Source organism: Candidatus Uabimicrobium amorphum (genome assembly GCF_009002475.1).
Classification (GTDB): Bacteria; Planctomycetota; Uabimicrobiia; order Uabimicrobiales; family Uabimicrobiaceae; genus Uabimicrobium; species Uabimicrobium amorphum.
This window is the reverse complement of sequence record NZ_AP019860.1, coordinates 8,740,452-8,855,794: the sequence shown is the minus strand read 5'-3', so window position 1 is coordinate 8,855,794 and position 115,343 is coordinate 8,740,452. Positions and strand designations below refer to the sequence as shown.

The window sequence follows — 115,343 nt, the reverse complement described above, 5'->3', positions numbered from 1 at the left end:
CGATTTTCCCAAAGCCGCAGCATAGCCTGCGTCAAAAGCAGCGTTCCATTGTTTGTATTTATCACCGAATCTCACGACGACAATGTCGGCATCTCGCATTAGAGTTCTAGTGCGTATGGCATTCACTTTTCCCCCTTTGTGGTCAAACCAAAATGGCTTGTCTTCGTTACCTAAGATCGTGGCTCCGCAATTATCGGAATTCTCGTGGTTGGTCACGGGATGGGTAAAATGTACAGGTAGATTTTTGGCTTTGGTCATCGATTCAATTTGTTCACGCCAGTCCGTATGAATTTCACCGGATAAATATACTTGCCAAACTTTGCTCATGACAAAATCTCCTTTGGTTTTTGGGGTTATGTATGAATTTTTATTGTAAATAAAAGACGGCGAAATGGCAACAGGAGAAAAAAATGTAAGTGTTGCGAGATGTTACCTAAAGGGCAGGATTTTTTGGTGGCACGGTTTATGAATACAGCGTAGTATATAAAAACACCTAATTTCGGATACATTTTGTTTTATTGGGGACGACTATGATTTTTACTGCGGATTTACACATTCACTCGCGATTTTCCCGTGCGACTAGCAAGCAGCTTACTTTTCCGAATTTATATCGGTGGGGGCAGCTTAAAGGACTTAATTTAATTGGCACAGGGGATTTTACTCATCCCGCATGGTTTGCAGAGATCGAAGAATATTTGGAACCTTTTGCCGATACAGGTCTTTTTAAACTCAAAAGAGAATATGCAGAAAAAATAGACCGCGAAATACCCAGTGCTTGCCGCCAAGACGTTTACTTTATGCTGACAGTAGAGATCAGCAATATTTACAAAAAAAATGGTCGCACGCGCAAATTGCATCATGTGGTTTGTGCCCCAGATATGGAAACTGTAAAGCGCATTCAATTCGAGTTGGGTAAGATTGGTAATTTAGCGTCGGATGGGCGACCTATTTTAGGTTTAGATTCGCGCGATATGCTGGAAATTTTGTTGAATATTTCCCCGGAAGCATATTTGATTCCTGCGCATATTTGGACTCCCTGGTTTTCGTTATTCGGATCTAAATCGGGTTTTGATCATATCGAAGAGTGTTTTGAGGATTTGACACCGCATATCTTTGCTGCGGAAACGGGACTGTCGTCTGACCCGGAAATGAATTGGCGCTGTTCACAACTAGATGGCATTACCATGATTTCGAATTCTGATGCGCACTCTCCATCGAAATTGGCGCGCGAAGCGAATATTTTTAATACGCAAATGGATTATCGTGCTATTTTTGAGGCGCTGAAAACCGGAGATAAAAATGCATTTTTGGGTACAATTGAATTTTATCCCGAAGAAGGTAAGTATCATCTCGATGGCCACCGAAAATGCAATGTTTGCCTTGAACCAGAAGAAACGATCAACAATAAAGGATTGTGTCCGGTGTGTAAAAAACCCGTCACCGTGGGGGTGATGCACCGCGTCAATGAGTTGGCCGATCGCAAACTCGGATTTCAGCCACCGCGTTCTTTTCCTTCGGAATCGTTAGTTGGTCTAGAGACCGCTCTATCGCAAATACTTGGCTACGGACCGACTAGTAAAAAAGTACAAGGGCAGTATCACAAAATGATGCACAATTATGGTTGTGAACTAGAAATACTGCGCAGTGTAGAAATTGAAAAGATTCGCAAGGATATGCCACTCATTGCGGAGGGAATTCGTCGCGTGCGTACCGGCGAGTTGCATATCGAATCGGGATATGACGGAGAATTTGGCAAAATTTGCCTTTTTCGACCGGGAGAAGCGAAAAATTTTACATTACAACCGAGTTTTTTAGTCGCGTGGGGAGAAGAGCCGCAGGCAGAAAAATTAGCGCGCCAAGAGTTTAAAGATGTAAAAAATGACAATAAAAATGAACAGGAAACTACACCGTCTTTAGGTGGATTAACGGCACAACAAAAAGAAGCTGTAGAGCACAGTGGGAAGCCTCTCATTATTGTCGCCGGGCCAGGAACAGGGAAGACAAAGACCTTAACCTCTCGCGTTTGTCATCTTATCAACAACGGTGTGGACCCTCAGAAAGTTCTCGCGGTTACTTTTACCAATAAAGCGGCAAATGATTTGGAACGTAGATTGCATGATACTCTTGGGGAAGAGGTCGGGTGTGAAGTTTTTGTGGCGACTTTCCATCGCTTTGGACTCTCCATCTTGCGTAGGCATAGCGATAAAATAGGCCTGAAGCGCGTAAAGGTTTGTACGCGTGCGGAGGTTTTACCGTACCTGCGTTTGCATTTTCCCGAACTCTCCAGTAAAGAAATTATCGCTCGTTTAAATGTCATCTCACAGTGCAAATCGAAGTTAGAAGATGTAAATTTTGCTAGTGAGGATCAGGACTTTTATCACGAATATTGTCGTATTTTGCAAACAATACAAGCGGTGGATGTCGATGATTTGATATACCTTTCCGTGAAAATTCTACAGGAAAATCCTGAAATACAAACACAATATCAACAACAATTTACCACGATTCTCATTGACGAATACCAAGACATTAACAAGTCACAGTACGCATTATTTCGATTGTTGTTAGGGCCGCACAGCGATGTTTGCGTAATTGGTGATCCTGACCAAGCAATTTACGGCTTTCGTGGAGCAGATGTCGGTTATTTTTTACAGTTTAACGAAGATTTTCCCGATGCCAAGACGATTTTTCTCAACGATAACTTTCGTTGTCCACAACCGATAATTCATTGCGCACAACAAATTATTGCTGCGAATAAAAGTCATGTTAAGCGCAAAATGAGTGCACGCAAACAACAACTACATAGTGGAATTGCGTACTACGAGTGCCCTAGTGATAAATCCGAAGCAGAGTTTGTTGTTCATACGGTGGAGAAAATGATCGGTGGCACAAGCCATTTTTCTATTGACAGTAGTCGTGTGGAGGGGGATATTCCAGAGTTACAACTCGACTTCAGTCATTTCGCAGTTTTATTTCGCAGTCGCCAACAATTGAAAAAGCTAGAAGAGGCTTTCGAACGTTCGGGAATTCCCTATCGTGTTGTGGGACAAGAATCGGTGCTTAGCGACGCGAAAATACGTCTTGTGACCGCGTGGTTATCACTCATTAAAAATTCGCAGCAATTGTCTTTGTGGTATCAAGTTTTGTCTGCTCTCCCTGGGATTGGGAAAAATTCCCTTGTTACTTTATATCAAAATTCATCAGGCCAAGATTTGATGGAGGCGCTGGAGCAAAATATAAAATCTTTGAAGAACGAAACCCTGAGCATTATCAAAGACTTTTATGAATTTACCACAAAAATAAAAGCGCGGTCGGTGCATAAAAAAATACAAAAACTATGGGATCACAAAGAGTATGGCGGTTATTTTCGTCCAGAAGAAGAAGCGACGTGTTCGTATCTATTGCAGATGGCAAGTACCTACACAAACAATGATGACTTTATTAACGATATATCTTTGACAAATCACGAAGATATGTATCCTGGCGGAAAAGTACGTCTAATGACATTACATGCCGCAAAAGGTCTTGAGTTTCCAGTGGTATTTGTATGTGGATGTGAAGAAAGCTTAATTCCATATACCTTGAAAGACACAGATATAGAGGAAGAACGCCGGTTGTTATATGTTGGTATGACGCGCGCGGAAAATTTTCTGTATTTGACCGGGAGCAAAAGTCGTCTGTTAAACGGACAGACAAAGGAAATGCAGTCGAGCCGTTTTCTTAACACTGTGAAGGATGACATATACAAAAAACTAGAGTTTAAAGAGAGAAAAAACAAAAAGTCCGACCAGATGACTTTGTTTGACTTTTAGTGCATGTCACGCCCTAATAAATTTTAGGGAATAATTGACATTTTGTAGTGGTCGTCTATAAATGATTACTAAATATTCATACATTTTGTTAAAATGTGATTTTTAATATTTTAATGGAATTCACTTAGTTACTTCACCTTTAAGGAAGTTATTATGGACGATATATTAAAAGGTAACTACAAAGTCAAAAAGAGCATAAACGAAGCGGAAACAAAAGATCCCAGTTTAGATGTAAAGGAAGAGTTCAAGAACAAAGCATTAGCTTCTTTAGGAGGAAGTATGGTGTATGTTGAACGAGATAAGCTAAACTGGGATGGTGATGATGAGTAATATCTCTGCTGAATTTAAAGATTTGGTGAAAAAAATACCGCAAATAGGTATTGATTATCACCTAAAATCTTTGTGTGAAAAAGCTGTGATCAATCTTCCTCTAATTAAAAAAAGTTTGAAGGATATTTCTTTACCGGAGGAAAAAAAAGCCGAATCTGCGATTGTGATTAGTGCTGGGCCAAGTGTTCATAACACAAATGCCATTCAAAAAATTGTAGATTCTGGATACCAGGGAACCATTATTGCCATTGATGGAACATATGTCCGCTGTTTAAAAGCAGGTTTAAAACCCGACTATATCATCACTCTAGATCCGCACCCCACGCGTGTGGTGCGTTGGTTTGGAGACCCTGACTTTGAAAAAAACTCAGAGAATGATGATTATTTCGCGCGGCAAGATCTGGATGTTGACTTTCGTAAAAATTCCATAAAACACAACAATGAAAACATTGAACTTGTTAATAAATTTAGTGCGGGAGCGAAAGTAATTATTGCATCATGTATCTCCGAGACTGTTGCAAATCGTCTTGTCGAAGCAAATTTTGACGGGTACTGGTTCAATCCAATGGTTGATAATCCTACCAACCCAGAGAGTATTACACGCAAAATGTGGAATATCAATAAACTCCCGTGTATGAATACTGGTGGAACTGTGGGAACCGCGGCATGGGTTTTTGCAGCGACTCGTCTAAAAATACCTCATATAGCCGTTGTTGGTATGGACTTTGGCTACCCCGAAAGTACTCCTATCGAAAAAACCCAAACTTACTACGAACTTATCAATCATCTTGGTTCTAAGGAAAATATAAAGTCGTACTTTGCCGCAAGTACATTTCCTCTTACCGGAGAGAAATACTATACCGACCCGACGTACTATTGGTATAAGCAGAATTTTATTGATTTGCTGCGTAAAGTAGACGATGTCGTAACATACAATTGTTCTGGGGCCGGAACTTTGATCGAAGAGGAAGTGGAGTGCATGGATTTGAATAATTTTTTAGGAATGCATAAGGAGGAACATTGTGGTTAAAATTTTAATGATTAACCCCGTGGTAAGAGAGGAAGACGATCCTAAACACATTCCGTATGGAATGGCTTTATTAGCTCAAATTGCCATAGATAAGGGACATCAGGTTCAATTTTATGATGAAAATGCCTGGAGAAAAGGTCCAGAGGTAAAGAAACAAGTTTTATGCGCCGATGATTGGGAAGTGGTTGCCATTGGAGGTTTGATCACGACATACAAATCGGTAAAAGAGACCCTTAAGATGGCGCGAAAGTTGTGCCCACAAGCTAAGATTGTTGCTGGCGGAGGATTTTTTACCTCTATGCCTCTGGACATGATGGAGTGGCTTCCAGAGATTGATTTAGGTGTTGTCGGAGAGGGATTTGTTACGTGGCCAGTGGTTTTAGAAAAAATTGCGAACAATGATTTGGATTTCAGCGAGACATTGGGAGTGTGTTACCGTAATGAAGAAGGTAAAGGCGTTCTAAATTTCGTTCGGCCCAATATAGCCGATATGGATGTCCTTCCTTATCCTGCATGGGATTTACTTCCTGTCGAAGAGGTCTATTTCAAAAATTCGCAGTTGCTATTTAGCGAAGATACGTTCAAACTCAAAAAACGCATGGATATCAATGGTAGTTTGGGGTGCAGTCTTGTATGTAAATACTGCTGGCACTTGGGAACAACGGGCGATATGATTGTGGAAGCCAATGAAGATGGTGTGAATGATGTTCGCTTTACATACGGACGGAATATTCGCTATCATAGTCCAGAATATATCGTAAAAATGGTAAAAACTCTTGTCGACAAATACGAAGTGGATTTTGTTTCTTTTATTGACGAGAATTTGTTAACGATGCATGTCGCAAGTCGTCGCACATGGTTGTATGATCTCTGCAATTTATGGATCGAAGAGGGGTTGCAACCACTAGAACGACGTGACCCAAACAAACCTTACAATGCTTATAAGGGCGGAAGAGGTGTATTTTGGGCCGGAACATCTCATGCCGGTCTAGTGGATGATGACGTTTTAAAAGCCATGTATAGTGCGGGTTGTTCTTATCTGGTGTATGGGTTAGAGTCGTTTGATCCAAAAATCTTGAAAAACTTGGGCAAAGGTTCCAGCCAAAAAGCAAACTTGAATAGTGTAGGAAGAACATTAAAATCCGGCATTATACCGATACCTAACATTATTATTGGCTTTCCAGAAGAAAGCTTTGAGAGTATTGAAATTACTATCAAGTGTATGGAAAAGCTCGGCATTCACGCCAAACCTCACTTCGCCACACCATATCCTGGTTCTGAATGGTACAATGTTTACAAAGACTCGATTCTCGAACAATACGATGGAGATCTTGAAGCGTTTGTCTCCGAATTGGGAGATGCGACGAAAATTACAGCGACAATTTCTCATAAATTCTCCAGTGTTCAACTCCTCGGTCTTCAGGAAATCGTTGCGAAGAAGGATTTGAGATTATTGCAATTGGCAAAAAAACATTGGGCAAATTGTGATGAACACATCACACCTCTCGCCGTACCAAAAGAGTCTTTCAACATGATTAGTAAAAAAGTACAGGCTCCTATCGAAAAGACCACTCAATCGATTTAGTAAAGTAAAAATATGTATAACAACAAAAACATTTTGGCTATTATTCCCGCCAGAGCAGGGAGTAAAAGAGTTCCCAATAAAAATATCAAAGACTTGGCAGGTAAACCCTTGATTGGCTGGACCATAGAAGCAGCAACAAAGTCCAGATACATAGACAATGTGGTTGTTTCCACAGATAGCGAAAAAGCGATTGAGGTGGCCAAATCATACGATATAGAGGTTCCTTTTGTCCGCCCTGCACACCTTGCAACCGACGCTGCGAGTAGCATGGATGTTATTACTCATGCCTTAGAGTTTTTACAAAAGGCATCTTCCTCCACATATGAATATATTATGCTCTTACAACCTACTTCGCCTCTTCGAGACCATATGGACATTGACAATGCCATTGAGTTTTGTTTTGAGAAAAACGCAGAGGCCGTTATTTCTGTTTGCGAAATGGAGCATTCTCCACTGTGGAGCAACACCTTACCCGAAGACAACAGTATGGAAAATTTTATTAGCAAAGAAGTTAGTCACAAAAGAAGCCAAGAACTACCTACTTACTATCGATTGAATGGAGCCATTTATCTAGCGAAAACGGAGAAGTTTTTGCTAGATAAAACCTTCTTTCTCGAAAAGAACATTTTTGCGTACGTCATGCCAAATGAAAAGTCTGTAGATATAGACAATGAAATAGACATGTATCTAGCGCAAAGTTTGATTTTATCGAAAAAGAAGCAGCAAGAATCTTAGTTAACTTTGTAGTGCTTGGTTACTGCACCGAGCACTACAACTCCTTATCTCACACCGATTAAAAATATTCCCATTCCATATAATCACCTCTACTACTTACCACTTTTTAGTTGGTTGGCTCTTTGCAAATGATACCATCCACATTGTGTTTTGTGTCATGAGCTTTATAGACAATACCCATGCCACCTCTACCAAGTTCCTTTTCGATTCGATACCTACCAAACATCTTTCCGTTTAACGCCGGTGTTGAGCTGTTATTTTCAGTTTCGTCGTTGAATTGGTTCATGATGGTGACTCGCAACACAAAGTAAATGTAAAGAGGTAAATGCAAGAGCTAGCGGTTTGAGGGCGTATCATCGTTAGATGATCGCCCTGGTTTACCAATGTTTATTTTGTATCTTCGACGCGTATAATGAGCTTACCTTTGTTTTCTCCGGTGAAAAGCTTTTTCAAGTGTTCCAAGGCATTTTCCAAACCATCGTAAACGTCTTGGCGTACCTTTATTTTTCCTTCTGCCATCCACTTGCCCAACTCAGCGGCAGCTTCGGGGAAACGCGGAGCAAAATCGGTGACAATAAAGCCCTCGATACGTAGGCGTTGCATCAGCATCATTGCGTAGTTGTATGGCCCTGGTACTGGTTCCGTTTCATTGTATCCAGAGATCAGTCCACATGTTGGTATGCGTCCACGTAGGTTCATTTGTTTTAAACAAGCGTCTAAGATATTTCCGCCTACGTTGTCAAAGTAGACATCGATACCGTTTGGGCAGTTTTTCTTCAAGGCTTCTGCGACATCTTCTGTTTTGTAATTGATCGCAGCGTCAAACCCTAGGTCTTTGGTAATCCATGTACATTTTTCTTCGCTTCCGGCGATACCAACAGCGCGACAACCTTTGATTTTGGCTATTTGTCCTACGATAGAACCCACAGCACCCGCGGCTCCTGAAACAACGACTGTTTCGCCTTCTTGTGGTTTTCCGATGTCTAGAAGGCCAAAGTAAGCGGTTGGCCCAACAAGAGCAAAAGTACCGAAAGCATCAACAACGGGAAGTGGACCGGTGTCTCCTAACTTATTGAGCATCGCCGGATCACCAATTTGGTAGTCTGCCCAGACGCCTAGCCCACTGACGATGTCTCCTGCCGCAAAGCCTTCGTGTTTGGACTCTGTGACCGTTCCACATATCAATCCACGCATCGGTGCATTGAGTTCTACCGGTGGCATGTACTGGTCCATATCACTCATCCAAATGCGGTTTGTGGGGTCCAGAGATAGGTAGTTGAGGCGCACTAATAATTGTCCGTCGTTTATTGTCGGAATTGGTTCTTCTTCGAAACTTAAGACATCATTGGTTAATTCACCAACAGGGCGCTTGCGCAAACGCCATACGCGGTTTACGTTGGACATTTTGTCTCCTTGTATTAATGAGTTGTTTATTTGGTGTACAGCGGTAATACGATTAATTTTCTCTATGGAGAAATTCTTGTAGCATGGTGATGAATGCGTTTACATCTACGGTACAGCCACGTCCTAAGTTGGCGTTGGTCATACCTTCTTCATCAATGGTCACTGTGCGTAGTGTTGTCAATCCATCGGGTGACTGGCCAAGAATAAAGTAACGCATTTTCTGAGAGGATTTTTCTTCGATAATGGCGGAAAAATAAGGTGCCAGAACTTGACGTTGGCGACCAGCAATCATGTCTTCTATGGAAATATCTGTGTCTACGGGAGGTGGTGTTGGATAGGTAATGATGTGATAGTTGTAATTGTCAAACTCTCCGGAATTTACCTTCAAGGCGTTCATCGCTTCTGGTGTGGGTTCTTCCTCTTTTTGAAGACAAACGATCGTATAGAAGAACATCGCTCCTATTCTTCCCATCGAAAGCTCAGCAATGACTTTCTCTTTTTCGTTGTAGACATAGCCTGGAAGAAGATAGTAAGCCATTTCATAGCAATTTTGCGGTACGGAAACTTCAGACATATTATTTTACTTTCTGTACAGAGAAAGAGTTTTTTTATCTAAAGAGAATTAGATAAAACCACGGCTTTTACACCGTGGTTTCTTGTATTTTTAAGACAACGGATGGAGAATAATACCCGAGCGTAGTTTGGGCTCAAACCACGTTGACTTTGGAGGCATTACTTCTCCAGCGTCGGCAATGTTAATCAGTGACAATATATCGACAGGATAGAGAGTAAAAGCAACTCCGTCGTTGTTTTTACTGACTCTTTCTTCCAATGCTTTTGCTCCGCGAATTCCTCCGACAAAGTCTATTCGTTTATCCTTGCGCGGGTTACCGATTCCTAGCATGGGACTCAAGACATATTCTTGGAGAATATATACGTCGAGCGATTTTACGGGATCATTCTCTTCGACAATAGAATCTTTGCATTCTAGCAAATACCATTTCTGCTGCACATACATGCAAAATTGGTGTTTTTGTTGTGGAACGGGATTGTCTGTGGGCGATATCGTGAAAATTTCGCCTAGTTTTTCAAGTAGTTCTTCGCCGGACAAGCCATTTAGATCTTTTACCACGCGATTGTATGACAAAATTTGCATTTGGTTGTCAGGAAAAATGACGGTTAAGAAAAAGTTATAAGGTTCGCCACCAAAATGCAATGGATTTGCTTGCTGGCGCTTTTCGCGAACACGTGTTGCGGCGGCGGAACGATGGTGTCCGTCGGCAACGTAGAGTTTGTCTATTTGCGAAAAGAGAGTTGTGAGTTTGTTTATTTTTGCGGCATCGTCCACAATCCAAAACGTGTGTTTTATACCATCGTCTGCGGTAAAATCGTATACCGGAGATTCTTTACATACTTCGCCAATGAGTGTGTCAATGGCTTCGTTGTGATGATATGTTAAAAATACAGGTCCGGTGTTACAGTTGAGCGAGTCGATGTGACGCGTACGATCTATTTCTTTTTCTTCACGTGTAAACTCATGCTTTTTGATTTTATCGTCGACATAGTCTTGTACGGAGGCACCAGCCACTAATCCGGTTTGTATGTGTTCTCCCATTTGTTGTCGGTATACGTAGAAGCACGCGCTATCATCTTTTATCATGTTTCCTTCCGACACTAAATTGCGTAGGTTTTTTTTGCCGGTTTCGTAAACACTGTCGTCGTAAATATCGACTTGAGGGTCAAGGTCTACTTCTGGTTTGATAACTTTTAAAAAACTATGAGGGTTTTGTGCAACGATGTCTCTTGCTTCCTCTGAGGATATAACGTCGTAGGGGACACTCGAAACTTTTGCCACTAAATCGGCTTTAGGGCGCACCCCTTTAAACGGAACAACATTTACCATGAACAACACAACCTTTCTGGAAAGAAAAATTTACTTTTGAAAAATGGGTAAATAGCGATTGGGAAGTTGTAAAATAATAACCGCCAAGGCTGTTGGGCAGTTGTAACCTGTATTGTCTTCCCAAGCACCACTTCCTTGTTGTACGCGTACTAATTCATTTCTTACTTGGCGATACCACCTACTCCAATACGGTTCTCCTGCAATAAACATAGCTTGTGCAGCGTAATAGTGACCGTAAAAATAAAAATAGTGATGCGATGGAGGATGTGGTTCGTGTGCCGGAGGATTCATTAAATAGTTAAGGCCTTTTCGCAGAAGATAATCTTCATAAACTCCTGCACCATACATTGAAGTAATTCCCGCAGCTGTTACCGCAAAAGTAACACGTGATTGGCGAATAGGAAGGTCTTGGTATTTAAACCCCCCTGAATATGTATCTGCGCTACGGCGAATGTAGGCCAATGCACGGTCAATGGTATTTTTGGAAACTTTTAAACCTACATTGCGTGCAGATCTTAGTGCCTGTACCTGACACACCGTAACTGACATATCGGCGTCCATGGCGATGGGCATATAGCGCCATCCACCTTGCGCGTTTTGGCATTTGGTGATTAAATCAATAGAACTCTGTAATTTTTCGCGAACGATAGGATCTTGTGTTGTACCGTATACTTGTGCTAGAAACAACGTGGCAAATGCATGACTGTACATACGCGTGCCGTATTTGCTAATATAACCAGTATGTGGGTGAACACATGAGAGTACAAAGTCTAAACCTTTGCGTACATTTTCTCCATAACGTCCTCTACCTGGTAAGTTCCCCGCAGACATAAATGCCAAGCAGGCCAAAGAGGTTACACCTACGTGAGGAGACTCTTCGTTATCGACGCGATAACTGGTATTTAACTTGTAGCCCACATCGTTTAACCATGCCCCTGTTTTGGGGTCTTGTTTTTTTGCCAAATAGTTTAAGCCTCGCTCTACAGCATTTACAGTTCCAGGAGTAAGTAAGTTACTCGTGAATGTTTCTACATAACAAAGCTGAATGGCTATAAAAAATAATGAGAGACCAAATATTTTTTTCATGCTGCTATCTTCCTATTATCCAGATGTTGCGATCTTTCAGTAGCCAAATTTCATTATTTACAATTTGTAGACTGGCGGACTCACGACCACGATCACCATTGTTTAACTCGAATTTTTTCAGCAATTTTCCGTTACTTTTATCGATAACAGTGAAGTTGGATTCGTAACCAACAGACCAACGATTTGTTAGACATAGTACGTATTTTTGCGTGATTTCTATTTCCGGTATTTCGTTACTGCGGCGGATAGGTAACTGCCACATTAACGTATTGCTATCTGTGTCCACACACGATAGCGTATAACCAGTGATTTTATCTTCGTACACAAAATAAAAGTTGCTGAAGTCAAAAAGTGCTTTTTGTATATAGTTGCGATTGTTTTTGTTTAGTTTCCATTTTTGTCCGCCGGAAACGATATCGGTAAGCACAAGACTGTCGCGTGTTGCCCAAGAAATGTACTGGTCGTTTCCTTTTATACTCGCGAGTTCAATGTCTGTTTCTTTTACTTCCCAAATTCTTTTAAGTGTTGGCAAGGAATAACATTCTATTGACTTGCGACGTTTTACTACGGCTAAAAAGTTGTTGTTGAGTAGCACAGGATAAAAATATAGAGTTTCGTGTATACGGCGGTCGGTAAAAACTTTGACTCTTTTACCCGTTTTTACATCAATGACAAACATTTGTGCTGGGCGAACAAAGCTGGCGAAAAAGTAGTCTTTGCTCACCAAGGTTTCTGGTAACCATTCTACGGTGACAGGAGACTCTATTGTTTGTTCCCAACGCACGTTTCCTGAACGAAAATCCCTTGCACTGATAACGCAACGTAGCCGATCACCGCTCACCGTATAAATCGTATTGTTTGCCACATGTAAATTGGTGAGTCTTGTTGTGTTCACCTGCCAAACAACTTTTCCATTTTCAGGAGTTACCAGGTAAACACTGCTGTCATTCCACACCACCATTTTGTCTTCGATAAATTCCACCCCGCGTATGGGCCATCCCAATTGGGATTGCCAAACAATGCGATATGTTTTTGCATCATAGCATTGTAGCATCATACCTTTTGGGGTATCTACGGAGATAAATATTAAATTTCTAAACTTATTTTTTCTGGGGCCTTTTGCCTGGATAAACCGATGAGAACGATTGTTTACCTTGAGGCGAATTTCTCTTTTTATAAAATTGTTGAAGTTGATATCCACGGATGGCATGGGGTTTTTATTGATACCATTGTACATTTCGTTTTTCAAACGCTTATCAACAAAACCTTGTATCGCGATCGATTTTTCGTCAATTTCTATCGTAATACCGGCAAATTTTTTGCGCATGTTGTGTAATACCGAAAAAGCAGCAACAAATTGCTCTTTCTTTTCGTAACAATAAACCAACCAGTAGTAGGCTTGGGCTAGCTCTTTGGTACTTTTACGGTATTTTTTTATATGGTTGTTGAGATGTATGATTGCGCGGTCAAAAAGACTTTTGTCGAGTAAATTTTTGACAATTTCGATAGATGCTTGCGGTGCCAAGGTACTGTTGGGGTATTTTGTAAAAATACTCCAATAGGCTGCGTTGTGTCCTTGGGCATATAACTCTTTTGCTTTTACCTCATATTCCGCGTAGATTTTGCGACCAAGCATCTCAATGAGTTGTTTAATTTTTGCGTAGCCGTAATCGTTGCAAAAACTTCCTTCGTATTTTTCCGTGTGGTATTGTAAAATGAGCTTTTGATACTCACTTACGGCTTTAGGATACTTGCGAAGTTGGGTATAGTATTCTGCTGCGGTTACCGTAACATAAAGTTCGACAAGAGTTTTCTTATACGAAATATTAAAGCGCTCTCTTCCATATTTTTCTTTGAGTTCTTGTAATGTTTCGAAAGCTTTTTGTTGTTCATTTTTGTTTTTGTAGTGATTAAATAACTTCAAATACAGAGGGATGGTGATGTATTTGTCATCGGTAAATTTAATAATTTTTTTGTAGTATTCAAAAACCCTATCATCTTTGTATTTTTCTAAATATTCGGCTATTTTGCGATAAACGCCCAGTAGCTTTTCGTTTATTTCTCTTGTCCAGTATAACTTTTCGCGACCCTGCTCATTTTCGGCCAGTTTTTGCGCTTGTAGGTAGTACTTTTCTGCTTTAATTAAGTAGTCGCGCTTGTTCTCGGAATATTGTTGGTATAGATCGGCAAGTTTAATATAAAGCATGGTGTCTTTAGGGTTTTGACGTATCTTATTTTCGTACATGCCAATCATTTTTTTGAAGTCGAAATATGCACAAATGCGCGTTTCTGAGACGGTAGCAACTAAACCATTTGCTGCGACAAGATGACCAGGAGAACTCAGACGCGGCCATGAAGTTTTTTGTACCGTTTGTGCTTTGAGATCAACGGTATACAGGTAAAAAAGACCAGGACAATATAGTTTATTACTAACTATGGAACCAAAGCCCACTACTTTGTCGCGTAGGATCGAAAAGTATTTTTTGGTTTTTCCGGTTTTCCCATCGAGAAGTGTTACATTGTTTTGCCCACCGACAATCAAGTTGCCGTCATACATACCCAGCACGTATCTATGTTGGTGACTACGTGGTATTCGCCATATGCGCTTACCATTCCATGCATCTAGGCAATATAGGAAGTTGGCATCCAGTGGTGCAACGTAAATATATTTCCCCCATGTCACAATCGGAGATAAGTACCAACCAATATCGCGGTATATTGTATGAAATAATGCTCTCGTTGGTTTACGAACTGGTATACGGTCGTAGATATGTACCCAAGATAGACGACCGTTTTCGGGATCGAGACAGGCAACACCCCCTAAGTTTGTTAGGTAGTATATCTTTCCATTCGATATGGCAATTCTTCCACCAACTGCTTCGCGTACGGGTCTACCAAACAAGTTTAGCTCTTGGTGCGCAGAACCGACTAGCTTACTCCACAATGTCTTTCCTGTTTCGGGGTCTATGGCCAAAATATAGCTGTTGAATAGACCTTCTATTTCTGTTGCGGCGACAATAAGTTTGTTTTGCCATACAACAGGTGGGCCCATAAAACTAATCTTACTTTCAAATTCGTCTTTTTTATCCCCTTCTTTGACAATCCACATAACGCGTCCGGTACGGGCATCTAGTTTTACCAATCTTCTTTCCGCGAGTATTTTGCGTATTAGGTATATTTGCCAATACTGCTTTTTTTGATCGGTATGTCCTTCCACATTTGCGTACACGGCTCCGTCGTGATAGGAGATGGAGTGTATGGATTGTTCGTGCCAGTCACTTCTTATCTTTGGTATGAGTCCTTCATACTTCCATTTCAATTTTAGTGACGGTAGTTCGTAGGCAAAAACCGATTTGCTGTTGTTGATAAACAGCATGTTGTCGGCAATAATCGGGTAGTACTGAACCGGACCATGTTTTTGTCTATTTTGTTCATTGATATAGTATGAGGAGTCTTTTTCACGTGGTGCGATGTTCAACATAATACTTTTGGGCATTTTTAATGTGGGAAAAGTCATGTTTTGTTGCTGGAAATTACGTTGAACATTTCCCCCTACTAGTCGCCAATCGTTGTCTTTGACAGTTCGTGAACCTTTTTTCTTGAGTTTTTTGTATAGATCTCTTGTGTACTTCCCTATACTCGTTTTCTTGTCTCCTATCATAATCTCATTGTTTAGAGAATATTTTTTGATGGTATCTAAAATATCTTTTAAGCCTAAAACGTTATCGGTAGCATAATAGCAAAAAGCCAGACGGGCAAGTATGGGAGGATTTTGCGATGTTTCTTTCGCGATATAGTTTAAATACATAAAAATATAGCGAATGGCTTCTTGGTATTTTTCTTCGATAATGTATTCGTCGCATACCCGAATAAGAGATTCCGTACCGATACGTGTGAATAGGAAGTTGTCGATTAAAAATTTTTTATCTTTGGTTTTTGCAAGTGCTTCTGCCTTTGCCGAAACCATATTGCGGTATAAGTCGAGTGCCTGTGGTGAAAACTGTCGTATGTTTTCACGTACAATATCCTGTACATTGCGATAAAGATTTTTTTCATACTCTACAAGGATATCTTTTTTATTCGAGGAGGCTTCGTTGTGTGCAGCCATAATTTTTTGGTATTTTTCCGCTGCTTTTTCCCAATTTTTTGCCTGTGTCGCTTCTTTTGCTTCTCCCATCATTTTTTGTATTTGCTCGATATCTCCATTCGCGGGAACAAGAAATTCTCTTTGAGCGTTTACAAAACTCAAGCTAAAGCTAAAAAGTAAAAAGGCAATAATATTTTTTGTATTTATTGTAGGCATAAGAAATTCCTGTAGAAAATAGGCTTCGTGGATATTTATTGTTACCAAACAAACAATATTCTTGACAAGAGCATATAACTCAAATATAAGGTGTATCTTTATACAATTTGTCTGGTATCCTTGTCCTGTATGAAAATTATAGTGCAACAAAGCGCATTATTCAATAAATTTCCACACGTAGACATTGGTGATTCCAATGTCGGCAAATTTTTCCAACATAGGCAAATCGAACGTTCGCTAGTATAATAGACTTTCACGCACACACCTTATTCAATAAAAATTTGTTATCGTGTAAAGACACTCAGAAAACATTGCATTTTTTTGTCATACACGTTATTATATGCTAAAAATTTGTCTACTATCGGCAAGAAAACAGAATTGCCCATAAATCAATATTTTTCATACTACATTAATATTACGTATAATGCTTAGTTTACGATTGTTTTGAGGTATAAAAAAATGCAACTAACGGTAAGTGATGTTTCTATTTCGGGATATGAATTTGCACAAAAAGTACCCAGCAAAACCCTAGACTTACCATGCAAAGAGGACATAGATGTTTCGGGAAAAGCAATGCGAAGTGGCAATGATGTTTTCATCAAAGCAAATGTGGTATGTACGCTTTGTGAAGAATGCCATCGTTGTCTGAGTACCTTTGATTTAGAGATTGACGCGCATATGGATTTGTTCTACCAACCATACAAAAAAAATTCAGAAGAAGAGTTTCAGGATTTAGATGCCGATGAGTTGGGAATCCTTTACTATCGCAATAATGTGATCGATTTAAGCGACGCCATTCGCGATACTATTGTTCTCGAAACACCAATGAAGGTATTGTGTAGCGAAAATTGCAAAGGTTTATGTGTTTCTTGTGGAGCAAACCTAAACGAATCCACATGTAACTGCGACAAAGACAATAAAAAATATAACCCATTCATGGAATTTTTAAATGACAACAAAAAAAATTCTGATCGTAAAACCTAGTGCTCTAGGCGATATAATACATACTATTCCGATCGCAAAAGCCATAAAAGACAAGTATAATGCCGAAATTTCCTGGGTGGTGTCTCGACCTTTCAAAAATCTACTGGAGTACACTCCGGTCGTTGACAAGATTTTTATTTTTGAGCGCAAAAAATGGGGTGGTCTCAGATTCTTTCGATATTTCGGTGAAATAGTGAAGTTTTTACGACAAATCCGCGCAGAAAAATTTGACATGGTTCTCGATTTTCAAGGATTATTGCGCAGTGGAGTCATTACTTTGCTCTCTGGTTGCAAACATCGCGTGGGCTTCAGCAACGCGAGGGAACTCGCACATTTAGGCTATACACAAAAAGTAGAAACTCCTGCAGATGTTGTGCATGCGATAGATCGTTACAAGCTCATCGCGAAAGCGATTGATGTAGATGATTGCAAAATGACGTTTCCTTTAAATATTGAAACGAGTTTACAACAAAAATGGGATACCGCTTTGCCTAATGACTATGCGGTAATTGTACCTGGAGCGCGTTGGTCTTCAAAGCGTTGGCCACCACAATATTTTGCAGAACTCATTAACTTAATGCATGAAAAATACGATATACCCGTTGTTCTTGTTGGTTCGCCAAACGAAAAGCAAATTAGCCAACAAGTCATGGATGGTATCAACGACAAAGAAAAATGTGTGAATACCACAGGCGAAACATCTTTAGTTGAACTTGCTCATATCATTAAACAAGCACGTATTGTCATTACCAATGATTCGGGCCCCATGCACCTTGCTGCGGCGTTAAATACCAAAACAATCGCGTTGTTTGGCCCTACAGATCCTGAAAGAATACGTCCTTACGGACAGCAGCATGTTGTGATGCAAAATAAAGGTGTCTGTAAATGTTACTATCAAAAAACTTGTTCATCTAAATCTAACTTAGAGTGCTTACGCACAATAAAACCAGATCAAATAATTCCTGAGCTAGGATTATAAAATGTCAACACAAGAAAGAGCTGAAATTGTCCTGAAAACCATCGGAAACTGTGAGTTAGTGGGGCACATAGGTAAAAGTAAACTAGGTTCGGTATATGTTGTACAACACAAAAGTTTAGGTCTTTGTGTATTGAAACTCTTTAAAGATGATATTTCTCTAACGAAAAAGTTTTTAAAGTCGTTTCGTAAAAATATCGATATCATCAACGAGGTTTCCCATCCGAGTATTGCAAGTATATATCGTTTTTCTGAAGAGCCTTTTCCATACATGTTTCGCGAGTATGCGGAAGGGGTCTCTCTCGAAGAAGCCATTAAAAATGGTATTTCGCCTGTGCAAACAACTATCTGGATGGAAAAATTAACTCTCGCTTTACAGGCAGTGTATAACTTCAATGTTGCGCATAAAAACCTAAAACCGAGTAACATATTTCTCAACGATGAAAATTTGACGATCGTTGATTTTTGTTTACCAGCTTCTTCTTCTTATTACTTGTCTCCAGAACACTGCAGAGGAAAGCGGTGTACTCACCGAAGTGATATGTATAGTTTGGGTATTATGTTTTATGAAACACTAACAGGTAATGTTCCTTTTCGCGGTAAATTTCGCAATGTAAAAAAACAACACCTGGAAAAAACGTGCCCTCCGATACCTGGAATTCCTTCAGAAATAGATCGCATTTTGACAAAAACCCTCGCCAAGGAAAAAAACGAACGTTATGACACCTTGATGGATCTACTCCATGATATACGCAAAGCACGTCAAGTTTTTACAGATAACAATGAACTGGTGAAGAAAAATATTACCTTCGCCATGGAACAGATCGTTCGCGATGACGAGAAGGATGATCGCGATGAAAAAGAGGATCATGACATCTCCATTACCATGGATCATGATGAAGAACAAGACGATTACCTCGAAGATCTCGAAAACTTTAAGCTCGATAAACTGGCGAAAAAATCCGTTTCTACATTGCAAGACTTTGCGAAAATAGAGCTTGGCAAACAGGACGAATTTTTACCTGGAGAGAAATTCTCCGATGAAACAGAGTTTCCTGAAGTGATATCCAAATCACTAGAATGGATTACCGACACAAGACAAATCCTTGAAAACGGTAAGGCTCTGGAAAAGTTTACATTAAATTTTGATAAGAACCATTGGGATCACATTGAGAACTACTTACAAAAAATTATTCGCCGTGAGTGCTGGATTATTGAACGAACAGAAGATGAACAAGTTTTACAACTAGTGGTTGACTTAGAAACGGCGAAGATATTTCGCTACTATAACTATTTCGATGATCAGATTAATAACGGTTTAAAGAAACTTCCTAAATACTCTACCATACACAAAACATTTTTCACCCAAATTACAGATTCTGTAGACACAAAGCACAGCCAATCGCAATCGCGAACATCGCTTTTTAGTATACTGGATACAATCATCAGTTTAAAAGACGATGGACAGCCAGATATGGAAGAAAGTGAATCTAGTAGTGAGGGAGGAGATGAAGAAGTCAAAATCGTCGAAGATGACAACTGGTTAAACGTCGACGAACAGGCGGGAGAGAATATTCGAAAGTTATCACAGCGCAAACAGCAAGATAATGAAGAACAACCAGAAGTAGAAACCACAACCGAGATTGTGGTGAATTTTAACAATCGCTATCAAGCTGCCGCGTGGCTCAAGCTAATTAGAGAAAATAATTTAGAGCAAGGCAAACACTTTGAACTCAATAAAAAAATAGATGAAAAGCTCAAGAGACGTTTTGTCATCAACCTACTAGCTCTTCAAGAATATCACAAACAACAAGAGGGAATCTCTAACGTAAAAGACTTTTTTCAAGGAGATTACCACATTGAGCGTCTTGACCACGGTGGAATGGCGACGGTTTTAAAATTGACAACGAAAAATGATATTACCATCATTTTTCTCCGCCCTGAAAACCATTGGGCGCGCGACTATTTTGGTGAGCACTTACGCATACGCAAAACCAAAGATGGCAAAGAGGGTGTCTATGCCGAAATGCCTAAGGATCATGTCGTTGTTGTAAAAGTGGCTTTTGAAGGCCGTGAAGAAGCATTGATTTACGAGTCGCGATTATTGTCAAAACTGGCAGAGGAAAAAAATATTCGTCAGTATATTATTGGAATGATTCAAGAAGGAAGTTTTCTCGCCTCTTCAACGGACTCCAACGCAGACCAAGAGCGCGTGGGTTATTATTTGATGATGGAGTACGCTGCCCAAGGAAATATCGAACAGTTTAGCAAACGTTTTCCACACAATAGACTTTCGCCTGCGGTGGCCTTCAATGTTCTTTATGCCATGGTGCTTACGCTACAGTTTCTAAAAAACCGTGGTATTATACATCGCGATATTAAACCGCAAAACATATTGATGTCCGAGGAAATGGTTCCTAAACTAGGTGACTTTGGACTGGCAATTACCGTGGATGAAGCGGGATCAAAACTCAACGAAGAACGGCGTAGGCTTTTAAAACTCGTGGATAAGGAGTTTTTGCACATCAGTACGGAAAAAGAGCAATGCGAATCGCGTTTGCAAAAGCTACAAGAAAAAATTAAAAACTTATCCTACCCCAGAGACGGCAAAACGTTCGAAAGTTTGTCTGAACAAATCACGGAACTAAAGTCACAATTGCGTAAACTCGTTGAACAAGAATTGCAACGTGCAGATAATCTGAAGCAACGTTATCGCCCGATGACCGCAGAGGAAATTGCTGTAAAAGGAGAATTTGCTGGTTCAATGATTTATGCCGCCCCTGAGCAGTTTTCGCCTTCTAAACTTTTGACCTGCAATTGCGATATTTATCAACTCGCTGCGGTAACCTACACGATGCTTACGGGTAAACCTCCGGTGCAGGGCAAGAATATTTCTGCGATCATGAGTCAAATTATCCTGTCTCAGAAGCCAAAAATAGTTGATGAGATAAAAAATGTCCCGGTCGTAGATGCCATAAGTGACTTAATTTACGATATGATGAATAATGATTCCGAAAAACGCATTGCGGTGGATGAAGTGCGCAAACAGTTAGAAAGAATTCTTGTTAAGCACTTCAAAGAGTTGCAACAATTACCTTATTATGGAACACCCCCAGATCTTTCGGACGAAGAGCAGAAAATATGGCAAGACAAAGTGTCTTATGCACAAAATGCCCACAAGCAATCTATGATGTACATCCGCGAATGGCATTTAAAAATAGCTGAAGAACATGAGCGTTTAGAAAAACAGAAAGCAGAAAAGGAAGACATTGACGTGATACAGATTTGGTGGGACGGAAATGAAATTCCCACTAATTTCCGCTTTCGCTGTCCTAAATGCAGTAAAAACTTAAAGCTACCCGCTTCTGTCGTCGGTAAAAAAATTCGTTGTCCGCATTGTCAATCGAAGCTAATCGCAAAACGCTTTCATCGGGAATAAAATATGAAACAACAATCTGGTTCAAACGCAATGTTCAACATTTTATATTCGATGATTCCCCTTTTGGGTTTTTGGCTCATAGAAAAGTACTACGGACTACAAGCGGGTATTATCGCTGCCGTTGTGCTATCGTTTATTGAGGTGGCTTGGGTTTATTATCGTGAAAAACGTTTGGAACCCTTTGCTGTATGGAGTGCAGTTCTCATCGTCATTATGGGGGTGATTAGTTGGGTGACGGAAAGTGCCACTCTTATCTTATTAAAACCCGCCATTTTTGAAGGAATTTTTGCAATTATATTTTTATTTTCGTCATTTATTGGTAAGCCGTTTATGGCGATTATGGCGGAGAGACAACTCAAGGGACAGACCATCACCACTTTTCACAGTCTCTACTTCAAGGGATTAAACCTACGCATTGGTATATTCTTCCTAATTCACACTCTTTTAACGGTGTATGCGGCTTTGTATTTAAGTAAAGACGCATGGTTTTTTGTAAAAGGTATACTTTTTTACTTGATGTTTTTTGTGTTTTTTGCGTTTGAATTTATGTATTCGCGGTTTAAAGCGAAACGCTATCATGAAAAGATGGAAAGTCAGTATGCTTTTTTGCAGTATCAACAAAACTTAGCAAAGCAGATACGCGAAGGAAAAAGTCGTGAGTAAAGAAAAGGAATTACACCGCATATTGCGCCGTTGTTTTTATCGCTATATTTTTCATCGTTTTGTGAAAGATATGAGTAGCATTATTGTTACGATGGGGCTTTTAGCCCTTGGAGTTGTTGTGAGTTTTGGTTATGTAGAAGTCTTAGGAATTGCGCATGTTATTTATCCTAAGAATGCAATTATTTACTTTGCAGCAATGGTTGTGATTACGGCGGTTGTTTACGCTATTTGGCAAGTAATTTTTCATCGACCGTCTATGCGCGAAATTGTGAGCAAAATAGATAATGAAGCGGATATGGAACAACAATTATTGTATTGTTATGAATTTGTGCACAATCGCGATGATTTGGTACTACAGTACATAGCGCAACATGTACATGATAAACGCAATCAGTGGCAGCGTTATCCCTCGACAACAATAACCAATAGTTTTGTTAGGCAAATTATTTTAGTAGCTATTTGGCTTGCGGCGGTGTGGATGATTTTTACTTCACCATCTATTCCTTTTGCAAATGCAAAAAAAATAGCGCAGAAAAACGCGAAACATCAAAAACAGAAAAGTCCTGACAAACAAAAGCAAAAGCAGAAACAAAAACAAAAGCAGAAAAAACAACAGAAAAAGAAGCAACAACGCAAAAAACAGCAACAAAAAAATTCCAACAAACAAAAACAAAAACATAAGCAAAAACAAAAGCAGAGAACACCCCAAAAGAAATCGCCAAAAGGTGGGAAAGGAGCACCACAAGGAGGTAAGGGGAAAGGCAAAAAGAACAACAAAAAGAACAACAAACAACTTCCCAAAGCAAAACCCAAGAAAGAGGAAGTATCCTCTTTGTTCTCGAAAGGCGATGATGTTGATTTAAATGCCAATGTTGGAACAAGCAACAAGGGGGATATTTCAGATATTGAAATGTTCCACCGCAACCTAAAACAGCTCCCTATATATTTCCAAAAGCAGTTTCTATCTCCAGAAGATAAAATGGCTATCAAGCGTTATTTTAACATGATTAGACCGTCAAGAAACTCAAAAACAAAAGAATAGCTAAAGGATAACCTATGTCATTTTCCTTCAAACACAAAAATGTATTTCTCAAAAAAGGCAAAGCAAAACCTTTTTGGTATAGACATCCGTGGGTATTTTCCGGAGCCGTCAAGAATGTCAAGGGGAAACCTGAAAATGGCGATATCGTGGAAGTTTTCGATCACGACCGTCGTTTTATTGCTAAAGGTTTTTACAACGATAAATCGCAGATTATGGTGCGTCTTCTCACTTGGGATTTACACGAAAAATTAGATTATAAGTTTTTTGAACGCCAGATTTCTCAAGCGATACATTTGAGAGATAACATATTGGCTCTGTCGTCGAAAACCAACGCATACCGTTTGATACATAGTGAAGCCGATGGGTTACCTGGACTCACCGTTGATCGTTATGACAACGTTCTTTGTGTACAACTCACATCTTTTGGTATGGACAGACGACGTGACATGATTTTTGACATACTACAAAAAGTCACCAAAGTACCGACCATTGTCGAAAGGTATAGCTCTGGTATACGTAAGCAGGAAGGGTTACCTGAAATTGATTACAGCGTTACCGGAAATAAGCCTGCTGAAACGATGACGATCCATGAATACGGTCTCAACTTTCGCGTAAGTTTATCGCGTGGGCAAAAAACCGGCTTTTACATTGACCAAAGAGAAAATCGTCTTTTGGCATCGAAGTTTAGCTATAACAAACGTGTTCTCGACGCATGTTGTTACAGCGGAGCTTTTGGAATATATATGTCGAAAAAAGGAAAAGCCAAAGAGGTTGTTTTTCTAGATACATCAAAATTTGCCTTGGAAATAGCTCAGGAGAATGCATCGCTCAACAACTGTTCGAATTGTACCTTTTTGCACAAAGATGTATTCAATGACTTAGAAAAAATGCACAAAGAAGGTGAAAAATTCGATACGATTGTGCTCGATCCGCCGAAAGTGATTACGTCAAAAAGTAGTTTACACAACGGCTTAATGGCGTTGAAATCCATCAATGCTACGGCGATGAAAATGCTAACAAACCACGGTATATTAGTGACGTGCGATTGCTCAGGCATGATATCCGTCCCGAAATTTATGCAAACAATCAATGCTGCGGCGATGGAAGCCGAGTGCGAGGCTAAAATTATCGATAGCCGTTCCGCAGGACAAGATCACCCGCAAAATCCCGCTTGCCCAGAAAATTCGTATTTGAAAACATTGTTTGTGTCGATAACGAAAAAACCTAGTACATAGAGATGAATTATTATGGATATAACACATCGCCCAAGAAGGCTACGCAACAATAAAATTCTGAGAAAAATGGTTCGTGAAACACACTTAGACATGAGCGATTTCATCACCCCGTTGTTTATCGTTCATGGCAAAGATAAGAAAAACCCTATCCGTTCAATGCCGGGCATTTTTCAGTTTTCCCTAGATAGATTAGAGGAAGAAATTGAGGAAATGTTGGCGTTGGGTCTTGAGCAAGTCATTTTGTTTGGTATTCCGCAAAGTAAAGATGAAGTTGGTTCCGATTCCATATGTGAATCGGGGATTATCCAAAGAAGCGTGCGTTTTCTCAAGGCAAAGTACCCCGAGTTATACGTCATTACGGATGTCTGTATGTGCGAATACACAGACCACGGACATTGTGGAATCATATGTGAACAAAGTGTTGACAATGATGCCACGTTGGAATATTTACAAAAACAAGTGGTCAGCCATGCACAAGCGGGGGCTGACATGGTCGCTCCCTCAGGTATGATGGATCACATGGTGGCAGCAATTCGCAGTGCTCTCGATGCGGAAAAATTTTCACATATTCCTATTATGAGCTATAGCGTCAAATACGCTTCAAGTTTTTATGGACCTTTTCGCGATGCGGCAGAATCTCCCCCACAATTTGGTGATCGTAAGAGCTATCAAATGGATTGTGCCAACCGACGTGAAGCGATAAAAGAAGCGCAGTTGGATATACAACAAGGGGCAGATATTCTCATGGTAAAGCCCGCTTTGGCATATTTAGACATTATTCGCGAGCTGAAGTCCATAACACATGTGCCGATCGCCTGCTACAACGTAAGTGGGGAATACAGCATGGTTAAGGCGGCTGCGGAAAAAGGTTGGATTGATGGTGAAGCGCTGATGATGGAAACATTGCTATCTATGAAAAGAGCAGGTGCGGATATCATTTTGACCTATTTTGCCAAGGAAGCCGCTAAACTTTTGCGGGATAAGTAAATTTGTTTTCATATTGGTGCCCTCACCATCGACTTGCAGATTTCAGCTACGCTGAAAGCAACAAGTCTCATACCTCTCCCACTGGGAGAGGTTTCATGCTTCTCTTTTGGTAAAAACAAAATTCACTTGATTTACGGAACACGTTTATCATTTGTCTCCCATTTAACACGCATAAAATAAAACAATAAAAACAAATAAGACGTGTTACGCCTCTCCCTGTGGGAGAGGCATGAGAATATGAGATTTCAGCATAGCTGAAACTCATAATTCGATGGTGAGGGCACCAACACACAAAAAATCTAATTAAAGGTAAAAAGATGCTAAACAATTTCAGCAAAAAATTGTGTGATCTCGCCGAAAAGTATATGCCCGAACCTTTTACCTTGGCAACAATGATCACTTTTTTTGTGTGTGCCATCGCTGTTTTGTTTACGCCAACGACTTCCACACAAGTATTAGAGTATTGGTATAAAGATTTTTGGAGTTTTTTACCGTTTTCTATGCAAATGTGCATGATACTCGTGACAGGCTTTGCGCTTTCGACGACAACTGTGGTCAAGAAAATGATCCGCTACATCGCAAGATGGCCTAAAAATAACGTACAAGCGACATTTGTTGTGAGCTTTATCTCCATTTTTTTCGGATTTATCAATTGGGGACTGGCACTTATTATCGGAGCTTTTTTAGCAAGGCAAGTTGCGATCGAAGGACGACGTAAAAACATTTCATTACACTATCCCATTTTGGGAGCGGCAGGGTATATGGGTTTAGCTGTTTGGCATGGAGGGTTGTCTGGCTCAGCTCCATTGCTTCTCGCCACTAAAGGGCATTTTCTCGAAAAATTTACGGGAATCGTTCCTGTTTACACCACTTTATTCTCACCTTTGAATATCGCATGCACGATAATTTTGCTTATCGGTATTCCTGTTTTTCTCGCAGCGCTTGCACCACGCAATGAAGACGAGATGGTGACGTTTTGTGAACAAATAGAAGAAGAGGACGACATTTCTTCTGCGAAGTCCTACGTGGGTGTTTTTCTTGGACTTGTGGGATGCGTATACATTATTCAGCACTTATGGATACAGCAAAAAAACTTTGACCTTAATATTCTCAACTTTAGTTTTTTATTTATCGGGATCTTGTTGCATCGCGATCTCGATAATTATTTTCATGCGGTAAAAGGCGGTGTAAAGGCTTGCGCGGGTATCATTCTCCTCTTTCCCTTTTATGCCGGTATAAAAGGAATTATGGTGCACTCCGGCCTGGCGCAAAACATTGCACAAGCTTTTGCGGATATCTCTAGTTCCACTACTCTACCCATCTATACCTTTATCAGTTCTGGAATTACCAATTTCTTTATTCCTTCTGGTGGAGGTCAATGGATTGTCCAGGGAGATATCGTTATACAGAGTTCGCAACAGTTGGGTATTTCGACCCATAAAGCGACCTTAGCATTTTGCTATGGCGATCAGTGGACAAACTTACTACAACCATTTTGGGCGTTAGCACTTCTCGAAATTACCGGATTACGTGCTAAGGACATTATGGGGTATTGTATGGCGGTGATGCTTGTAGGAATACCTGTATTTATTACACTTTTGTATATTTTTCATTAGGAGATTGGTGGAATATGTCTGTGGATGAGTGGTTAATTCAACAAATCATTTCTTGCAATTTGCTTAGTGCAGAACAACTCGCGGCGATAAAAGAGATCAAAAATACCACAGGAGATACCTATGAGAAGATTCTTGTGGACAAGGCTTTTATGCTACCACAACAACTACAGCAAATGAAAAGCCAATACCAAAAAGCAATAACACAACGTAGAGAAGCGACAGCTACATCAAAAACGATGGCAAGTAGTGTCTCTAGTCCTGAGGCCACAAAGTATCGCACGATAAAAAAACTTGGTGAAGGTAATTTTGGCGAGGTATTTCTAATTTACGATAATTATTGGAAACGCAATCTCGCTTTGAAAGTACTGAAGTCAAACCTCAACGATGAAGTTTCCATTAAGCGTTTTCAACGTGAAGCCAGATCAATTGCTAAACTCCACTATCCAGGAGTGGTAAAAGTTTATGACATGGGGGAGCAAAATGGCAAATATTATTACACGATGGACTATATCGATGGTCTGCCCCTAGATGAATACATCAAAAAAGAAGGGCGTATTTCCTCTAAACGCGCTGCGCGGATCATTCGCGATGTGGCTAAAGTTGTTGAACACGCGCACAGCCAGGATGTCATACACCGTGATATAAAACCAGAAAACATTATGATTGGTAACGATGGCAAGACCTATGTGACGGATTTTGGTTTGGCAAAAGGTCTATACAATGATAGCAAGATTTCGGAAGCGGGAAATATTCTCGGCACGCCATCTTACATGTCACCAGAGCAAGCCCAAGGTAAAAAGAATCAACTGGATAAACGCACCGATATTTACGGTATTGGTGCTACACTATATGAGTTGATTACCGGACGTCCACCTTTTGTGGGAAAAAATACTCCGGTAGTGCTCTACAATATCGTGCACAAATATCCGCGTTCACCGCGTTCTATTCACAGTAGCATTCCCGAAGTAGTGGAGCGAATTTGTTTAAAGTGTTTAGAAAAAGATAAGAATAAGCGTTATCAAAGCATGTCGGACTTTATAAAAGATATCCAAACTTTTTTAGAGGCCAAGACCATGCGCATTGCAAAAGCTGCGGTAACGAAGAAGAAAAAATATAATAGCAATGTGATTGCGGCCATTTGTGGAGTCATAGTTGTGGTAACAAGTGCTATTATTTACACCGTTGGCTCTACTCCTCAGACGAAGCGAGTGACGTCAAAGACGCGCACTGCAAAAAAAACAAAACAAACCGTACAAAACACCAAACAAACCGCAAAGGCTACCGCGAACAACAAAAAAAATGTCGCAAAAAAGACACTGCGCGAAACAATGTGGGAAGACTACGCAAATGTGGACCAAAACATCGCGCTACAAATGGTGATTCTAAAATCTATTATGCGGCGCTTTCCCGAAGATTATGACAAAATTCAGAAGGCGTTACAACAAGTAGAATACGATGCGTTTGTTCGTACAAAGCTTGTCGACGGTACTTTTTTTGAAGGTACTTACTACGGGGCTTTTCATGTGAAGATGTCTTGGTTACAAGCCAACGAAACATGCAAAAAAATGCAGGGACAACTTGCGGTGATCGACAATGAAAAATCCCAGGAATTTTTAAAGTCGTTTATTCAGCACTCGCAAAAGAATATCTGTCAGTGTTTTGCACGATGCTGGATTGGACTAAGACGTGAAAATAATGTCTGGCGATGGGTAAACAACAAGCCGCTAGAATATGCAAATTGGATGGAGGGCGAGCCCAACAATCGTAAAGGTTTTGAATATTATGTCGAAGTAATTAATGGTGAGAAGTGGAACGACAACATAGATCAACAACCATTTAATTTTATTTGTGCGTGGTCTGTAAAAAAATAGGACAAAAACATGGCTATAAATATTCCGCAAACAACAGTAAATTTTACTGTAAAAGGTACGGAAATACGCATGGTGCTTCAAGGTCATCTCGACTGTATACATCTTGGGTCTGTGTGGCGACAAACGTTTAAGTTTCTCGATAAAAATTCCGCGGAGAATGTTGTCATAGATGCTTCTGATGTTGTATATTGCGATGGTTCTGGAGCAACTTTATTTGCAAAAGTGCGCGAAAAAGTCAAGGGAAACATGCAAGTCGTAGGACTGAAAAAAGAATTTCTTCCTCTTGTCGATATGTTTGAACTCGAAACACTTGCACCACTTCCACAGAAAAGCAAGGTCTCTATCATCGAAGAGATTGGTAGGGCTACCCACTCTATTTTGAAAGATTTACGCGAAATTATTACTTTTACCGGGGAACTTCTTGTTGCCATTTTTTGGGCAATGAAAAATCGCCGACAAGTTCCATGGGGAGATACGTGGATCAATGCGGAAAGTGCCGGAGTGAACGCATTACCTATTATCTGTCTAATTGGTTTTCTCCTGGGGCTTATTATGGCGTTCCAATCCGCAGTTCCTATGAAGCAGTTCGGTGCCGAGATCTTTGTTGCCGATCTAATTGGACTATCTATGCTCAAAGAGTTAGGGCCACTTCTTACCGCAATTGTACTCGCTGGACGCAGTGGTTCGGCATTTGCGGCAGAATTAGGAACAATGAAAGTCAATGAAGAGATCAATGCTCTGGTGACAATGGGACTTGACCCTGTGCGGTATTTGGCGGTAACGAGGGTGATTGCCTCGGTAATGATGACGCCGATACTGTCTTGCTTTTGTTGTTTATTTGCGCTGATGGGCGGTGCTATTGTTATCTTGTCCCTTGGTTATCCCTTAGTCATTTATATGGATCGTATTGCCCAAGCCGTTACCATCACTGCTTTTCTCGCCGGTGTTGTAAAGTCTGTTGCTTTTGCCATTCTCGTTGCCGGAGTGGGGTGCTTGCGCGGTTTACAAACAGGGACAGGCGCAAAAGCTGTGGGGCAATCTACGACGAGTGCCGTCGTTAGCGCCATTGTTCTCGTCGCGGTTGCTGATGCGATATTTTCCGTGGTATTATTTGCGTTGGGGATTTAACAATGGAACCGATTATAAAAGTTAAAAATCTAACGGCAAAATACGAAGGCCATATGGTTTTAGACTCGTTAGATTTCGAAATACATCGCGGAGAAGTTTTTGTTATTTTAGGCGGATCTGGCTGCGGAAAGAGTACGCTTCTTAAGCATCTCATTGGTTTATATGCTCCTTTTAGCGGAAGTATACACATCGACGGTGATGATATTGTGACCGCCAGCCAACATGAACGTAAAAAAATCTTGCGTAAAATAGGTGTTATGTACCAAAGTGGAGCTCTTTTCGGCTCGATGACTTTGCTACAAAATGTGCAAATGCCGCTAAAATTATTCACCGATCTCCCCCCAGATGCCATTGAAACGATTGCACGCTGTAAATTGAAATTAGTATCGTTAGATGCTTTTGCCCATCACTTTCCCGCTGAAATAAGCGGCGGTATGCAAAAACGTGCAGCCATTGCCCGCGCAATGGCTCTTGACCCACAAGTGTTATTTCTCGATGAACCATCGGCAGGATTAGATCCAATTACATCATCTGAATTGGATGAATTGATATTACAACTCGCCGAAAGTTTGAAGATTACCTTTGTTATTGTTACCCACGAGCTACCGAGTATTTACACGATAGCTTCGCGTGTTATCATGTTAGATAAGCGCGTAAAAAAAATTGTAGCTGTTGGTTCTCCTCATGAACTTCGCGATACCAGCGAAGATCCTTGGGTTCGAAAGTTTTTTAAACGAGGTAAAGATGAATAAGAGTGGCTATTACAAGATTGGACTATTCACAATCAGTGGTTTTATATTATTTGCGGCAATGATTACCATGCTTGGAGCAGGGGCAGCTTTGGAAAATAGCTATTACGTAGAAACGTATTTTAACGAAAGTATTCAAGGGCTATCGATTGGAGCACCTGTCAAGTACCGTGGCGTACAGATTGGTAGCGTTCACGATATTGATTTTTGTCAAAACAGATATACATCGGAAAATGCAGAGTATACTGGTTACGTATACATTCGCATTGCTATTTATCCCAAACTGGTTGGCAGTGATGAAAATGCAAAGGAAAGTGAGCGTCAAAAGCGTTTACAGGAACTCATCGACCGAGGTATGCGTACGCGATTAGCGCAGCAAGGAATTACGGGGCTAGCGTATATTGAACTTGATTTTTTCAAGCATACTAAGGATAAGTTAGGGTACGATTGGAAACCGAAAAATATTTACATTCCAAGTACGGAGAGTACAATTTCCCAAGTGAGTGACTCTATTGTGACTACCTTAGAGAAAATACAGAATGTCGATTTTGAAAGCATTGCTTCTAACGTGAATCGCCTGATTATAACAACGAATAAGCTTGTGGCAACTGTGGAAAAAGGTGTGAGCGATATTGACGTAGAAGGGGCGCGAAAAGATATACAAAATTTAATCAATCGCACAAGTGATGTCGCCGTTGAAGTGGAGAGGTTTTCTGCGCGTATCAACGAGTTTTTGGGTGACCCAGAATTAGAGAGCGTTCCTAAAGATGTTAGTAGGATTGTCAACAACTTTGCAAAGATGACAGCGGACATGCAAGACTTTACCAAAGAATTACAGCCTATAGCCAAAACACTGAGCGAGAGTGTCAATAACAGTATACAAAATTTTGGAAAACTTGGCGAAGAATTAACGCAACTCACCAAAGATATTGATGATATTGTACGACAACAAGAGTTAAAGGACACGATTGCCGAAATGCCGCAGATTGCGAAGCAATGGACGTTGATGGCAAAACGCCTCAATATGGTAATTCGCACGAATCAGGCAAATATCAATCAGGCAGTGCGCAATTTGCGTATTTTTGCTGAACATCTGAAACAAGTGTCAAAAAATGCGGAAAAGTACCCTGCACAATTGCTTTTTGGAGATCCTCCAGCGCGCGAAAGGAATAAATAAATGAGAGGAATACTTGTCTTAATCACCGTTGCTCTTGTGACGGGTTGTGTCGATGTAAAGCAACCTTACGTAGAGAAACAATTTTTTTTAATCCAAGTGCCAAGTGCGGAGAAAGCATCGCAAACGATACCTGGCAGTGTACTTCGCGTAGTTGATTTTGATGTTTCTCCGGCATTTACCGATAAGGAACTTGTCTATTTACAGCAAGATAATCAATATACTTCGGATTTTTATAATTCGTTTTTTATCTCGGTATCGAATATGTTTACCGAAGCATCAAAAAATTGGCTACAGCAAAGCGCAATGTTTTCGCAAGTCGTTTCATTAAATAGTCTTATTGACGCCAATTATATTTTGGAAGGTTTGGTACAAGGTGTCTATGGTGACTTTCGCGACCAAAACGCCCCTAAGGCGGTGTTGAAGTTGCAATTTTTATTGTTGTCGGTAAATGAAAACGGCGAAAATGAAGTGATTTTGCAACAAAATTTCCATGAAGAAGTGTCGATTGCGGACACCAGTGCTGCGGAACTCGTGAAGGGGTGGAATAGCGCTTTGGAAAAGGTATTACAAGATTTAGAGGGGAAGATTTCTGCGGAGATATTGGAAAAATAGTGGTTCTTCTTTGTATTGATGCCCTCACCAATGCGAAAACGAAAATCTTATCTTAAGTGACCAAAAAAAGCCTGGGAATTTCCCAGGCTTTTTCATTTCAGTACAGAAAACTATTATTTCTTGTCATACTTTTTGTGGTGTTCTTTTTTTGTGTCGTACTTTCTCTCGGGTTTCTTCATTTCAAAGCGTTTTTGACGTGGTTTACCACGAAGTATTGCTGGAACCGCAATTGCAGCACCAATACCGACAACAGCAGCACCCATTAGAATTACTTCGAGTTGTCCTTTGTGCGCAAAGTATAGACCATCTTCGTTGCTACCAAATTCAAAAACAGCTCTTCCCAAATGTCGTGTAAGTGTGTCGTGTGATGGCAATAGTGCGCTGTGAAAAGGTATTTTTTCTTTTTTCAGGACACCTTCAAAAATACGTAAGAATTGGATGGCAGTATTCCACCATCTTGCGACCAAAGTTTTTTGGTTGAGATACAACACTCCTGTGCTGTCACTGGAAACACTTTTGATACTTTCTTGGAAGTCGGCGTCGTCGGCAAGAGTATTTTTTGCGTCTTTTTGCCATGCCATATGTCTTTGTAAGGCTTGGGCGCTGTCGCTAAAATAAAAATGTCCGTCATGGATGACGTATGCCATTCCTGAGAAAGCGTTTGCAATACTACTCACAACCATTTGCATCGGGTTGCGCATCGTATTACGTGGATCGAAAGGATTGGTTCCGAGTTTTCCCAAAGGTGCACTAAAGTAATTTAGTGTATATCCATCGCGTTCTACACTTTTTATTTGTAACTGTAGAAGGTTCGCCATGCTCTGCAAAGAGTTTTGTAGACTATCGTTGTCGCCTACCGTGTACACAGCAATAGAAGAGGGGAGAAGACCACGACGTGGTAAGATACTGGCTTGTGCTGCGACTCCGTGTAGTGCTTTGGCAAATTGCTCCATGTCGAGATTCATATTTTGCTTTAGCATTTGCAACCCTTGTTCATACTGCTGCATAAGTCCCATTTGTCCTTTGGGGTCTAAAAGACGCAGAATATTTTGCACCTCTTGCATGAAACCTGCAAAGTCTACGTTTCCGCAGGTAAAACTCATTGCGGTATCAGGAACTTTTTTGGCATTTGCCACAACGTCCATTTTGGTGTGTGGAAAGAGTTTGAAAAATCCTTCCTTGCCATGAGGAAGATGTAAAAAGCCGTAAGAGTGGATATTGCGTCCAGCAAAATTAGAACTAAAAGCAATAGATTCCATGCTATACACTGCTGCGCGTTCCAACATCATATCGATGTGTGGTGGAATAGCTTGTTTGGCAAAATTCCACGCTTCTTTGGTGTTTAAAAAACAAGCGAAAGTGGTAACTTCGCCTTCGGGAGTAATTCGTTTGTATACATTGGCGAACTGCTCACTGTGACGTAAACCTTGTTTTTCACCATAAAGTTGGTCCATGAGTTCTGTACTGCTTGCGACAACGAGCGTGTTACCTTCAAATACAAAACATCCAGGCATGGGACCGCGGCGTACAACTACGTTTTGTAGCTTCTGCTCTTGCGTTTGAGGAGCCACAAGACGTTCGATGATTTGACGCACTTCTTCGGAAAACTCGATAGCAGCGGCAAAGTTTATTGGGATTTTGCGGTTCGCAGGATTTACCCCGGTAACAGCTAACGTTACTTGTCCCTTTACGGCATTTAGCAGTGTATCTAAAGTGATATTGCTACCTGTTTCGCGATTGATTTTGCTGAGTTCTTTGCCAATTTCGTGTTGCATTTCCGGACCAAATTTATCCATCATCGGAGCTAAAAATTGTTGTACTTCTTCTTCTTGATATAGTTGATAAAGGTCTGACTTTAGAAAAGCCGTTTTTACATCGTCAACGCTAGGACACCACACTACAGCAAGAGTTTTTTGCGGAAGAGCATTTAGCAAATCGAAACTCTTTTCCTGTGCATGTAGCGCAACGCTCAATGCAAATATTAAATATAAGATGCGCTTCACTATTTTCTCCTTTTAGTATGCTGAGGACCAATACTGTCCATCACTGCCTTGACCGTAAGTAGGGGATTCATTTTTACCAGAAAACGCCGCATTTACTTCCGGTTCGTAGTTTCCTGTGTAGCGTTTGGCGTTGTTCTCTGTTGCAAATACTTCGCCACTTTCTGTAACACAAAAGGCACGCTTTCCCGTTCTTCTGTAATTTACAGGCCATGCATAGCAGATAAAACGGATTTCTTGATTTGAAATTGTTTCATCGCTGACTTTATCGGAAAATTTGCTCGACTCGGCGATTGCGTTTTGGAATCCTTGCGAACCAGGCAAATACATACGGAAGTAATAGCCGCTTTTTTGCGCAACACCACGATAATTAGGTTGCAAAGTTCTTGATAAAAACCCATATTTAACAGGCTTATCTAAACGACCACTTTGCCCGGTAAGTTCTTGAAGAAATGCATATTCACCTACGCCGTTTTGATTGCGATCAAGATAACAGCCACTTTGAAAAAGAGCCTGTGATGAGCTGATACTGCGCAGGGTCCCAATGGCAGAACTTTCGTTTGCCGCTATGCGTGAACTGCGAAAAGGACTGGCGTCACCGATTAGGTCTTCTAGTGCGTTAAATAGGTTTTCAATTTCGCGTTTAACTTTGCGTCTCTGACGATAAGGAAGTCCTTCTTCGATTAAAAATAGTGCAAATATTGGCAAACCTAGCATCTTAAGTCCACCCATGTGACTATAAGACTCAAAAGAAACTCCGTCCGTGTTGGTGACAAATCCCAAACCGGCAGGAGTAAAATACTTGCCAAGAGTATCACCATCAGGTAGTAGAGCTGTTTCTAGAGGAATGCCTGCAGCGCGTGCGTATCCTTCCAGACTACGAAGTGCAGGTAGGAAAGTGTTCCAATAGGTACTAAGTCCCGAACGCAAATTACGATAAGCAAAGATCGAAGGATTTTTTACCGTAAGACTGGCGTGTGCTTTTTGGAAATCGCCGTTGGTCGTCAGGTTATTTTTTCCATGAGTGTTTATATAATCTTTCAGAGTCTGAACTTGTCCCAGGTGAATATAACCATCATCAAAAAAGAAACCCATGCCGCCTAAGAACACTCCCGTGGCAATAAGATCATCTTCGCGGTGCCAACCACCCCAACGTCTCTTTGCGGTAACCGAGAAGTAATGCAGCGTACGTCCTTTGTACACCATTTTATGAGAAGAGAACATGCGCACTTCTTTTTGAATCATTCCCAGTAATTTACCAAAAGTAACTGGATCATTGCATTGGGCGATGAGCATCGTGTGAGGAATTAGACCACTGTTGTTGTTCGAATATTGAAAAAGCGCCATTTCACCGAAAAGTGTGCCCAAATCATTTTTGAAAGACATCCTTAGTTCATTGTCCGCAAGTTCCATCTCGCGACGAAAACCTCTTATTTCGCGAGGTTCTACGGCTAAAATGAGCTTTTCGATTTTGTTAAGTAACGATTGCAAGCTGAAGTTGACCGCCAAGGCAAGGTGCGTTGTAGCGGGCATTTTGGTGAGTATCTCTTCCGAAACAGGTTCGTAAATAAGTAGATCTTTTAGTGGAGAATGTCCGGGAAAATCGATGAAAAGTGCATCGTGAAGATGATCTCCCGCAATATTAAGAGCCATGGAGACGGAGTTGAGTTTGTTCAAATGTAAAGACTGAAAAACTTCACTCTCTTTTTTTCCAAACATCGGTGAAAAAGTTTTGTATAGCTCTGCGGTATTGATATGAACAAAAATCCCCGGTGTGTGGTCTTTTTGCACTTTTTTCTTCGCCTTTTGATAGGCCGCATTGTTTTTGAGTGACTTATCGTGGTCTGCGGAAACAAGATTTAAAAGATCCATGCTGGTTGCCGCAAGAAGGTGAGTTTCTGTCACCTTTAGATGTGCCATGCCAGGCATATGGTATACACCGTTCTCGTCTTTTTGCATTTGTTGCTCCAACATAGGTAAAGCTTGTTGGGCAAGTTGCATACCTTTTTTTAGCTCAATGCACACTACCGCTTCTACGGGAATTTGTTCGCGCATATTGACCGCGGTAACGGCGACAGTGATCTCTCCAAGAGCCACTTGCTCCGCCTGTTGCATTGCTTGATGATATTGCATCAAGAAAGGTTGTAGTTGTTCTTGATATGGTTCCATTAAACCCGCAATCACCTCGCGTATTTGCGGATCGCGTGTTAAACGAGCAAGACTAGTATTTTGTAATGCATCTACAGCTTTTTCTATATTAGGAAAGGTTACAACGAAAACGCTATTTTCCGGTAACCGTTCCTCTACAGATTGCGCCATAAGTGCAACACTCAATAAAAGGATTGCCAAAACAATAAAAATATTCTTCATAAATAACTCCTAGTAATGAAGTCCTTAAACATTGATGTGCAAATGTTAAAGACTTTGGAGTTTTTGTCAATAGGAAATTTAAATTATTTTAAAAAATTGAACTGGGCGTGGGGGGAAGTATGGGATTGTGAGGAGGAGTAATCACCGAACTGCTTTATGCAGTTCGGTAAGGTTAGCTAACTATTTCCATTCGCTAACATTGTTGTAGTAAATCGGTTTGTAACCAGACATAGAAGATAGGTTACGTGTGCGCTTTGAAACCGCCCAGTCAATACCAGAAGCTTCGATAACACTTACAGTTCCGCTTGGATTGTTTTCGATAACGAGAACAATGTGACTACCGCGTTTGTTTAATGCGTCGCCTTTTTTCAACTTGGAAGTGGAACTCAGTTGTGTCGAAACTTGACCGATGGTGCTTGTTCCGTATTTTTTACTGGTTCCCCAGGCACGAGAAACGAATCCAGAGCAGTCAACGCCTACACAATGATTGTCTCCCCAAGAAACGGACTTGGTGTAGTCACTTCCGGCATATTTTCCTTGTGAGGCTTTTTGTTTGAATACAGAAACGCTGGTAAAGCCACCCCATTTGTAAGGAATTTTGTAGTGAGAGCCGGATTTTACCCATTTTGGGGTACGGATTTTAGAGCCGTCGGGTAGTGTTTTTAGCCCAGTGGTATTTTTGGATTTACAGCTCCAATATACACCAAGGTACGCTTCGGCGTTCCAGATGATTTGGCTGCGAGATATACGTGTTTTTGGTTCTTCTACCACTTCATCTGTTACTGGTTCTGCTATCTGCGATAAATGATCGTTGTAATGATGAGCATAGTCGTATGGCCAAGCAGTTGCACCGTCTTTTTCGGTACTTAAAGTGATAATATCGATACCTTGTGGAGTGAGCATCATTTTAAACAAAGTGTTGCCAATTTGTTTGCAATCGTTGTAGCTGAAGTTGTTGTGTATATTCGGTATTGTTGTGGCGATCACATGGCCACGATTGCGAATGTTTAGGCACAAAATTTGTTGCGAAACTTGTATTGGGCTACTGGAAATAAGGTTTTCTATACGAACAAATACTTTGTCTCCGTGAACTCCTAGAGGAACAATCGAACCTAGTTCTAGTTCCGTGGGAATATCAAAGGTCATTTCTAGGTCGTTGTGGTGAACAACAACTTTGCCCATGTTTTGCGCTACTTTTTCGGTGTAAACGTGGGTGTTGCCGTATTGCCAGCCCTTGACGGTGCGACCATCTTGCGATGGATCTAGGGTCGAGCCGTTGGCTAGGTGAAGTACGGGCATATTGTTTACAATGTGAATACCGGAAATAACGTCTTTGCCAACGCTATGTGAGGATATTTGACGCGAATTGATGATGTGTAGTTTTTGATCCGAAGTAACGACAAAAATTACTTGGCCCTGAACAGCGATATCAATGGCAAAAGCAGGAATGTCGATGCTTTTGATGTACTCTTGCTGTGAAAGGGAATAATGTAAAATACGCTGTTCGCTACTGTGAAGTAAATAGAGATCGTCACCAGAAACATAGAAATTGTCTATTCCGGTAGCGACATCTGTATTATTATGAACGGTAATTTGTCCACGTTCGTAGGAAACAGAAAAGATTTTGTCTATGGCAAAATCTGCGTGCAAAGCCACTATGAGTAGTAGCGCTATGCATAAATTCTTCATTGTTCTAACCTCCTAATGTTTTAGAAACGAATTATTTTTATCATAACATATCTTTATTTTGCTGTCACTAGTTAGGTTGGTTTAGGTAAGAAAAGAGTTTTGTTTTTGTATTGGTGCCCTCACCATCGAATTTAAGGTTTTGTGCGAGCTAAATTTATTTGGTTTAGGTAAGAAAAGAGTTTTGTTTTTGTATTGGTGCCCTCACCATCGAATTTAAGGTTTTAGCTTTGCTAAAAGCCTTAATTCTCATGCCTCTCCCACAGGGAGAGGCGTAACACGTGGAATTTGATACCATTCGTTTTGTTTTATGCGCGCTAAATTTATTTGGTTTAGGTAAGAAAAGGGGTTTGTTTTTGTGTTGGTGCCCTCACCATCGAATTTAAGGTTTTAGCTTTGCTAAAAGCCTTAATTCTCATGCCTCTCCCACAGGGAGAGGCATAACACGTGGAATTTGATACCATTCGTTTTGTTTTATGCGAGCTAAATTTATTTGGTTTAGGTAAGAAAAGGGGTTTGTTTTTGTGTTGGTGCCCTCACCATCGAATTTAAGGTTTTAGCTTTGCTAAAAGCCTTAATTCTCATGCCTCTCCCACAGGGAGAGGCATAACACGTGGGAATTTGATACCATTCGTTTTGTTTTATGCGCGCTAAATTTGGTTCGCAAATCAAGTGAATTTTGTTTTTACCAAAAGAGAAGCATTACACCTCTCCCTGTGGGAGAGGTATGAAAATAGGAGTTTTCAGCTACGCTGAAAACTTGCTATTTGATGGTGAGGGCATCGCATACCAGTAGAATTCAATCTTCCAAATAAAGCTTCGCCGATTTTTGTTTGTGCGCTGGATAAATTGCCATCGCGGTTTTGTGTTTGCGAAAGCCTAACTTCCCGTAGAATTCTTCTTTGCCGACTGTGGTTGTTAGGACAATGAATTGCTTATTTAGTTTTGCCAGTAAACGGTTCATAATTTCGCGTCCCAGTCCTTTTCCTTGGTGTTCAGGTAAAACCGCGATATCGAAAATACCAGAGTAGTAAACACCGTCGCTAATGGCTCTACCACCGCCGACGATCTGCGCGTCTTGATACACTAGAACTACATGACTACTTTGCGAAAAAGCTTGTTGTAGCTCTGTGGGGTTTCGTTGTCCAAGATCGGTTTTTTCGTACAAATCACACAGTTCCTCCCAAGGTACGCTTTCTAAATCTTCTGCAAATCGATACATTTTTACTTCCTCGCAAATTACGATAAATTCAGTTGTGACGAATGAGTAATTGTAACTCAAATAAAAAAAAATCCAACCCAAATGCTATTTTTGACACTAATGGGGAAAACCTATGGAAAGTCTATTGGGAGAAAAAAATGAAAAATAGTATTTGGAAAAAATTATCGTTCTTTCCACCGATTATTGTGGGAATGCTCACGCTCGTTTGGGCGAATGCGCGCAATAGTTTACTTCATGAACATCAGCAACAACCGCGTAAAGTAGTTAAGACAATTCCCGTGACAACATCTGTTGTCGTGCCGCGTATCAAGAGTTATGGCTATGCGCAGCCCTCACGCACTTGGGTAGGTATGTCTCAGGTGAGCGGGGAGGTAATTTATGTTCACGAAAAGCTCAAAAAGGGCGAAATAGTTCATAAGGGTACTGTTGTCGTGAAAATAGATCCCCGTGAATATGAGATTAACATCACTAAACTCAACGCAAACTCAGATCGTATCGACGCACAGCTAGAGGAATTGCGTGTTTCTATGGAAAACAATAAGGCGCTATTAAAAATAGAGCAGCAAAGTTTGGAGTGGAACAAGAGAGAAGTAGAGCGGCAAAAGAAATTGATGCGTAATAACGTAGCCGCACAATCGACATACGAAGCGCAGTTACGTAATTTTCTAGCGCAAAAACATCGTGTGCGCTCTTTGCAAAACAGTCTCAACTTAGTGCCCACACAAAAGAAAATGTTGCTAACGCAGAAGCAAGAAATTGCAGCGCAATTGCAAAGTGCCGTGCGCAAGTTGCGATACACCAAAATTCGTGCGCCATTTACCGGGCTTGTTACCGAAGTAACGGTTACACAAAACCAAGTGGCTGCGTCTGGACAAGTTCTCCTGCGTGTGGATGACATTTCTGTGATGGAAATAGAGGCACAGTTTTGGAAAAAACTTGATCATTTGTTACCAAAAAACGAAAAACGTATCTTGGGTAAAAAGTTGCGGGAAAACCCACAGTTGTTAAAGCAAATGGGTGTGCAGGCAAAAATTACTTGGGAAGGCAATGGACGCAGACTTATTTGGCATGGGGACTTTGTTCGATTTCGTGATGATATTGACCCGCAAACACGTAGTTTTGGGATGGTGTTTGCCGTTTACAACACTCCACAAGAAGATGTGCCTATCGACAAACGTCAATTTATGGTGAAAGGTATGTTTTGTGAAGTGGTGATTTTGGGAAAAAAACGCGCGGCGCTTTGCATACCTCGTCACGCAATGCATAGTGGGAACACTGTGTATTTTGTCGATAATAACAGCCGTTTACAAAAGCGCGCCATTCATGTCGACTTTTGGCAAGACAACATGGCAATTATTGAGAATTTACCGAATGAGTATCCAAAAATTATTGTTTCTCCCGTGGTACCTGCGGTGAATAATTTGCATGTAATGGAAGGAGATTAGTGATGATTCGATATATGGCAAAACATGCGACGGCGGCGAATATTATTACGCTTGCCATTGTATTTGTAGGCTGTTTTTTTCTTCCGTCTTTGCGTCGCGAAACCTTTCCCGATTTTGAGTCGGATATTGTACAGGTGGTTGTTGTGTATCCTGGGGCTTCGGCGGCGGAAGTGGAAAACGAAATTGTCAATAAAATGGAAGAATCTCTCAGTGCTGTTAGTTACATCTCAAAAATAAAATCAGAAGCGCACGAGGGCTTGGCAAAAGTTTCTATTACTATGGACGACAGCGGAAACATCGATAAATTTTTAGCTGATATACGCAATAATATAGAAAGTATTAAAACGTTTCCGCAAGAAATAGAAAAGCCGGTCGTTTCTCATTTTAATATACACATACCTGTGACTTCTATCGCGGTGACAGGTGAAATGTCGGTGCAAGAGCTCAAAGACTTTTGCGAGGAACTCAAGAGTGAGTTGCGACAACACAATGAGATTTCACAAATAGAACTACACGGTTTTTCCGAGCGGCAAATTTGCATCGAGGTTTCTCAAGATAAACTGTTGCAATATAAGTTGAACATCGCACAAATAGCCCAAAAAATATCGCAAAACAGTATTGATTTGCCGTCGGGATCTGTTTCGACAGGCCATGAAGAAATACTTGTGCGATATGCCGATGAGAGGCAGAATCTAGAGGAGTTTGCGAAGGTTGTTGTATTAAATGGGCAACGTGGGGAAGAGATTCAACTAGGGGACATTGCACAATTGAGTTATGTATTAAAGGTACGTGAAAATAAGATTATGTTTAATAATAAGCGTGCGGGGTTACTAACGATATTTAAAGAAAAGGAACAAGACGGTTTGCGTATTTTGGATTTAGTGCAATCGTTTATCGCGAACAAAAACGATGAATTACCGGAAACGGCACACTTGGCAATCACCCAAGATGTGTCTTCCATTGTACGTGAGCGTTTAGATCTACTGATGACGAATGGTTGGCAAGGGTTACTTTTGGTGTTTTTGTCGATGTGGTTGTTTTTTAATTTTCCTCTAGCTTTTTGGGTATCCATGGGACTTCCTGTCTCTTTTTTGACTACGTTTTGCATTATGTTTTATCTTGGCTATTCTCTCAATATGATGACAATGTTGGCACTACTTATTGCCCTTGGCTTAGTGATGGATGATGCGATTGTCATTGCGGAAAACATTGCGACACACTTGCAAAAAGGCGAGAAACCTCTCGAAGCAGTGGTGCGTGGTATTAACGAAGTCAAAATGGGCGTAATTTCATCTTTTCTCACCACGGCGTTTGTGTTCGTTCCTTTGGCATTTATGGAGGGGAATTTGGGGAAAATATTACAAGTAATTCCTGTTGTACTTCTCGTGGTTCTCATCGTGAGTATTCTCGAAGCATTTTTCATTTTACCGAGTCATTTAGTTCATACACTGTCTCCAGAAGACCATGGCAACCGTTTACGACAAAGGGTCGAAAATTTCATTGAATTTTTGCGTGCGAAAGTTCTCCATGTGGTGGTGACCACGGCGATTCGTCATCGTTATTTGGTGATGGGGCTCTTGATTGGTATTGTGTGTATCGCAATGGCAACACTGACCGGTGGCATTAAGAAATTTCGCGCATTTCCCGATTTAGAGGGGAATATTGCCGAAGCACGTATTTTGTTGCCTCAAGGTACGCCCTTGGAGGACACGGAAGAACTTGTGGGTATGGTAGACGCGGCTTTTTCGCGGGTACGTAGTAAAATACAAGAGCAGTATGGTGAAGAAATTATGCGCAACAAACGCGTTGTGTATGGAATCAACGTGGACGCGAAAGAAAGTGGTGCCCATTTAGCGACGATTTCCGTGGACTTGGTGAAGAACCAATTTCGTTCGGTTTTATCTAGCGAAATCAACGATATGTGGCGTAAAGAGGTGGGGGAACTTCCACAAGTCTTGTCGATCAATTTCGCACAACGTGTGATTAAACCAGCAGGTGTGCCTATTGAGATACTGCTCCATGGGGAGGATATTTCTCAGTTGAAAGAAGTCTCTATTCTCATTCAAAGCTATATGAGCAAATACAAGGGAGTGGTAAATCTTCGCGATGATTTGCGCAGTGGGAAAAAAGAGGTTCTGATTCGTCTAAAACAGGGAGCGACAGAACTTGTCGACGCGCAAACGATTGCCCAACAACTGCGATCGTCTTTTCATGGCCATTATGTTCAAAATGTGCAGGTCGCGCAAACTTCTTTTGAGGTGGAAGTGAAGCTTCCCAAGATAAACAGAGACGAAATTCATGACATTGCGAATTTTTATGTCACGACAAATCGCGGGCAACAAATACCGCTTCACGCAGTGGCGGATTTAGAAGTTGTACAGGGATTTAATACCATTCGTCATGTGCGCGAAAAGCGCACCGTTACCATCGAGGGAGACATCAATCATCACCAAATCAATTTGCAGGAATTTATGGCGAAGTTTCGCACGGAATATCTCACAAAACTGTGCAAACAGTTTCCACAAGTGGAAATATCGATAAGTGGTGAAACGGAAAATTCGGCGGTGACGAGTAGTTCTATTTGGTTGGCTTTAATTATTGGTTCCTTGGGGGTTTTTACACTGTTGTCGTTTCAATTTGGCAACTATCGCGAACCCATCATGATCATGACCGCGATTCCTTTTGCCTTTGTGGGAGTCGTTATCGGGCACTTTATCATGCAAATTGATTTGTCTTTAGCAAGTTTGCTGGGATTTGCGTCACTGGCAGGAATTGTGGTAAACGATTCTATTTTGTTGGTGGAGTTTATCAAAAATAAAGAACGAGAGCACGGTGCACACGCGGCTGTTTTAGCAAGTAAAGAACGATTTCGCGCGGTGTTTCTCACTTCACTAACGACAATGGCGGGTCTTTTACCTTTGTTATTAGAGCGTAGTGTTCAAGCTCAGGTTCTCATTCCCATTGCCACAAGTTTGGTATTTGGCTTACTGAGTTCTACGGTTTTGGTGTTGGTGGTGTTGCCGTGTATGTATAACATACTCAACGATATGTTTTGTAAAACATCTAGCACATAAATAAGTCTTTTGCGAAGATTTTTAGGCTCCGATTTGAAACGGACTGTGTTTTATTCGTTAGGCCGTATGTGTTTTTGAGCGCTATTGTATGCCATGATAAAGCATACGGCAGTCATTATGACAAAGAAAAGTAGCGCAAAGTGGAAGCCTCTGTCAATATAGGGGTCGTATCTCACAAGACGGTAGTTCGGAATGCGTCCGGCAATAATGCCTTGGAAAACGGACATGGGACTAAGTAGAACTATGGAGCTGGTATTTAGGAGCCTGGCCAGTATTATGGGAAGTATACACCATGCGGTGAGAATACTCATTGCAATCATTGCAATTTTGGGGTTTTTACGCAGCACTAAGCCTAGCCATGTCATCGACCATTGAATACAAGTGAAAATTACGCAAGTAAATGTGATCGCGTATATCCATTTTTTTTGTAAAGAGAATCGTTGGTAGTAGCTTGAAATATGCGACGCTGATACAGTACTCAGGGCATAGAGAGACAACAAAATAATTAAATATACGGTGAAACGCGTCAGTACCATGACTTTTTGCCAATAAATTTCTTTTGTCGTCATTGTTGTTGTTAGAAGTACATCCCAGGTTTGGTGTTTTATTTCACTTTGGAACAATGTCGCACTTTTGATGGTCAAAAATAACGTGGCGATAGCAAGAGCTAAAAAATAAATGATGACGAGCTTGTCGCGGTAATGGTGCGTTGGGTTGTACATCATTCCCACACCAATGATGATTCCCGTGATAAAGAATATCTTGGTTTTGAGTGACCAATTGTCATATGTTCCTTCGCGCCATACGATAGGACGTGAAATATTGGCAATTGTTGTTTTGATGATCGCGGCGCTAGAATCTCCGCGCCGTGGGACTGAACGCTGATCACGTTGTAAGGGGTAACGTCTTAAAAAATATTGCGCGATCCACAGTAAAGCAATGACGAGACACCAAATGGGAATGGTGTAGTCGACGACCTGCCATGAAGAAAAGGGGTATTTTTTGTAGTAGTATTTTAAAGGGAAAAAGATAGGCAGTGTTATATACAAAACGCCGGTAAATATGTATGTTGCGACAAGAGATTTTAGGAAAGTTCTACAACAGCAAGAAAAAAGTAATCCTATCACCGCTATTTGAACGACGGTTTGTAATTGTATGTAAATGGCAAGAAATACTTCGGCATTGGTAAATCCACCTAAAAGGTAGGATACGTAAATTAGCGGAAAGGACATGATGAGAAAACTAAACATGAAGATGACTAAACTTAAGAATTTTTCGAGTAAAATGAAAGATGGTCCTAATCTGGTGATGAGAATGAGCAGTAATGTACGTTTTTCTTTTTCCGCAGTGATTATGTTGGCACTCATGATGGGCAAAACTAGATAAATGGTGATTATGTTAATATGAAAAATATTGCGTAATAAATATTTACCGCTACCTAGAACCTGGACGATATTTGAATATTTGGTTAGGTTAGACCAGTAAAGAAGGAAAGCACCATATACCACAATACCGTATAAGATACGGAGAATGTATAAGCGTTTTGTCGCTGCGTATTCGATCAATTCTTTTTGTAACAGTGGGAGTTTGGAAATCAATTCGGAACCTTTAAGCAAACGAGATGGGATTTTCTCAAAATTTTGTATCGGTGTTGTAAAAATTTGTAAGCGTGGAGGGAACCAGAGTACTGTAAAAAAAACAGTACTCTGGAACGAATTTAGTACGCTTTGTGCAAAAATTCAGGGATGGTATTTTCGGTGTAGTTGTCTTTCTTGAGTAGGAAATTCTTCGTCGCGGAGTCATAATTTTCCCATGACATGTCGCGAAATTTGATGAGTAGATCTTCTCTACGTACCGAAGGAAGTGTTGTTTGACTACTGAAAGCCCTAGAAACACGCGGTTTTATTTCTTCGTGTCCTAGGTTATAGGTAATTTCTCCAATAGGTATCAGCGCTTTCGCACTGTACACTTTTAGTACCAAGTAGTCTTCATCTAAGCTATAAAGAGCATACCAATCTTCGTCTAAGCGTAAATTCGCTGCGATATACTGTTCCATTTGATCGGTGATGGTATCTACCGCAGACTCTTTCCAAACTACGATTAGCATTAGTAATACGTAGTTTTTGAGTTCTTCGTGTATGTCGGAGAGATCACCCTCAATGTAAGAACAAATGAGATCGGACTGCAACTCATATATGATTTTGAACGTGACATTTTCACGGTCTTTTTGATAAAGAGTTACTGGAATGGTAATACTTTGGTTGCGAATAGCGGCGTGGCCTACTTTTACGTTGCGCAAATAGTCACGCATGCGGGTGTTTATGTTAAACTGGCTACAAAAAGATCGCGAGATAAACTTTTCTAGGTCATGGCAAATATGGTGATGTTCATACTCAATTTTACGCGAATAGCTGAGCTTTGCAGTTCCTGCTTTGTCTTTGCGAATTTTTTTGTATAGTTTGGGAATCGTTCCGGAATGAAAACCCGTCTTGAGAAATCGTGGAATTGTTTCTCCATGACTTCCTATGATAACAGGTTTTACGGTTTGCGAATTCGAGTATTCATATAGTTTCCAGTTTTCTTTGAATTCCCATGCCATAAAGCCACAAATTCCCGGCATTCCAAATTGAATGAATAAGAAGACTATGGTCATTCCCACACCTAGTAGGAAAGAATCTCCGAGAATCGGGATGAGTGTTTCCTCCATGGCGATGGTTAGTGGATAAGAAAAAGGCAAAATAATTTTGTGGGAAATTGTGACGATGGGAAAGTGTTTAATGGGGTTTATTTGTGGTTCAGCAATAAGATTTATGGTGAAACGGAATAGGTAGTTTATTGCAAACCAGATTTTCCCAAAAATTGCCTTGGCCACTTGCGAAATGACATTTTCCCCTTGGCGGAAACGGAAGAAGTCGTCTACCGCGTAAAGTACACGTTCAATCCACTGAATTGCGGTACTAAAGCCTTCGACGATTAAGTGAAACATACCCACAAACACCGTACGATTGAATTCGTAAAGAAAGTGCATGAGGCGGTCTTCCAAATAGTCGAATATATTTCGTCCTAAAGAGGTATTTATTACTAAGTTTCCAAGCGCTATGCCGAAGAGTACAAATAAGTAACCGTTTAGGTAATTTGTCAGATTTGTAAAATAGACAATGGGCAACGTTATGGGACATGTATATAGCGCGGGGCGGAAGACGAAAATATTTAGGAAACGCCAAAAAGTTAATTTGTATAAGAACTGAATCGGAGGCAAGAACCACAACCACTTTGGTATTTTAATAAAGATCAAACGCAACAATTTCACCATGTAGTTTATGATTTGTTTTCCTGTACGACGTCCTATTTTCGTGTAGAAGAAAAATAAAAGTGCGAAACCGATGACCATGACTAATATAGGTTTTGTTGAGTTTTTTTGGTCAAGTGGATAGATATAATGCTGCTGAAGGGTGTGTAAACGATATGCCGACATTTCTATTTCGTGTTTGAACAGCTTACCAAATTTTTTCCCTATGTATAGGCACATTTCGATGAGGGCATATGCTCCACCAAAAGGAGTTGCTATGTATTTGGCACACCAACGCCCAACGCTAAAACCAAAAAGTAATGAACTAACGCGGTGAATCATACGCATGTAAATTTCACCACGGTGATGCACACCGAGAAGAACCTTGTCGATTTTCTTGTCAAGACGCAATAATTGATCGCCGAGAATAAATTCTTGTGGGCTGCGTAAGTCATTCATTTTTAATTGATTGCGGCTGATGATATCGCGTAAGTCGGTCATGTGAACATAACCTTTGTCGACAAATAAGTCCAATACTTCTTCTTGCATTTTGTACAGTGCGACAGATTCACGCTGCGATAAAATTCCATCGGATTCTTTTGGATGCAGACCTGCTTGAACAAAAGCCTCTTCGAGGAGTGGACGATAGTGCTCGCGGATTCTATTTTCTTCGTTTTCAAAGGTACTTTGCATTAAGTTAATGAGCAAATTTATTTCGTATTTACGTAGTTGTAAATTATATATTCGCTTCTGAATCGCACGCAATGAACGAATTTTCTTTAGATTGGATAGCGCGGGAAGCGGCGTTTTAAAACTTTTTCTTCCCAGGGTAAATAACCATCCAAAAAAGGAAACCTTAAAGTAAACTCTACGCGAATCGACGTATGATTTTTGGATATCTTGTAATAGTCTGCGGTGCATGTGCTGTAGTGGGTCGAGTTTGATGATGTGATCAAAAAACTTTTCCAATTCACTGCGCTGTTTGTCACTGTATTGGTACTCTTTGGCAAATTCTTCCTGGATAGATTCAAGACAGGCTTTCGCTTCTTTGTGGATCTCTTGGTATAAAGGCGTATTTTTCGGAATTTCAATAGGGCTAACCACAGAAGAAATATGGCGTTGACATTTTTTAAATTCCATAAATGCGCGTGCCATGTTACCTTTGCTTTTCGCATAGTAAGCGATGCGTAGTGAATTGCGATATTTGCGGCGAATACTTTTATGTACAGCTTTTTGTGCACGAGGAGAACGAAATTGGAACAAGCGTACGATTGGGTAAAAAAGTCGCGGAATAATGAGTACAATTTGCCACACTAGCCACAGTGGTAACAACAGCTTGGCGAGAAAATTTACTTTACCGGCTTTTTGTGCTATTTGCTTTTGGTCCTTCTCCATTTTTGGTATGACTTTTTCGATATTCTTGCGCGTTGCCATACGGTATTTTTCATTTTTAAGTAAATTCTGTGGAGAGAAGGAAAAGATTTTTCTTTGCCAATAGGAGCCGGATGTGTAAAAGGCCTTGAGTTGTTTTTTGAAGATAACATCAAGTTGTAGTAAACTCGCCGTTGGCAATTCAATATTCTTGCGGAAGGCTTTTGCATGGAGCTTTTTAAAGTCGCAACGACCAATAATACCGTTGTAATCTATGATGTCGTCGATAACTTCTTCGATAAAGTTGCCGTATTGTTGGCGAAACTTTGCTTTACTAGCACCGAAGAATTCCTGAAATTGAGGACTCTCATAAATTTTATCCAGATGGTATCGCGTTTCAAAAATAGGTAAATCTGGGTTGGGATCTTTGAGTCGATACTCGCGTTTTATAATGAGCTCTTCTACACTAACTGAGTTGTTGGGTCGCGAATGCGCCAGTAGGTGTTCTACGTCAAATCCCAAATCGACTATTTTCTTGTAGATTTGTTCATAATTAGTTAATATCGGGAAGATTTTGACTAGGCTTTGCGGAGCAAAGTTATAAAACTGCAAAAAATAGGCAATGAATTCATAAAAAACTTCACGATCATTGTTTTGATCAAAAAGTAGATTTTCGTGAAATAAAACATAGCGTATTTCTTCAAAAATATTTCGCCCAATGTCTTCGATAAATGCATTGATTTGGTAATCGGAGATGTGGTTCTCTTTTTCCCATTGCATTTGAATTTTGTGGATTTCTCCATGAAAAATTAGTGACCAATAATAACGGCGAAAATGAAGTAAACTATAAGTGGAAAGTTCTTTAGATGTAGGTTCTCGCAGGAGAATTACGATGTCGGGTATGTTTTCGGGATTACCTATGTTGGAGTATATGTCGGGCATTTCAATTTTTGCGATATGCAAAAAATCTTCTTTCGGTAAAGTGTACTCCTCGGTATGCGGAACATACAAATCTAATAAACCCAGTTTTTGGTGCATTTGAATCACATCGCGGATGTATTTTTCGCGAAGTATAAAAATGCCTTTTTTCGTCGAGACGATATCATTGATAAGTTCTTGACGATTTGTCTTTCCGACATTGAGTTTATTATCTATGTAATATTTTATGATTTGTGTAGAATCACCTGCACGAAAACCAATCAATTTTTTTGGGTTTTTGGTAGTTGTCATACTTGTCTCTTCAATTAAGGGACGCTCCAAAAAATATGCATTTAGAATTTAAATATTAGGGAATGTCTTGGACATCCCGAGTCTCACAGGTTAACAAAAAACGGTATACAAGTAAACTCAAAACCATACGACTGATTAGAAAGTAGGAGAAAACAATGGATTGGGAATACAATGAAGTTCAAAATGAGCATTTATTGATGTCGGGGGGCAGTAAGGTCGCTGCTATTCAGATAAAACCTTTAGAAAATAGCGAAAAATTCAAGGTGAAGACGATTATTGATATCGTTTACTACGGTTATAAGCGACAATTGCTTATGGAAAAAAAGAGCAAGGATTGGGTTTGCTACCGCAAAAAAGTGAAAAAGGCGGATTTAGACCATTATATTAATGTCAAGAAATATACGGTAAAAAAGTTTATTGAATCCCGAGAGAAAGAAGCGTGAATTTATTTAGCCAACAAGCGTATTTTCAAAATAAATTTAGCGAACTACACTTTCAATTTTACGACAAAGTAGACTCTACCAACGAAAAGTGCAAAGAAATGTGCCGCAATGATGAATGCAAAAACTGGGTCGTCGTTGCCAATGCGCAAAGTAGAGGACGCGGTCGCTATGGCCGTACATGGGAATCGCAGGCAAAAAACATTTATATCTCCTTTTCCATAAAAAATCCGTTTGTCAATGATATCGTCACTTTGAATTTTTATTTGGGGGTGATGCTATACCGCGCAGTGATCCATTCATTTCCTGAAATAGAAAAAAATTTGACGCTGAAGTGGCCCAACGATTTGTATTTTAACGATAAAAAGTTGGCGGGCATTCTCATCGAGAATGTCGATAATGAGTTACGATGGATTGTTGTGGGTATGGGAATTAATGTGTACGCTTCCGCAAATGAAATTCCTGATATAGCGACATCCCTAGCGATCGAAGGTGTAAGAGAGGAATCTATGCGCACTAAAGTTATTAGTTGTTTATTAGAGGAAGTATATACACGTACCACCGTGGAAGATTATCGCGAATTATTTTGGAAATATAGTGGTAAAACACAAAATGGCGTATACTCTTATACAAAAGGCAATAAAATTTATCGCGGTGTGTTGCAATGTTTACATGATGATGGCAGTGTGACCATTTGCGATGTCGAAGGGCAAAAGATACATATCGTAGTGTGAGGACAATTCAATGATTAAAAAGATTTTTTCGGGTTTTTTCTTTTCCGTACTTTCCGTAGTACTTATTTGCGTACTTTTCGTGAGTATAATGCTTAACATCATTCTCTTGGGTGTTACCGCCGCACAACAAGAACAGTCGACAAAAAGTGATAGCTTTAATGAAAAAGTGGTCGAAGGCGAGAGTGATAAATCAAAAATTTTAATAGTGCCACTACAAGGTGTTATTAGCGACAGTGGACCAGATACTTACACGGTAAATTCGCGCCATGTGAAGAAAGTGTTCGAACAGGCGGAAAAAGACAATCGTATTAGAGGAGTGATACTATATATCAATTCTCCAGGGGGAACCATTACAGCAACAGACAAAATATTTCACATCATTACCAAATACAAAAATGTCAAGAAAGTACCGGTAATTGCTTATTTTGACGGTGTTGCTGCTTCGGGAGGATACTATATTGCGATGGCTTGCGATAAGGTGATTTGTCATGCAACGACGATCACCGGAAGTATTGGGGTAATCATGTCTTTTTACCAAGCGCAGGAGTTACTCAAAGACAAATTGGGTATTGAATCTATCGTGATCAAGTCTGGAGAACACAAGGATATCGGTTCTTTTTCGCGGAATATTACCGAAGAGGAGCGTGAAATCTTTAATGGTATTCTTATGGAAATGTACGCAACTTTCTTAGAAAAAGTTCGCAGCGGCAGAAAAGAATTAACCGATATGCCAGAAGATGAGCTAAAGAAAATAGCGGATGGACGTATTTATACCGGAAAGCAAGCTTTAGAACTCAAATTAGTCGATGAACTGGGCTATTTTGATGACGCTAAAGATAGTATTTGCGAAACTCTAGGTATCAAGCGCAGTGACACGTCGTTTGTTCAATACGAGAAAAATGTCAATCCTTTCTTTGAGTTATTGCAGGCACAAACCAAAGCGGAAAACCCTGTGCAATCGATGCTGCGCCAAAAATTTACGGCTAATTTTTATTATCTATGGCGTCCATAGTATTGAACCGGATGGTTCAGGATATTTAGATGAGACAACACATTACTTTGAAACAGCGTTTTTTACGCTTGCTTTTAGGTGTAGGAGTTTTTATTGCAGTTACGTTTACGATTCCTGCATGGTGGTGTGGTTTAGGAGCAGACGACTGGTTTGATGGCCAAAGCAAATGTCAAATTGCACTTGCGAAATCAGTAGAACATTATGTAAAGATGGATTTATCGATTGGTGATTTTGGAACAGGAGATGATTTATTTAATGGAGAGTGGCTATTTTGTACTTATGTTTTAGGTGCAAGCGGCTTCGCGCAAATGGCAAAACAACATCCACAATTAAAAGATCACTACATCCAACAAATGGAGATTTGTATCGAAAAAATGTTGAGCGATAAGTTGCAACTATTTAACGAGAAACAATGGGGAAGCAAAGCAATGGATACACTTGATAGTGACGTATCCGATCATGGAGCTTATTTAGCTTACCTAAATGTCGTTCTTAGTTTACATCGTTCACTAAAGGTCGAGTCCCGTTATGCCAAAATTAACGATCGTATTAGTGAAGCATTGTTACGTCGCATCACAAAAAGTAAAATTATGCTTTTACAAACATACCCCAATGAAGTTTATCCACCGGATAATTGCTTGGCCATTGCTTCTATTGGTTTACATGCACGTGCAACCAACAGGCCATACGAACCATTAAATAAAATCCTTGTAAATTTTCGCAAGCGATACATCCATCCGCAAACAGGTCTTATGTACCAAGCGGTCAATGTCTCTGATGGAGAACCAATAGATGAACCGCGAGGTTCTGGTACAGCTTTTGGATTGTATTTCTTGAGTTTTATAGAGCCAGATCTCTCTGCGAAAATGTATCGTGCTGCGAAGAAAGAATTGGCTGATTCTCTCTTGGGATTTGGATTGATGCGAGAATATCCTGTTTCTTTTGAAAATGGATTTGGCGACGTTGATTCCGGACCGGTTATTTTGGGATACGGAGTTTCTCCTACTGGTTTTATGTTGGCAGGAACGCGTATACACGGTGATAGGTCTTATTTCAAAAAAATATATCGTACATCGGTACTTTTTGGGGCACCTTTGTATTCTAAAGGCAAGTGGCAGTATGTTGCGGGAGGACCGCTTGGCAATGCGATTATGTTCGCCATGATCACGGCAATACCATTAGAGGGAAACAAATAATGGAAAAGGACAAAAAGCATAGACCATACCGTATTTTCATAACACTGATAGCTCTTGTTTTTACCCACATATTTCTATTATATTGGTTAAGTAGTGGTGACGCTTTTGCCGTATTGACTGCCTCAGGACAAAATACTCCCACTGTAACTATTTTGACAGCCGCCGTGTTTATTGGCTTGCGGTTGTACTTATATTTGTTAGTCCCTGGTGTCGTTGCCGCGAGAATAGCTTATTGGGCTTTTGACAAGTATGTCCATCGTTCTCAAACATGTCAATAGGTATTGTTACGCTATGTTATATTGAAAAGCTCTGTGATAACTAAAGTAGGTTATCACAGAGCTTTTACATTATGTATTAAGCACTTAACGGCTGTATTTTCATGATGTCGTTTACCAGTTGTAGCCAATCCTTCCAATCTTGGTATAGATTCTTTTTCATTTGCTTTATTTCGATGCGTAGGGCTTGTAGAGTGTCTTTTTGTGCTTTTTGTTTTTTATGCTGTCTGTATTCGTCGACTAAGGCATTCATTTCCGCTATTTTCTTGACAATGTTGTCTGCGGTTTCGTGAATTTTCGCTTCGAGAACATCTACTTTTATGTAGGATATTTGTCTTACCCACTCGATAAGTATGTTTTTGTCTTCTTTGATAATGCGTTTTTGTACTTTATAGGTATCGATCACTTTTAGATTGTTGGCTAAACCCATTTTGGCGAGCAACCAGATCATCCATTTTGTCGGATCAAAGTGATACCAGCGTATTCCATTTCTGTAATCTGTAGCAAACGAATGGTGGTAATTGTGGTAACCTTCTCCAAATGTTAAAAGCGAGATGATATAGTTATCCACTGCGGATATTTCTTTGCAATAACTCTTCGATCCCCATGTGTGTGCCAAGGAGTTGATGAACCATGTGCAGTGATGGAGGAAAAATAAACGTAACCACCACACGACGATGAATGCTCCGAGGTAATCGTTGCAAAGCGCTCCCGCACCTAAAAAAGCGAGAACATTTGTCATAATAAACAACAACGGATAGTATTTATGTTGGAAAACCACTAGCTTATTTTTAAGCAAATCAGATACCACACGTGGTTCAATGGGTTTTTCTTTTTCAAATAACCACAGGATGTGAGCATACCAGAAACCTTTGCTGATCGAGTACGGGTCTTTTTCTGTATCAACGTGTGCGTGGTGAATGCGATGATCATGAGACCAGCGCAAGGCACTCCCTTGACCTGCCATTGTCCCAAAGAACAGCAATATAATTTCGGCTAGTTTGTTCGCTTTGTATGTGCGATGTGAATAAAAACGATGGTAACCACCTGTAATGCTAATTCCACTGGCAAAATATAAGATAAAAGCGATGGTGACTATGCCCCACGCTGGTGGTGTGTAGTAGAAATAAAATGGGGCCACTACTAGCAGCGCAGCGTGATAGATTGTAATAAATAAAAAAATAGGCCAGTTGATTTTGCTTAACTCCATGAATCGTCCCTTTTGTTGTAACCTGACATTCTTTTGACATCTTCGAGATGTAAACCAATAAATAAGGATATATAAATACTAAGTACTAGACCCATAATCGAATAGAGCGGAATTTGTAAATCACGTCCAAAATTCCATTCTAGCCACACCAAAGCATTGCTATAAGGCATGCTAAAGATACTTGCCAAGATAAATATGCCCACAAATATCCACCAGGAATATGATAATGGCGAGGGAGGTGGTGGGGTTAGTCGAGAGATTTCCGCCATAACCGCCACATGTAAATCTTGTTCTATCTCGAAAGGCGTGGTATTTTGCAACTCCGATAAATGTTGTGAAAATTGTTGTATTTCTTTGCGGCAGGAACTACAAAACAGCGTATGACATTTCACATCCAAAGGAATACGTTGATTGTGATCGCACGCGAAATATTTTTCCTTTACCTTCTCACATTTCATCGTAATACTCCTTTGCAGCGGTTTTTTCTAATTCTTGACGTAATATCTGTTTCGCCCGAAACACATGGGATTTAATTGTATTAATTGGTAAATTAGTTATTTCTTGAATTTGTTGATAAGTGAAACCCAAAAAAAAATAGAAATCCAAACAAATTTGATATTGTTCTGGCAGCTTCTGTATAGCATCGAGAAGTGCGCGTGTTGCTTCTTTTTTTATGTACTGTTTTTCCGGAGATGATTCCTCACAGTAAACATTATTCAACGGTTGTTTGTGGTTATTTTTTTTTTGAACGCAATTAATTCCATAGTTATAAGCAATTTTCACCATCCAGTATTTGAAAGGTGCTTTTTTTTTGTAGGACGGTAAATTTTCAAATACCTTAATAAACACCTCTTGGGCGAAATCGCTTGCATCGTCTTTGTTTTTAAAGAAGCGCATTCCCATGGAATAAATGCGTTGTTGATAACGCTCTATAATAAAGATAAAACTGTTGCTATTTCCGGCGAGAATATCTTGTACAATCGTTTCATCGGTGACATCATATGGCATTACTTCAACTTATCATAATTCAGGTGAAAAAACAGTAAACCAATACTTACAGATAGTGGAACCAATCCACCAAGTAAACTATATCCAATACCTTCTTTTACATAAAAAAACAAAGTTAAACCACCGCCTATACCAAAAAGAACACAACCGACAAATAAACTGAATAAACGGTAGTCAAAAGGTTTATTTTCTATAATACCCTTTTCGATCATTAGTATTTTCTGTTTGTGACTCCAGTAAAGATAAAAAAAGATTACCACACATCCCATCACAATTCCCACAATGGGAATAAGAGATATAATAACTTGTGCTGCTGGGGAAGGTGAAGTCATACCTTGCCTACCTTTCCAAATGTATTTGGTATAGATTTGGTTGTGATTTTTGTTCTTTGATAGACTGGACAGTTTTTGGGGAAAAAGGTTGCAGAAAAAATAAAATTTTTTTGGAAGATGATGGGAAAGGTTTACAACACTTGTTATCCCGTACCCAAAAACCAAAGGTAAACTTCGTTTTATTGAGACGGAACTACCAAGGTGTCATTCCTGCGAAAGCAGGAATCCACAATGTGAAGTAAACTTTAAAGCGCCTGGATCCCTTATCAAGTCAGGGATGACACGCCAATGGTAGTTTTGTACCCCGGCAAGGGGAACAATTGTGCTCTACTATAGATAACTCTAAATAGCAAGTAAATTAACAGTAGGACCTGCGGCGAGTGTTATATTGCTTGAGGTATTTAACATTTCGCCGTCTATTGTATAGTAGTAAGGCTTTACTGTTTGAATTTCCACTTTTTTGGTGACAATATCATATACGCGTTCGCTGTGAATTTTTTTGCCAGCGCGAATGCGATGTAAATTCTTCATGACTTCTGTGGGACTTAAATCAATTGCTAGAAAGTGAATATATCCTGCTTTTTCTTGGGCGCGATAGAAAGGTTTAAATCCTAAACCACATTCTTTGGTGGTTGCCGCCATCAATGCTGTAAAACTTTGTTGTGGAAGAGTTTCGTCTCCTATCTTCACTTGCGCTTCTATAGGACTGAACAATTTTGTAATGAATTTTTGATTGGTGATACTTGAAAATAGAGACTTTAGAAAAAGTACACATGCTTTTTTAAATCCGGGATTTCCTCCGTGGTAGTATTCTTCCATTATGTTTGTAACTGTTCCATTGCCAAATATACAACCGTAACGGTCGTTTACCTTGAGTAAGGTGTGTTTTATTGTCGGACAGTCACCTTTTTCTAATACTTTTATTAGTCTCTTCAAACGCGCTTCGGGAGAACCTTTCATTTTTAAAGATTGTTCGCGAAGATTCATCGTTCCACCACGCAACAAGGCTACTAAAGGTAGATTTTCTTCTCCGTAGATTTCGGAAAATGTGGTCAAAACACATTGGTTTGTTCCATCTCCGCCGCTAATACCGAGAATGTCAACACCTTCTTCTTGAAATTCTCGGGCAACATTGCAGATATCTTCAATACTTTGTGTTGCTCTTACAATACCTCTGTTGCCAATGATTTTTTCTAATACAGCTTGTTTTTTTTCGGGGTTTGCTTTGTTTTTACCCGCGAAAGGATTGTATACGACACCTATTTTTTTCATGGGAACTCCATTCATTACTTATACAGTGGAATACTGTTGGTTTTACGCTACATGTAGACAAACTTTTAGCGTGGAATTATTTAATTAACAATACGTGAGTGTAATGAATGAAATCAGGTAGGGTGACGTCTCGCAGGATATCCTTCGAGGATTTTAATTTGCAGAGGGTTCCAATATAGAGAATTGTATGTTTTGGGGGATTTATTCGTAGGAAATACGACACCTACTATCACAAAAAACAAATGTAAAGTGGCAATAACTTCCATGTTTGTTTGCAATAGGGCTTTTTGCTGATTTTTGGGCAAAAAATTTAGTATTATTTGCCAATCAATAAATAAGTCGCTTGTAAACATTGTACAAATCCAATCACTTGTGTCTTTTCTAAAATGAACATCATACGGTCCTTTCCCTGAGATTTCGTGAACTTTTCTAAAGCTATATTTTTTTATATTATATAAAATAATTATTGCTAATTGCAATACATTTTTTCTTGACAAGCTGGGAATAAAAAGTACGTATTTCTTCACTCTTATTACAACAACGCTCGAAATTGCTTTTCTCAACGGAATTTTATATAAAAACTCAATACTGTTTGAAATATTTAAAATACATGATAAGATGTAAATTTCATGTTCTGATAAAATAAGGGAAATTTTATGGAATGTGACTTATTACAATCAAACTTATGCTTATTCCACACATAATTCACTCTAAAATTTTTAAGAAAGTGCTACTATGCCTGCATCAATGGTTTTACACGTAAAACCGACAGATCACTGCCCAGCAACAAAAGTTGATGGTGGAATCGCTATTACATCGTTGGGTAAAATTCTATACAAGTATATGAAAGACATGCAAGTCCCCGCACCAGAGCAGCTTATTAAAAACTACACCTTTTCACCGTTGTACCTAGGTGAAAGATCACCACGGGTTTTCAACATTGATACCAAAAAAGGAACTTTATGTTGGTTTCGCCTATCTTCTCTTGAAGAACAGGTATCTAGTTCGTTGTTCAATCATTTATACCAAGATATTATTACCAATCAAATTCCGACAATAAAGTCGAAGAATATGGATTTTGAAGTGGTTAGGGCGATTGCGACACCATCGTCAAAACACCCATGGGTAAACGCAGTATCTCTCGATAGCTTGATTTCCGAGAACAACAAAGACGATGATGAAGCGCTGATCGATTTTGTTTCCAGCACGCTGTTTGTCGATAACAATACCTTTATGCCTTTACCAATACCAAAGTTGGTTTACGAAAATTTGGGGGCTAGTTGGAATCGAATAGTTCCACAACATCGAATTGACGAATCTATTATATCGGAAATAGCAAATAATGTTGTTATTGTACTATTCAAAAATCTATGTACCAGTATTCAAAGTGTTTCTTCAGAAACTCTTCGGGTTGGTTTTGTTGGTAAAGTTAGATTTCGCTTAATTAGCAAAGATCCACAGCTTCTACGCTATTTTAATTTGTTATCAGATATCGCATTTTATGTTGGTTTGGGAAAAGACACAAACATGGGATGTGGTATGGTACGTAGAATTCCGCGAAGTAAGTGGGCTTTACAACGTGATTTATTGAAGTAAAATTATTTTAGAGGTTTCCCTCTAAAATAATTTTTATTCATCAACAACTTGCTGTTGGCAGTCTTTAAACTTATTATTCTTTAAGTTAATAATGGCGCTTTTTGCCTTAACGATGGCTGTGCTACAATTGACAAAGCTGTTATTTGCTACTGTAGCAACGTTAATACCACTGAATTTAATCGCCATCCCCGGATGATTTTCAAAACGACAGTTTTGCACCGTCAATTTACCATCAAAACTAAATATTCCTTGTTGGGAATGCTCGCCAAATTTACAGTTTTTCGCAGACAACTTGCTATTGAGTACCGCAACCATATTAATACCATACACATCGCTAATCTGGCAATGTGCCATAGATACATTTGCTTTCTCAGCAATAAGAACTCCACCGCCATAGGTGATATCTAAGTATTGTGGAGTAATGGTATATTGGTTGTTCTCTTGTTGCACGCCCATCCCTGATCCACCGCTTATATTACAGTATGTGAGTGTTGCTGTACTTCCCTCGCCAAAAATACTGATATTATCCCAAGCGTCTCCATTAAGTGTAATTGGTTTGTTTTTGCTACCCTTGGCGATAAGAGTACCATTACAAACAATACCACAGGCATCCATTTCTATTTTTGTGCCCGGCTCAATGATTAAGGTTGCTTTTTTACCTATGGTTATTGATTTTTCTAAATAATAGTCGCCTACTTTTAGCAACACTTTTCCATCTATTTTATTGGGTAACTTTGCAATGTCACTGTAAGATTTTGTTGTGGCTTCTACTGTTTTTTCTACTTTTTCTGTGGGAGTACTTTTTTTTATTTGTTTCTTTTTCTGTGGAATATTGTATTGCTTATTTTCTATCGGTTGTGGAAAAACTGGATTTAAAGCTACTCTCATTGTGTCAAATGGTAGAGTAGATTTGGCCGCACTAATGGTAATGTTTTGTTTATCTTTTAGTAGTGTATTTGATTCATTGTCTTGCGTATTGTCTTGTTCATTATCTTGTGTATTGTTTTGTGCCTTTTTGTCAGCGTTTTGTGTCTCGTCATTGCTATTTTGCTGTGAATTATTTTGTTGTACAGATTGTGTTCCATTGTCTTGTTGTTTGTTATTTGTCGTGCAGCAAACGAAAAGAATACAACTACAAATCCAAAGATAGCTTACCTTTTTCAAAATCGACATAGAAAAATCCTTAATTTACGAATGTGACTGTTCTTCGGTTAGCTCTAGAAAAATGTCTTCCAAGCGTGCTTCTTTTTTCACCTGTTGTTTTAGTTCTTCTAGTGTACCAAGAGCTATAATTTCACCATGTTTTATAATGCCAATGCGATCGGCTATTTGTTCAGCAACATCTAAACTGTGTGTGGAAACGAACACGGTTGTGCCTTTTGCTGCCTGATCTTTGAATACATTTTTTACAATTGCTGCGCTTTTGGGGTCAAGCCCTACCATGGGTTCGTCGACAACAAGAACTCTCGGATCGTGAATCAGGGCCGCCGAAAATACAATTCTCTGTTTCATACCATGTGAATAATTCTCTGTTAAACGATCAATGTACTCGTGTGAGTAGAATAGCTCTACCAAATTCTGTATTTTTTCACCAGCTTCGCTTTGCGGAATTTTGTACATCAGAGCAACGAATTCCAAAAACTCTCTTCCGGTTAATTTATCATATAGGTATGGTTGATCGGGAACATAGGCGAGATACTTTTTGGCATCGATGGTTTCTTTGACGATATCTTTGTCGCATATGGTAATCGCTCCTGTTGTTGGGCGCAACAATCCAACCATCATTTTAATCGTTGTTGTTTTTCCAGCTCCGTTTGGCCCCAAGAAAGCAAAGATTTCTCCCTTTTGTATTGTGAGGTCCAATTTTTTCAAGCCTACTTTGCTGCCGTAGTGCTTTGACAACCCTTCTATTTTAATCATTTTTTTGTTCTTTCTCGATAGTTTCTTGGTCGTTCTTAACTGGTTTTTCACTTTTCAATTTGAAAGTAAAACCTGCAATTTGATAGCGCAATACTTGGTTGTTTTCGTCTACCCAAGAAATGGTCTTGAATGCTCCAGAGTCAGAATGAATGACAAATGTTTCCACACTCTTACCACCCCATACGATTTTTTCTTTGCCTATTACGCGCGATTTAACATTGCGATGCGTTTGTGTCAACGGATCAAACCAGCGCATGTGGAATCGTTGCCCTACTTTTATCTTTTGTGGTATAGGCATTGCTTCTAGTTGGTTCATCGCAACTGTACCTCGCGGAAGCGGCACTTCGCGGTTGATAGCTTCTTTACCGCCTTGTTTTAAGGCAAAAATTAATTTACCTGTTCTTATCTTACCTTCGCAAGCGATGTCGAAAAGATTGGCCTTAACACGAAAATCTAAATTTTGTAATTGATAGTCTGGCCCCACGACTGCGGTCGATTCCATCATTACTTTTAAGTTTTCGTCCTGTTTACCAGGTACTTGGATGAATTTTGTGAGTTTGTTAATTTTTCCTTGCTGTTCTTTGGTAACTTCTAGCTTTGCACGTGTGCTGAGTTCAAAAGTCCCATCTGGCAAAGAAGTGGTGATGCTTTGTATTTCTCCTATGGGAATAATACTATTGGTATAGTAGACTTCCATCACGCGTTTTTGGCGTTTAATTTTTTCGTAATTTCGCGGCACTTTTTTGAGAATTTCTTCGTAGTTGGCTTCTACTGAACCTATCGTTGGAAAGTATTCTCTTTGGATAAGTAGTAACATCATACAAATCCACAAACCAAAAACAGCGGTTGCAGCCCATCGAAAACGTTTGTTTTTTTGGGTCATAACAATTCCCTTGTAAAATTTTGTTGGGCATGTTGATATTTTGGGATTTGCATCACTACATCTTCTAATGTGGATAGGAAGATAAATGATGGCAAGCTTAGTAACATTTCAATTGTATTTGTTTTTGTATTTTTGTCAAGTAAGGTAACGAAAGTATTTGCTTTTCCTCCCCGAAAACACTAAAATCATGAAAAATTTAAATTTCGGGGATGAGCTATGTGCCCTAAGATGCTCTAAAATTTTCAAAGGTAACTACATGAGTAAAAACAAGCAAGAAACACAAAAGTTTCAAAAACAGACAAAGCGCGAAACGCAAAAGTTACAGCGGCAAAATAGAACCACGTCAATGGTTAAAATGAAAAAAATAGAGGATCTTGGTGCAAACAAATTTGGCACTTTTGGAGGTGTTTTTACTCCATGTACTCTTACCATCCTCGGCGTTATTATGTTTCTGCGTTATGGACAAGTCGTTGGACAGAGTGGCTTAATCAATGCCATTATCATTTTGCTCATTGCAAAAGTTATCACAACTCTCACATCTTTTTCTCTATCCGCCATTGCTACAAACACTAGAGTTAAAGGTGGTGGCGCTTACTATCTCATCAGCCGTAGTTTGGGAGTAGAACTCGGTGGTGCGATTGGGGTGTTTTTTTTTCTGGCACAAGCGATTTCCGTGGCGATGTATGTGATTGGATTTACTGAGGCTTTTATCGATATAGTTCCTCCTGAGACGCGAGAAAGTTTTGGCATCTGGTTTGACGTTGGTGTAGCTAGTGCGGTCAACTTTTTTGTATTTGTATGCGTTTTTATTGGAGCAGGCTGGGCGATTAAAGTTCAATACGTCATTCTTGGAGTTTTGTTGCTGTCCCTCGTGTCGTTTTTTGCTGGTGCCTTTGGTAGCATGAGTTTTACAAATTTTTACCAAAATTTACAACCTAGTTACTCCGATGGTGAGAGTTTTTTCACAATGTTTGCTCTATTTTTTCCTGCTGTGACGGGAATTATGGCCGGGGCAAATATGTCGGGGGATTTAAAAGACCCTGGACGCTCTATACCTAAAGGTACATTAAGTTCGATTATATTTACGGGTTTTATATATCTTATCATGGCTTTGGTTCTTGCTGCAGCTTGTACACCTGATCGCTTGATAAACGATTCACTTATTGTAAAAAATATTTCGTGGTCGACGACACTAGTTGTTTGCGGAATCTTTGCGGCAACGCTATCTTCTGCTTTAGGTAGTATGATGGGTGCACCTCGTATACTGCAAGCTTTTGCCAAAGACAACATCTTTTCCTCCCTACGTATATTTGCTCATGGAAGTGGTGTAAATAACGAACCACGTCGCGCAGTTATCTTGACATTTTTCATTTCGCAGCTTTGCATCTTACTCGGTGACCTAAACGCCATTGCCCCGATCATTACCATGTTTTTTATGATTACCTACGGCATGCTGAATTTATCTACCTTTTATGAGTCTATAACTAAAAACCCGAGTTATCGCCCGCGTTTTCGTTACAGTCACTGGTCTACAGAACTCATAGGTGCCTTGGGATGTATCGGCGTTATGTTTTTAATTTCGCCATTGTGGGCAATTATATCTATCCTAGCGATGGCCGCCCTACGTTGGTATATCGAACGCAAGGAAATCGAAGCACGTTGGGGAGATGTTCAAGGTGGAGTTGCGTTTGAAAGGGCACGTAAAAACTTGCTGATCATGGAGGATGAGCGCCACCATCCTAAAAATTGGCGTCCTATTATCATTGCTCTTAGTGGAGGCGTTTGGAGTCGCGTACATCTTGCGGTTTATGGCCATTGGTTGACTGCGGGACATGGAGTACTTTCTTTAGGGCAAATTATTGTTGGTAATATGGACGATTTGTTAGAAAGGCGGCGCAACCAGGAAAAAATTCTCAAGAAATTTATTCGTGACAACGAGCTTTCTGCTTTCCCAGCTGTTGTTGTGGGAAGCGACCTAACCGAGAGCATCAAATCCTTAGTTCAGTGCCACGGTTTAGGGGGTTTCCATTGCAATTCTGTTCTTTTAGGTTGGAGTTCCGATCCTGAAAAAAGGAAGACATTTGCTTCACTGCTTCGTGCTTTACGCGGACTGAAGAAAAGCTTGATTATGGTACGCACAGATGTGAATAAGTTTAATCGTTGGGAATCTCCTACCGGAACAGTCGATATTTGGTGGCGCGGACAAAAAAATGGCCACCTAATGTTGCTTTTAGCGCACTTACTGCTTAAGAACAATGAGTGGCGTACACATCGCATACGACTACTGCGTATTATCAGTTCTGAGTCTGGCTTAGACGAAGCGACAAACCACATGGAAGGCTTGATTCATATGTCGCGAATTGAAGCAACCGCTCAAGTCGTTGTTGCCCAAGATGTGACCGCTGCGATGCGCATGACCTCTGCGCGAGCCGCGATTGTTTTTATGGGTTTTGCTCCCCCTGAAGATGGCAACGAGGAACAGTTTTTCGAAAATACAAAGCGTCTTAGTGACCATTTTTCCACTACTATATTTGTTTCGAGTGCGGGAGGAATGGAGCTCGATGCGTAATTGACAGTGGTCCGAAGTTTAGAAATACATCGAGAAGTCGTTGTATTCTTTCGCAAAAACTATTAAAATCAAAATAAAGTTTGTTATTCTACGTTTTGTAACTTCTATTGAAGGTGATACGATGTTTAAGCAAAGTATAAAGACAACTATCGTTTTATGTTGTGTATCTGTGTGGCTGATTTCTTGTCAAACAGTAACGATCAACACAAGAATTAAGCGACCATCTGAAGTAAACATGGACCGTTTTCAAACAGTAGCTCTTCTTAACATCGAAAACGACCAGGAACGTTTTTTGACCAATCGAATATTGGCCAAAGTATCCTCTGCGGGCAATTTGCGTTTTATCGATCAACAAAAAGTGAATGAAGTCATTGAGTATCAACTAGAGACAGACTCCGACGCTTATTCTGCGGAAGGAGCTTCGCAAATTGGTGAGCTAGTGCGTGCAGACGTGGTAATCGTAGGCAAAATTACAGAAAATACTTGGAATGACCAAGAGGTTATTCAACATGAAGATCCCTATGCTTTTCTAAATCAACAAAATGATCCCGATGCGGAACCCATTGTGTATTATGGTCGCAAGGGAAGCGTTTCTCTAAACGTATCTCTTACCCTTATTGAAGCGGGCTCAGGACAAATTGTTGTGCAAAAAGATTACAATGAATATGCGGATAGCGTTTATGGTAAGGCCCAAGATCCAGGCTCTCTACCGGAACGTCTTGATCTGCTTCCACTATACAAAAGGTGTTGTCAGCGCATAGCCAATAAATTCGCAAAAGTAGTCACTCCCTACGAGGAAAATTTGCGCGTGAATTTAGAGCGAGTGGACCATCCCGATTTTGAACGTGGCTTGGCTTTTGCAAAAAACGGAAGTTGGGACAAAGCGGCGAATGTTTTCCGCGAAATCCAAGAGTATGCAAATCACAACCAAGGAGTAATGGGAACCGAGGCAGCAGCAAGTGCGTACTATAACTATGGCGTTGCTTTACAGTACGATGGCGATTATGATGCCGCTCTTCGTTATTTAGATATTGCATATGAAGCAAACCCTAAGAAAGCATACTACAATCAAATTGAGAAGTGCAAACAAGACAAAGACAACGCATATCGTTTGGGTGGATAACTTTGAATGGGCAAAATAAAAATAGTGGCGATTAGCGATACGCACAATCGCCACCCACAAGTAGAAGTTCCCGATGGAGATATTTTAATCCATGCAGGAGATATTACTTCTAAAGGGGCGATTCGCGATGTGCGTAGGTTTAATAACTTTTTGGGTGAACTACCACATAAACATAAAATTGTGATTGCGGGTAACCACGATTTTTGCTTTGAAAGAGAACCACAGGCAGCGCAAAAAGAACTGACAAACTGCATTTATCTCCAAGACAGCGAAGTTGTTGTAGAAGGTATCAAATTTTATGGGAGTCCATGGCAACCGTGGTTTTTTGATTGGGCATTTAACTTACAACGTGGAGAAGAGATTCGTCGTAAATGGGAACTTATTCCTCATGATACAAACGTACTCATCACGCATGGCCCTCCTCTTGGTTATGGAGACAAAATCGTTCGTGGCGATGCCGTAGGATGCGAGGATTTGCTCAATAAAGTGGTGGAAATCAAACCGCGTTATCATATTTTTGGACACATCCACGAAGACTATGGCATAAGTCAAAATGAAGATACGACATTCATCAATGCCAGTACCTGTACTTTGGCATATAAACCGACAAATCCACCTGTCGTATTCGAATACATCTTATCTTAACAAAGGAAACTATATGAGTGTAGAAAAGCTAATTGCTTCCGTACATGAAGAAGCAAAACGCGAAGATTTTCCGATAGATGAGAAAGTTTATAAATCTGCGGGGCGCGATCCATTTGAACCTACTTTGTTTTTTGGTAATCTACAAAGCAAGGTGTGTTTTTTTGCGCGCGACTTAGGAAAAGATGAGGTTCATGCAAAACAACCTCTTTATGGTGCTGCAGGACGTTTAGTACGCAATGGTATCCATGTAACAATGCATGGAGAAAGTACCAAAGATCAGGATAAACTGGAAGCAGCAGCGAAAAAAGTGTTGCTTACCAACACGGTTCCTTACAAACCACCTGGAAACAAGGCCTATTCTGCGGCGGTGAAGAAACGTTTTCGCCCTTTTTTAGAAGAGTTGTTACTTGAACATTGGCAAGGCGACTACATCATTACTTTGGGCAACGAAGCATTCAAGTGGTTTAATACTTACGCAACGAAAAAAGTGGCTGATGAGTTTTTTCGTCGTGAAGATCGTTATGAAGCAGAGCTTGAAATAACCATCGCTCCCAAAGGAAGTGATTTAGAGAAGAAGGTAATATTGGCACCTCTTCCTCACCCATCGCCTCTAAATCAAAAGTATTATCATATATTTCCCGATTTACTACAAAATCGTTTGTTAAAAGTAAAAGATTCTCTAGGGACCTGAAAATAAAAAAAGGGCGTTACGCCCTTTTTTTATTTCATTGTTACGAATTCTTCCGCTGCAGAAGGATGCAATGCCACCACATCGTCGAGATCTTCTTTGGTCAAGCCATGACGTACCGCAATACCAAAGCCTTGAATAATTTCGGCACTGTCTGGACCAATTAGATGCATGCCCAGTACCTTTTCGGTATCTTTGATAACAATCATTTTCATGACCATTTTCACTTCTTTTTTGGTAATACTGTGAATCATAGGTGTAAAGCGCGAACGATACACTTTGATATTTTCTTCTCCATGTTCCTGTACCGCTTCTTCTTCACTTAGACCACAAGTACCTATTTCAAGAGGGGAAAATATTGCTGTGGGTACAGAACTGTAATTCATTAACTTCGTTTTTTCGGCAAATAGACGATCCGCAAGTAATCGACCACATTTTATCGCCACGGGGGTGAGCTCTAGTTTCCCCACAACATCACCGATCGCATATACAGCAGGGTCATGTGTCGTATCGTCGTCGTTAGCGATAATTTCACGTTTTTCTCCTTGCTCCACCTTGGTGTTTTGTAGTTGTAACTGGTCGACATTGGGGTTGCGTCCAACAGCAAGAAGTACACAGTCTACTGCGTGTTCCTCACTTTGTCCATTTGTGTCGATCGTTGCTTTTAGAGTACTTTCTGTCTTTTCGACCTTCGTTACATTTGAGGAGAATAGAATTTTAAGGCCCTCTTTTTGTAAATATTCTTCTAAATGCTGGATGATTTCGCGATCGAATTTCTTTAACAATTTGTCACCACGCACAACTAATGTGACTTCAGAGCCAAGTGCATGTAATATACCTGCTAATTCCACAGCGATGTAACCAGCGCCGACGACAACGGCTTTTTTGGGACATTCTTGCAATTCGAAAAAGCCATCGCTGTTAATGGTGTGCTCTACACCAGGAATATTTAGTGTGTTTGGTGTGCCCCCTGTGGCAATCAGAACATATTTCCCTGAGATTTGTTTCCCATCCACTTCAATCGTGTGTGAGTCGACAAATTTTGCCCATCCATTTATCAAAGTAATGTTCGAATTGGTCAAATTTCTTTCGTATATACCGTTTAGGCGCACAATATCCGCGTCGCGTTTTTGGGTAAAAGACTTCCAATCAAACCCTCCGTACTTTACATCCCATCCAAAACGATGTGCATATTCTAATGATTCGCCAAGAAGTGCTGCGATGTGCATCATTTTTTTGGGAACACATCCGACATTAACACATGTTCCTCCCAAACGATGGCCTTCAACAAGAGCAACTTTAGCTCCATAACTTGCAGCTCTTCTCGCAGAGGCAATTCCGCCACTTCCACCACCAATCACGACATAATCATAGTCAAAAGACATGTAATTCTCCTTTGCAGAGTATTCAGAGTTGTATTTTTTTCTTTTGTCGCTTGTTATTCAGTTTTCTTACAAGATAAATATTATAACGCTAAAACTCACATAGTTGAGGCATTATTTCAAATATTTTTTGCCTGTGTATGGCTTTTTGACGTTTATCTTTCCATATTTGTAGTGGAATATTTGTCTACGATTAGAGCATTGGATATTCAAAAATGAATCATCATTTTCAAACACATTCTATTGTTATATAATAGAAGTTCAAGTCGTAGTTACCAATAATTTGTTTGATGTTGTATGGAGAAAACATGGATATTGTCACCCACGCAATGCTCGGCTCTATCATTGGCTTACCATTTGTATATACAAGTCCAGTGATCGCTTCAGGTTTTATTATTGGTTCCACGCTTCCGGATATCGATGCTTTTTCACGTGTGTTTGGCAAATATAATTTTCTGAAGTTTCACCAAACCTATACCCATAGTGTCCCTCTTATTGCGGTAACGGCATGTGTGGTATCTGTTATTTTGTCTGTGGCATTCCCACTGTTGACTTTTCTTCCTATCGGCATTGCTCTAGGAATGATATTTCATGCTCTTTTAGATTTGACCAACACATATGGAATAAAGATCTTGGTACCTTTTTCTCAGAAACGCATTGCTTACGAATGGATGTTTTTTATCGACGCACCAACAATTGCTTTGTGCGCAGTTTACATTACCTTTATCTTTACTAAGTTGCCTGATGAAATTGCTCGTAGCACTTCGTATACATTTTGTGCTATTTTCTTGGTGATGTGTATTTTACGCGCTTATGGACGCAAAATGGCGCAAAAGTATGCACCGGCAAATACTTTGTCCTTAATTCCCAGTGCCTTCATCCCGTGGATTTATTTTGGTAGTTTACAGGACGAAAAAGAGGTCACGACTTTTAAGTTATCTTTACTCTCAAAGAAAGTGTATGATAAAAAGTGTATAAAGATATACGATTGCGATTTTCCACAAATTGTGGCCCATCGCGATTTCCAAGTGATGCACTCGTTGTCACCCCTGTATCACGTTGTTGAGGTGGTGGATAACATGATAATCTGTCGTGACTTGCGTACACGAAATTTTAACACAAATTTTGGTCGCTTAGACGTCGTTGTTGATCAGGAGAAAAACATTGTTAAAACTACCCTTAACGTCTAGTAAAAAACCAGGGTTTCGTTTATCGATTGTCGATGTTGTTTTTATATTATTTTCTGGAGTGGCCACCTATATTGTTTATCCATATTTACTTTCTTTTACATGGATTATTCCACTGGTTGTTGGCCATTTTTTTCTATTCTGCAATGTGTTCCGTGTACGTCGCAATTTGGAACTACTTTGGGCGGCGGTTTTTTGTGGTAACATCATTGTGCATTTTTACACGCACTTTTCATGGACGACGGTACTCATGGTTCAGATTCCCGCAACGGTGCTTGTCATTACTTTACAGATTATCTCTCCCAACTATCGTGGTATTTTCTACAAATGGAAGAACGGTTACACCATAAAATAGATAGGAATTTATATGGCTCATGTGGAAAAATTAACCATTCATACTTCGGGAAAAAAAACATACGAAATTACAGATAAAGTACAAAATATTGTTGCGCGTAGTGGCATAAATACTGGTGTCGCCACTGTGTTTATTCAACACACAAGTGCTAGCCTAATTATATACGAAAATGCCGATCCTACAGCACGTGTTGACTTGGAGAATTTTTTCGATAAACTGGTTCCCGAAAACCTACCCTACTTCACACATACTTACGAAGGCGCCGACGATATGCCGAGTCATATTCGCATGGTATTAACGCGAACGTCTGAAACCATACCAATTGTTGATGGCCGTTTATGTTTGGGAACATGGCAAGGCATTTTTGTTTTTGAACATCGTCGTTGTGAACATTCGCGTAGTATTGTGGTTTGTGTGATGTGAATTACATGTGTACATAAAAATAGCGACATTGCTTTGTTCGCCATGTCGCTATTTTTTTGAGATTGGTTAGGTTATTTTAGTTACTAACTTTGACAACAACTAAATCATCGTCTTGACCCGCAATTCCTGTTGTTCCTATCGCGAGTATATCGTTGTCATCTAAATCCTGAGTGATTGCGAAGAATTCATCCGCACTTCCTGCGCCACCAATATCTTGTGAAATGAAGAAACCACCTGCTCCAAAACCAGCTTGTAAGGCACCGTCGTCATCTAGTAAGGCGATAAAGCCGCGGTTTGTTCCTGCGTCATCAGAAAAACCAACAACAAAAAGATCGTTGTTATCGATAAAAATTGCATTACCAACATTTGTTGCACTACCCACAACAACTTCAAAATTAGCTGAGCCGTTGTTGGCTCCGAAGTTATTTACCAAGTCGCCGTCTCCGTCATCGAATTTGGCAACAAGGACAGTGGTAATTCCCGCATTTGTGGTAAATCCACATACCACAGGGTCATTGCCATCGAAGTTAATCGCTTGAAAACTATCGGCGGCTCCTAGAGTAAAAGTAACAGCGCCGTTGCCGTTATTTGCTCCGTCGAAACCTGCGTCGAGGACTCCTCCGTTATCCATTTTGGCGATAAGCGCATTGGTGCCCTGAGTTCCACAAACAAATATATCTCCCGCAGCGTTCACTCCGATGTTTTGTGGAACGGAGTTTAGTATGGCTGTACTACCAGTGTTGTTGTTAAATGTGACGTCGACATTGACCGTTCCCGCAGTAAAACGCGCCACGACAATATCATCCTGGTTGCCGTCGTTGTCGGCATCATCGTCGAAAGCGACAACAGCGTTACCGCCTGCGTCAAGAGCGATTCCCGCTACGGCATCACTATCAATGGTGTTTTCTACTAACTCCTGCGGATTGGCACCGTTTTGATCTACATTAAAAATAGCGAAATTGACGTCGTTAGTATTGACATCTTCCACGCTACCAAAAACGGTGACAGATTGATTGCCATTGATTTGCACAAGTTCTACTGCGATTGTGTTTCCACCGGCGTTTTCAAATATAACCGCGGCACCATTATTAAAAGTTTGATCAAGGTCGCCATCATCTTCTAAACGAATAACAACAAGATTGATACTGTTGTTGTCCTCTGACGTTCCCGCAACGACGATTTTATCGTTGACATTATCAAAAGCAATTGCAAATCCTTCGTCATCGAACTGGTTGCGTAAGTTGTTGATGCGTTTTTGTAGTATAGGGTTAAATCCTGTTTGTTGCATCTCATCGATGAGTTTATTGCGCTTTTGGTCTTTTATTTGTTGAAATTCTTGTAGGGTTCTTCCTTCTGCAAAGCGGTCGTTGATGGGAGCGTTTTGACTATCGAAGATAAAAATACCATCATTGTCAAAACTAGTGTCCAGTTCACCATCATCACCATTATTGCCATTGTTACCATTGTTTCCACCACCGCCACCATTGGAGGCACTACAACTAATAACAAGTGCTAAACATGTAAGGTAAGTAATTAAAAGAATATGACGTTTCATAACTTACTCCATATATATATTCTGAATCTATTACATTTTGTATCTCTTTATTATACAAAGTTTTTCGACAAATTGATTTATTATTTTCAATCTTTTGGAAAGAAGCTTTATTACATTGTTATTTTTTCTGTCGGCGTTTTTTCGCTCTGCGCCATATAGGTAAAAAGAATAAATATATCCCGGTGATCCATAAAATCAAAAGAACAATCGCACTTGGCAAAAATAACCATAGTTTCGCGTGATCGTGAAAAAAAGATCCGTCGTGTATACTTTCTATCATGTCAGAGCGACGATAGGCAATTTGTCGTATTTCTCCCGTTTGTGTATCGATTTGGATTTCCCATTTGTTTTTTCCACGTACTTTTACGATTCCTTTGTTTGGACGTACGTCTAGACGATCAATGTCTTTCCAACTATTTATGCCCTTATCTGCTTTGGTCGCGGCTTGTAATATTTGCGCGAACGAAAGTTGTGGTTGCTTTGCAACTCCTTTTATCGTTTTGGGTTGCACCCATACCCACTGTTTTTTTACTTGTAGCATGATACCGGTGACAATGACAATGACAATAGGGATTGCGGCAAGAATTGCTCCCCAGTAATGTATTTTACGTAAGGTGTAGTTTATGTTTTTCATGTCATGGCTCTTAAAATTTTATAGACGGATAGTGGATAAAATAGCATAATAATAAAATTATATTTAAAAGGCAGTGTAAAGGAAAAAATATGAGATTAGATAGTTACGCTGAAGGAAAGTGGCATCGTAGTCAAGGAAACGCTAAAGACCTATTCAACGCGGTTACTGGTGAAAAAATAGCAGAAATTTCTAGCGACGGATTAGATTTTGGCGCGATGGCTAACTATGCGCGAAACACGGGTGGAAAGCATTTGCGCAACATGACTTTTCATGAACGCGGAAGAATGCTAAAGAGCATGGCGTTATACTTGATGGAACGCAAGGACGAGCTCTATGGATTATCTTATGCGACAGGGGCAACACGCACTGATTCGTGGATCGATATTGAAGGTGGAATTTCTACTTTTTTTACCTATGCGAGTAAAGGTCGTCGTGAACTTCCTGATGAAAAATTTTATGTAGACGGTGACATGGAAGTTGTTTCTAAAGGGGGAACTTTTGTCGGTCATCATATTTGTGTGCCGATGGAAGGGCTTGCGCTGCATATAAATGCCTTTAACTTTCCATGCTGGGGTATGTTGGAAAAACTCGCGGCAAACTTTTTGGCTGGTATGCCTGCAATTGTGAAACCAGCAAGTCTAACCGCCTATTTAACAGAACGCATGGTAAAAGTTATGATCGACTCGAAAATACTTCCAGAAGGTGCATTGCAGCTAATATGCGGTAGCACGGGAGATCTTTTTGATCATCTGATGGAACAAGATGTGGTCACATTTACTGGTTCGGCCTCCACAGGGCAGATGTTAAAATCACATCCAAAAATTATGGAGAATTCCATTCGTTTTAACATGGAAGCCGATTCTTTGAACTGCTGTATTTTAGGACCAGATGTCACTCCTGATCATGCAGAATTTCGCCTGTTTATCAAAGAAGTTACACGAGAAATGACCGTGAAAGCAGGGCAAAAATGTACGGCGATTCGTCGGGTAATTGTTCCTGAAAGTCAAACAGACGCCGTGATCTCCGCTTTAAAGGAATCCTTAGCCAAAATTACCATTGGTGACCCACAAGTAGAGGGTGTTAAGATGGGGCCACTGGCGGGAGCTGCTCAGGTAGAGGAAGTGGCTGAACGCGTCGCAACTTTACAAAAAGATTGTGAACTGGTGTACGGAGGTGGTGAGTTTGAGGTAAAAGGAGCTGACCGCGATAAGGGATCTTTTTTCCCTCCGACTTTACTGCATTGCAAAGATGGTTTTGCGCAGACAACAGTACACGACGTGGAGGCTTTTGGTCCTGTTAGTACAGTCATTCCTTACAAAACGAGTGATGATGCCGTTCAATTAGCGCGCCTCGGAAAAGGAAGTCTTGTTGGATCGTTGTTTACCGCTGACGACAATGTTGCCAAAGATATCGTTTTTGGCGTCGCACCGTATCACGGAAGACTTGTGATTATTAATGATGAGTGTGCGAAAGAGTCCACAGGCCATGGCTCTCCGTTGCCGCACCTTGTACACGGTGGTCCAGGGCGCGCTGGTGGTGGTGAGGAAATGGGCGGAATTCGCGGTGTGATGCACTATATGCAACGCACAGCAATACAAGGTTCTCCTTCTACGCTCAGTAAAATATGCAATGAATGGCTACGTGGTGCAAAGCGCACTTCTGATCGCATTCATCCGTTTCAGAAATATTTTGGCGAGTTGGAAATTGGCGAATCTTTTACCACTCATCGTCGTACCATTACCGAAGCCGATGTGGTAAACTTTGCGGGAATTAGTGGTGACTATTTTTATGCGCATATGGACGATATTGCCGCAAAGGATTCTTTTTTTGAAAAACGTGTGGCTCATGGTTACTTCGTTCTTTCCGCAGCAGCAGGTTTATTTGTTCATCCTGCCCCAGGTCCCGTTTTGGCAAATTATGGCTTGGAAAATTTGCGTTTTATAGAACCAGTATATCCTGGGGACACAATATATGTTAAACTGACGTGTAAACAAAAAACCGAAAAAGAAAAAAGAGAAGATCAAAAACTGCAAGGCGTTGTTCATTGGGATGTAGAAGTTTTTAATCAAGAAGAAGTAATGGTTGCTGTCTATACTATTTTGACCTTGGTAGAACGGCGCGAAGAAAGTTAGGAGACACCTATGAGCGGTAAAGTAGATGTAAAAATTGCAGATCACGTCGCACGTGTTCAGTTTTTTCATCCTAAAAAAAATTCACTTCCCGGTGAATTACTGCGCAATATTGCCGCAGCGATTGACGAAGTTGCCAAAAATGACGATGTGCATGTCGTGGTACTTGAAAGCGATGGTGAGGGACCTTTTTGTGCCGGAGCTTCGTTTGATGAATTAGTTGCTATTCAAGATTTCGATACGGGAAAACATTTCTTTATGGGTTTTGCCTTGGTTATTTTGGCGATGAAAAATTGCCCAAAACTTACCATTGTACGCGTTCAAGGCAAAGCTGTTGGTGGCGGTGTGGGAGTGATTGCCGCAGCCGATTACGCTATGGCCACAACTGGTGCGTCCATCAAGCTGAGCGAGCTCGCCATTGGTATTGGCCCATTTGTCGTTGGTCCTGGTGTGGAAAGAAAAGTGGGTACAAGTGCATTTAGCGAGATGTCAATAGATGCTGATTGGCGCGACGCTGCGTGGGCGAAGCAAAAGGGACTATATGTGGACACATATGAAGATATTTCTCAGTTAGACAAAGCAGTCGATGATTTTGCAAAGAGTCTTGCACAAAAAAGCCCTGAAGCAATGCGCGAGTTGAAAAAAGTACTATGGCAAGGAACGGAAAACTGGAACGAACTATTAGAACAACGCGCTGAAATAAGCGGTAAACTAGTATTATCTGACTTTACAAAAAATGCTATCGCGGCATTTAAGAAAAAATAGAGGAGGTTTTGTTATGAAACGATCACTACTACTTTGTGTATTCTTAGCGTTTACCATTGGTTGTAATGCTCACTTTGTCTCTGATCGCAAACCGAATAATATTCCTTGGGGAGGTGGGGCATTCGCTTCGGCAAATCACCAAGTACTTGATTTAGGTTTTATGAGATTACAAGGAAAGGGAGTACAAAATTACGAACGCGGTATGAGCTTCCAGTTTCCTTCCATAGGTATCTACGGAGGTAATGACCATTTTTCTCTTGGACTTTTAATCGGTTTTACTCTATATTATCGTAAAGAAGGCTATCTCTATTCTGAAAAGCCACAGCTAAAACCTGAAGAGCAAAAACCGCAAGATGTAAAAGCTCTAGTGAAAAAAGATGAAGCTACACCAAAACAAAAGCAGTGATATGTCATTCCCACGAAAGTGGGAATCTAGCATTTTTATATTGGATTTATGCGCTGGATCCCCGTTTTTACGGGGATGACAATTATATTTTTATCAAATAGGTTTGCCATTAACTAAAAAATATCAAACCTTTATGGGTAAATATACGTATTATGGTTCGATAACGACCAATTTTATTTTGACTCTTAGGAGGAAGTAAACAAACTTTAGAAAGGAAAAGCAAATGTCTGAAAAAGATATTGTTGTGAATAGTCGTTTGACAATTCCCTGGAAAGAAATTGAAATATCCCACTCGCGTTGTGGTGGACCTGGGGGACAAAATGTCAATAAACTCAACACCAAAGTTCAGCTAAAATGGTTGATGAGTACCAACCTTGAACTTGATGAAGACATACGAACGCGTATTTTGGAGAAGTGTGCTTCTTATGTCACAAAATCAGGAGATGTGCAAGTTTGTGGAACGCAGTACCGCAGTCAAAAGCGAAATTTGGAATACTGTATTGAGCACTTGCGCGAAATTTTGTTGAAGGCCTTTATTGTGAAAAAGGCAAGGAAGAAAAAGAAGATGCCTCGCGCGGTAAAGGAAAGAATCTTGCGCAATAAAAAGATGAAATCTCAGAAGAAAAAAATGCGTCAAAAAGTGACAGACTAGGAGAATACAGAATGTTTTTTCTATATGATAAAAAGAGAAGACGAAAAGGGCGACCGCCTTTTTCGTCTTCTCTTTTTTTTATTGTGCTTGAAATTTTTCACGTATACTTTCTACTCTTTTACGATTTACTCCCAAATCAGAATGCCCCACGCGCGATGCTGACCTCACATGAATGACTTTTTTGTCATCATCGATCAAAAATTCGCAATCATCGACAAAACGGAAAAAGAACGTCGTAGCTTCTGCATGCAAATACTTCTCTTCCTCTTTCACTACTTTGGTCCGTGGAAGACTCGCCAAAACATCTTTTAATTTTTTTTTCGCAACTAAATAGTCTCCCTTGTATTTCAAAGGATCTATTTTTTTGTCTGCTTGCTCGCTCTGGCTGGATACGCAATTGGGACTATTTGGACATGGGTGTAGTTTTCCATCTACTAAACCGATGTTTTTAGGCGAAGACATACAACTCACTCCTACAATTGCTATATAAGCAAGCATCAGCACTAGTAATACCCATGTAAATCTTTTCTTCATAAAAACTCCTTGTTAAAATAAAATTCCTGCTTTGTTACAAAGCAGGAATTTTATGAGTTATCCATTTATAGATGTAGAAAGAACTTGTGCATTTGTGATTCGTCATACAAGTCTCAACATAATGGACGAAGAGGAAGTTTGACGAAAAACGCATAGTTGTTTAGCTAACCGTGCTAGACGCTAGTTTGTTGCATACTTTCTACTGAAATTATTTGTACTCTACAATTCCGACAAATAGGTAAATATTGAGCTTTTTCATCGAAACGGTTTTGGCTTTGAGTAATTTTTTCGGTAAACTGTGCTGGTTTTCCACAACGATGACATCGTGACTGTAGTATGTTAACCTTATCTGCGATACATGTAAAATAACCTGTCGTTTGGAAAGGAACGTCTTTCCAATCCAAATTTAAACCGGCTAAATAAACGTGTTTTCCCTCTATAATTTCATTAAATATTTCTGTTTCTGTTTCTTTGTCATCTTCACAGTGATAAAAAGCAAATTGGATTTCATCTATTAGTAGGTGTTTTGTGTAACATTTTATTTGACTGAACGAGTTAATTAAAGCGCCTTCGATTTCTACGCCGCCGTGAGTTTGCCATGTAGATAGCTTTGGACTTTCCACTTTTTCTAGAGTAAAGCGATAATAGGATGGACCATCTTCTGCAAACTTTGCATTGTCCATCAGCTCTGCCATTTTGTTGCGCAACGAGGTACTTTTACCGCTGAACATTGGTCCTATATACATTTCAATACTAGCAGCGTATTTCTTCATATTCCAATAGTCCTTCTATCTTTATATCCTCGACGTCTGAGCCATCTTCCCAACGATAACGTTGTACATTGGTCTTACCTTCTAACTCAGATATAATTTTTTCGTATGCTTCTGACAAACGTTCAAGGTAATCTCTTGTAATACCCTTTTCACAGTCGCGACCTCGTTTTTGGATACGGTTTATTGCTGTATCCACAGAAACATCAAGGTATATGACTTGTTGTGGTACAAGTAGTTGTCGTTCCATACATTCGCGGTGTTGCATGTAGGAACCAAAACCAAGTTCGTCTATATGACCATAGCCATATAGCACATCAGCAAAAGCACGGTCACCGTAAATACTACGATCGAAAACAGTAGTAACTCCAGTGCTCCATTCTTCCTGAACTGCATCTATGTGCATTTTGAAACGATGAGCCATTAAAAAATAATCGGGTAGGTCAGATTTTTCTTTCCCCCCTCAGAACCGTGCGTGCGGCTTTCACCATACACGGCTCAAGCAGATTAAACGCTAAATATCTCAGATACGAAAATCAGTGTGTTTTAGCATGACAATGGATTCTTCAGCAAAACGCCACCCTTCGCCAAAGTACTTGGCGAATACCCACGCCTTACTTTTCATAGGATGTCTTGCCGTTGCCCATTTTTGCTGTTTTTTTAGTTGATAGGCTTGTAGATTTTTAAAGGTTTTATTGCTGCGTTGATAGCGAAAGTAATGACACCATTTTTTTATGGTATCGTTCATTTTCGCAATGACAACACTCGCTTCTTTTCCACGTGCCCATTTCCACAATTTTCGCAAATGATTTTTATGCTTTCGAATTTCAAATTCGCTAGGTTCAACAATCGTCTTGTCGTTGCGCTTGCGAATGGCAAATCCCGAGAATTCAATACCATTTTCCAATGCAGAATACTGTTGCGATTTCACAAAAAGACCACACTCTTCTAAAAGCGGGTACAAAGTTTTGCAGGCAATCTTTAGTTGACTCTCTTTATTCGCGAGTACAAGTATTTTTTCTTGATAACATATAAACTTAATGGCACTGTGTGTGTGGTTATTTAGTTGGTTATGAATTGTGTACGCAAAAGTCTTTAGCATTTTTTGACTACTTTGTTGTTCTAGTAATCGACAAAGGTCTTTTTTGTACGGAAAATGCGAAAAAAAGTTTACGATGTATTTTTTCAAAGAATACTTGCAAGCATCCAGTTCAAAAACAATCGCATGATTTTTGCCTTGAGACTGGATATTTTCTAAAGATTTGTGCAGAGGCACACTATTGATGGATGATGTATGCATCATCTCTGATAATAGATGCTTTTTTTGTTGTAGCAACAGTTGTTTGGTTTTTTTACAAAGGTATTGTTGTGTATGAAAATTACGGGTTTTTTTTACCAATGCAAGTACAAAGTTACTCTGGCTACGCATGAGTAGCTTTTGTAAATTTTTCTTTTGACGGTGGTTGCCCGATTGCGCGGCTCGAAAAATTCTACTTTGCAAATTTTTTACTATCTTGCGATATTTTTTTAAGATAGCTCTGTGATTTAAGTTTGTGCTATTCTTTTTTGTAGTGCACATCGAACTCTCCTCAAGATTACAATTCGCCCAAAATAGATTTTCAAGTAATCTACCGTTTATGGAAGTCAGCATATATTTTTCATTACAAAAAATCTTTGGCTTTTTCCATACTCTTTTACTCTAAATTTTGGCAAAAAAAAATACTATTAATATGAACACAATGCATTCAAATTGATAGTAGTTATTTTATAAAAAAATTTAGAGCTTACCACGTTCCTATGTCATGAGAAACGACTAACTTAGATGTATCCTTTACTCCGGCTTTTTTTAGGTATATACAAATCTACGCAAAAAGATTTTTTTTAAAGCGATCTCTCTTTTTCAACTACCAGTGAGAGGGGTTGGTAACGAAGCTTGCGGATATTCATTTTAGTTCATCATATTAGTCTTCTCTGGCTTTTTACAATTTGGTAGTAGTTGTTTCAAAGCTTTAGTACTGCTTGGGACTTTTTTAAGCCCTAGTACTCAGAGATAGTCTTATACCCAGACTATTTGCAATTTGCAAAACTCAAATAACATAGACTTCGTGTCCCACTTGCATCTCCAACGCCCATCTTTTAGGACTTTCATAAAACCTGCCTAGGTAAGGGTTTTCACCTACAGGCTCACGAAAAACTTTTGCTTTAGGAATTTTTTGTTGCAGTTGTTTACTTAAGGTTGTTTTTCCTGCGCCAATAATTCCTTCTATAATTATCATATTTTACCACCTTTTTGAATTTGTATTAATTTAAGTGAATACCCCTTGAGGGAAAAAGATTCTACTATATTGTATCGCGCCAATCAAGAATTTTTCAAATGCGATGCTTGTACGTAGAATTAAGTCGAAAAAAAGGAAGACCGACTATCTAGGCTGTAATAACTGACGTAAGTTTTTATAAAAAAATATAAGCTATATTTTAACGAAGTCTCGGACTGTAGTCGGTCTGTATTGTCTAAAAAATATACCACCTTGGCTAGTGCGGTTTCTTAAGTTGTTTCAGGTGTTTGTCTTGGTAGTGTTCTCTTTTTGAAACCTTTTATTTATATTGCTTTCAGAGCTTATGGTTAGGGGGAGTTTATTTTTTCGCCTTATCTGGAAATAGTAAACTAAAGATGATTAGGCAACTGACCGAAGCAAAAATAGCTGGTAAAACAGCGTCCGTCGATTTATAAAATTCCGATTGTGTAAAAGAATTGGAAAAAATATTACCTAATTCACTCCACATGATGGTAATAAAAATACCGGCGATGATAGAAGTGATTGCTCCGATATTACTTACCTTTTCCCAGAATAACGCTGCAACAAGTGCTGGAGTGATGGCCGCTCCGTATATCGTATAGGCGTACAACGCTTTGGTGAAAAATGTCTCCGATTTTGAGAACGCGTAGGAGACACCAAATGCAATGAGTCCTAAAGCGACAACGAGGGCTCTACTAAGTAGTACGACAGTTTTTTCATCAGCATTGGGATCAACATGTGTTTGGTACACATCACGCATGATTGTTGTTGCGGGAACAAGTAAATAGGAATCCGCTGTTGATATAATAATACCAATAATTGTTGTGAGCATGAGTGCTCCAAGAAGTGATATGAGGAAACCGTGGTTCAGAAAGCTGTGTGCGATGGTAATTAGAATGTATTTACCTTTGGTTTCTTCGGTAATAAGACTTGATGCTACCCAGGCACAAGCAATGATGAGTATTTCCACTATGGCGACGAAAAAAATCAAGGCAAATGTTGCTTTTGTGGCTCCTTCGGCATCTTTACTAGCGAAAAAACGTTGGTACATATTCGCATCTCCTAGTATCAATAGGAAAGGAGGTAGCAAAAAGTTGACAAGCTCTATATTGGAGTATACTCCCCAAAAATCCATGTGCCCAGATTTACCCATGCCAGCAAAAGCAGTTTCCATTCCGCTCCATCCTCCTGCGGTATACCACAAAAACGGAAAGGCAATCATCAGAGAAATGGTCATGATAATACCATTACCAACATCGGTATACGCAACACTTACCAAACCAGCCAACATTGTGTATATTATGATGAAGGTAGCGGCCAAAAAAGTAGCGGTTTTCAGACTAATCTGAAATGAGGAGCCTTCTAGTATTGTAAATAAAACGGCGCCACCGGCGTTGTATTGGTAACTCACGATTACCATGTAGGCGCAAACCAAAGCAAATACTCCCAATAACCGCGCTGTTTCGCCATAGCGATCTGCTAAAATCTCCGGAACAGTAAACTTTTCGTAACTACGTACTTTCCCAGCCACGCGTGTTAATAAAATAATTCCACAAATACTACCTAGGGGTAGAATTAATGCCGCAAGCCCTGTCTGATAAGCTTTTCCTGCATTTCCAAGAATCGATCCTGTTCCCACCCAAGTCGCAAGCATAGTTCCTACAAGGATCCACGGAGAGAGCGATCTACCAGCAACAGAAAAATCTGTTTGGTTTTTTATTTTTGTGGCTTTGTATATACCCAAGCCAGCAAGTATTGCAAAATATAAACCCATAATAGTAATTGTAAAAGCCATACTTATTTCCTTGAAGTTGAGAGTTTAGAAAATCAGAAACACTATGCTTCAAACTTTTTTTGTAGTTTTTTCAAACAGTCATAGTTGGTGAGGTCGTACTGCATTGGAGTGATGGTGATGTAGCCCTCTCGAATCAACGTAACATCGTCTTGGTATTTTTGATTGCGTTTCGGGACTTTTGCAAATGGTTGCGGCTCAAAACCGCTAAAATGTAGCCAATAATAATCCTTGTTTTGTGGAGTATGACGTTTTTCGTAGTAATCCGCAAAATTTAGCATGCTTTGCCGTGCTGGTTTAATGCCTTTTATTTTTTTCACACAAGGAATATTAATGTTATATAAAAGTGATTCTGTACATTCGCGTAACAGAATTTCCATAAATTTTGGCATCTGTTTTCTCAACGGTGCCATATCTTCATCTTTAAATGAATTTAACGAAAATGCCAAGGATGGTTTATTGTGAAGAATACCTTCGAATGCCGCGGCAATAGTACCTGAATAGTACATAGCGGGACCGATATTGTAGCCATGGTTAATACCTGTTACGACGACATCGACATCTTTGCATAGTTCGATGAGACCTAGTCGTGTACAATCGACGGGAAATCCGTCTACTGCCAGGCCGTAAAATTCACCATCTTTATATTTTGATGATACCATGAGAGGTTCATACAGTGTAATAGCATGGCTTTTTCCGCTTTGGTGCTTTAAGGGGGCGATGAGAAAAACCTCATGGCCAAGTCCTAGTAGCAAATCTCTTAAAACAGAAATGCCTGTGGCCTCAATGCCATCATCATTACTAAGTAAAATTTTCATAAATATTTTTTTTGAAAGACTTTATTTTGAGGTGTTTAAACGAAAAATACAAAACGATAGAAATGAAATGTTGCGATGTGTTTTGCATCATTGTAGAATAGTTCGCTAGCTAATAACAAATATCACATTCGTCGAATTTTGCTTTGGGATAAATCCTCTCTAGGGAGATCCCCTACACATGATTAGAGATGGTTTTATCTTTAGCAAAGAGATGATAAGATTGGTTCAGTGCTACCAACGTTGGTAGATCACTAATTATAAAGGAAAGCTTTTTTTTTGTCAATTTAAAACAGAAAGAGATATTATGTTAAACGAAAAACTACATGAAGCTCTCAACCGACATATGAACTCTGAGTTTTACTCTTTTTACATGTACTTGTCTATGGCCGCATATTTTGACTCTATGCACTTCAAAGGTTTTGCTCACTGGGCGGAAGAACAAGCAAATGAAGAGCTCGGCCACGCGAAAAAAATGTATCAGTACATTCTAGACAAAGGTGGAAAAATAGTTCTTCTACCTATCGAAGGCCCACCATCTACTTGGGATTCTTGTTTGGCAGCATTTGAAGATGTGTATAAGCACGAGCAAAAAGTAACACAGCAAATCAACAGTCTATATGAAATTTGCCAGGAAAACAAGGACTACGCAACGCAAACATTTCTCCATTGGTTTATCACCGAACAGGTAGAAGAAGAAGCGATGTCATCTGAGATTTTAGAACGAATAAAACTGGCCGGAGATTCGAATAGTGCGGTTTTATTACTTGACAACGAGCTAGGTAGTCGTCAAGGTGAATAACTTTAACCTACTGTAGTTTTTTACTGTAGTGTATTCTTAAGTACACTACAGTACTTATTCATAAAGCATGACGGAAGTCTTAATATGGTTATGGAATTGATACAAGAAAAAGTTTCGCTGGGACAAAATGTTAATTTTGTTTTGAAAACGGGAAACGAAATTGAAGGAACTGTGCACGAAATAACGAGTGAATATGTTTCTGTGCTTCGCGAAAACGAAGTAATCGTAATACTTGAAGATCTAATTGGTGCCTGGGAAACGAAACAAGATGACCAAGAGTTTTTTGGTTTATCTGAAGATACTGTTGTGGAAAAAGTCGAATTTGACTGGGAAGAAAACAAAACCAAAGACCAAACAGACAGTGCGGTTGTTTTTTCTTCTCGACATAACAACACAGAAGAAAAAATAGAGCTAAAACACAAAGTGATGTATATGTTAATGGGGAGTGGTGCTACTCTTGTCATCATTTTTATCATAAAATTTTTCAACTTGGTGTGACACTTATGAGCGATTTTGCAAAATATTTAAATAAAACAACCAATACAAACAATGCTGTGGTTTATAACCTCCAACATCTTTGCATTCTAGAAGTTGCGGGGAAAGATGCTATTTCTTTCTTACAACGCATGACTACAAACAACATTATGGCAATGGATGAATCTATTACGACTATTTTTGCCAACGACAAAGGACGTATTTTGGATAGTGTGCGCGTGGTAAAATTTGGCGATAAACTTTTGCTAATATGTCATGATGTCCATAACGATAAATTAATTTCATGGATTGAAAAATATACTATTTTAGATGATGTTACTTTGAACAAAACCGACAATTACTTCTTGTGGCAAGTATGGAATCATTCTTTGCCCAATAGTGATGAAGTCAAAGCTTTTCATACCGCAGAAAAATTTGTACAAATTGTGGGATTACAAGAATGCCAACAAAAGCTTGTGGAAGATTTTCGCGATGCAGGTGTCCAATATTGTGACAATGATGTTTATGAGCACGATCGAGTGACAAATGCGATTCCCATAGCTCCAAATGAAATTAACGATACTGTAAATCCTCATGAAGTAAACTTGATTGCTTATGTAGACTTTGATAAGGGGTGTTATGTCGGTCAAGAGGTGATTGCGCGTTTGGATACATATGACAAAGTACAAAAATATTTATATCGTTTTTCTTGTAGCGCAAAAGACATAACGAGCGGCTTAGATATTTACACTTCTGAAGGTAAAAAAGCAGGTAGTGTGACCTCCATATCACATTTATGTGAAACAAGCGTTGGTCTTGCGTTGGTGCGTAAAAAATTTCTTGAAGAGCCGCAGTTTTTTGTAGGTGAAGACCAAAAGAAGATTACCTTGCTAACTCAATAAACTACCACCGCAATGCAACTTCATTCTTGAGGAGTACATAATTAGCTTTTTGCTGTCCGTAAAACATAAAATACACAATAGAAATGTTGACTTTTTTTTGCAAAGTGATCGTAGTATTCGGTTTTTTGTCTACGGTCCATCTGGCGTTGGTAAAACAACGTTAGTTCGCATGCTCGCCGGACTTTTGCGACCTGATTTTGGTAAAATTACGGTAAATGACGAAGTGTGGTTTGACAGTGAACAACAAATTTTTTTGCCCCCTCAACAACGCTCCATTAGCTATGTCTCCCAAGAATATGTCCTGTTTCCACACATGACGGTTATCGAAAATATACAATTCTCAAATAAACTATCATCGCAAGAAGAAATTTTACGATTGCTAAAAGTGTTGAAACTTTCCGATTACAAACATGCAAAACCTCATTTGTTGTCGGGAGGGCAACGTCAACGAGTGGCGATCATTCGCGCCATCATCCGCAACAGTAAGTTACTACTCCTTGATGAGCCATTTTCAGGTCAAGACGACGCTATTAAGAGGGTGTTGCGTTCTGAAATTCAAAGAATTCACGAAAAAAATAACACGATAACTGTTTTTATTAGTCATGATATAAGTGAAGGCCTCCTACACTCTGATTATATTGTGTTGATGGAGACAAATACTTTTTCTGTGGTAAAAAGCCAGCGGCAAATTTTTGAAGGTATGCTGCCTGTCATTGCCGAAGTTATCGCTATAAATGATGATAAAAGTGTTGAGTTGTGCGCAAACGGAAATGTGTTTTCTTTCGTTACACAAGAGAGGCTTTCGGTTGGAGAGCGGATTTTAATACCATTACAACCAACGCAAACATATGTAAAGATAAGTAATATTACTCCAAGTACGTATGAATCTTTGGATTCGTAAATAAAATACAATTGGATCAGCACCATAAAATTTTAATGGTATTTCGTCCATTCTTTATTTATTATATTTGTACATGAACCATTTTTTTTTTATTAAATTACATGCGAGGAGAATGGCATGATCAACATTCGAGTGAGCAATGAGCAAGGAGAAGTTCTAAAAGAGCTTCAGCTTGGAGACGGCACACATAATATTGGTAGAACGCCTGATAACACAATAGAGCTTCGAGACATGAAAGTTTCTCGAGATCACGCCAAACTAATTGTGGAGGAAGGTGTATGTACTATTGTGGATACAAATAGTACAACAGGTGTTTTTGTAAACGAAGAAAAAATACTTAACGAGACGGAACTGCGTACAGGTGACGTAATTCACATTGGCGATATGGTTTTGGACATCTCGTTCGAGGAGTTTTCGGGAACAAAAATTGAACCGAATCAGATAGGGTGTTTACGACTGATATCCGGCGGTGTTAGCAATCTTCATGTTTTAAATAAGACAGAAACTATTATGGGAAGAATCCCTGAATGCGACATCCAAGTGATGGATCAGATGGCGTCAAGACAACATTCTAAAGTCGTATTGCAAGGCGGTAGTTATTTTTTAGAAGATTGCAATAGTTCTAATGGTACTTTTTTAAATGATATTCAAATAACAAAACAGCCACTGCAAAACGGAGACGTAATTAAAATTTGCAACCACGCGTACAAATTTGAAATCAAAGACAAGGGCGAAGTGCAAATGCAGGTGGTATCTTCGCAAAGGCCTACTCCTCCACCAGCTCCCGCTCCACAGCCGATGATTTCAACAGCAAGGCCTACGAGAGCAACTCCTCCTACGATGCATGGCTACGAAGTTTCAGAGAATAAAAAAGGTGGCTCTTTTGTGAAGGTAGCGGCCTTACTCGTGGTCATCGGACTCGCAGGTGTGGGAGGCTACACCTACAAAGACCAAATCATGAAGTTTGTCGATTCAAAAATCGGTAAAACAGGTGTCGAGAATAATACAAGCGAAAACAATAGCAACGATCAAAATAAAAATGCAAATATTGACAACAGTAACAAAAATGAAACCGCAAACACGGACACCGGTACAGATACAAACGAAAACAATACGGAAGTTGGTGCTAATTTAGCCAAAGAAATTGCTGCAGCAGAGCAGTTGTTGCAAAGCAATGAACAGGAATTGCAAAATATTCTTACGGAAATAGAAGATCACAATCGCCAACTAGAGGATATTAACGACCAAATAAACGACAGTTCCCATAGCGATAGCTCAGACGGCCAAGAAGAAGTCGAAGAGCTAAAAAGAGAGTTTTCACAGCTTAGCAGTGAGAGAAAACAAGCTCTAAATAAACGCAACATGTGGAAAAGCAAAGCAAAAAAAGTTTACGTACAATACAAAAAAATGGCTTCGGGAAAACGTCCTAAGCAACCAGAAAAAAAGCCAGAGCGTCCGAAACAACCAGAAAAAAAGCCAGAGCGTCCGAAACAACCAGAAAAAAAGCCGGAACGTCCAAAACAACCAGAAAAAAAGCCGGAGCGTCCAAAACAACCAGAAAAGCAGCCGGAGCGTCCCGTACAACCTCCAAAGCAACCTGGAAGTATAAAGATAACTGCGGCACAAATTGCGGAAATTAAAAAAATAAATGCCATTAAAAATAAACCAGTAGACTACAAAAAAATTGTGACGGCAAACAAGTGCGGAGAGTGTCATAAACAAGAAAAACAAGTATGGCAAAAAACACCTCACTACAAAACATATAATGATATGAGCAAAAAACCACGTGCGAAAGGTATATTCAAAAAACTCGGCTTGAAGGGAAGTATCAAAAGAAGTGGTCGCTGCTCAAAATGTCACTTTACACAACAGCACACCGGTCGCAAGGTAAAAGCGGTCATGGGTGTTTCTTGTGAATCGTGCCATGGAGCAGGAAAAGATTGGTTACTTATTCACAATGATAAAACAAGACCAAAAGACGAACGTCGTAAAGAAGCAATGAGCCTAGGGATGAATAACCCTGTGGATATCTATCTGATAGCGCAGAATTGTTATGGATGTCATAGCGTTCCCGACGAAGAGCTTGTAAATATCGGTGGGCACAAAGCGGGTAGTGCGTTTGAACTGGTCAGCTGGTCACAAGGTATGGTACGCCACAACTTTGTACGTGCCAACAATAGTGCAAATGCAAAATCAACACCTGAAAGGTTACGCGTTATGTTTGTGGCTGGTTTGATGCTGGATTTAGAATACGCGCTTCGCGGTTTATTGAAGGTGACAAAACCTGGTACATACTACGATACGATGTTGAAAAAAGTAGACAAAACCTACAAGGTACTAAAAGCAGCAAATAACAAATCTGGCGGCATAAAAGAAATCCAAGAGCTGTTGACGCTGTTTGGTAAGCTAAATATGAAAAATCGCAAGCACTTAGAGACGGGAGCCAATTTGGTTACCTTGAAAGCCAGAGCGTTCACAAAAAATCACGATGGTAGCAAGTTATCCTCTCTCGATGCTTTTATTCCTAAAAATTACAAATAGTTGATCAATTTGCCGTGCGGTGGCGGATCGCCACCGCACGAAATAGCATGGTGAAAATTCGTATACAAAGGAAGCAAAAAGATGAAAAAATTATTGTTGGTAATGGTATTTCTGGCATTTGTCTTTGCTGATGATCAACAGAAATTGGACGATTTAAAAAAGCAAATTCAAGAAATTCAGGAGCGAGTCGCGTCTAAAAAAGCAGAGTTGCAGCTACTCAAAAAGAGAATCGAAGATAAAAAAATGCAACGCGATGCGGCTAGCGAAGAAATGGATACGACTGACTACAGCGAAGAAAAGCAAAAGCTAGAAGGTCAAATTCGCAAAATACGTGGTTCGGTAAATGCGATTAAAAAAGATACAATTAAATACCAAAAAATCTACAAGAACTACTCTGCTAAAGTTCAAAAAATGTCTCGAACGAGTAAAAATAGTAGCAGTAGTCAAAATAAACAGACAAACAATACCAATAAAAATACTCAGGCCAATAAAAATACGCAAATGAGTAATACCAATAAAAATACGGCAAAAAATAGCACTCAGACAAACAAAAATACGCAGGCGAGTAATACCAATAAAAACACAGCAACAAACAACACTCCGGTAAATAAAAATACCCAAGCAAATAATGCCAACAAAAATACTCAGGTGAACAAGAATACGGGAAATTCTGGTTCCAAGCCTGTGGCGAATGTGACGTTAAGAACTTCACAACTTGAGGAAATTAAAAAAATCAATGCTATCAAAAACAAACCTGTGGATTACAAAAAAATTGTAACCGCTAACAAATGTGGGGAATGCCATAAGCAGGAAAAACAAGTATGGCAAAAAACACCTCATTACAAAACATATAACGATATGAGCAAAAAGCCACGTGCGAAAGGTATATTCAAAAAACTCGGCTTAAAGGGAAGTATCAAAAGAAGTGGTCGCTGCTCAAAATGTCACTTTACACAACAGCACACCGGTCGCAAGGTAAAAGCGGTCATGGGTGTTTCTTGTGAATCGTGCCATGGAGCAGGAAAAGATTGGTTACTTATTCACAATGATAAAACAAGACCAAAAGACGAACGTCGTAAAGAAGCGATGAGCCTAGGGATGAATAACCCTGTGGATATCTATCTGATAGCGCAGAATTGTTATGGATGTCATAGTGTTCCCGACGAAGAACTTGTAAATATCGGTGGTCACAAAGCAGGGAGTGCATTTGAACTGGTGAGTTGGTCGCAGGGTATGGTTCGTCACAATTTTGTACGTGCGAACAATAGTGCAAATGCTAAGTCGTCGCCCGAAAGAATTCGCGTTATGTTTGTCACTGGTTTGATGTTGGACCTTGAATATGCTCTTCGTGGTTTACTAAAAGTGACAAAGCCAGGAAAATACTACGATACAATGTTTAAGAAAGTGGACAAAACCTACAAGATTCTCAAAGCGGCAAATGGCAAATCAGGTGGCGTAAAGGAAATTCAAGAGTTACTGACATTGTTCAGTAAACTTAATATGAAAAATCGCAAGCATTTAGAAGCCGGAGCGAACCTAGTCACTCTTAAGGCCAGAGAGTTTACTAAAAACCACACCGGCGACAAGTTGGCTTCACTTGACGCTTTTATTCCTAAAAACTACAAGTAAATCCTAAATGAAAGGAACAGTAACCTGTTCCTTTCAGCTCCTCATTTATTCCCACCAATCACAAACGGGTGTGTTTCCCATCGCAAAATGGGCCATTTTCTGTGTATTTACAATTACATAATGCTGCACGCCTTTGTTCTGTTATTTCAAATTTAAGAGGCGTAAAATTTGTGCCTTTGTGTGAACCATCACAATACGGTTGATTTTGCGATTTCCCACAACTACACCAATAGTAAGTTCCGGGCTCTAAGACCGAAACAGTCGGTTTTTTACTTGCGATAATTGGCTTATCCATATTTTTCTCCAAATAAAAATGAGTTTCCTTTGTCTGTTATTTGCAACAAACTATTCTACAAGGAGACATGATAAATTTTCTATGAAAAATTTTTCGTAACATAAAACGGGGCACTTTGTTAAAACGAATATTCTCTTTCCATCAATTTATATCTTGACCATACAAATATTTGCAAACTATAATTTATATGATAACCTAATATCCCAGAAAGGATTTGCTATGAAATACATCTCAACCTTTATGATATTAATAATGTTTGTGATAAATGCTCATGCTGATGAGAAAAAAATAGATGACATTATTAAAACAATTACTTCTATAAAAGTGGATCATCTCGATTTAGAAGCCATAAAGAAACTAGAGGACAATTTAAAGTCTATTATTAGCAATACAAACGAATTGCAGCAGAAAGTTTCGCAACACAAAAGTAGATTACAAAAAGAAGAAAAGCTCATTAAAATTATCAATGATGCAAGTAAAAAAGAACTTAGTTCTGTGGTTTTGACAGCGATTGGAACCCTCGAATACCAACTTACCACCTGTAAAGATTATTTTACGGAAGCGAAAGCAAACACTATTACGCAAAAACATGTGGCTAAAGTGAAAGAATACCAACAACGCTGGCAAAAACTTCACGATAAATTAGCGCAGTTACAAAAACACGTAACCGATGTTGAAAACGCCAACGAGGATTTAAAAAAGCAAACATTGTTAAAAGATACCGAATTGCAAAAAAGACTCAAAGGTATTCTTAGTGCGATTGCAAAATATGATGAGTACGTACAAAAGAACGATCTTTCCAAATATAAATCACAGGTTATTGGTTCATTACAACAAGATTTACAAAAACGTTTGGCGCGTTCTGCTTACAGTTCAAAAGCAAAAATCGTTCGCGATGAATATCAACAATGGAAGAGTACACAAGCCCAGACAAAAAGTTCTGTTGAGCTAGAAGCGCTTGCAAAGTTTGTAAATGTGTATAATAAGCATGAAAGTGATTTGAAGTCTGGTAGTGAAAATAATTTCTTTTCCTCAGTAATTGCTCCTCTTATCGAAGAGGCAACACAACGTAAGAAAGCCGTTGTTAAGGAAAATGAATTATTTACCAAGCTAGAAAAAGAATACAAAACCGCAATGGCGGCAAAGCAAGATGCACAGGCAAAACTACAAGCAGCCAAAGATGTTCGCAAAAAAATTACTGAGTATGAACAGTTGGTACAAAAGAACGAAATTAGTAGCTATCATCGTAAAAATGTTACTCCATATTCGCGTGAATTAGATAAAACAATTGCTTCCATTACTCAGGAAGTCGATGTTTTTAATTCGCTGCAAAAAGAGTATCAAGACTACACACAACAAAAATATAGCAATATTGTAGACGAACGCAATAAGATTGACGACACATTGAAAAAAGTGGTTGTCTATGCCAACCTACTGCAAACAGAGAGAATCAAAGGTTACTACAGTGACCAAGTGAAAAAAATTGCGGAAGGGTTGCAAAAACGTCAAGAAATAATTGTTGCAGAACAAAATGTCGTTTCCCCTTTCCGTATTGCACGTAAAAATTGGGAAGAGAAACAACAAAGTTGGACAAATGCGAACGAAGAAAAAGATTCGATTGAAAAGGTCTTAAATGCGGCAAGCAAATATCTTGAAGTTCTTGGCGAAGGCAAAGTGTCTAAGTATTACGAAAATGAAGTGAAAACAACCAAAGAATCTCTGTCGCAACGCTTAAATAAAATCAATGGTGAAAACACTGCTTTTGCGAATGTTACCAAAGAAAACGATTCATATAAAGGGCAGCAATTTACCAGTTTAGACGCAGAGTTGGCAGGAATTCAAAAAGTGTTATCTGTGGTAAATAACTATCAAAGTTTAGAAACCGCAAAAAAAATAGCGATATACCAAAAAGAACAAGTCGCTAAAATGAAAACTACATTGGAAAATCGCCAAAAAATACTTAACAACGAAAAATCCATTTACGCAAAAACACAGACGGCTTTTGATGCATGGAAAAACGGGGAAAAGAATTTAGATAACGAATTGAAAAACATCGCTTCTGCTCTTGCTTCTGTGGATAGCTATAATTCGATGATTGCGAAATTCGAAGCTTCGCAGTTTTTTAAAAATCAAGTAATTGCGATGAAGAAAAAACTGGATAACCGTAAAGATCAGATTGAATTAGAAAAAAAATCTGTTGCGGAAATTAAAAAGCTAGCAGCACTGCCACAAGCAAAAACTCTACAAGAGTACAGCAAGAATTTACAGAAGTTGCAAACATCCATTTCTAACTACCAAATGGAGTTGAAGTCGCAAAAAATTAGCAATTATCATGTACAAGAAGTAGAAAGTCTCTCTCTGAAAAACAAAGCACAAATGGAGACGATCAACAAGGTAATCGCAAGTTTTAAAACTGTAAAAATGAGTTATAATAGTTGGAAAATTAAATCGCGTTGGCAAAATTGGGACCAAGAAAATAAGAAGTTACAAGAAATCACAACCGCGGTTCAGAAATACAAAGAGAGTCTAGGCAATATACAGGACGCAAATGCGGAAGAAATAAAAACTTGGTTAGCAAATATTAACGATGAACAGAAAAAATTAGACGCAGAGAAAAAGTTTTACAGTGAATTAGATAAACTTTCCGATACCCTCGGCGAAGGGGGATATATGTCAGGAGAAGATGAACTTGCCGATGCCGATAAGCTAACAGGTCTATGTGATGAGTACATAAAAAAAGTGCGTGGAAAAGAAATGACCAATCACTATCAAAGAGGTGTTCGTAAGCGTAAGAGAAAGGCCCAAGACGCCAGTAAGAAAGTGAAAAGAGAAACGTATATGTTTCGTCAGGTTGAGTCTTCTTATAATTTTTGGAAGAACAACTCACCATGGCAAAACAAGGCAGATGAAGAACGCGCATTGGATAAAGCTTTTGCAAAAATTCAAGAGTACAATGACGAACTTCAGTTCCGCAAAATCACCACGTATCAAAAAAGTAATGTTGGTGAATGGAAAGATGAACTACAAAAACGCAAAGATGCACTTCTTAGCGGCGGGTAAAATTTATAATTAGAAAACTTTACTTAAGTCAAAATAAAGTAGATAGGACTCTGAATCTAGGGTTCTATCTACTTTGCTATTTTGTACAGGAAAAAACAAATGAATTACGAAGCTATCATCGATGAACACATGAAAACTCTTGAACTTTGTCGTGCACATGTTAGTGAGTTTTGTCAACAAGCTGTAGAGATTTGTAATGAAATGTACCTTAACAAAAACCACCTTTATATTTGTGGTAATGGGGGAAGCGCTGCGGATGCTACGCACATAGTCGGAGAGCTTGTCGGTCGGTTGCGTCAGGACCGTATTCCTTTCCCTGCCACGTGTCTTGGTGCCGATTTTGCAACGATGACAGCGGTGTCCAATGACTATGGATATGATAAAATTTTTGAACGAGAGGTTATTGCGAAAGTACGTCCAGGTGATGTTTTATGGTGTCTGAGTACCTCGGGGAATTCTGCAAATGTCATCAACGCTGTGCACGAAGCGCGCAAAGTCGCAGACGTTAAAATTATCGGTATGTCGGGAAAAAGCGGTGGAAAGCTGAAGGAGTTATGTGATATTTGCCTGTGTGTTCCCAATACATTTTCCGACCGTATACAAGAAATACATCAAGTTGCCTACCATTTGATTTGTCAAGGGATAGAGGAATATCTATTAACGAAAGACTCCTAGATGAGATATATACTTCTTTGTATGTTGTTATTTATAGGTTGTAATCCTTCGGCAACGAAACCTAAAAAACGCAAAAAACCTCCGACTTCTGTTTCCCTAAAAGAGCATGTTACCACACTGCGCAAAATAGTCGAAAAATACGAGACTACAGGAGAGTTGGTGTCGGTACGCCAAGCGACTCTTAGTGCGGAGGTTAGCGGACAAATTATTTCACGTCCTATTTATGTTGGTGATGCTGTAAAAAAGAATCAACTACTCCTTAGTTTGGAGAAGGAACTCCTTGCCATAGAAAAAAAGAGGCTACAGCAAAATATCATATTGGAAAAAGCACGAGCATACGAAGCAAAAAGCAATTTAGTGCGACAACAAAAATTAGGTATAGCCACCACTCCTCAGCAATTGGAAAAAGCCACAACGAATTACACAATTGTTCAACAAAATTTGGCAATTCTACAACAAAACCTACGCAAAGTATCGGTTAATATAAGCAAAACGGATATTCGTGCTCCTTTTAGCGGAGAAATCAGCAAGGTATTCGTCCAAGAAAATGAATTTGCGCAAGTGTCGCAACCTTTGGTGACCATTACAGATCGCTCTACTTTAAAAATTGTTACGGGTGTTCCTGAGAATGTCATTACCAAGCTATCAAAGAAAAGTGAAGTGCAGATACTTATTCCTTCTGTCGAACGCAAATATCGCAGTACGGTTTTTTGTACCTATCCGGTGATGAACTCAAATACAAAAAAAATACCTGTGGAAATCCGCATCGTGAACAACAATAATTTTTTATACAGCGGTATGTTTTGCCGTTTATACTTTCGCGTGGGAATAACAAAAGGGATCGTTGTTCCTTTTAATTTTGTCAAGGTGGCCTACGATATGTATTTTGTGAAAGTGATGCAAGAACAAAAATTTATCGAGAAAAGGGTCGCCGCAACTCTACACAAAGATGGTTGGCTAATTATGCGCGGGATAAAAGTAGGGCAAAAAATTCAGGAGTATTAACATGATACGTTTTTTTGCAGAACGTTCGGTCCCGGCAAATTTACTTTTTATTATATTACTCGTCGCAGGTATTTTTTTCTCACTCACACTACCTGTCGAATCCATTCCCAATATTTCTCTTGGTGTTGTCGCCGTTTATACTCCTTGGCCGGGGGCGTCTCCTGAAGATGTGGAAAAACTGCTCACCACAAAAATAGAAGAACAGCTAGAAAATCTCGACCATGTTGTGTGGATAAAATCATTTTCCGTGCAAGGACTTTCGCGGATTCATATCAAATTTAGCGAGGACTTGCCCGAGAGTATTTACGATGAGTTGTATTTGAAAGCACAAAGTGAGGTCGAAAAAATCGCCGAAGAATTACCCGACGATGCAGAAACTTCTATCGTAGAGCTTGTGGATTTCAGTATGATACGTCCCACAATCGTTGTGGCTCTTGGAGGGGAAATTCCTGAAAAGTCGCGTAATGAAATTGCCAAAGAACTCAAAGAAAGTTTGATGCAAATTCCCGGAATGGACAAAGTAAGGATTCGCGGTGAACGCGAACAGCGAATTGTTGTTGAGGTGGACCGCGAACAGGCCGAAAAGTATAAATTATCTATTCTGGAGATTATGGACGTTGTACGCAAGGAAAGCAGCACATTTCCTGGGGGGACGATGCGTCTAAAAGACAGCGAGATTACTATTAGAACTCTTTCTGATCGTCGCAGTTTATTAGAATTGCGCAAGATTGTCTTGCGCTCGTATCCTGATGGCTCCATCTTGAGACTAGAAGATATTGCAAATATATCTTGGACATATGAGAAATGGAAAACGATTTATCGGGTCCAGGGAGCACCGGCTACTTTTTTGTACTGTGTTAAGGAAGATACACAAAACGCATTGACGATTATTCCCATTATCAAGCAAGAAGTCGCTAAGTTTCGCGACAAGCTACCCGTCGAAGTTTATTGTGAATTCTTTAAGGATAACGTTTTATATGTCAACCGCGTACTTTCTGTGTTAAAGAGTAATTTATCTCTTGGGCTAGTTTTGGTGTTTCTGCTGTTGTGGGTTTGTATTGGTACAAGCAATGCGCTTCTTGCTGTGATCGGTATACCCTTTGCCTTTTTGTGCGCAATGATTTTTTTATCATGGACCGGCAATACCTTAAACGAAATGGTCCTTGTTTCTCTGGTTTTAGTCTCGGGAATGGTCGTGGATGACGCTATTATTATTTTGGAAAATATGTATCGGCACTACCAGGAAACCGGAGAATTGTTGTCATCGGCCATTAGTGGTGCAAGCGAAGTTTTTTTGCCTGTCATTTCGGCTACGGCAACTACCATCGCTGCATTTTTGCCCATGTTGTTGATGACAGGGATACTGGGAAAAATTATGTCCATTGTGCCCAAAACCGTTTCCATTACTCTTGCCGCGTCTTTAATCGAAGCATTTTTGATACTCCCCAACCATTTTACTGATTTAGGTAAACTTTTTTCTTTGAAAAGCCAAAAAGAAAAGGTTCATAAAAGCGGTTTGTTTGTCAGGTTATACTTGGGAAGTTTACAACGGTTTTTGCATTATCGTTACTTGGCTACCTGTGGTTTCTTGATTCTTTTTCTGAGTGGCTTTGGGCTTTTGCTATGGGCATTTCCCATTTCGATCATTCTATTTCCGTCAGACCATCACGATTTTTGGATTACTCTGAAGGTGCATGAAAATGCCCACATTGAATACACAGAGAGCAAGGTTCGCGAAATCGAAAAGATTCTCAATACGATTCCCAAAAATGAAATCATGAATTATGTGGTAGAAGTGGGACGTTCTATGGATGAAAACTATCAACTGATCCTCGACAAAAATGTCGCACAATTCACGGTAACGTTGAATCCTAATCGCACCACACAAAGAACTACGGGGGACATTATTCGTAGCGTGCGTCAGAAAATCGCAAAAGCACAGTTGCATGGTTTTAAGTCTATTGATGTTATCCATACTCCTAATGGTCCACAACAAGGTAAACCTGTTGCGGTTATCATTCGCGGAGATAGTTTACAAAAAATAGGTGAAATACGCGACATGATAAAAAGTAAGTTACACAACATTCCCGGAGTTACTGATATCAAAGACGATATGCAGGCATCGAAATATCAATTGTCTATTCATTTTCGCGACGAAGAATTGCAGCGCTATCAAATCAATCGTTCTGCTGTCGCTCAAACCATTACTTCTGCATTAGAAGGTAGCGAAGTTTCGGAGATGAATTATCTTGGCAAACAATATAAAATTTATGTGCAGTACGATGAAGACAATATGGTGAAAATAAACGATATCGCAAAAATTCACCTACGCATTCCTTCAGGGAATTTAATACGCCTTGGCGATATTACTTCTCTCAGTTATAAAAAGTCCATGGCCCAGATTCCTCATCACAACAATAAACGTGCGATCACTGTGACGGCAAATATTGAAAAAGATCGTAATACCTCTTTAAGCGTCAACAGTGAACTACAAGAGTATTTAACACCTCTTTTACGAAAATATCCTGGGTACATTTGTGAATACGGTGGGGAATATGAAGAAACAAATCGCTCATTTCGAGCGTTAAAAATTGCGTTTTTGATTGCCATGTTGCTTGTGTATATGATTTTGGGAACGCAGTTTAATTCTTTTGTCCAGCCGCTTATCATTATGAGTATTATTCCTTTTACCATTGTAGGTGTTGGTTACGGTCTCTCCATTTTCAATTTACCGTTTACGATGCTTACATTTATGAGCACGATCGGTATGATTGGTATTGTGGTCAACGACTCTCTGGTACTCATTGATTTTATCAATCGCGAAGTCCAACAACACCAAGATAGCACCCAGGCGGTTATCATTGCATGTCGCAAAAGATTACGTCCTATCATTTTAACAACATTGACTACCGTATTGGGGTTAATGCCTTTGGCGTTGGGAATAGGTGGTTCTTCTGTTACATGGTCGCCAATGGCCACAGCGTTTTCGTGGGGGTTAAGCATTGCCACTATTCTAACCCTGTACGTCATACCAGCACTTTATATGATTACTGTTGATGCGAAAAGCGTTTTTATGAAAAAAAAAGAGGTTTGCTCACTCTGACGTTTTCGTTGGTTACTTTTAAAAGTATGAAGTAACAGTAGATAAAATTAGCTTTGGATTCGCAAGCGGACTTAGACTCAAAAAAAAATAAAAAATAGATTGTATATTTTACGTGTACGTTTAATATGTATAAAGGTGCCAATTTAGAGATCTATGTTTTTTGATGGGGGGAAGAATTATGGTAAATGAAGAGTTTGATAAAAGCCAAGAAAACCAAGGAAACCAAGAAAACAAAGAGAGCAAAGAGAACAAAAGTGAACCACAAGAGGAAAAAGACATATTTGGTACACTACGCGGTGTTCCCGTTCCCGAAGATAATAAGTTACAAGATACTGTTGCCATTTCTTCTGAAGATCCAAGAGAAAAGCTATCGACGCCAATAGTTGATGAGACTTTACAACAAAACCCTATTACCGAAGATGATAAATTGTCGGATACGATTGCCATCTCTCCTGAAGATCCAAGAGAAAAAATTACCCCCAAACAAGTTGCTGCTAAACAAGCTGCTGCCAAACAAGTTGCTGCCAAACAAGCTGCCCCCAAAAAAAGAGATCGTCTAATTCAGCAACACAACGCAGAGATGTCCGACGATAATTTGCAAGACACCGTTGCTATTTCCGAAGATAGCCGCAAAAAAAACTTTGCTCCTAAAAAAATGGCCAAACAGTTAGAACTCGATACAGATCGTTATCTTATTTTGAGTGAAATCGGCAGCGGAGGATTTGGTACCGTATACAAGGCGTTTGACAATTTACTGCGCAGAGAAGTTGCGATTAAAACCATTCATTTTGACCAAGAATATTCGCACACCATTGAATATTTTGAAAAAGAAGCTCACATGTTGGCGCAATGCAACCACCCGAATATTGTACAAATTTACGATGTTGGTAAAGACGGTGACAATCCGTGTATTGTCATGGAGTTTGTCAATGGTCTGAATATTTGTGACTATGTAAAGTTGCAGAGGCAAATGAAAAATGCTAAGCAAATACAGACAACTATTTGTTCGTATATGATTGACTTTGTCGACGCACTAAATTACATGCATAAGCGCGATATATATCATCAAGATATTAAACCGGAAAATATGTTGGTGTCGCTGAGCAATAACTGTGCGAAACTAGTGGATTTTGGTTTGGCAGATAGACCACGACGTGAGGAATCGGATAGCTTTTACGGTACATACGGATTTACCCCTCCAGAAAAATTTGAAGGGCGTGGTATTCCAAGACTACACGACATTTATGCCATAGGGGCGGTCTTTTTTGAAATTCTTACGGGACGTCCTTTGCATATAGGGCGAAAAGCCGAAGAGATTATGTTTAGTGTATTCCATGGCACAGTTCAGTTTTTTCCTGAAGACATGGTGGATAAAAGGTTAGAAGAAATTTGTAAAAAATGTTTGAAGAAAGATCCGCAACAACGTTATCGTAACTTAAGTGATTTGTATAATGATTTGATGGATTATTCTGGTAACACGGCGAATGTCAATGACTACCCTTATTTGTCGTTAGTTATGGGAAACAAAAAACTCGTTTTTCCACTAACCCATGATAAAAACTTTATTGGTCGTACGTTTAGTAACCATATTGTGATTCCAGATCCTTCTATTTCGCGTTCGCAGGCGATTATCCAAACGGGTAAAGAAATCTTTATTAAAAATTTGAGTGAAGTCAATAAAATCAAAGTGGGTAATAAAGAACTTGATTATGAAAAAGAGATGAAGCTGACAGGGTATGAAAAAATCACTATTTGCGATTACGTTTTTCACTATGTTCCCCCATCGGAAACATCTTCTATGCAACCTGGAATTGCCAATATTGTCGCCCAAGCTTCTAGATCTTCTACGATTGATGGAACTAAAGGACCTATTTCGAAAACACGTTTGGAAGCAGAGCAGCTAGGAATTACCCAAGATCAAATAAAAAATAGTATGTGGGAATCAACCATTCAAAATAATTTGAATTCCACAAAAGCCACTACCAATGCACAAAAACAGAAATCACTTGATGATGGAGAGATAGAGGAAATCAAATCCTCGATCCAAGAAATGAAGAAGATGCTATTGAAATTTGAAGAGAAATTTGCCGACTAAAAGTCGGCACTGTTTCTACGAGCCGATTTTTTCCTTGTGAATCTTTGCGAGTTGTACATATTTTTGCGCCCATTTGAGGTGTTCGCCATAAGTGTTTTCGTCAAGATTGCGTACCTTTTTACCAGGAATTCCCACCACTAGGCTATTTTCTTCCACCACAGTGTTTTCCAGAACAACGCTTCCTGCGCCAACGATACTTCCTTTTTTTATATGTGCTCCGGTAAGAATAATCGCACCAATACCAATTAAGCAACCATCTTCAATAACACAACCATGAATGTTGGCATTGTGGCCAACGGTGACATTGGCTCCTATTATACAAGGGTGGTCATTGGTGACATGCACAACGCTGCCATCTTGGATATTGGTATTACTTCCCACAGAGATATAATTTACATCTCCGCGTAAAACACTGTTGTACCATAGCGATGCGTTTTCGCTAATGCGTACGTCTCCCATAACTTGTGTACCTTTGGCAATGAATACGGAAGGGGCGATTGTGGGGGATACGCACAGTGTATTTTCTGGCAAATCTGTTTTTTGCATATTTTTCCTCTTTGATAATCTTTGAACCCACTGTAAACTTTTGACATTTAACATTCTAGCTATTTTGTAAGTTGTATGATATAATAAAACTCTTTTGATGGCAAAATATCTAAGTTTGCGACTATTAAAGAGAGTGTTAATAGGATTTTGGCATAAAATTTGATACTTCTTGTACTTTAATGCCCCTATCTTAAAACAAAAAAGAATACTACTTAATTTACTAATATACTATTATGGTACGAAAAGTAGGGATGAGATTTGTTAAAACAAGTCGTAAACTATTAACAATATACAGGGATAAGTTATGTCAGATATTGATATTTTAAAAAAACGTCTAGACTTAAAAATTGTATACTATGGACCTACGCAATCAGGAAAAGCACAAAATTTGCAAATTATTGCGGAGAAAACGCCGTTAAAACACCACGAGCCGCTTACTAGTGTCGTCACACAAAACAAAAACGCTACATTTCGCTACATGCGTTTAAATTTTCCATTGTTGAAAGACATCGAGACCACATGTAAGTTGTTTACTATTCCAGGGGCTCATGATGAAGCCACGTGTAAGTTAATACTTCACCGAGTTGATGGGATTGTTTTTGTTGCTGATAGTCGTGCACACCGTCAAGATGAAAATCGTACCTCCTTAGCATCTTTGGAAAAATACTTAGAGGAGTATGGGTTAGACATCAAAACAATTCCTCTTGTTTTCCAATGGAATCATCGCGATGATTCTGATGCAATACCTGTGGATGTTTTGGAAAAGGAAATGAACCACTTGCAACGGCCAAGTCACGAAGCGATTGCGCACCAAGGTATTGGAGTCTTTCCTTCTTTGAAAAGTTGTATAACATTGGCATTTGAATCGATTAAACAGCGTTGCAGCAATTTATACCCCGAACTATTTTCAAAGGATGCACACACCCATAGTCTTGTGAGTGAAACGTTTTCCGCTCCAAGTAATTATGATATAAAACTTGGAGAAAGAACCGTTTCCGATGAAGAGTGGGCACAATGGTTACAGGTGGGGAAGGCGCTACTTAAGTACAAGGAAAAAACGGGAAAGACGATTTCGATGGACGATCAAAATATTCGCAAGATATTTGAAGAAGAAAATGTCTTCCTCTCTGATTTTTTCCAGGTGGGGAAGTCTTTGGAGAGCGCTTACGAACACTACCGCGAGGAACACGATCTCGATATGGAGTACGAACGAATTGAGCGCGAGATTAGACGTTTAGAGCATGTTCTCGAAAAGAAGAAAAATCACACAGATAAACAGTATCGTATTTTACAAAATCGCGTAGAAAGTGATGAAGTGTTAAGACGCAATGTGGAAATGATTAAGAGAAATCCCGAATTACCCCAGGGATTACGATCTATTTTGCATGATATACACTTAGATACACCAAAAATATAAATCAGGTGTCATTCCCGCGTAAGCGCATGACTGTTAAGCTAAGATGTAAACCCCTATGGTGTCATCCTTGCAAAAGCAGGATCCAGCGCTTAAAAGTCAACTTTACATTGCAGGTTTCCCGCGTAAGCGGGAATGACAAGGATCTGCAAGTCTTTATTTTTCAAAACCTTTTGCAGGAATGACACCTGATTTTAGTTTTCAGTTTCAAATAACACAACACCATTTTTACCACAATAAAAAGATCAAAACAATCGGTTTAAACCATTGAGCGCTGCAACACGATATGCCTCTGCCATCGTGGGATAATTAAACGTCGTATCGACAAAGTATTTTACTGTGTTTGCCTTGCCTTTTTGTGACATAACGGCTTGTCCAATGTGGATAATTTCAGAAGCTTGGTAACCAAAACAATGAATGCCTAAGATTTTAAGCGTTTCACGATGAAAGAGTATTTTGAGCATACCCACAGTATGATTTGTAATTTGCGCGCGCGCGAGACTACGAAATAAAGATTGTCCTACTTCATAGGGGACTTTTTCTGCCGTGAGTTCGCGTTCTGTTTTTCCCAAAGAGCTAATTTCTGGACTTGTGTAGATTCCTGTAGGAATATTTTCCAGAAGTCTTTTGTCGGCCATTTTTAGTATTTTAGAAGCGGCATAACGTCCTTGGTCATAAGAAGCGCTAGCTAAACTCGGAAAACCAACAATGTCACCTACCGCATAAATATTAGGCTCCTTTGTTTGATAATGGTTATTTACTTTGACATATCCGCGATGATCCACCTCAATACCTATGTCCTCAAGCCCCATATTTTGCGAATTTCCCGTGCGACCATTGGCCCATAACAAAGCATCGGATTTTAGTTTTTTTCCCGATTGTAACCACAAAACCACACCATTGTCGTCTACTTCAATTTTTTCGTAGAGTTCATTGTGGCGAATCACAACTCCTTGGTTTCGTAAATGATAACTTAAGGCATCGATAATTTCGTCGTCGAGGAACGATAGTAACTTTTCGCGTGTGTTGATTAAATTGATTTTTATACCAAGGTTTTTTAAAATAGACGCGTATTCACAGCCAATAACCCCCGCACCATATATGGTGACCGATCTGGGAGTGTAGTCCATATTGAGGATGCTATCACTGTCTAAAATACGCTTGTTGGTAAAATCCACTTCATTGGGATGGTATGGACGCGAACCTGTTGCGAGAACAAAAGTTTTACTTTGATATTTTTCGCGAGCGCCATTGCTATTTTCTACTTCGATAGTATTTTTATCGAGAAAACGCGCATATCCACCAATAACATCCACGCGATTTCGTTCATAAAAACTACGACGCATAGAAGATTGTTGATTGATGACCGATTCTGCTGATTTTAGTAAACGTGAATAACTAATGTCGATGTTGCGAATTTGGTTGGCAAATAGTGGATTATTCCGTAGTTCCAATACGGTGCGTACTCCATGGCGCAACGATTTTGATGGTATTGTTCCCCAGTGGGTACATCCACCACCGATGTCAAAATATTTTTCAACTACAGCGATATCTTTACCATTTTTTGAAAGCTGCATCGCAGCACCTTCTCCGCCTGGTCCACTGCCAATAACAATGCAATCGTATTTTTTCATTCCTGATCTTTCTCTATACAAAAAGTAGTTACTTTGGTCTTGATGTTTTCTATGTCTACGGCAAAAAAGTTAACAAACATTTTGTTATTTTGCAAATCAAAGCGCACAAATCCAGGAATTTCTTGCGAGAAAATTGTTTCTTTTCCATGAGAGACCGAATTTAATTTTCCGGCGCTTCCTGAAATAACCTGAAAAGACTTTTTTTGCAGTTCAATAAACTGCAAATTGTGGTCGTGCCCTGCAATGTAAAAATCAACGTTGTTTTCTTTGATTATTTTACGTAAATCTATGGCAAATTTATGATAGCTAGGGTGACGTAGATCTTGTTTATAGGGCGATATACTGTGGATAACGTATTCACCTATGATCGATAAAGATGTAAACCATAAAAAAGTGACTGGTCGCAAAAAATAGGGGATTTTGTCTCTTGTACCTGTCCACGTCCATTCACGCAAACTGCGAAACCCTGCATGATTTCCATAAGATTTTATAGGATGGTGTCCAAAAAGCAATTTCCATTTTGCAGAACTTTGTTGCATTTTTTTACGTAAATACTCCCAATGTTGTTTGATGATAGACGTTTTTCCTTGAGAGTACAGTTTCAAATATAGAGGCGTGTCTAGAGCTATAATGAGTAGTTCCTGGGTTTCGACAACACTTTGTGGTAGAGAAATCTCCTCTAAATTCTTTTCTTTTAGTGCTTGATGTTCTGCTTGATTGTTACTATCGGCTATTTTGTTGTGATGAATTGGATATGACTTGAACACCGGAGAGTCATTTTTGCCGTCAAACATGTATTCCGCGGTGGTCTCTTCGTGTAGACGACCGTTTGTTTGATGGTAGTCGTGATTGCCAGGGACAACGTGAAATACAATCGCTTCGTCCTCATATTTGGTATTGTGATACGCTTGGCCAAATCTTTTGTTTAACATCGTGGTGACTTGCGCATCATTAAACTGTTTATCCGGTAAACCATCGGGATATACGTTGTCTCCTAAGCCGAGAACAAATGGGGCAGAGTCCACACTTTTCAAATTTTGCAAGTCGTTGCGTAAAATTTGCGCAACGATCTTTTGATGTTTACTAGCTGTTCCCCAATCTCCTAGAGCATAGAATGTTGTTGTGGCTTGTGTTGGCTTTTTTGTATACAAATAATCTTTTTTTATAAATGGTTTGTCCTTGTCACTTCGTGGAACAAAAATCGTCACAAGTATTGCGATAACAGGCATGGAAAAGATTATAGCGCGAATAAATTTTTGTAATCTACTTCTCAAGTTATCTCCTTTAAATAGATGACCTGTCCAACAACTCGCTGTTGTTTTATGAAAATGAAACTACTTCAACTTGCTGTTGGAATTGTACAATTTGGTCGTATAAAGTGTCGTATAGTGATTACTTACGGTCAAAATTGTAAAGTCGTTTTGTTTTGTAGTTCCAAAAAACCACGCCCAACAACTCGTTGTTGTTTTATGAAAATGAAACTACTTCAACTTGCTGTTGGAAGTGTACAATTTGATTGTGTAAAGTGTTGTACAGTTTTGCTTACGGTCAAAATTGTAAAGCCATTTAGTTCTCTAATTCTAGAGAACTAAATTCAAATGGAAATGGAACGGACGGTACGAGAACCGTCCATCTATCGCAAATATGTGGAATTAAGAAGGGTTATTCTGTTATCTGCACCACAATAGGGTGGCGGCAATTTGGACAACAGCCTTTTTGGCCGACCATGGTGGCAGAAATATGTAGTTTTTTTGTACATCCAGGACAGGTAAAGAAAATCTTCTTATTTTCTTGTTGTTCTTTTTCCAGTTTGTCTAAGTATGTATGTAAGTTGCGCAAGCATTTCATGAACATACGTTGCACAAAGGCTATTTTACGATAATAATCGCTTCTTGCTTGGGGGTCCTGTATGTTAGAAGCATCATAAATTGGTGGCTTGGTGAGCTCATCTAGATGATTAAACAATATATTGTTGAGTTCGTCTTTCACCGCTTCGATTTCGATTCTCTCCTGTGGTTTATTGCGCATCATTTGTACTAGTAAATTAGAAAGGGCTTTTACCAAATTTGTTTTTGGTAGATGTTCGTCTAACCTAGGTTTTTCTGAATACAGAATGACCTCAACTAGTTTATGCAAATTACCTGCCTTAACGACTTTTTTACCTGTTAACACTGTGAATAGTGTTGCCCCAAGTTGGTAGACATCACATTGATGCGTTAAAACATTTTCATGTTTAAATTGCTCGGGAGCAGCATAATACAATGAACCAGCAAATGGACGTTCGACGTTTTCTTCCGCAGTCACTGGACGACAGAGGTGTTGTAGTTCAGCAGCGCGTTCATGCTCTTTTTTTTGTAGTTGTCGCCCTGTTGTTTCCAACATTTTTATCTTATTGTTGATGTGATTCATTTCCTGTTCATTAAACTCTTCCATGTTTACCTTGCGTTCGTACAAACGTTTTAAACGCTTATGTACAAATTCACACTCCGTACTTATGCGCAAGAAATCACTATCTAGTACGCGTAACAATCTTCTGTTGTCTTCGTTTAATTCTGAGTTTACAGCATGCGTGGTGATGGCAAGTCCGAAGTCGAAAAGTTTGGGCATACCAGCTTCGGTCAACAAGATATTTTGCGGTTTTATATCGCGGTGTATTACCCCTTCTTCTTTGAGCTCGATGAGAGCATGGGTAAGTCCATAGAGAAGCATAAAGCCAACAGTAATAGGTAGCTTATTGTCTGGGAACATCGAACATAATTGGTCGGTGGCAATGTCTCCACCATACTCCATCATTGCATAGTAACCAAGGTGCGTGTTGTCTTCTTGGTTTTTGGCCATAAGACAACCTTGTTGTATAAGACCAACGACACAACGACTAATTTTCTCGCGCTGTGCTATTTTTTCCAAACAATTTCCTTCATGTATGAGAGATTCTTCGCAGCCTTTGAAGGCAACTTTCACAACAAAGCTTTTACCGGAAGGTAGTTCCGCATATACAATTTCTTGGTTGTTAATACCTTTGCGTATACATAAATGATCCTTGAAGTACTCTCGCGACCATCTGTTTTCGGGACGGATGGACAAAATTGTTCCGTCAAATTTTGTGGTGAGTTTTAAAACCATGCCCATTCCACCACGTCCAAGTTCGCTAATTTCGTAGTCGCTTTGGAAAAAATCTTTAATAGAGGTACTTTTTTGTTTTAGTTCGAAGTAATGTAGCGCCCAATCTAGTTTGACATAAAAAATGTGTGTTTTTGGCTCTTTTATTGCGATTAGAGCATAACTTTCACCTTTTTTAAGATCATTTTCTTCTATAAATTTTTTCCAAGACTGTACTTCGTAGCTATTGGAGAAATTTACGGCCACTTGCATGATAAAAGATGTCGGATCATTAGAGTTAAGTGCAGAACGCGATTTTTCCGATTGACGTGTTTCTGTTGTTGAAATACTCGCCTTTTTATCCAGTTGTTGCGAAGCTGTGTTTGAAGAGGGGGGCGTACTTTGCACCGCATTTGCGGTGTTGTTGCCAACGATTGTGGCATCTGATTCTAAAACTTGATGTTGAGAGTTTGCACTGGTAGGGTCGCCAACAATGGTAACATCATATTCTAGATTGGGAGTATGATCGGGTTCTTTGGCGACAAAGTCGGAAAGATTTCCCCCAACAACCGTGACGTCGGTGGCCATAGAGTTGTCTGCGGTGTTATTCTCCACCTCCTGAACGACTTGCGGAAGATCATTGCCGAGGATCGTGGAGTCAGACTCAAAATAGCTAGGGGTAGCGTCGGGTTCTTTGGCGACAAAATCAGAAAGATTTCCCCCCACGATCGTGGCATCGGTGGCCATAGAGTTGTCCGCGGTGTTGTTCTCTACTTCTTGAACGACTTGCGGAAGATCATTGCCGAGGATCGTGGAGTCAGACTCAAAATAGCTAGGGGTAGTGTCGGGTTCCTTGGCGACAAAGTCAGAAAGATTTCCCCCTACAATAGTGGCATCGGTGGCCATAGAGTTGTCCGCGGTGTTGTTCTCTACCTCTTGAACGACTTGTGGAAGATCATTGCCGAGGATTGTGGAGTCAGACTCAAAATAGCTAGGGGTAGTGTCGGGTTCCTTGGCGACAAAATCAGAAAGATTTCCCCCTACGATCGTGGCATCGGTGGCCATAGAGTTGTCCGCGGTGTTGTTCTCTACTTCTTGAACGACTTGCGGAAGATCATTGCCGAGGATCGTGGAGTCAGACTCAAAATAGCTAGGGGTAGTGTCGGGTTCCTTGGCGACAAAGTCAGAAAGATTTCCCCCTACAATAGTGGCATCGGTGGCCATAGAGTTGTCCGCGGTGTTGTTCTCTACCTCTTGAACGACTTGTGGAAGATCATTGCCGAGGATTGTGGAGTCAGACTCAAAATAGCTAGGGGTCGCGTCGGGTTCTTTGGCGACAAAGTCGGAAAGATTTCCCCCAACAATAGTGGCATCGGTGGCCATAGAACTGTCTTTTTCACCTACTACTTCTGGCAAACCTTCACTGTTGTCTGTATCTGAGGAAAAATATCCATTATTGCTATTTTCGATTGCTTGGGCGACTTTACTGATGGCATCACTGACCACTGTGGGGTCGCTTGCAAAGTTTGATTCTTGTGAAAGTTGTGGAAGTGGTGCTGGGTCTTGGTGTTGGTTTTTGTCTGTTGAATCTTCGTCGTGTTGATGCTCATCCGTAACTTGTTGTGCAACCTCGGAAACTTCCTCACTTACGATTGTTGCGTCGGAAGTAAATGAATTGGCAAACTCTGGAGAAAAGTACCCTTCATTTTCTGGGGTTCCTTGTTGGAGTATAGGAGCGTCGGGAGAAAAGTAACCTCCTGATTCTTGAGGTTGTTCAGACGCATCTGTTTGGAAGTAACTTGTCTCACTGTTTGCGTCATTGTTTGCAAAATCACGGACGTTTCCAGAAACAATGGTTGCATTGGAGGCAAATGTATTATGTGTGTCGACTTCGTCGACAACTTGGGGTAGTCCGTCACCACCAACTATTGTGGCATCAGATTCTAAGTTTGGCATTGCACTATCCAAACTGTTGTCGACTTTATCGACAACTTGGGGAAGCCCTTCGCTTGCCACAATGGTGGCATCAGATTCTAGATTAGGCACTGACGCGTTTGGTGCGACTTGTTGGTCACCAACAATGGTCAGATCAGAATCAAAATTGCTTGGGTGCTCTTCTTTTGTATTTGACTGTTGGGGGAGATCACCTACTACCGTTTCGTCGCCACCAGACAACTGCGGTAATCCGTAGCCCTCTTCCTGTGAGGATTCGTCCTTAGAAGCAATTTTTACGTTTAGCTTGGAGTTTTCCAGTGCGGAATCCGAGTTTTCGATATTTATATGTTTTTGATCGTTGAAATTTCCCTGAACAATGCGAATGTTGTGCTGTTGAAGACCTGTAAAATCTGTTAAACCATCATTTTCGACAAATCCTTTGTAATCGGATATGATTTTTTTCAGATGTTCCTCAAAATGATATAAATGTTGGATGATTCTTGCTTCCTGTATATCAATTTCGAGTTCCAGATCGTTGTTTGTTTGGTTAAAAATCCAACATTTGCGGTAGAATTTCTCTTGGAGATACAACAAAACGTCGTTTTTCAATTCTTTGGGAAATTGCATGGTGCGCGTTGCGGTACCTGGTATACTTAGATTGGTTATTTCTTCTAAATTTTTGACGATCTTTTCTAAAGATATTTCTTCTGGCTCGTCGGGTACAATATCGACCTCTTGTAGTTCTTTTTTTATCATATCGCGAACTAGTTTTCGCGTGGTATCTATTTGATTTTCTTCTTTGGCTAAGGCAACTTGAATATCGATGGTTTTTTCGAGGTTACTGGCACCACTAAAATCTAGAGCATCTTTGGCATTTACTTGTTTGTTTAGGTCTTGTAATAAATTTTCATATGAGTTGTAGCGCTTTTCAGGATCTTTACAAAGCATTTTGTCTAATATTTGCAAAACTGGCTGTGGAATCTCTGATTGTATTTTGGGGTATGGCTGCGAAATATGCGCTTGCATAATCTTCTTATATGGGCCATGGTATAGTGTTTGGCCTGTTAAGCAATAGTGATAAATAGCTCCCAATGTGTATATGTCCGATTGAATAGTGGATTTTTTTCCCTTACATTGTTCGGGAGACAAAAAATGTGCTATTGTTGGTGGCAAACTATAATCGGTGATGGTAACGCCGTCTTCATGTAAAATAATATTGTTTGGTTTTAGGTTTTTTAGGGCTTGGTGGCGTGTACAAAATTCGCGCAAAACGTTTACGATCGTTACCAAAACAGCCGTTGCCTCTGGTTCCGACATTTTTTTGTGCTTCTGTATTGTTTGTCTTAAGGTTTCGCCTTCTTGATATCTACGTAAGATAAAGTAGTTGCCTTTCTTCATTATTGCAAATATTTCTGCCATCCCCGGATGAAATATTTTGCAATTCGCTTCAAGGTCACGCAAAAATTTTAGTAAAAATTTTTCGTTTTGCGTTACTTTTCCTTGCAATATTTTTAAAGCACACAAATCGTGTTGCGGATGTTGGATTAAATAGCTAATCCCTAGAGAGCTACTACCTAAAGATTTTTTGATTTCCACATCACCAAGGAGTCTTTTGATTAATGATATTATTTGCGTTGACAACATAAGTCACCTATTAATGTAATAATGGACTTGGAAATATTCCGCTGCTAATTAATTGTTGTATTTGTTGTTGTACATATGCCAAATCTTGGGGGTACGTAATACCTAACCATTGTTCTTCCGAAAACAGAACTTTTACATCGGTGACTTTGTTATTGATTAGATAATCGATGACACTTGGAATATAAAATTCGTCTTGCTGTGGATTTGGGGTCTCTGCCAAAAACTTGGAAAAAAGTTGTTGAATATGTTCGAATATAGAGGGAGGGAATCCCCAAAAATTCATAGATACGGGGGTATCTTTGGTTAATTCATTTTGTTGTTGTACATCTTCAACAAAAATTTTACTACGTTCTTTTACCGTTTGTAGAAAACTGTTTTTTACCGAGCATATTCCCCGCGAAACGCTTCCATTTTTCGATAAGGTTTTTCCTAATTCGAAAGCCACCATTGCAAAGCTGTTTGGATTTTGCTTTAAAAAATTGGCCATCATTGTGTATGAAGTTGCTCCGTAAAAGTCGTCTGCATTGATCACCACGAAGGGCGAATTTACTTTTTCCTGTGCACAAAGTACCGCATGACCTGTTCCCCATGGTTTCTTTCGCGGATATTTGTCTATCATATCAATTTCTTGGAAAACGTGATGTATATCGGCTTGCTTTTCCCACTTTTTTGTAACCAAACGACAAAAGTCACTTTCAATATCTTTGCGTATAACACACACTATTTTATCGAAGCCGGCTCGTATCGCATCAAAAAAAGAGTAGTCCATCAATATTTCCCCGCAATTCCCCACGGGTTGTAGCTGCTTTATTCCGCCATATCTACTTCCCATACCTGCCGCAAGGACTACCAATGTAAGAGACATAATACCTCCATATTACTTCGCAACTTTGTTTATAGAGTATGTTGTTTATTTTGCAACATGTCAATTCTTAATAACTAGCTATACTTTTTTGCCATGTCATCCAATATGATGTTCATGTTTTCAAAATCAACATTTGTGATATGATAACTACTATCTTCCTCTATGAAATAAAAGGTTATTTCTTTTAACATACAGTTAAGTAGTTGTGAAACGGCAAAAGAATAAATTGTTCCCAAGTATAAATAATGTTCGTCATCATGCTTTTTTGTAAGGTTACAATCCATCATAACAAAACCATCGTTTTCTTGGAAGGCAATATCAATATTTCCCATAACAAGATAATCTTCAAAACGGAATGTGAATGGGAGATTATGATACTTTTTTTTGCTTAATTTTATTCTTTCGTCTAGATTTTGCAAGTGAGATAATATTTTTTCTAGGTGAAAAGATTTTATGAAGTAAAAAGACTTAAGTTTTTCGTGTAAAAAAGCGTTGTCGTCGTTGGCAAAAATCATGCACAATAAGTCGCGCATTTCTCCAGCCATTTGTAGTCCTTTGTAGTGTCGGGTATCGATAGTTCTTTCCAGGAGGGGCGTTGATTTTTTCTGTGATAGAAATCTTTGGCGATGAGAAAACCACTTACTTTCGGAGACGGGGTCTAAGTTTTTAATTTTGACTGGCTCCATGGAAGTGAGGGTGACATCCTTGACAATAGAGTGAAAGGTATCTACGTGAATATTCGTTTCTGCGGCACTGATGTCCTGATGTAAAAAATGTAAAAACCCCTGCTTTTTACCCGACACTGGCACTAGTAGATAATCTCTGGCTCGGGTAGCCGCAACATATAATAATCTTTTTTCTTCTGCCACGAGTCTGTTTTTTTCTTTTTCGCAAATGATGGAATAGTTCTGCGTTTCGAGTAAACCTCTCTGCAAGCGTATTGCGACAGAATTGGTAGGTTTGTCATGAATGATATAAGGCAATTCGCGGATATTTGCGGAAACATCGGCAATGATGACCACCGGGAACTCTAGTCCTTTGGAACGATGGATACTAAAAATGCTGATCGCATCCTCTTCTACTTGAGATTCATTGTCGAGACTGTCTAGCTCACTTAGCCACAGAATAAAATTTTTCCAATCAATAAAGCTGTTTAGGGTAGTAACTTTGGCAAAGTTTAATATCTTTTGTAGGGTTTTTACATAGTGCTTTCCTTGTTGCATCGACGCAAAGGTAAGTAGTATATGAGTTTTTTGGTAGAGATTTTGCAGCCATTGATATCCACTTTTTTGAGGGAGTTGTAAGTGAAATTCACGTAGTAAGGTCATTGCTACTGCCATGCGTCCACTTGTTTGAGGTTTAGCTAAGTAATTGAGCCCTTGTTGTGAATATTGAAGTATTTCACGATCACTGATACAAAATATTGGTGAGCGTAGGGTAGCGATTAAAGACATTTTGTCGTCGGGGTTTACCAGAGTTTTAAGCAGTGATAGTAAACTATGCACCTCAATGCGATTAAAAGAAGATTTTCCTCCAATGACTTGGTAAGGAATGTTAGAACTTGAGAGTACTTGCTCGAATAAATTCACGTATGTGTAGCGACGAAACAGTACCGCGATGTCTTTGTAAGACACTATTTGTTCGCGACCGTCTTTAGAGATGGTCCATTTTTCGTCGATGATTTGACGTATAGATTCCGCAACGCATTTGGCTTCTTGTTCTATAGGACGTTCATCTCCTAAGTCGTATGAAACAAGGATGATAGGATTTGCGATCTGCGCTCCTTCACGGCTAGGAGACAACGCTGTGTATTGGGGTTGATACTTTCCATCCTCTGGTTTCACGATCAAACGTGAAAAGACTTGGTTGCACCAATGAATAATGCCATGTGTGGAACGAAAGTTACGCGTAATGAATAGGCAATGTTGCGACCCCAGGATTTCTTTTACTGTTTCGTAAATTTCAATATCCGCTCCACGGAAGCGATAGATGGACTGTTTGGGATCTCCTACCATGAAGAGTTTTCCAGGGATCAGTTGTGCTTGTTGCCAATCATGTAACTCTTCGTCCTGACTTGCCAACTGAAATAGGATTTCTACTTGGAGGTCATTGGTATCTTGGAATTCATCCACGAGAATATAACGAAAATTTTCTTGGCATTGGCGGCGGATTTCTTGATTTGTTTGTAATAAATGTTTTACATAGTACAACAAATCATCAAAGTCAACGAGTGCTTGAGTTTGCTTTTGTTGTTTTACGGTATCGAAAAATTTGTTTAGCCAGGCAATGGTATCGCAAACAAGGTTGTGATTGTGGTGTGCACGCGTTGTTTCACTGAGTGTTTTAAGACTCTTCAACTGTTGCTTCACTTCTTTTAGAACTTGGGGTGGGTCCCAATTTTTTTGGTTTCCCCCCGATTTTACTTCGATACCATGCGCAACGTAGTAAGCGAATTGCTCTAAAGGCTGTTGACGTAAAAATATATGCTGATCTTTTAGAGTTTCTATTGCCACATACCCTTTATCTTCTTTATTCGTACAATATTGTTGCTCTGTTTGTAAATCATGAGTGATTCTTGCGAGTTCTTGTTGAAAATGCGCAACATCAGCATCTACTTTGGCGACATGAGGCATGTCGCGTTGGTGTATTAACAGTTGCACTATTTTTTCTAGTTTTTCAAAAGATATGCCCAGTAACAGCAAAGAATAGAGACATGGGTTTTGCTGTTGTACTTGTTCTATAAGCCAGCGCTGCCAAAGTTGCTGGGTAAATTTATGGAAAGCTCCGGGGTCCGCGACGGAAAATTCGGGAGATAAGCCGGCTTCTATGGCATACTGTTTGAGAATGGATGCGCAAAAACCATGTATGGTGTTAATGCTTGATTTTTCGATGTCAAGGTATGCATTGCGAATACGTTGTAATATACTCGCGTTTTTTTCGGAATCTAGTTGTTGCTGTAATTGCTTTTTTATACGCGTTTTGAGTTCCTCGGCCGCTTTTTCCGTAAATGTAATGGCGACGATTTGCGGTAGTGTTGCACGCCCACTTCTGATTAAGTTGAGGATGCGTGCCACCAACAAAGTGGTTTTACCCGTACCAGCACCTGCTTCCACCAGATAGGTTGTATCCAAGTCGTTTTGTATGAGTTCTCGCGCATGTTGATCCATAATTACTCTCTAAATTGGTTTATCTCTGGCAAAAAACTAAGAAGATAATTATAATGGAAAAAAATTTTTTACCTAAACTTTTTATTCAAGCCACACGTCTTTTGTAAAAATGTGGCAAATGTTTATACTACTTTACTACAAAACAACGGAAAAATATGAAGCTTATTATTTTCTTTTTTGTGATTTTATCCTTTGTGGTTTCTCAACAAGACACATACACTGTTAAATTTGAAGATGAGAGTCTTGAGTCATTTATTAATACTGTCGGAGAAATTACCGGAAATAACATTATTATTTACGACCGTACGTTAAAAAACAAAAAGATCAATTTAGCATCTACAAAACCTATTACCAAAGAAACTTTGTATAACATATTTTTGTCTGTTATGGAATACAACGGTTACATCGTACAAAGCGTTGGCGATGGAGCTTCCAAGGTTATCAAAATTCGTCCTGCAACTTCAGGGTCTTCGGTACCAACAATTACAATATTTAGCGAAGAGGAACTGCGCAAGTATCAAAATCAGGATATGTTCATCACAATGGTGATTAATTTAGAACATATTTCTGCTCGTGAGGTGCAGACGACATTGCGCTCACTACG

The 115,343-nt window shown here is 39.6% G+C and carries 89 protein-coding genes (2 of these 89 cut by a window edge); 50 read left to right on the top strand and 39 right to left on the bottom strand.

The window, feature by feature from the left end; translation table 11 throughout:
• Positions 1–327: the 5' portion of a YtoQ family protein gene (locus tag UABAM_RS31135; protein WP_151971890.1), read on the bottom strand. 138 nt of this gene lie to the left of the window's left edge; only the first 327 of its 465 coding nucleotides appear in the window; the start codon lies at positions 325–327; the stop codon falls past the left edge of the window.
• Positions 328–530: 203 nt separating this feature from the next.
• Between UABAM_RS31135 and UABAM_RS31130 the strand changes: the two genes are divergently transcribed.
• The 5 genes from UABAM_RS31130 to UABAM_RS31115 all read left to right on the top strand — a co-directional run bounded on the left by UABAM_RS31130 (position 531) and on the right by UABAM_RS31115 (position 7,492).
• Positions 531–3,812 carry a UvrD-helicase domain-containing protein gene (locus UABAM_RS31130; protein ID WP_151971889.1) on the top strand — a complete coding sequence of 1,094 codons (3,282 nt, stop codon included), beginning with the start codon at positions 531–533 and terminating at the stop codon, positions 3,810–3,812.
• Positions 3,813–3,965: 153 nt separating this feature from the next.
• Positions 3,966–4,142 carry a hypothetical protein gene (locus UABAM_RS33610; protein WP_173013677.1) on the top strand — a complete coding sequence of 59 codons (177 nt, stop codon included), beginning with the start codon at positions 3,966–3,968 and terminating at the stop codon, positions 4,140–4,142.
• A complete protein-coding gene (locus tag UABAM_RS31125) occupies positions 4,132–5,172 on the top strand; it encodes a 6-hydroxymethylpterin diphosphokinase MptE-like protein (protein ID WP_173013676.1) in 1,041 nt (346 codons plus the stop codon). The genes UABAM_RS33610 and UABAM_RS31125 overlap by 11 nt, the downstream gene beginning before the upstream one ends.
• On the top strand, positions 5,165–6,757 hold the full coding sequence (locus UABAM_RS31120; protein ID WP_151971887.1) for a B12-binding domain-containing radical SAM protein: 1,593 nt from the start codon (positions 5,165–5,167) through the stop codon (positions 6,755–6,757). Before UABAM_RS31125 ends, UABAM_RS31120 begins: the two co-directional genes overlap by 8 nt.
• Before the next feature lie 12 nt (positions 6,758–6,769).
• Positions 6,770–7,492, top strand: coding sequence for an acylneuraminate cytidylyltransferase family protein (locus UABAM_RS31115; RefSeq protein WP_151971886.1), 723 nt, complete (start codon positions 6,770–6,772; stop codon positions 7,490–7,492).
• A 106-nt stretch (positions 7,493–7,598) separates the two neighbouring features.
• Here UABAM_RS31115 and UABAM_RS31110 read toward each other — a convergent pair whose 3' ends face one another.
• The 6 genes from UABAM_RS31110 to UABAM_RS31085 all read right to left on the bottom strand — a co-directional run bounded on the left by UABAM_RS31110 (position 7,599) and on the right by UABAM_RS31085 (position 16,188).
• Positions 7,599–7,778, bottom strand: coding sequence for a hypothetical protein (locus UABAM_RS31110; RefSeq protein WP_151971885.1), 180 nt, complete (start codon positions 7,776–7,778; stop codon positions 7,599–7,601).
• A 101-nt stretch (positions 7,779–7,879) separates the two neighbouring features.
• Entirely contained in the window at positions 7,880–8,896 is a 1,017-nt protein-coding gene (locus UABAM_RS31105) for an NADP-dependent oxidoreductase (protein ID WP_151971884.1), read from the bottom strand.
• Positions 8,897–8,948: 52 nt separating this feature from the next.
• Entirely contained in the window at positions 8,949–9,470 is a 522-nt protein-coding gene (locus UABAM_RS31100) for a hypothetical protein (RefSeq protein WP_151971883.1), read from the bottom strand.
• Between the two features lie 90 nt (positions 9,471–9,560).
• Positions 9,561–10,799 (bottom strand): DUF1015 domain-containing protein, encoded by a 1,239-nt coding sequence (locus tag UABAM_RS31095; RefSeq protein ID WP_151971882.1) that lies wholly within the window; start codon positions 10,797–10,799, stop codon positions 9,561–9,563.
• Positions 10,800–10,829: 30 nt separating this feature from the next.
• Positions 10,830–11,885 (bottom strand): prenyltransferase/squalene oxidase repeat-containing protein, encoded by a 1,056-nt coding sequence (locus tag UABAM_RS31090; RefSeq protein ID WP_151971881.1) that lies wholly within the window; start codon positions 11,883–11,885, stop codon positions 10,830–10,832.
• Between the two features lie 4 nt (positions 11,886–11,889).
• Positions 11,890–16,188, bottom strand: coding sequence for an outer membrane protein assembly factor BamB family protein (locus UABAM_RS31085; RefSeq protein WP_151971880.1), 4,299 nt, complete (start codon positions 16,186–16,188; stop codon positions 11,890–11,892).
• Between the two features lie 459 nt (positions 16,189–16,647).
• On the opposite strand from UABAM_RS31085, the gene UABAM_RS31080 reads away from it, so the two are divergent.
• The 13 genes from UABAM_RS31080 to UABAM_RS31020 all read left to right on the top strand — a co-directional run bounded on the left by UABAM_RS31080 (position 16,648) and on the right by UABAM_RS31020 (position 32,667).
• Complete coding sequence (locus UABAM_RS31080; RefSeq protein WP_151971879.1) at positions 16,648–17,172, top strand: YceD family protein; 525 nt, start codon at positions 16,648–16,650, stop codon at positions 17,170–17,172.
• A complete protein-coding gene (gene waaF / locus UABAM_RS31075) occupies positions 17,138–18,151 on the top strand; it encodes a lipopolysaccharide heptosyltransferase II (RefSeq protein ID WP_151971878.1) in 1,014 nt (337 codons plus the stop codon). Before UABAM_RS31080 ends, waaF begins: the two co-directional genes overlap by 35 nt.
• A gap of 1 nt (position 18,152) precedes the next feature.
• Entirely contained in the window at positions 18,153–21,587 is a 3,435-nt protein-coding gene (locus tag UABAM_RS31070; RefSeq protein WP_151971877.1) for a protein kinase domain-containing protein, read from the top strand.
• Between the two features lie 3 nt (positions 21,588–21,590).
• Complete coding sequence (locus UABAM_RS31065) at positions 21,591–22,250, top strand: inner membrane-spanning protein YciB (RefSeq protein WP_151971876.1); 660 nt, start codon at positions 21,591–21,593, stop codon at positions 22,248–22,250.
• Complete coding sequence (locus UABAM_RS31060; protein WP_151971875.1) at positions 22,243–23,292, top strand: hypothetical protein; 1,050 nt, start codon at positions 22,243–22,245, stop codon at positions 23,290–23,292. The genes UABAM_RS31065 and UABAM_RS31060 overlap by 8 nt, the downstream gene beginning before the upstream one ends.
• Positions 23,293–23,306: 14 nt before the next feature.
• Positions 23,307–24,527 carry a class I SAM-dependent rRNA methyltransferase gene (locus UABAM_RS31055; RefSeq protein ID WP_151971874.1) on the top strand — a complete coding sequence of 407 codons (1,221 nt, stop codon included), beginning with the start codon at positions 23,307–23,309 and terminating at the stop codon, positions 24,525–24,527.
• Between the two features lie 12 nt (positions 24,528–24,539).
• Positions 24,540–25,514 carry a porphobilinogen synthase gene (hemB, locus tag UABAM_RS31050; protein WP_151971873.1) on the top strand — a complete coding sequence of 325 codons (975 nt, stop codon included), beginning with the start codon at positions 24,540–24,542 and terminating at the stop codon, positions 25,512–25,514.
• A 317-nt stretch (positions 25,515–25,831) separates the two neighbouring features.
• Entirely contained in the window at positions 25,832–27,130 is a 1,299-nt protein-coding gene (locus tag UABAM_RS31045; RefSeq protein WP_151971872.1) for a short-chain fatty acid transporter, read from the top strand.
• Between the two features lie 20 nt (positions 27,131–27,150).
• Complete coding sequence (locus UABAM_RS31040; RefSeq protein WP_173013675.1) at positions 27,151–29,001, top strand: protein kinase domain-containing protein; 1,851 nt, start codon at positions 27,151–27,153, stop codon at positions 28,999–29,001.
• Between the two features lie 9 nt (positions 29,002–29,010).
• Positions 29,011–30,129 (top strand): ABC transporter permease, encoded by a 1,119-nt coding sequence (locus tag UABAM_RS31035; RefSeq protein WP_151971870.1) that lies wholly within the window; start codon positions 29,011–29,013, stop codon positions 30,127–30,129.
• Between the two features lie 2 nt (positions 30,130–30,131).
• Positions 30,132–30,881, top strand: coding sequence for an ABC transporter ATP-binding protein (locus UABAM_RS31030; protein ID WP_151971869.1), 750 nt, complete (start codon positions 30,132–30,134; stop codon positions 30,879–30,881).
• Complete coding sequence (locus UABAM_RS31025) at positions 30,874–32,055, top strand: MlaD family protein (protein ID WP_173013674.1); 1,182 nt, start codon at positions 30,874–30,876, stop codon at positions 32,053–32,055. The genes UABAM_RS31030 and UABAM_RS31025 overlap by 8 nt, the downstream gene beginning before the upstream one ends.
• A complete protein-coding gene (locus UABAM_RS31020; RefSeq protein WP_151971867.1) occupies positions 32,056–32,667 on the top strand; it encodes an ABC-type transport auxiliary lipoprotein family protein in 612 nt (203 codons plus the stop codon).
• A gap of 113 nt (positions 32,668–32,780) precedes the next feature.
• Here UABAM_RS31020 and UABAM_RS31015 read toward each other — a convergent pair whose 3' ends face one another.
• From UABAM_RS31015 to UABAM_RS31000, 4 genes are all read right to left on the bottom strand, one after another.
• Positions 32,781–34,670: a DUF3352 domain-containing protein gene (locus UABAM_RS31015; protein ID WP_151971866.1), complete on the bottom strand. Its 1,890-nt coding sequence runs from the start codon at positions 34,668–34,670 to the stop codon at positions 32,781–32,783.
• A gap of 12 nt (positions 34,671–34,682) precedes the next feature.
• The gene (locus UABAM_RS31010; protein ID WP_151971865.1) at positions 34,683–37,037 is read right to left on the bottom strand and encodes a hypothetical protein; all 2,355 of its coding nucleotides are present in this window, start codon (positions 37,035–37,037) and stop codon (positions 34,683–34,685) included.
• 180 nt (positions 37,038–37,217) lie between these two features.
• On the bottom strand, positions 37,218–38,726 hold the full coding sequence (locus UABAM_RS31005) for an NlpC/P60 family protein (RefSeq protein WP_151971864.1): 1,509 nt from the start codon (positions 38,724–38,726) through the stop codon (positions 37,218–37,220).
• Positions 38,727–39,522: 796 nt separating this feature from the next.
• Entirely contained in the window at positions 39,523–39,945 is a 423-nt protein-coding gene (locus UABAM_RS31000) for a GNAT family N-acetyltransferase (protein WP_151971863.1), read from the bottom strand.
• Between the two features lie 137 nt (positions 39,946–40,082).
• Between UABAM_RS31000 and UABAM_RS30995 the strand changes: the two genes are divergently transcribed.
• Together UABAM_RS30995 and UABAM_RS30990 are read left to right on the top strand one after the other, a co-directional pair.
• Complete coding sequence (locus tag UABAM_RS30995) at positions 40,083–41,390, top strand: efflux RND transporter periplasmic adaptor subunit (RefSeq protein ID WP_173013673.1); 1,308 nt, start codon at positions 40,083–40,085, stop codon at positions 41,388–41,390.
• A gap of 2 nt (positions 41,391–41,392) precedes the next feature.
• Entirely contained in the window at positions 41,393–44,464 is a 3,072-nt protein-coding gene (locus tag UABAM_RS30990) for an efflux RND transporter permease subunit (protein WP_151971861.1), read from the top strand.
• A gap of 50 nt (positions 44,465–44,514) precedes the next feature.
• Here the strand turns inward: UABAM_RS30990 and UABAM_RS30985 are convergent, their stop codons facing one another.
• A complete protein-coding gene (locus UABAM_RS30985) occupies positions 44,515–46,062 on the bottom strand; it encodes a hypothetical protein (protein WP_151971860.1) in 1,548 nt (515 codons plus the stop codon).
• Between the two features lie 119 nt (positions 46,063–46,181).
• Positions 46,182–50,354 (bottom strand): hypothetical protein, encoded by a 4,173-nt coding sequence (locus tag UABAM_RS30980; protein ID WP_151971859.1) that lies wholly within the window; start codon positions 50,352–50,354, stop codon positions 46,182–46,184.
• A gap of 155 nt (positions 50,355–50,509) precedes the next feature.
• On the opposite strand from UABAM_RS30980, the gene UABAM_RS30975 reads away from it, so the two are divergent.
• From UABAM_RS30975 to UABAM_RS30955, 5 genes are read left to right on the top strand one after another with little or no spacing between them, the layout of a single operon-like run.
• Positions 50,510–50,797, top strand: a complete 288-nt coding sequence (locus tag UABAM_RS30975; protein ID WP_151971858.1) for a hypothetical protein — start codon at positions 50,510–50,512, stop codon at positions 50,795–50,797.
• Entirely contained in the window at positions 50,794–51,528 is a 735-nt protein-coding gene (locus tag UABAM_RS30970; protein ID WP_151971857.1) for a biotin--[acetyl-CoA-carboxylase] ligase, read from the top strand. Before UABAM_RS30975 ends, UABAM_RS30970 begins: the two co-directional genes overlap by 4 nt.
• A 10-nt stretch (positions 51,529–51,538) precedes the next feature.
• The gene (gene sppA, locus UABAM_RS30965; RefSeq protein ID WP_151971856.1) at positions 51,539–52,540 is read left to right on the top strand and encodes a signal peptide peptidase SppA; all 1,002 of its coding nucleotides are present in this window, start codon (positions 51,539–51,541) and stop codon (positions 52,538–52,540) included.
• 29 nt (positions 52,541–52,569) lie between these two features.
• Entirely contained in the window at positions 52,570–53,736 is a 1,167-nt protein-coding gene (locus UABAM_RS30960) for a hypothetical protein (RefSeq protein ID WP_151971855.1), read from the top strand.
• On the top strand, positions 53,736–54,014 hold the full coding sequence (locus UABAM_RS30955) for a hypothetical protein (protein ID WP_151971854.1): 279 nt from the start codon (positions 53,736–53,738) through the stop codon (positions 54,012–54,014). The genes UABAM_RS30960 and UABAM_RS30955 overlap by 1 nt, the downstream gene beginning before the upstream one ends.
• 76 nt (positions 54,015–54,090) lie before the next feature.
• On the opposite strand, the gene UABAM_RS30950 is transcribed toward UABAM_RS30955, so the two are convergent.
• From UABAM_RS30950 to UABAM_RS30925, 6 genes are all read right to left on the bottom strand, one after another.
• Positions 54,091–55,221 (bottom strand): acyl-CoA desaturase, encoded by a 1,131-nt coding sequence (locus UABAM_RS30950; RefSeq protein WP_151971853.1) that lies wholly within the window; start codon positions 55,219–55,221, stop codon positions 54,091–54,093.
• Positions 55,212–55,679: a hypothetical protein gene (locus UABAM_RS30945; RefSeq protein WP_151971852.1), complete on the bottom strand. Its 468-nt coding sequence runs from the start codon at positions 55,677–55,679 to the stop codon at positions 55,212–55,214. Before UABAM_RS30945 ends, UABAM_RS30950 begins: the two co-directional genes overlap by 10 nt.
• Positions 55,669–56,229, bottom strand: a complete 561-nt coding sequence (locus tag UABAM_RS30940; protein WP_151971851.1) for an RNA polymerase sigma factor — start codon at positions 56,227–56,229, stop codon at positions 55,669–55,671. The genes UABAM_RS30945 and UABAM_RS30940 overlap by 11 nt, the downstream gene beginning before the upstream one ends.
• Positions 56,229–56,561 carry a DUF6249 domain-containing protein gene (locus UABAM_RS30935; RefSeq protein WP_151971850.1) on the bottom strand — a complete coding sequence of 111 codons (333 nt, stop codon included), beginning with the start codon at positions 56,559–56,561 and terminating at the stop codon, positions 56,229–56,231. The genes UABAM_RS30940 and UABAM_RS30935 overlap by 1 nt, the downstream gene beginning before the upstream one ends.
• A gap of 342 nt (positions 56,562–56,903) precedes the next feature.
• Positions 56,904–57,833 carry a diacylglycerol/lipid kinase family protein gene (locus UABAM_RS30930; protein ID WP_173013672.1) on the bottom strand — a complete coding sequence of 310 codons (930 nt, stop codon included), beginning with the start codon at positions 57,831–57,833 and terminating at the stop codon, positions 56,904–56,906.
• Positions 57,834–57,946: 113 nt separating this feature from the next.
• A complete protein-coding gene (locus UABAM_RS30925; RefSeq protein WP_151971848.1) occupies positions 57,947–58,396 on the bottom strand; it encodes a hypothetical protein in 450 nt (149 codons plus the stop codon).
• 172 nt (positions 58,397–58,568) lie between these two features.
• Between UABAM_RS30925 and cas6 the strand changes: the two genes are divergently transcribed.
• Entirely contained in the window at positions 58,569–59,429 is an 861-nt protein-coding gene (cas6, locus tag UABAM_RS30920) for a CRISPR system precrRNA processing endoribonuclease RAMP protein Cas6 (RefSeq protein ID WP_151971847.1), read from the top strand.
• A 33-nt stretch (positions 59,430–59,462) separates the two neighbouring features.
• On the opposite strand, the gene UABAM_RS30915 is transcribed toward cas6, so the two are convergent.
• Genes UABAM_RS30915 through UABAM_RS30905 form a run of 3 tightly spaced genes read right to left on the bottom strand, consistent with a single transcriptional unit; the run spans position 59,463 to position 62,232 of the window.
• Entirely contained in the window at positions 59,463–60,602 is a 1,140-nt protein-coding gene (locus UABAM_RS30915) for a right-handed parallel beta-helix repeat-containing protein (protein WP_151971846.1), read from the bottom strand.
• A 15-nt stretch (positions 60,603–60,617) separates the two neighbouring features.
• The gene (locus UABAM_RS30910) at positions 60,618–61,349 is read right to left on the bottom strand and encodes an ABC transporter ATP-binding protein (RefSeq protein WP_151971845.1); all 732 of its coding nucleotides are present in this window, start codon (positions 61,347–61,349) and stop codon (positions 60,618–60,620) included.
• Complete coding sequence (locus UABAM_RS30905; protein WP_151971844.1) at positions 61,342–62,232, bottom strand: hypothetical protein; 891 nt, start codon at positions 62,230–62,232, stop codon at positions 61,342–61,344. Before UABAM_RS30905 ends, UABAM_RS30910 begins: the two co-directional genes overlap by 8 nt.
• A 256-nt stretch (positions 62,233–62,488) precedes the next feature.
• Here UABAM_RS30905 and UABAM_RS30900 point away from each other — a divergent pair, with 256 nt between their 5' ends.
• The 4 genes from UABAM_RS30900 to UABAM_RS30885 all read left to right on the top strand — a co-directional run bounded on the left by UABAM_RS30900 (position 62,489) and on the right by UABAM_RS30885 (position 67,260).
• Positions 62,489–64,801, top strand: coding sequence for an amino acid permease (locus UABAM_RS30900; protein ID WP_229759332.1), 2,313 nt, complete (start codon positions 62,489–62,491; stop codon positions 64,799–64,801).
• A gap of 121 nt (positions 64,802–64,922) precedes the next feature.
• Positions 64,923–65,924 carry a hypothetical protein gene (locus UABAM_RS30895; protein ID WP_151971843.1) on the top strand — a complete coding sequence of 334 codons (1,002 nt, stop codon included), beginning with the start codon at positions 64,923–64,925 and terminating at the stop codon, positions 65,922–65,924.
• A gap of 6 nt (positions 65,925–65,930) precedes the next feature.
• Complete coding sequence (locus tag UABAM_RS30890) at positions 65,931–66,569, top strand: metallophosphatase domain-containing protein (RefSeq protein WP_261343940.1); 639 nt, start codon at positions 65,931–65,933, stop codon at positions 66,567–66,569.
• Positions 66,570–66,582: 13 nt separating this feature from the next.
• Complete coding sequence (locus tag UABAM_RS30885) at positions 66,583–67,260, top strand: uracil-DNA glycosylase family protein (protein ID WP_151971842.1); 678 nt, start codon at positions 66,583–66,585, stop codon at positions 67,258–67,260.
• A gap of 29 nt (positions 67,261–67,289) precedes the next feature.
• Here the strand turns inward: UABAM_RS30885 and gorA are convergent, their stop codons facing one another.
• A complete protein-coding gene (gene gorA, locus UABAM_RS30880) occupies positions 67,290–68,642 on the bottom strand; it encodes a glutathione-disulfide reductase (protein ID WP_151971841.1) in 1,353 nt (450 codons plus the stop codon).
• 305 nt (positions 68,643–68,947) lie between these two features.
• Here gorA and UABAM_RS30875 point away from each other — a divergent pair, with 305 nt between their 5' ends.
• The 3 genes from UABAM_RS30875 to UABAM_RS30865 are packed head-to-tail and all read left to right on the top strand — an operon-like array spanning position 68,948 to position 70,604.
• On the top strand, positions 68,948–69,829 hold the full coding sequence (locus UABAM_RS30875; RefSeq protein ID WP_173013671.1) for a metal-dependent hydrolase: 882 nt from the start codon (positions 68,948–68,950) through the stop codon (positions 69,827–69,829).
• Positions 69,804–70,181, top strand: coding sequence for a hypothetical protein (locus tag UABAM_RS30870; RefSeq protein WP_151971839.1), 378 nt, complete (start codon positions 69,804–69,806; stop codon positions 70,179–70,181). Before UABAM_RS30875 ends, UABAM_RS30870 begins: the two co-directional genes overlap by 26 nt.
• A gap of 12 nt (positions 70,182–70,193) precedes the next feature.
• The gene (locus UABAM_RS30865) at positions 70,194–70,604 is read left to right on the top strand and encodes a secondary thiamine-phosphate synthase enzyme YjbQ (protein WP_151971838.1); all 411 of its coding nucleotides are present in this window, start codon (positions 70,194–70,196) and stop codon (positions 70,602–70,604) included.
• Between the two features lie 76 nt (positions 70,605–70,680).
• On the opposite strand, the gene UABAM_RS30860 is transcribed toward UABAM_RS30865, so the two are convergent.
• Together UABAM_RS30860 and UABAM_RS30855 are read right to left on the bottom strand one after the other, a co-directional pair.
• Complete coding sequence (locus tag UABAM_RS30860) at positions 70,681–72,159, bottom strand: NHL repeat-containing protein (RefSeq protein WP_151971837.1); 1,479 nt, start codon at positions 72,157–72,159, stop codon at positions 70,681–70,683.
• 118 nt (positions 72,160–72,277) lie between these two features.
• Positions 72,278–72,793: a PepSY domain-containing protein gene (locus UABAM_RS30855; RefSeq protein WP_151971836.1), complete on the bottom strand. Its 516-nt coding sequence runs from the start codon at positions 72,791–72,793 to the stop codon at positions 72,278–72,280.
• Between the two features lie 89 nt (positions 72,794–72,882).
• Between UABAM_RS30855 and paaZ the strand changes: the two genes are divergently transcribed.
• From paaZ to arfB, 4 genes are all read left to right on the top strand, one after another.
• A complete protein-coding gene (paaZ, locus tag UABAM_RS30850) occupies positions 72,883–74,925 on the top strand; it encodes a phenylacetic acid degradation bifunctional protein PaaZ (RefSeq protein WP_151971835.1) in 2,043 nt (680 codons plus the stop codon).
• Positions 74,926–74,934: 9 nt separating this feature from the next.
• A complete protein-coding gene (locus UABAM_RS30845; protein ID WP_151971834.1) occupies positions 74,935–75,687 on the top strand; it encodes an enoyl-CoA hydratase/isomerase family protein in 753 nt (250 codons plus the stop codon).
• A 13-nt stretch (positions 75,688–75,700) separates the two neighbouring features.
• Positions 75,701–76,093, top strand: coding sequence for a hypothetical protein (locus tag UABAM_RS30840; RefSeq protein WP_151971833.1), 393 nt, complete (start codon positions 75,701–75,703; stop codon positions 76,091–76,093).
• 223 nt (positions 76,094–76,316) lie between these two features.
• Positions 76,317–76,745 (top strand): alternative ribosome rescue aminoacyl-tRNA hydrolase ArfB, encoded by a 429-nt coding sequence (gene arfB, locus UABAM_RS30835; protein ID WP_151971832.1) that lies wholly within the window; start codon positions 76,317–76,319, stop codon positions 76,743–76,745.
• Positions 76,746–76,823: 78 nt separating this feature from the next.
• Here the strand turns inward: arfB and UABAM_RS30830 are convergent, their stop codons facing one another.
• The 7 genes from UABAM_RS30830 to surE all read right to left on the bottom strand — a co-directional run bounded on the left by UABAM_RS30830 (position 76,824) and on the right by surE (position 82,956).
• The gene (locus UABAM_RS30830) at positions 76,824–77,279 is read right to left on the bottom strand and encodes a DUF1499 domain-containing protein (RefSeq protein ID WP_151971831.1); all 456 of its coding nucleotides are present in this window, start codon (positions 77,277–77,279) and stop codon (positions 76,824–76,826) included.
• A gap of 173 nt (positions 77,280–77,452) precedes the next feature.
• The gene (locus tag UABAM_RS30825) at positions 77,453–78,052 is read right to left on the bottom strand and encodes a hypothetical protein (RefSeq protein ID WP_151971830.1); all 600 of its coding nucleotides are present in this window, start codon (positions 78,050–78,052) and stop codon (positions 77,453–77,455) included.
• Positions 78,033–78,473 (bottom strand): deoxynucleoside kinase, encoded by a 441-nt coding sequence (locus tag UABAM_RS30820; RefSeq protein WP_151971829.1) that lies wholly within the window; start codon positions 78,471–78,473, stop codon positions 78,033–78,035. The genes UABAM_RS30825 and UABAM_RS30820 overlap by 20 nt, the downstream gene beginning before the upstream one ends.
• A gap of 99 nt (positions 78,474–78,572) precedes the next feature.
• Complete coding sequence (locus UABAM_RS30815; RefSeq protein ID WP_173013669.1) at positions 78,573–79,628, bottom strand: reverse transcriptase N-terminal domain-containing protein; 1,056 nt, start codon at positions 79,626–79,628, stop codon at positions 78,573–78,575.
• A 508-nt stretch (positions 79,629–80,136) separates the two neighbouring features.
• A complete protein-coding gene (locus UABAM_RS30810) occupies positions 80,137–80,325 on the bottom strand; it encodes a deoxynucleoside kinase (RefSeq protein WP_151971827.1) in 189 nt (62 codons plus the stop codon).
• A 358-nt stretch (positions 80,326–80,683) separates the two neighbouring features.
• Entirely contained in the window at positions 80,684–82,141 is a 1,458-nt protein-coding gene (locus UABAM_RS30805) for a sodium:solute symporter family protein (RefSeq protein ID WP_151971826.1), read from the bottom strand.
• 41 nt (positions 82,142–82,182) lie between these two features.
• Positions 82,183–82,956 (bottom strand): 5'/3'-nucleotidase SurE, encoded by a 774-nt coding sequence (surE, locus tag UABAM_RS30800; protein ID WP_151971825.1) that lies wholly within the window; start codon positions 82,954–82,956, stop codon positions 82,183–82,185.
• 304 nt (positions 82,957–83,260) lie between these two features.
• Here surE and UABAM_RS30795 point away from each other — a divergent pair, with 304 nt between their 5' ends.
• From UABAM_RS30795 to UABAM_RS30770, 6 genes are all read left to right on the top strand, one after another.
• A complete protein-coding gene (locus UABAM_RS30795; RefSeq protein ID WP_151971824.1) occupies positions 83,261–83,755 on the top strand; it encodes a ferritin in 495 nt (164 codons plus the stop codon).
• A gap of 84 nt (positions 83,756–83,839) precedes the next feature.
• Entirely contained in the window at positions 83,840–84,253 is a 414-nt protein-coding gene (locus UABAM_RS30790) for a hypothetical protein (RefSeq protein ID WP_151971823.1), read from the top strand.
• A 5-nt stretch (positions 84,254–84,258) separates the two neighbouring features.
• A complete protein-coding gene (ygfZ, locus tag UABAM_RS30785) occupies positions 84,259–85,131 on the top strand; it encodes a CAF17-like 4Fe-4S cluster assembly/insertion protein YgfZ (RefSeq protein ID WP_151971822.1) in 873 nt (290 codons plus the stop codon).
• Positions 85,132–85,180: 49 nt separating this feature from the next.
• A complete protein-coding gene (locus UABAM_RS30780) occupies positions 85,181–86,032 on the top strand; it encodes an ATP-binding cassette domain-containing protein (RefSeq protein ID WP_173013668.1) in 852 nt (283 codons plus the stop codon).
• A 117-nt stretch (positions 86,033–86,149) separates the two neighbouring features.
• Entirely contained in the window at positions 86,150–88,573 is a 2,424-nt protein-coding gene (locus UABAM_RS30775; RefSeq protein ID WP_151971820.1) for an FHA domain-containing protein, read from the top strand.
• 81 nt (positions 88,574–88,654) lie between these two features.
• Positions 88,655–90,202 (top strand): cytochrome c family protein, encoded by a 1,548-nt coding sequence (locus tag UABAM_RS30770; protein WP_151971819.1) that lies wholly within the window; start codon positions 88,655–88,657, stop codon positions 90,200–90,202.
• Between the two features lie 58 nt (positions 90,203–90,260).
• On the opposite strand, the gene UABAM_RS30765 is transcribed toward UABAM_RS30770, so the two are convergent.
• Positions 90,261–90,497 (bottom strand): CDGSH iron-sulfur domain-containing protein, encoded by a 237-nt coding sequence (locus UABAM_RS30765; RefSeq protein ID WP_151971818.1) that lies wholly within the window; start codon positions 90,495–90,497, stop codon positions 90,261–90,263.
• Between the two features lie 219 nt (positions 90,498–90,716).
• On the opposite strand from UABAM_RS30765, the gene UABAM_RS30760 reads away from it, so the two are divergent.
• From UABAM_RS30760 to UABAM_RS30740, 5 genes are all read left to right on the top strand, one after another.
• Entirely contained in the window at positions 90,717–93,557 is a 2,841-nt protein-coding gene (locus tag UABAM_RS30760; protein WP_151971817.1) for a hypothetical protein, read from the top strand.
• Positions 93,558–93,656: 99 nt separating this feature from the next.
• Positions 93,657–94,232 carry a D-sedoheptulose-7-phosphate isomerase gene (locus UABAM_RS30755; RefSeq protein ID WP_151971816.1) on the top strand — a complete coding sequence of 192 codons (576 nt, stop codon included), beginning with the start codon at positions 93,657–93,659 and terminating at the stop codon, positions 94,230–94,232.
• Complete coding sequence (locus UABAM_RS30750; protein WP_151971815.1) at positions 94,233–95,237, top strand: efflux RND transporter periplasmic adaptor subunit; 1,005 nt, start codon at positions 94,233–94,235, stop codon at positions 95,235–95,237.
• Between the two features lies 1 nt (position 95,238).
• The gene (locus UABAM_RS30745) at positions 95,239–98,340 is read left to right on the top strand and encodes an efflux RND transporter permease subunit (protein WP_151971814.1); all 3,102 of its coding nucleotides are present in this window, start codon (positions 95,239–95,241) and stop codon (positions 98,338–98,340) included.
• A gap of 178 nt (positions 98,341–98,518) precedes the next feature.
• Positions 98,519–100,435 carry an FHA domain-containing serine/threonine-protein kinase gene (locus tag UABAM_RS30740; RefSeq protein WP_173013667.1) on the top strand — a complete coding sequence of 639 codons (1,917 nt, stop codon included), beginning with the start codon at positions 98,519–98,521 and terminating at the stop codon, positions 100,433–100,435.
• A gap of 15 nt (positions 100,436–100,450) precedes the next feature.
• On the opposite strand, the gene UABAM_RS30735 is transcribed toward UABAM_RS30740, so the two are convergent.
• Positions 100,451–100,981 carry a gamma carbonic anhydrase family protein gene (locus UABAM_RS30735; RefSeq protein WP_151971812.1) on the bottom strand — a complete coding sequence of 177 codons (531 nt, stop codon included), beginning with the start codon at positions 100,979–100,981 and terminating at the stop codon, positions 100,451–100,453.
• A gap of 304 nt (positions 100,982–101,285) precedes the next feature.
• On the opposite strand from UABAM_RS30735, the gene UABAM_RS30730 reads away from it, so the two are divergent.
• Positions 101,286–102,398 carry a GTP-binding protein gene (locus UABAM_RS30730; RefSeq protein WP_151971811.1) on the top strand — a complete coding sequence of 371 codons (1,113 nt, stop codon included), beginning with the start codon at positions 101,286–101,288 and terminating at the stop codon, positions 102,396–102,398.
• Between the two features lie 242 nt (positions 102,399–102,640).
• Here the strand turns inward: UABAM_RS30730 and sthA are convergent, their stop codons facing one another.
• The 5 genes from sthA to UABAM_RS30705 all read right to left on the bottom strand — a co-directional run bounded on the left by sthA (position 102,641) and on the right by UABAM_RS30705 (position 114,739).
• Positions 102,641–104,029, bottom strand: coding sequence for a Si-specific NAD(P)(+) transhydrogenase (gene sthA, locus UABAM_RS30725; protein WP_151971810.1), 1,389 nt, complete (start codon positions 104,027–104,029; stop codon positions 102,641–102,643).
• Complete coding sequence (locus tag UABAM_RS30720; RefSeq protein WP_151971809.1) at positions 104,026–105,303, bottom strand: metallophosphoesterase; 1,278 nt, start codon at positions 105,301–105,303, stop codon at positions 104,026–104,028. The genes sthA and UABAM_RS30720 overlap by 4 nt, the downstream gene beginning before the upstream one ends.
• A gap of 388 nt (positions 105,304–105,691) precedes the next feature.
• Positions 105,692–110,707 carry a protein kinase domain-containing protein gene (locus tag UABAM_RS30715; protein WP_151971808.1) on the bottom strand — a complete coding sequence of 1,672 codons (5,016 nt, stop codon included), beginning with the start codon at positions 110,705–110,707 and terminating at the stop codon, positions 105,692–105,694.
• Between the two features lie 10 nt (positions 110,708–110,717).
• Entirely contained in the window at positions 110,718–111,572 is an 855-nt protein-coding gene (locus UABAM_RS30710; protein ID WP_151971807.1) for a nucleotidyltransferase family protein, read from the bottom strand.
• Between the two features lie 74 nt (positions 111,573–111,646).
• A complete protein-coding gene (locus tag UABAM_RS30705; protein ID WP_151971806.1) occupies positions 111,647–114,739 on the bottom strand; it encodes a UvrD-helicase domain-containing protein in 3,093 nt (1,030 codons plus the stop codon).
• Positions 114,740–114,894: 155 nt separating this feature from the next.
• Here UABAM_RS30705 and UABAM_RS30700 point away from each other — a divergent pair, with 155 nt between their 5' ends.
• Positions 114,895–115,343: the 5' portion of a secretin N-terminal domain-containing protein gene (locus tag UABAM_RS30700; protein WP_151971805.1), read on the top strand. 1,564 nt of this gene lie beyond the right edge of the window; only the first 449 of its 2,013 coding nucleotides appear in the window; its start codon is at positions 114,895–114,897; the stop codon falls past the right edge of the window.

Coding starts and splice junctions, on each gene's coding strand:
- paaZ (WP_151971835.1), top strand. CDS start 72,883: ATGAGATTAGATAGTTACGCTGAAGGAAAGTGGCATCGTAGTCAAGGA.
- UABAM_RS30765 (WP_151971818.1), bottom strand. CDS start 90,497: ATGGATAAGCCAATTATCGCAAGTAAAAAACCGACTGTTTCGGTCTTA.
- UABAM_RS31070 (WP_151971877.1), top strand. CDS start 18,153: ATGTCAACACAAGAAAGAGCTGAAATTGTCCTGAAAACCATCGGAAAC.
- ygfZ (WP_151971822.1), top strand. CDS start 84,259: ATGAGCGATTTTGCAAAATATTTAAATAAAACAACCAATACAAACAAT.
- UABAM_RS31115 (WP_151971886.1), top strand. CDS start 6,770: ATGTATAACAACAAAAACATTTTGGCTATTATTCCCGCCAGAGCAGGG.
- UABAM_RS31110 (WP_151971885.1), bottom strand. CDS start 7,778: ATGAACCAATTCAACGACGAAACTGAAAATAACAGCTCAACACCGGCG.
- UABAM_RS30770 (WP_151971819.1), top strand. CDS start 88,655: ATGAAAAAATTATTGTTGGTAATGGTATTTCTGGCATTTGTCTTTGCT.
- UABAM_RS30705 (WP_151971806.1), bottom strand. CDS start 114,739: ATGGATCAACATGCGCGAGAACTCATACAAAACGACTTGGATACAACC.
- UABAM_RS30860 (WP_151971837.1), bottom strand. CDS start 72,159: ATGAAACGTCATATTCTTTTAATTACTTACCTTACATGTTTAGCACTT.
- UABAM_RS30900 (WP_229759332.1), top strand. CDS start 62,489: ATGAGTAAAAACAAGCAAGAAACACAAAAGTTTCAAAAACAGACAAAG.
- UABAM_RS30885 (WP_151971842.1), top strand. CDS start 66,583: ATGAGTGTAGAAAAGCTAATTGCTTCCGTACATGAAGAAGCAAAACGC.
- UABAM_RS31105 (WP_151971884.1), bottom strand. CDS start 8,896: ATGTCCAACGTAAACCGCGTATGGCGTTTGCGCAAGCGCCCTGTTGGT.
- UABAM_RS30910 (WP_151971845.1), bottom strand. CDS start 61,349: ATGATTAAAATAGAAGGGTTGTCAAAGCACTACGGCAGCAAAGTAGGC.
- surE (WP_151971825.1), bottom strand. CDS start 82,956: ATGAAAATTTTACTTAGTAATGATGATGGCATTGAGGCCACAGGCATT.
- UABAM_RS30840 (WP_151971833.1), top strand. CDS start 75,701: ATGAAACGATCACTACTACTTTGTGTATTCTTAGCGTTTACCATTGGT.
- UABAM_RS30945 (WP_151971852.1), bottom strand. CDS start 55,679: ATGAAATGTGAGAAGGTAAAGGAAAAATATTTCGCGTGCGATCACAAT.
- UABAM_RS30740 (WP_173013667.1), top strand. CDS start 98,519: ATGGTAAATGAAGAGTTTGATAAAAGCCAAGAAAACCAAGGAAACCAA.
- hemB (WP_151971873.1), top strand. CDS start 24,540: ATGGATATAACACATCGCCCAAGAAGGCTACGCAACAATAAAATTCTG.
- UABAM_RS31085 (WP_151971880.1), bottom strand. CDS start 16,188: ATGCCTACAATAAATACAAAAAATATTATTGCCTTTTTACTTTTTAGC.
- UABAM_RS31035 (WP_151971870.1), top strand. CDS start 29,011: ATGGCTATAAATATTCCGCAAACAACAGTAAATTTTACTGTAAAAGGT.
- UABAM_RS30990 (WP_151971861.1), top strand. CDS start 41,393: ATGATTCGATATATGGCAAAACATGCGACGGCGGCGAATATTATTACG.
- UABAM_RS30795 (WP_151971824.1), top strand. CDS start 83,261: ATGTTAAACGAAAAACTACATGAAGCTCTCAACCGACATATGAACTCT.
- UABAM_RS30805 (WP_151971826.1), bottom strand. CDS start 82,141: ATGGCTTTTACAATTACTATTATGGGTTTATATTTTGCAATACTTGCT.
- UABAM_RS30930 (WP_173013672.1), bottom strand. CDS start 57,833: ATGAAAAAAATAGGTGTCGTATACAATCCTTTCGCGGGTAAAAACAAA.
- UABAM_RS30845 (WP_151971834.1), top strand. CDS start 74,935: ATGAGCGGTAAAGTAGATGTAAAAATTGCAGATCACGTCGCACGTGTT.
- UABAM_RS30810 (WP_151971827.1), bottom strand. CDS start 80,325: ATGATAATTATAGAAGGAATTATTGGCGCAGGAAAAACAACCTTAAGT.
- cas6 (WP_151971847.1), top strand. CDS start 58,569: ATGCCTGCATCAATGGTTTTACACGTAAAACCGACAGATCACTGCCCA.
- UABAM_RS30940 (WP_151971851.1), bottom strand. CDS start 56,229: ATGCCATATGATGTCACCGATGAAACGATTGTACAAGATATTCTCGCC.
- UABAM_RS31095 (WP_151971882.1), bottom strand. CDS start 10,799: ATGGTAAATGTTGTTCCGTTTAAAGGGGTGCGCCCTAAAGCCGATTTA.
- UABAM_RS30915 (WP_151971846.1), bottom strand. CDS start 60,602: ATGTCGATTTTGAAAAAGGTAAGCTATCTTTGGATTTGTAGTTGTATT.
- UABAM_RS30960 (WP_151971855.1), top strand. CDS start 52,570: ATGAGACAACACATTACTTTGAAACAGCGTTTTTTACGCTTGCTTTTA.
- UABAM_RS30875 (WP_173013671.1), top strand. CDS start 68,948: ATGGATATTGTCACCCACGCAATGCTCGGCTCTATCATTGGCTTACCA.
- UABAM_RS30975 (WP_151971858.1), top strand. CDS start 50,510: ATGGATTGGGAATACAATGAAGTTCAAAATGAGCATTTATTGATGTCG.
- UABAM_RS30980 (WP_151971859.1), bottom strand. CDS start 50,354: ATGACAACTACCAAAAACCCAAAAAAATTGATTGGTTTTCGTGCAGGT.
- UABAM_RS30710 (WP_151971807.1), bottom strand. CDS start 111,572: ATGTCTCTTACATTGGTAGTCCTTGCGGCAGGTATGGGAAGTAGATAT.
- arfB (WP_151971832.1), top strand. CDS start 76,317: ATGTCTGAAAAAGATATTGTTGTGAATAGTCGTTTGACAATTCCCTGG.
- UABAM_RS31130 (WP_151971889.1), top strand. CDS start 531: ATGATTTTTACTGCGGATTTACACATTCACTCGCGATTTTCCCGTGCG.
- UABAM_RS30760 (WP_151971817.1), top strand. CDS start 90,717: ATGAAATACATCTCAACCTTTATGATATTAATAATGTTTGTGATAAAT.
- UABAM_RS31055 (WP_151971874.1), top strand. CDS start 23,307: ATGTCATTTTCCTTCAAACACAAAAATGTATTTCTCAAAAAAGGCAAA.
- UABAM_RS31090 (WP_151971881.1), bottom strand. CDS start 11,885: ATGAAAAAAATATTTGGTCTCTCATTATTTTTTATAGCCATTCAGCTT.
- UABAM_RS30735 (WP_151971812.1), bottom strand. CDS start 100,981: ATGCAAAAAACAGATTTGCCAGAAAATACACTGTGCGTATCCCCCACA.
- UABAM_RS30995 (WP_173013673.1), top strand. CDS start 40,083: ATGAAAAATAGTATTTGGAAAAAATTATCGTTCTTTCCACCGATTATT.
- UABAM_RS30890 (WP_261343940.1), top strand. CDS start 65,931: ATGGGCAAAATAAAAATAGTGGCGATTAGCGATACGCACAATCGCCAC.
- gorA (WP_151971841.1), bottom strand. CDS start 68,642: ATGTCTTTTGACTATGATTATGTCGTGATTGGTGGTGGAAGTGGCGGA.
- waaF (WP_151971878.1), top strand. CDS start 17,138: ATGACAACAAAAAAAATTCTGATCGTAAAACCTAGTGCTCTAGGCGAT.
- UABAM_RS31125 (WP_173013676.1), top strand. CDS start 4,132: ATGATGAGTAATATCTCTGCTGAATTTAAAGATTTGGTGAAAAAAATA.
- UABAM_RS31020 (WP_151971867.1), top strand. CDS start 32,056: ATGAGAGGAATACTTGTCTTAATCACCGTTGCTCTTGTGACGGGTTGT.
- UABAM_RS30855 (WP_151971836.1), bottom strand. CDS start 72,793: ATGAAAAACATAAACTACACCTTACGTAAAATACATTACTGGGGAGCA.
- UABAM_RS30750 (WP_151971815.1), top strand. CDS start 94,233: ATGAGATATATACTTCTTTGTATGTTGTTATTTATAGGTTGTAATCCT.
- UABAM_RS30905 (WP_151971844.1), bottom strand. CDS start 62,232: ATGACCCAAAAAAACAAACGTTTTCGATGGGCTGCAACCGCTGTTTTT.
- UABAM_RS30755 (WP_151971816.1), top strand. CDS start 93,657: ATGAATTACGAAGCTATCATCGATGAACACATGAAAACTCTTGAACTT.
- UABAM_RS30895 (WP_151971843.1), top strand. CDS start 64,923: ATGTTTAAGCAAAGTATAAAGACAACTATCGTTTTATGTTGTGTATCT.
- UABAM_RS31065 (WP_151971876.1), top strand. CDS start 21,591: ATGAAACAACAATCTGGTTCAAACGCAATGTTCAACATTTTATATTCG.
- UABAM_RS30815 (WP_173013669.1), bottom strand. CDS start 79,628: ATGTGCACTACAAAAAAGAATAGCACAAACTTAAATCACAGAGCTATC.
- UABAM_RS30790 (WP_151971823.1), top strand. CDS start 83,840: ATGGTTATGGAATTGATACAAGAAAAAGTTTCGCTGGGACAAAATGTT.
- UABAM_RS31100 (WP_151971883.1), bottom strand. CDS start 9,470: ATGTCTGAAGTTTCCGTACCGCAAAATTGCTATGAAATGGCTTACTAT.
- UABAM_RS30950 (WP_151971853.1), bottom strand. CDS start 55,221: ATGGAGTTAAGCAAAATCAACTGGCCTATTTTTTTATTTATTACAATC.
- UABAM_RS30825 (WP_151971830.1), bottom strand. CDS start 78,052: ATGAAGAAATACGCTGCTAGTATTGAAATGTATATAGGACCAATGTTC.
- UABAM_RS31045 (WP_151971872.1), top strand. CDS start 25,832: ATGCTAAACAATTTCAGCAAAAAATTGTGTGATCTCGCCGAAAAGTAT.
- UABAM_RS30830 (WP_151971831.1), bottom strand. CDS start 77,279: ATGAAGAAAAGATTTACATGGGTATTACTAGTGCTGATGCTTGCTTAT.
- UABAM_RS31025 (WP_173013674.1), top strand. CDS start 30,874: ATGAATAAGAGTGGCTATTACAAGATTGGACTATTCACAATCAGTGGT.
- UABAM_RS31030 (WP_151971869.1), top strand. CDS start 30,132: ATGGAACCGATTATAAAAGTTAAAAATCTAACGGCAAAATACGAAGGC.
- UABAM_RS31005 (WP_151971864.1), bottom strand. CDS start 38,726: ATGAAGAATTTATGCATAGCGCTACTACTCATAGTGGCTTTGCACGCA.
- UABAM_RS30865 (WP_151971838.1), top strand. CDS start 70,194: ATGGCTCATGTGGAAAAATTAACCATTCATACTTCGGGAAAAAAAACA.
- UABAM_RS30775 (WP_151971820.1), top strand. CDS start 86,150: ATGATCAACATTCGAGTGAGCAATGAGCAAGGAGAAGTTCTAAAAGAG.
- UABAM_RS33610 (WP_173013677.1), top strand. CDS start 3,966: ATGGACGATATATTAAAAGGTAACTACAAAGTCAAAAAGAGCATAAAC.
- sthA (WP_151971810.1), bottom strand. CDS start 104,029: ATGAAAAAATACGATTGCATTGTTATTGGCAGTGGACCAGGCGGAGAA.
- UABAM_RS31000 (WP_151971863.1), bottom strand. CDS start 39,945: ATGTATCGATTTGCAGAAGATTTAGAAAGCGTACCTTGGGAGGAACTG.
- sppA (WP_151971856.1), top strand. CDS start 51,539: ATGATTAAAAAGATTTTTTCGGGTTTTTTCTTTTCCGTACTTTCCGTA.
- UABAM_RS31010 (WP_151971865.1), bottom strand. CDS start 37,037: ATGAAGAATATTTTTATTGTTTTGGCAATCCTTTTATTGAGTGTTGCA.
- UABAM_RS30715 (WP_151971808.1), bottom strand. CDS start 110,707: ATGTTGTCAACGCAAATAATATCATTAATCAAAAGACTCCTTGGTGAT.
- UABAM_RS31080 (WP_151971879.1), top strand. CDS start 16,648: ATGCAACTAACGGTAAGTGATGTTTCTATTTCGGGATATGAATTTGCA.
- UABAM_RS30955 (WP_151971854.1), top strand. CDS start 53,736: ATGGAAAAGGACAAAAAGCATAGACCATACCGTATTTTCATAACACTG.
- UABAM_RS30745 (WP_151971814.1), top strand. CDS start 95,239: ATGATACGTTTTTTTGCAGAACGTTCGGTCCCGGCAAATTTACTTTTT.
- UABAM_RS30935 (WP_151971850.1), bottom strand. CDS start 56,561: ATGACTTCACCTTCCCCAGCAGCACAAGTTATTATATCTCTTATTCCC.
- UABAM_RS30820 (WP_151971829.1), bottom strand. CDS start 78,473: ATGGCTCATCGTTTCAAAATGCACATAGATGCAGTTCAGGAAGAATGG.
- UABAM_RS30730 (WP_151971811.1), top strand. CDS start 101,286: ATGTCAGATATTGATATTTTAAAAAAACGTCTAGACTTAAAAATTGTA.